The following is a 115343-nucleotide window of genomic DNA, read 5'->3' as shown; positions in this document are numbered from 1 at the left end:
TTTGCCGTAGGCATAGCCCGAGGGCATGTCCAGGTCTTTCCAGACTGACGGCAAATCCTGCTTGCGCACGCCCAGCAGGTCGATGCGCTGGCCGCCCGTGACTTTCACCATGGGCACCTTGTACTTGTCGGCCACGTCGGCAATGCGGCGTAGCTGCGCCGGCGTGGTGACGCCGCCCCACATGCGCGGGACCACCGAGAAGGTGCCGTCTTTCTGGATGTTGGCGTGGGCGCGTTCGTTGATCAGGCGCGATTGCCCATCGTCACGCGCCTCGCCGGGCCAAGTGGATGTCAGGTAGTAGTTCAGCGCAGGGCGGCAGCTGGCGCAGCCGTCGGGCGTGCGCCACTCCATGAAGCGCATGGTAGCGGCCGTGGTGGTCAGGTGCTGCTCGCGGATCACGCGCCGCACATCACCGTGGGTGTAATCCGCGCAGCCGCAGATGGGCTTCTCGGACTTGGGCTTGATGTCGGCCGCGCCGCCCACACAGTTGATCAGTATCTGCTCTACCAGCCCCGCGCAGGAGCCGCAGGAGCTGGCGGCCTTGGTGTGCTTCTTGATATCGTCCACCGTGAACAAGCCTTGCTCGCGGATGGCTTTGACGATGGTGCCTTTGCATACACCGTTGCAGCCGCACACTTCTGCGCTGTCGGGCATCTGGGCAATGCTGGTTTCACCCGCATGGCCGGTGTCGCCGATGGCCGCTTCGCCAAACATCAGGTGCTCGCGGATCTCGTTGACGGGCTTTCCTTCGCGGATCAGGCGAAAGTACCACGCACCGTCCACCGTGTCGCCATACAGGCAGGCGCCCACCAGTTTGTCGTCCTGAATCACCAGCTTCTTATAAACGCCGCCCACCGGGTCGGCGAGCGTGATGGCTTCAGTTTCCGGCCCTCCCGTGAAATCGCCGGCCGAAAACACATCGATGCCGGTGACTTTCAGTTTGGTGGACGTAGCGCTGCCGCCGTAGCGGCCAATGCCGAACATGGCCAAGTGGTTGGCGGCGACCTTGGCCTGTTCGAACAGCGGCGCTACTAGTCCGTACGCCACGCCCCGATGACTCACGCATTCGCCCACCGCATAAATGCTGGGGTCGAAAGTCTGCATGGTGTCGTTGACGACAATGCCGCGATCACAATGGATGCCCGCTGATTGGGCCAGTGCAGTGTTGGGCCGTATGCCCGCTGCCATCACCACGACATCAGCGTCGATATCGGTGCCGTCGCTGAAGCGCAGGCCGCGCACCGCGCCTTCGTCGTTGCCCAGAATTTCGGACGTTTGACGCGACATCAAAAAGCGCAGGCCTCGTTCTTCCAGGCTGCGGCGCAGCAGGGCAGCGGCTTCGGAGTCCAACTGGCGGTCAAGCAGTGCCTCGCCCAAGTGGACCACCGACACATCCATGCCGCGCGAAACCAGGCCGTTGGCGGCCTCCAGACCGAGTAGGCCACCGCCGATCACCACTGCGCGCTTGAGGCGGCCGGCGGCTTCTATCATCAGGTTGACGTCATGGATGTCGCGAAAGGCGACGACGCCGCGCAGGCTGTTGCCGGGCACCGGCAGGATATAAGGTGTGGAGCCCGTGGCGATCAGCAGGCGATCATACGGCGTTACCTTGCCATCGCCGGTCGCCACTTCCCGGCGCCCGCGGTTGATCTGGGTGATGGTGCTGCCCATATGCAGCGCGATGCCGTTGTCGCGATACCAATCGAGGTCATTCAGAATGATGTCCTGGAGCGTCTGTTCGCCCGACAGCACCGGCGAAAGCAGGATGCGGTTGTAGTTTGGGTGAGGCTCCGAGCCGAACACAGTGATCTCATAGAGATCGGCGTCCAGCTTGAGCAATTCTTCGATAGTGCGTATGCCGGCCATGCCGTTGCCGACGACGACGAGTCTGCGTTTCTTCATGATGCATCGGAGGTGGAGGGTTGAGGGCGGGGCGTATTGGCGCGGCGCGCGTTATCGAGAATATGCGCGGCTTGGGCGCGTACATCCGTGCTGGCCTGCCCGGCGCCCAATGCGTGGCGGCTGTGGTGCCGCTCGTGCAGGAAGCCGAGTACAGTGGCTCGGCAGCCGACATAGTCGGGATCGGTGAGCAGCGCAACGCGGTCGCGCGGGCGCGGCAGCTTCACGGAAAGGATCTCGCCAATGGTGGCGGCGGGGCCATTGGTCAGCATGACAATGCGGTCTGACAGCAGTACGGCTTCGTCCACATCGTGCGTCACCATGATCGCGGTGGTGCCGGTGGTGGCTACGATGCGCATCAGCGCGTCCTGCAGCTGTGCACGGGTAAGCGCATCCAGCGCGCCGAAAGGCTCGTCCAGCAGCAAGACGCGCGGCGCCATGGCCAGTGCGCGCGCAATGCCCACGCGCTGCTTCATACCGCCAGAAATCTGGGCAGGCAGTTTGTGCATGGCGTGATGCAGGCCCACCATGTCGATGGCCGCTTCGGTGCGTGACGCCAGAAGGGTGCGGGATTCGCGTTTGCCGAACACGCTTTCCACCGCTAGGTAAACGTTCTGGAAACATGTGAGCCAAGGCAACAGGCTGTGGTTCTGAAACACGACCGCGCGTTCCGGGCCCGGCCCGGCGATCTCGCGCTCTGCGCACAGCAGCACACCGTCGCTGGGGCGCTCCAGGCCGGCGATCAAGTTCAGCAAGGTCGATTTGCCGCAGCCCGAGTGGCCGATCAGCGACACGAACTCGCCCTCTGCGATATTCAGGCTGATATTGCGCAGAGCCTCATAGGTGCCGCTGCGTGTTGAAAAGCGTTGGTGCAACGACTCGATGCGAACGAATTTTTCCATGATGTCTCAGGCCTCGCGATGATCCAGGCGGCGTGCCAGGGCAAGCAGCAGAGTGTCCAGCGCCATGCCGACGGCACCGATGATGAGGATGGCGATCAGGATGTTCTGCACATTCAGGTTGTTCCATTCGTCCCACAGCCAGAACCCGAGGCCGGTGCCGCCTGTGAGCATCTCGGCGGCCACGATCACCAGCCATGCCGTGCTGATGGACAGTCGCACGCCGGTCATCATGCTGGGCAGCGTGGCGGGCAGCAGGATGCGCGTTAAGATTTTCCATTCGCTCAGGTCCAGCACCCGCGCCACGTTCAGGTAGTCGCGCGGCACTTGGCGTACGCCGTCGGCGGTGTTGATGACCATAGGCCAGATGGCGCAGACGAAGATGGCCCAGATGGCTGCTGGGTCAGCGGCCTTGAACAGCAGCAGGCCGAGTGGCAGCCAGGCCAGCGGCGACACCGGGCGCAGCAGGCTGATCACGGGGGCGCAGATACGGTCCAGCACGTGCACACGGCCGATTGCAAAACCTGCCGGGATGCCGACGGCGGCGGCCAGCAGGAAGCCGAGCGCCACGCGGCCCAGTGATGCCAGCAGGTTCCAGCCTATGCCTACGTCGTTGGGGCCGTTGTCGTAGAACGGATCCCGGAACAGTTCAACCGCTGCGGCGAGTGTGGTTTCAGGGGGTGGAATGTCATCGATCGTGATCGCCACCAGCTTCCAGGCCAGTGCAAACAGGGCCAGGCCGATAACCGGCCCGGCGCACGCTGCGGCCATGCGTTCGAGCAAGTCGCTCAGTCGGCCACGACGCGGAGGGGCATATGCTTTGATGTCGACGGAATCCATGATCTATACCTCCTCAACGTGTCTTGATCTTGAAGTGGTCGGCATAAGCGACCGGGTCGTTGCCATCCCACCTCGACCCATCCATCAGCACGCTGGACCGCATTTCGCCGGCCGGCAGCATAGTGCCGGATGCATTGGCTGCGTCTCGGTACAGATCGAGGCGGTTGATCTGCCTGGCGACACCCGCATAATCAGGGTGCGCCGTGAGCAGGCCCCAGCGCTTGTGTTGCGTGAGAAACCACATGCCGTCGCTCAGATACGGAAAGTTGACCGCGCCCTCGCCGTAAAAACGCATGGCATGTGCGTCTTTCCATTTCTTTCCCAGGCCATTCTCGTATTCCCCCAGCATGCGTCCTTCTATCAAGCTGGCATCGGTATTCACGTAGGCCTTGGCGGCAATGGCACGGGCGGTTTCGCGCACATTCCCTGGCGAGCTGTCGATCCAGCGGCTGGCCTCCAGGATCGCCGCAGTGACGGCCCGGGCCGTGTTGGGGTTGTGGTCGACGAACTCGGCGCGTGTGGCCAGCACTTTCTCGGGGTGATCCGCCCAGATGTCCTGCGAGGTAGTGGTGGTGAAGCCGAGCTTGTCGCGGATGGCGCGCGCATTCCAGGGCTCGCCTACACAGAAGCCATCCATGTTGCCGATGCGTATGTTGGCAACCATTTGCGGCGGCGGGATTGTGACGTTGCGCGTAGTGGCCGGATCGATGTCATGGGCAGCGAGCCAGTAGTACAGCCACATGGCGTGTGTACCGGTGGGAAAGGTATGCGCAAAGGTGTAGGCGCGCGGAGCCGCCGTCATGCGCTTGCGCAGGGTCGCGCCATCGGTGACGCCCGCCTCGTGCAATCGATTGGACAATGAAATGGCCTGCCCGTTCTGATTCAGGCTCATCAAGACCGCCATATCCTTTTGCGTGCCCGCCAGACCGAGGTGCGTGCCGTAGATCATGCCGTACAGCGCATGAGAGAAATCCAGGTCGCCGTTGGTCAGCTTCTCGCGCACGGCGGCCCAGGAGGCTTCCTTGGACGGCACGATTGTGACCCCATGCTTCTTGTCGAAGCCCTTGAGTGAGGCCATTACCACTGATGCGCAGTCGGTAAGGGGGATGAAGCCGATCTTCACCGTGGTCTGCTCAGGCGCGTCGCTGCCCGCCGCCCAGACGGCAGCACGGGTCCAAGGGTCCAGCAATGACATCAGCCCGGCGCCGCTAGCCAGTTGCGCCGCACCGCGCAGCAGCTTGCGACGGCTGGCGTTGTGGCCGTGGCCAGTGTGAGACGCCGTTATGGCGGGTGCCGCGCAAGCGTCTGGCGTATCTTTGCGATTCATTTCGTCCATCCTTGCTAAGTTTCCAGGATGGATAACGCAAAAGCTGTGCCAACTATGCTTCGCCTGGATGGCCCCTGCGGGCGCCGCAATGGTGCGCCGTAGTAGAGGTGCGACCCATCCATGCGCCAAAGTCGTGCCATTTGTGGAGCGTGGTGTGGCACATGGGGGCGACTTATAATGCTGTGCATGTATACAGGCGCAGTTGCGCAGGCGGGCCGCCACCTGCCTGCGGCCATGTGCCGCAACCCCAATCACAAGCCGGATTCCCAACGCCGATGCGGTGTGCCAGGCTTGGCACCACCGCCGTATGAACCCATGAACGAGGACGCCATACCGCAAGCACCCGAGGCGCGCCGCATTGCGCACCTGGATATGGATGCGTTCTATGCGTCGGTGGAACTGCTGCGCTACCCCGAGCTGCGCGGAATCCCGGTGGTGATCGGCGGCGGCGCGCGGCATCAGCCACGCATATTGCCCGATGGCACGCGCGAATTCTCGGTGCTGCGGCACTATACGGGCCGAGGCGTTGTCACCACTTCAACCTATGAGGCGCGCGCGCTTGGTGTGTTCTCGGCCATGGGCATGATGAAGGCGGCCCAGTTGGCGCCCCAGGCCGTCCTGCTGCCGACCGACTTCACTACGTATCGCCACTATTCGCGCCTGTTCAAGGCGGCGGTAGCGGGCATAGCGCCCGCCATCGAGGATCGCGGCATCGACGAAATCTATATAGACCTGACCGATCACCCTGAGGCCTCGCTGCCGCTCGCGCAGCGCCTCAAGGATGCTGTGCGCGAGGCCACGGGCCTGTCGTGTTCGATTGGTATATCGCCCAATAAACTGCTGTCCAAGCTGGCGTCCGAACTGGACAAGCCGGATGGCATCACCATCATCGGTCCGGGTGATCTGGAGCGGCGGATCTGGCCTTTGGACGTGGGCAAGGTGAATGGCATCGGCCCCAAGGCCACCGCGCGGCTCAAGGCTTTGGGCGTGCATACGATTGCCGACCTGGCGCAGGCGCAGCCCGACTGGCTGCAACAGCACTTTGGCCTTAGCTACGCACGCTGGCTGGTGGACGTTGCCCATGGCATTGATGAGCGCCCGGTGCGCACGTATTCCGAGCCCAAGTCCATCAGCCGTGAAACCACGTTCGAGCGTGATCTGCACGTGCGCCATGACAGGGCCGAGTTGTCAGCCATATTCCTGCGCCTGTGTGAACAGCTGGAGGGTGACCTTGCGCGCAAAGGCTATGGGGCCTGTACGGTGGGCATCAAGCTGCGCTTCGACGATTTCCGCACCGTCACCCGCGATCTCACGCTGCCGGTGCCCGTGCGCGATGCCCAGGCCATCCATCGCGCCGCGGGCCAGTGCCTCAAGCGCGTGGTACTGGATCGCCGCATTCGGTTGTTCGGTGTGCGTGCCAGCGGCCTGACGCAGGATGATCCCGGCCACCCGGCGCCCGTCCAGCTCAGCCTGTATTAGGAAGGTCAGCATTAAGAAAGGGTTTGCCAACGCCAGGCCCGCCAATTGCTGCAGCCGCAACGGCCGCCGAATCCGCATCCTTGCTTGTCAGGCGGCCAGCGGGCGGGATTCAATGTGTGGCGCATGATCAAATAAGCGCCAGGCATAAGATACTAATCAACCTGTAGTTATAAAAAAATCAATTGCTTGCTAGCATCCATATAACGGCCGCGCGATGCACACTGAGTGCAGTGACGCTGCCAGGCCCGGGCGTCTGCCCGGCTCCTTGTTTCCAGACTGGAAGATCTCATGAAATTTTCTACCTTTGTGCGCAGCCTGCTGGCGGCGGGTGCGGTGGCCGGTTCGTTGCTGGCGGGTGGCGTGGCGCAGGCCGCCGACCTGCTCGATACGGTGAAATCGCGCGGCAGCTTGATTGTGGGGGTGGAGGGCACGTACCCGCCCTTCAATTATGTGAATGCCAAAACCGGTCAACTCGAGGGTTTCGACATCGACGTGGCTGACATGATTGCGCGCCGCTTGGGTGTGAAGGCCCAGTTTGTCAAGACCGAATGGAGCGCTATCCTTGCCGGCCTGGGTTCGGGCAAGTTCGATGTGATCGTCAACCAAGTGGGCATAACGCCCGAGCGGGAGCGCGCCTTTGATTTTTCCATCCCTTATGTGGCGTCCAGCCCGCAGCTGATTCTGCGCGCCAAGGACGACAGCGGCTACAAAAGCTTTGCCGACCTGAAGGGCAAGACACTCGGCGTTTCGCAGGGCAGCAACTACGAGGCCTTGGCCAAGTCGCAGCCAGGCGTGACGGTAAAGAGCTACCCCGGCGCACCTGAGTATCTGTCCGACCTGGTTAACGGGCGCGTCGATGCCGCGCTCAATGATGTGCTGATGACGGCGTATCTGGTCAAGACCTCAAACGTGCCCATCAAGGGTGGCGCCGTCGTGGGCGAGCCGCAGTTCAATGGCATCCCGTTCCGCAAAGGGAACCCGGCATTCAAACAGGCCATCGACAAAGCGTTGGAAGATGCATTCGCCGATGGCGAATTCGCCAAGATCTCCAATAAATGGTTCGGCATTGACGTCAGCAAAGTACGCAAGCCGGAATAATCAATGAACCTGTCAGAATTGTTGACGCTGGCCGCCCCTGTGCTGCTCAAGGGGGCGGGTTATACATTGATCTTTGCATTTTCGGCTATGGTGGGCGGCCTGCTGGTGGGCATATTGCTGGCGGTCGCCCGCATCGTGCCCAGCAAATGGACGCAAATCCCCGCGCGCGTGTACGTGAGCATGATGCGCGGCACGCCGCTGCTGGTGCAGGTTTTCATTGTGTATTACGGCCTGCCCAGCATCGGCATCTCGTTCACGCCGCTTACGGCCGGCATTCTGGCACTCAGCCTGAACGCCGGCGCGTATATCTCCGAGAGCCTGCGCGGCGCCATTCTGGGTATTTCGACCGGACAGTGGCATGCCGGCTACAGCCTGGGCTTCAGTTATTGGCAGAACCTGCACTACGTGGTGTTGCCGCAGGCCTTCAGGCTTGCGGTGCCGGCGATGAGCAATTCGCTCATCAGCTTGATCAAGGACACCTCGCTGGTGTCCGTTATTACCGTAACGGAGCTGCTGTTGGCGACCAAGGATGTGATCGCCACTACTTTTCAGCCGCTACCGCTGTACATGGCCGCGGCCGGCATCTATTGGGTGATGAGCCTGGTGCTGGAGCAGGTGCAGGGCCGGCTGGAGCGATACTTTGGGCGCAGCGTGCGCCGGGTGTAGGTGTGGCTGCTGGCGGCGCACGCCGTCAAACCGTGTATTCAGGCTCTAGTGCATCGCCCGTGCGCAGCACGGCGCCGCCCACCGGGCAGGCCGCCACCGCGTTCACCCCAAACATCACCCCCTCGGCAAACTGGCGGTGCTGCGCCAGCACCAGCCCGGTTTCAGGCGATGGTATGGCGGTGACAGGATCGATATTGGGGATGCTGCAGCGAGCGCAGGCTTTGACGATCGCCAGCGACAGCGCCCCGCTGCGCATGCCGCACAGATAGTCTTCTTCGTAGGCTGCCAGCCCAGCCACCACGATATTGGGCCGAAAGCGCGCCATGTCGACCACGGGCGCACCTTGGGCCGCCAGCCGGCGGTTGAGTTCGGCCAGTGAGGCCTGGTTGGTGACCAGATAAGGATAACCGTCGGCAAAGGCAAACACATGCTCATCCGCCAGCGCCGGCGCCCGATCGCCGTATTGTTCCCGCCAAGCCTGCACGCGCCCCGGGCTGGCCACGCGGTGCGCGTCGGGGTGTACCCGCAGCAAGCGGCAGCGTGTGCCTAAAAATTGGGACAGCCATTGTGCGGGTGCGTCGCCTTCATCGGCGCCGAGTGTGTCGGCCCCCCAGATACGCACCGGCACTTTGGCCGGTGCCGCGCTTTGCGGGGCGGCGTGCAATTGCGCGGGCGGGACGGCCAGCACCGGCATGCCGGGCGCTGACAGCGCGAGCGCGCCATCGAAGCCTTCGGGAAACGCCGGGTGGATCAGCGCCATGCGGGGGTATTGGCGCTGCGTCATGAAAATGCCGTAGCGGTCGACCAACACCCATTGCCTGTCCATGGACAAGCCGCCCGTGCCCGCGCGGATTTCATCGTGGCGCAGGCCGGCACAGGATTTTACGGGGTAGGTGTGCAGGCTGAGAATGCGGAGGGTCATGGCGCATAATACCGGTTTCGCCAAAAGCAGAAAAGGTCAGCCGTGCCGCTCAAAGATCTGTTGTCCGCGCTCATCGTCATCATTGCGTGGGGCATGAACTTCGTCGTCATCAAAGTGGGCCTGAGCGAGCTCCCACCCTTGCTGTTGGGGGCACTGCGCTTTGCCTTCGTGGCGTTTCCCGCTGTTTTCTTCGTGCGACGGCCTGCCATCCCGTGGCGCACCATCGTGTTGTACGGCTTCACCATCAGCCTGGGGCAGTTCGTGTTCCTGTTTCTGGCCATGTCGCTGGGCATGCCAGCAGGGCTGGCGTCGCTGGTGCTGCAGTCGCAGGCTTTGTTCACGGTGCTCATCGCCGCGCTGTTTCTGGGCGAGCGCCTGCGCTGGAATAATCTGGCGGGGCTGGCGGTGGCGGCCGCCGGCCTGGCCATGGTCCAGGCAGGCGCCGAGACAGGCAGCATGACACTGATTGGCTTCATGCTTACGCTGGCCGCCGCGCTGTCGTGGGCAACAGGCAATATTGTGGTCAAGGGCGCCGGCACGGTCGATATGCTGGGGTTGGTGGTATGGGGCGCATTGATCCCACCCCTGCCCTTTCTGGCGCTGTCGCTGTTGTACGAGGGCCCGGCATTGATATTCAACAGTGTGGCGCATGTGACCTGGGCGGGCGTGCTGGCAGTCTTTTACCTCGCGGGCGTCGCCACGATAATTGGCTATTCGCTCTGGGGCCGGCTGCTCTCGCGCCATCCAGCCGGCAAGGTCGCACCGCTGAGCCTGTTGATTCCGGTGATTGGGCTGATATCGTCGGCGCTGTTGCTTGACGAGCATCTTGCGTCCGTGCAATGGTATGGCGGCGCGGTTGTGATGCTGGGGTTGGCCATCAATCTGGTCGGTGCGCGGCTGCTGGCGGTGCTGCCCGTGCAGCGCGGCACGCTGCGGTAAAATTCGAGGCTCACAACAGGCTATTCCGGGCTGGCAGCCGTTCTTCCTCTTTTTTTACAGGATCTCCTCATGAAATTTGATCGGTCGGGCGTGGACGCGCTCATGGAAATCACATCGCGTCCCGAGCTGGTTTTCGTCCGCGGGCAGGGCTCGTGGCTTGAGGATCACAACGGCAAACGATACCTGGATTTCATACAGGGCTGGGCCGTAAATTGCCTGGGCCATTGCCCGGCGCCGGTGGTCAAGGCACTGAACCACCAAGCCGCACAGCTGATCAACCCGTCGCCCGCGTTCTACAACCAGCCCTCCATGGAGCTGGCCAAGCGCATTACGGGTGCATCCTGTTTCGACCGCGTCTTCTTTGCCAACAGCGGTGCCGAGGCCAACGAGGGCGCCATCAAGCTGGCGCGTAAATGGGGCCAGGTCAACCGCAATGGCGCCTACAAAATCATCACGTTTGATCACAGCTTTCATGGCCGTACCCTGGCCACCATGTCGGCATCGGGCAAGCCGGGCTGGGATCGCATTTTCGCGCCCCAGGTCGAGGGCTTTCCCAAGGCAGACCTCAACGATCTCGACTCGGTGCGTGCGTTGATCGACGACCAGACGGTGGCGATCATGCTTGAGCCGGTGCAGGGCGAGGCTGGCGTTATCCCCGCCACGCGAGAGTTCATGCAGGGCCTGCGCGCGCTGGCCGACGAGCACGGCCTGCTGCTCATCGTCGACGAAGTGCAGACAGGCTGCGGCCGCACCGGCACAATGTTCGCCTATCAGCTTTCGGGCGTCGAACCCGACATCATGACGCTGGGCAAGGGCATAGGCGGCGGCGTGCCGCTGGCTGCCTTGTGCGCGCGCGAGGCGGTATGTGTCTTCAAGCATGGCGACCAAGGCGGCACCTACAATGGCAACCCGCTCATGACGGCTGCCGGCGTGGCGGTGTTCGACACGCTGCTGGCTCCCGGCTTCATGGATTCCGTTCAGGCGCGCGCCAAACAGCTTTCCAAAGGCTTGCTCGCCCTGTCGGCCAAGTGGGACATGGAGGGCGAGCGCGGCGAAGGCCTGCTACGTGCCCTGATGTTGGGGCGCGATGAAGGCAACGCGATTGTCGAATTCGCCCGCGACATGGGCCCCGAAGGCCTGCTGCTGAACGCACCCCGGCCTTCGTTGCTGCGCTTCATGCCATCCCTGAACGTCACCGAGCAGGAAGTCGACCAGATGCTGTCCATGCTGGATGAGATCATCGGCAAGGTGCGCGGCCGCTGATCGGCAAGCCAGGCAGCGATAAGAGGCGGGGCCATTCATGGCCCCGCCTCTTCCGTTTTGCATATCCAGGTTTGTATATCCGGCTTTGCAGGTCTGCGGGCTCGTGACCCGCGCTGTTCATTCCGGCTTCGCACATCCCGCTTTTTTAACGCCTGGCAGTAATCGTGCCGGCGACACGCGTTGCGAGCCGTCGGCCTGCCGCCAGCGGCTGTGCCGGGCGCTTCTCAACCCTGCTTTCGTGCCAGTGCCAACCCGCTTGCGCGGTGGGCGCCAACGTCGGGCAAACGCAACGCGATGGCGGCAGCGCAGAACAGCAGCACACCCGCCGCACCAAATGAAATCAGGTGGGTGCCGAAGGCTTCATACGCCCAGCCGCCCATCCAGGCACTCAGGGTGCCGCCCAACTGGTGGCCCACATAGGCCCAGCCGAACAATATCCCCACCAGGCGTGTGCCGTAAATGTCGGCCATGAGTGCTGACGAGATGGCGACGCTGCCGGCCCACACGACCCCGCCGATAATGGCGACGGTATAGAGCTGCCACGAACTGGCAGCTTCGACCAGCCCCAGGAAGCCCAGGCCGCGAACGGCATAGATGAGTGCCAGGACATTGCGGCGCGGTACGCGGTCGGACAGCTTGCCCAGCGCCACTGAGCTGAAGATGGCCACTAGGCCGATCAGCGAAATGCCAAAGGCGCTGGTTTGCGGGCCGAAGCCGTGGTCCATCAACATGGGCACGGCATGAGTGCCCAGCAAGTTCATACTGAAGCCGCAGGCGAACAGGCCAAGCGTGAGCAGCCAGAACGGCCGGGTGCGCAACGCGTCGCGCATGCTGATGGCGGGCGTGGCTGCAACGCCCGCATCGTGCGAGCCACCCTGCCGGCCCTGTGCGCGCGACGCGGCCGCGCGTGGCGTGTCTGGCCGTGTATCGGCGCCGGGCGGCACGTTCTCGTGGATGATGAACAGCGCTGACGGTACACACACCAATGCAAAAATCACTGCGAAGCCGATCAAGGTTTCACGCCAGCCCGCAATTTCGATGGCCCAGCTGAAGACGGGCGTAAGCAGGGCGATGCCGGCCATGGAGCCCGCCGACAGGACGAACATGGCCAGGCCGCGCTGGCGCACGAACCAGAGGCTGAGCACGCGTGTGAGCGCGACGGGGCTGGTGAACGCCAGCCCGACGGAAAGACCAATGCCGAAAGACAGCAGCAGGCCGGTGCCTGAGGTTGCAGTGACAGTGCCGGCGATCGAGAGCGCCATGATCAGTGTGCCCAGCAGCAGCACGCGGCGGGTGCCGTAGGTGGCGACCAGATAGCCGGCCAGTGGCATGGCCAGCCCATAGGCCAGCATGCCGGCGGCGATGACGCCTGACAGTTCACTGCGCGACAGCGCAATGTCGTGGGCCATGGGCAGAAAAAACGGACCGATGCTCAGCCGCGCCCCGACCGTGAGCAAGGTGAGCAGTGTGCCGGCAAAAGCGATATACCAGCCAAAGTAGACGGGGCCGGCACTGCGCGCACGGTTGGAAGCGGGGGGAGTGGGAGGTGTTGAACTGCTGGACATGGCCGGTTTCCTGGCGAGTTGGGCATGCGTCGGCTGACGCTGCCATGTGTTGTCGCATGACCGTGCGAACTTCGGGTTTATACGGAGTTATATTGAATCCGTAAAGAACGCTATCGGGTTTTGTATGCGAAGCCGGACAATTTCTCCAGTAAATTTGTTTGCGCGGGGATTGAGGCAGACAATGTGCTCCCGCATTTTGCGGCAACCATGCCGCTGAAATAAGGCACATCGTGCGGAGGAGACATAACATGAGCAAGACCCAGGTGCTTGCCGACGAGCGCATATCGAGCGGCAAGCTGGCCGTGCTTGGCTTGCAGCACGTCCTGGTAATGTACGCAGGCGCCGTCGCCGTACCCCTGATCGTGGGGCGGGCGCTGAACTTATCGTCGGATGAGGTGGCCTTTCTGATCGCGGCGGATCTATTCTGCTGCGGCTTAGTCACGATCATTCAGTCGCTCGGCGCGACGCAGTGGTTTGGTATCAAACTGCCTGTCATGATGGGGGTGACTTTCGCGGCTGTAGGGCCCATGGTGTCCATCGCCACCAGTAATCCGGGGCACGAGGGGGCGCAATTACTGTTCGGCACAATCATTGCGGCCGGCATTATCTCCATCATCATTGCGCCTGCCGTCAGCCGCATGTTGCGATTTTTTCCGCCTGTCGTGACAGGCACCATCATTGCCATCATCGGCATCACCTTGATGCGGGTGGGTGTTAACTGGATTTTCGGCAACCCGGTCGGGCCAACCGCGCCCAACCTCGTTGATCCCAGCTATTCGCAATGGCTGGAAAAGGCCGCCCAGTTGGCCGGCGCACCCGGCTCGGCATTGCCGCCGCTGCCGCAAGGGCTTAAATTGCAGCCATCCATGCCCAATCCGCGCTACGGCAACCTGACGGGCGTGGGCATTGCGGCCCTGGTGCTGGTGTCTATTCTGGTGATCGCCAAATACTGCAAGGGCTTTGCGGCCAACGTGTCGGTTCTGCTCGGCATTGTGATCGGTGCAGTGGTGGCGTCGTCCATGGGCCTGATGACCTTTGAAAAAGTGGCCCGCGCCAATTGGTTCGATGTGATCTTGCCGTTTCACTTTGGTATGCCGCGCTTCGATCCGGTGATGATCGCCACCATGGTGCTGGTCATGATTGTGGTGATGATCGAGTCTACGGGCATGTTCCTGGCGTTGGGCGACATGACGGGCAAGAAGGTAACGGAGCAGGATCTGGCGCGTGGCTTGCGTACAGATGGCCTGGGTACCTTGCTGGGCGGTATTTTCAATACCTTCCCGTATTCCAGCTTCTCGCAGAACGTGGGGCTGGTGGCGGTGACGGGCGTGCGCAGCCGTTTTGTATGTGTGGCCGGCGGTATTATTCTGGTGATCTTTGGCCTGCTGCCCAAGCTGGCGGCGCTGGTTGAGTCGTTGCCCACCGTCGTGCTGGGCGGTGCGGGCATCGTGATGTTCGGCATGGTGACGGCAACCGGCATTCGCATCCTGGCGGGTGTAGACTTCAAAAGCAATCGCCACAATGCCATGATCGTGGCGATTTCGATTGGCCTGGGTATGATTCCCCTCGTGGCGCCCCACTTCCGCCAGTGGATGCCGCATGCCATACACCCGCTGATCGAGTCCGGTATCCTGCTGACGTCTGTGTCCGCCGTGGTGTTGAACTTGTTCTTCAATGGCGCTCGGCACGATCGTGAACAAGTTGTGCAGGCCGCGCTCAACGTCGAGCACTGAGCATAGCGTGGCACAAGGCGCGCGGGCCTACCGGCCACGCGTCTTGCGCCATGTTTCGAACTCCGGCAGCGTGGCCGGATCAGTGGCCGGATACAGGCCTAGAATCGAGCGCCCCTCGCGCACCTTCTCCGTCACGAAATCTTCGAACACCGTCATGTCCAAGGCTTCCTGCGCGACCTCGGCCACCAGGTGCGCGGGGATCACAACGACCCCTTCCTCATCACCGAAAATAATGTCGCCCGGGAAAACCGGTGCGTCGCCGCAGCCGATCGGCTCATTCAGCGCGATGGCTTGATGGCACGTCAGGTTGGTGGGTGGCGAGGGATGACTGTGGTAGGCGGGCATGTCCAGCGCGCCGATTTCGGGTGAGTCGCGAAAGCCGCCATCTGTCACCACACCGGCCACACCGCGCTGTTGCAGGCGCGTGACGAGTATCCCGCCTGCGGACGCCGCCCGGCCGTCTTTCCGGCTATCCATGACCAGCACCGCACCCGGCGGGCATTCTTCCACGCCTTTGCGCTGCGGGTGGGCGCGGTCGCGGAAGACGGATAACTCGTTCAGGTCTTCGCGTGCGGGGATGTAGCGCATGGTGTAGGCCGGCCCGATCATGCGCTTTTTCTTGGGCGCACCCACCGGATACACCTGTTGGATGAGTTGGTTGCGCAGACCGCGTTTGTACAGTGTGGTGGTGATGGTTGCCACGCTTACCTGTTCGAGCTTGGCCCGAATCTCGGGCGTCAATGCCTGCATGCTGAAGTTCTCCTAGAAGATGTCGGGTTCGCCGGCGGAGGGCCCAAAGCTGGTTTGCAGAAAATCGAAATCGCAGCCGGTGTCGGCCTGTTGAATATGGCGTGAGAACATCCAACCATAGCCGCGCCCATAGCGAGGCGTGGGCGGGACGAGGGCGGCGCGGCGGCGCGCCAGTTCCTCGTCTGCCACGTCCATCGATATCGTACGGCTGGGCACGTCCACGGTGATCATGTCGCCCGTCCGCACCAAGGCCAGCGGGCCGCCGATATAGGCCTCAGGCGCCACATGCAGGATGCAGGCGCCATAGCTGGTGCCGCTCATGCGCGCGTCGGAGATGCGCAGCATGTCGCGCACGCCTTGCTCGACCAGCTTCTGCGGGATGGGGATCATGCCCCATTCGGGCATGCCGGGGCCGCCCTGCGGGCCCACGTTGCGAAGAATCAGTACATGATCGGGTGTCACGTCCAGGTCGGGCAGGTTGATGCGCGCCTTCATGTCTGGGTAGCTGTCGAACACCAGGGCGGGGCCGGTGTGCTGGCGCAGGCGCGGCTCGGCGGCGGCGGGCTTGATCACACAGCCGTCGGGAGCAAGGTTGCCGCGGAGCACGGCCAGCGAACCTTCGGCATAGATGGGCCGGTCCAGGCTGCGGATCACATCGTCGTTATAGACTCGCGCGCCCTCAAGGTTTTCTCCCAACGTGCGACCGTTCACCGTCAAGGCGTCCAACTTCAGATGCGGCTTCATCTGCGCCATCATGGCGGGCAGCCCGCCGGCGTAGTAGAAGTCTTCCATCAGGTAGCGTTCACCGCTGGGGCGGATGTTGGCGATGACCGGTACCACGCGGCTGGCGCGATCGAAATCGTCAAGGCTGATGTCGCAGCCCGCGCGGCGCGCCTGGGCGATCACATGGATGATGGCGTTGGTGGAACAGCCCATGGCCATGGCGACATTGATGGCGTTCAGGAAAGCGTCGTGGGTTTGTATCTTGCCGGGTGTCAGGTCTTCAAGAATCATCTCCACGATGCGGCGGCCCGACGCTGCGCACATACGGATGTGGTTCACGTCGGGCGCGGGGATAGACGATGCGCCCGGCAGTGTCATGCCCAGCGCCTCGGCGATGGCGGTCATGGTGCTGGCCGTGCCCATGGTCATGCAGTGGCCGTGCGAGCGTGCGATACCGCCTTCAATGCCCAGCCATTGCACAGGCGTGATATTGCCCGCGCGCCGCTCGTCCCAGTACTTCCAGGCATCCGAGCCTGAACCCAGCGTCTTGCCTTCCCAGTTGCCGCGCAGCATGGGGCCGGCCGGTACATAAATGGCCGGCACGCCGGCGCTGGTGGCGCCCATCAGCAACGCCGGCGTGGTCTTGTCGCAGCCGCCCATCAGCACTACGCCGTCGATGGGGTGACAGCGGATCAGTTCTTCGGTTTCCATGGCCAGCATGTTGCGGTAGAGCATGGTGGAGGGCTTTACGTATTGCTCGGCCAGCGACTGCGCGGGCAGTTCGATGGGGAAGCCGCCCGCCTGCAAGATGCCGCGCTTGATGTCGTGCACACGCTCTTTGAAGTGAGCGTGGCAGGGGTTGATATCGGACCAGGTGTTGATGATGCCCACCACCGGCTTGCCGGCCCAGTCGTCGGGGCCATAGCCCATCTGCATCATGCGTGAGCGATGGCCGAAACCGCGCAGATCGTCGGGTTCGAACCAGCGCGCGCTGCGCAGTGAATCCACCTTCTTGTTCATTCTGTTTCCTGTTAGCAATCAAAGCATGGGTGTGGCGTGGGGTCAGCTTTGCATGCCCCAGCGGCGCACGGTTCTCTTCTCGATCAGGCGGAACACCAGGTTCTCGACGATCAGACCGATGATAATGACCGTGAGCAGCCCGGCGAACACAGCAGGGATATCGAGCAGATTACGGTTTTCGAAGATGAACCAGCCCAGCCCGCCCTGGCCGGACGCGACGCCAAATACGAGTTCTGCGGCGATCAGGGTGCGCCATGCGAAGGCCCAGCCTATCTTCAGCCCTGTGAGAATAGATGGAAACGCGGCGGGGATCAGAATATGGGCGACATAGCTGAGGCCGCGCAGCTCGTAATTGCGGCCCACCATGCGCAGTGTTTGCGAGACTGCCATGAAACCTGATTGCGTGTTCAGCGCTACCACCCATACCACCGAGTGCAGCAGCACGAACACGATGCTGGTGGTGCCCAGACCGAACCAGATCAGTGCCAGCGGCAGCAAGGCGATGGCGGGCAGCGGGTTGAACATCGCCGTCATCACTTCTAGAAAGTCGGTGCCGATTTGCGTGGTGATGGCCAGTATGGTGATGGCCGCCGCGATCACGATGCCCAGCGCATAACCCATCGTGAGTACTTGCAGCGATGTCCAGGCCCGGTCGCTGAGCGAGCCGTCGCCGATGCGATCGATAAATGCCATCACGGTGTCGGACAGGGTGGGAAACAGCAGCGGGTTGCCAAGCGCGCGTCCGTAGATTTCCCAGGCGATGGCCAGCAGCAGCACGATGGTGGATTTGCGCACGAAGGCATCGCTCCACAGGCGCTGGATGAGCGGCAGCGTGCGTGCGACGACAACATGCTCGCCCGTGCCGGCATCGGGGCCGCCCTGCTGTTTCATGATGATGCTTGCGCGAGTCATGCTGTCTGTACTCCTTCCTCATGTGCGGTATGTGCGGGCAGCGGCTTTGCCGCAGCCTCTCCAGTTTGCGGCGGCGGCCCGCCGTCGTCAAAAAGCAGGTCGTGGATATCTTGCTCAAGTGCGGCGGCGGCCACCGGGTCGTTGGCGGCCGCTTCCACATCAACCACTTCTGCCTTGACCTCGCCGGGATGTGGCGAGAGCAGCAGGATGCGATTGCCGATGCGGATGGCCTCAGCAATCGAATGCGTCACGAACATGACGGTAAAACGTGTGTCGTCCCACAACTGCAGCAGCTCATCCTGCATCTGGCGCCGAGTCAGGGCGTCGAGCGCCGCGAACGGTTCGTCCATGAGCAGGATGTCCGGCTCCATGCACATCCCGCGGGCAATCGCCACGCGCTGCTTCATGCCGCCCGACAGCGTATGCGTATAGCTGTCTGCGAAGCTGCCCAGATGTACTTTTTCCACAAAGGCGCGGGCGCGCTCCTCGGCCTGCTTGCGGGGCATTTTGCGCGCCACCACAAGCGGAAACATCACGTTCTCCAGCACGGTTTTCCAGGGCAGCAGTTGATCGAACTCCTGGAACACCATCATGCGGTCGGCGCCGGGCCGTTGTACGGCCCTGCCCTTGATGCGGATCTCGCCTTCATCAGGCGTCAGGTAGCCGCCCACCGCCTTGAGCAGCGTGGATTTGCCGCAGCCCGACGGCCCCAGCAACACGAAGCGGTCCCCGGCCGCGACGTTGAAACTGACGCGGCGGGTGGCAGTGATGATGGCGTCGGAAGTCTTGTAGCGCAGGGTGACGTTGTCGACTTCCAGTAGCGTGGGCGTAGCGTTTGCAGTCATGATCAGTTGCCGTTCAGGCTCGCCGACACGGGCAGGAAATAATCCGTCCACTTGGCGGGCATGGTCTTGAGAATGCCGACCTTGTGCATGTGCGTGGCAAACTTCATCGAGCCGGCGGGCGCCATCTGGAAGTCCATCATGCCGGGCTGTTTGAGCATGTCCAGCAGCTCGTCGCGCGGGGTCTGGTCACCGCTCACTTCGCGGTAGATGTCCACGGCCTGCGGGGTGTCCTTCTTGATGAAGTCGATCGCCTCGCGAGAGGCAGCCAGCACGGCCTTGATGATCTTGGGGTTGTTGTCCGCGAACTTGGTGGTGGTGAACAGGGTGGACTGTGACAGGCCTCCGTCGATGATGTCGTTCGAGCGCAGGATCACATGCGCGTTGGGCACTGTCTTGAGTTCTTTGTAGTAGAAAGGCGGCGCGGCAAAGTGCGTGCCGACCTCGCCCTTGGGGTTGGCCAGCATTGCAGCGGCGTCGGGGTGTCCAAGCTGCACCGTGTTTGCATCCAGCTTGGACCACTTGTCGCTGCCCCATTCTTTTTCGGCCGCCATCTGCAGCAGGATGGCCTGCGTGGAGACGCGGATGGTGGGCACTGCGATCTTGTCAGTGGGGCCGAAATCTTTCAGCGTTTTGATCCTGGGATCGCGGCTGACCAGCGCCAAGGGAAGCGCCGAGTTGGTGGTGATGCCCTTTACTTTGCCTTTGGTACGATCCCACAGCAGCAGCAAATTGCCCAGGCCGCTATTCACGATTTCGACATTATCGGACAGCAGCGCATCGGTGGCCGCGCCGCCGCTGGTGAACGAACGCCAATTCACCTTGAGATCCTTCACGCCTTCTTGCGCGGCGTGTTTTTCGATCAAACCTTGTTTTTGCATCACCAAGGCGGGCAGATACAGGATACTGGGCTGCTTGGTGATGGTGATTTCGGTTTTTTCCTGTGCGGCCGCGTGGGTGGTGGCCAGGGTCAGCACAGCAATGGATAGGGCTGCGGCAAGCTTGCGCACGTGCGTCATCGTTGTCTCCGTGTTTGTTGGATGATCTGTTGAACGATCTTTGGGCCGGTGTGGCGGGTGGCCCTGCAAAAAACAGGTGTTGCAAGAATGGTTTTTATTGTGTGTCGCGTATTGAAATACTAATATATCAGTATCCGCGTTGTAAACGATAAAATTAAAACTTCAACCTTCAAAATCAAATGCCACGTGCTCGCTCAATCCATCACGTGAACTCGGCCGAGGAGGCGGGCTCGCACGATGCGCCGCTTAACCCGTCGGACAAGCTCGCGGCGGGTGGGTCTGCCCGGCCTGCGCAGCCGGCGTCATCGGGGCCGCCTGCGCGCGCAGCCGACCAGCTTGCCCCGTTCGCCGCCGGCGCCGCATCTGATGCGCGAACGCAGGTTGCGCTCGATCGTGCGCGTCATGCCGTGCCCCAGCTCTATGAATTGCTGCGGGCGCGCATCGTCGCCCTGGATCTGCCGCCTGGCGCGGCGCTGTCACGAGCGGAACTGGCCCAGGCGTATGGCGTGAGCCAAACGCCTGTGCGCGAAGCGCTGCTCAAGCTGGCCGAGGAGCAGCTGGTAGATGTATTTCCGCAGTCGGCTACGCGCGTCAGCCGCATCGATCTGGCGCATGCGCGCGAAACGCATTTTCTACGCAGAGCCATCGAGCTGGAACTCGTACGCGAGCTGGCGTTGCGCGCGTCGCCCTGCCTGCTGGCGCAGCTGCGCGGCATTGTTGCAAACCAGCGTGCGCTGCACGAGCAAGACGATGATCGCTTCACCGAAGAAGATCAAGCCTTTCACCTCTGCCTGTACCAGGCAGCCGGCAAAGAAGGCTTATGGGCATTGGTGAAGGCGCGCAGCGGTCATATCGACCGCCTGCGCCGGCTGCACCTGCCGGCCGCCGGAAAGCGCGAACGTATTGTCAGTGATCACGCCGCTGTGCTCGCCGCCATCGAAGCGGGTGATGCAGAGGGCGCACAGGCGGCGCTGCGCCAGCACTTGTCGGGCACGCTCGAGTACGCCGACACCATCCGACAGGCGCACCCGGCGTTCTTTAGCGATTGCATGCCCTGAGCGCATGGCTGGACGCCGGGTTCAAGGCCCGCTTCCGAAGCGCAATGCAGCCTCAGATCTTGAATTCAGGCCCGTTGTACTCGGTCTGAACTTTTATCTGGCCCGACAGAATCTGTTGCTGATAGCTTTCGATCCGCTGGCGCACGGGTGCGGGCGTGTCGGCCGCCATAATCAGCCGCACCGCGTCGGGGTTCTTCAGGCCCACCTTGAAAACCTGGCCGCCCTTGAACGTATTGTTGGCGACATCTTTGCAGGCTTCATAGACGCCGATGCCCACATCGGCGTAGGCCGAGGCAATGAACACAGCAGGATCGCGGGCGACCCAGTCGGCGACGTTGCCGATCTCCTTTATGCCCAGCGCGCGGCAAGCTTCGGTGGTGCCTGAGCGGCCAGAATTGAGCATGGTGTAGATAATGTCCGCGCCCGCCTTGGCTTGGGCGCGCGTGACGCGATCAGCCAGCGCCACATCGTCCTGGTTGCCCGAGAAGTTGGTTAGCAGCTTGACGGATGGATCCGCAGTGCGCACACCATGCGCATAGGCAGCGCGTGCGCGCAGGCCCGGCGGTACGCGGATACCGGATTGGTGCGCCACCACCTTGGTGCGCGTCATCATGGCCGCATAAGCGCCGGCCAGCCAGGCGGATTCTTCCTGCAGCACATCGTAGCTCGACAGATTGGCCGCATGCACGCTGCCCTGCGTCACCACAAACAGGATGTCGGGATGCGCAGCTGCAACCTGCTGCGCCGCTTTGTTGTTCTGCCCCCCATGCGCCACGATAAGCCGCGGCCGCCGCGCCGCCAGTTTTTCCAGCGCGGCGATCTGCGCATTTGTTTCGTTGGCGACGCCGTCCAGATGATAGGTGGAAACACCCAGCTTGCGCTGCGCCAGCATCAAGCCTTCATACCCAGCCTGCATGAAACCGCCGTCATTCACATTGCCGCAGAACAGTGCCGCAACATTCACGTCTGAACGCTTTGTGTTGCCCAGCGGCGTGCAGGCGGCCAAGCCGGCCACCGAACCCGCCAGCAAGAGCCGGCGCCTTAGGGTGTTCATCATCATTCGTCTCCAGGGGTGTTCTTATCAAGAAATACCGGCGCCAAACTGCCGGCGTTTCAACTGTAAAGGAGGAGAGGGGGCCGGCGGTATACGGTGTTTACATAGCCTGGATAGGAGTTTGAACATAGTTGCAGGAGGCATGTGCAGGGGGCTATGCCAGATGCGTTGGAGGTTGACGATCAAGGCACCGCGTTTGTTACAGGGGCCATGAGTATCAGTGGTTGCAGACATGCCCCAGGTTGATCCATGGAGCAAACTTCAGGCTAATGCCTGTTGCGCTATCCATGGTGCCGGTACCCAATGATCGCCGTGCATGGCATGAAGGTTGTGAATTTTCTCCAATACCAGCCCCCAACCCAGCGTCTGAGCATAGAACATAGGCCCGCCCCGCCAAGCCGGAAAGCCATAGCCATTAACATAGACAACATCCACATCGGACGCGCGTTGTGCAATACCTTCATCAACTATATGCGCGCCTTCGTTGACCAGTGCAAGCACACAGCGCTCAACAATTTCTTCGTCGGTTACCTGACGGCGCGCGATGCCGGCTTCGCGAGCGCACTCTGCGATCAGTTTTTCGACACTTGGATCGGGGATCGGTGTACGATTTCCCAACTCATAGCGGTAGTAACCCGCGCCGGTTTTCTGGCCGAAACGCCCTAGTTCGCATATTCTGTCGGCCACCTTGGAGTAGCGCAGATGACTAGGGCGAGTGGGTGCGAGCCGCTTGCGCGTCGCCCAGTTGATGTCCATACCGGCCAAGTCAGCCATGGCAAGCGGCCCCATCGCAAAGCCGAAGTTCTGCATCGCTGCATCGATCTGCGCTACGGATGCACCTTCTTCGAGCAAAAAGCCTGCTTCGCGCCAGTATCCCGTGAGCATGCGGTTGCCGACAAACCCTTCGCATACACCGACCAGCACCGGGATCTTGCCGATGGTTACCGCCAACCGCATCGAGGATGCGATGACGGCGTCCGATGTCTTCTCGCCCCGCACCACCTCAAGCAGCTTCATAACATTGGCCGGACTGAAGAAATGTAGTCCGATCACGTCCTGTGGGCGTTGTGTGACGGCTGCGATGTCGTTGATGTTAAGGCGCGAAGTGTTGGTCGCCAGAATCGCGCCAGCCTTGCAGATGCGATCCAGCTTCGTGAAGACGTCGCGTTTGACGCTTATGTCTTCGTAGACAGCTTCGATAACCAGATCTACGTCGGCGAAGGTCGTCATGTCCAGTGTGGTCTGTATGCGGCGTAGCCGCGCCTCTACAGCTTCGGCCGTCAGGCCACCCCGCGAGACGGAGATCTGATAGTTGCGTTCTATGAGCGACATGCCGCGATCAAGCGCAGCCTGATCCTGCTCACACAACACCACCGGAATCCCGGCATTCGCGAGTGCCATGGCAATACCACCGCCCATGGTGCCTGCTCCCAGAATGCCCACACTGCGCACTGGAAGCACCGCCTGGCTGGTATCCGCCATGGCAAACTTGGCTGCCTCCTTCTCGGCGAAGAACATATGTCGCAGTGCTTTGGATGGCGTGCCCGCCACAAGCTCCTCGAACAAGGCGCGTTCCTTATCGAGTCCCTGCTCAAAAGGCAACTGTGTCGCAGCTTCGATGCATGTGATAGCTGTGCGTTGAGCAAGCGCATTGCGTGCTTTGGGCTTGACGCCGTTGCGCAATGTATCGAAGTCCGGAAGATCAGATGTCGGAATCCGCGTGTTCGCGAGCAGGGGCAAGGGTTCTTTAGACGCAGCCGCTGCCTGCGCGAATGCGACGGCCGCATGTACAAGATGGCCGTCAAATATATGATCTACAAGCTTTAACGACAACGCTTCTTCAGCGTCAATCTGCTTCCCGGTGGAAATCAAGCGTACAGCATTATTCACGCCGATCAGGCGCGGCAGGCGCTGTGTGCCGCCTCCGCCGGGTACGAGCCCAAGGTTCACCTCGGGCAGCCCCACACGAGCTGAACGCTGGGCGATGCGATAGTGGCAAGCGAGCGCCAGCTCAAGACCACCTCCGAGCGCGACCCCGTGAATACATGCGATAACAGGCTTTACGCAACGCTCGATGTCTCGATTTACGTCACGCAGCAACGGGCGCGCTTTGGCGGCGGGTGTATTGAATTGGCGGATGTCGGCACCGCCGCAGAACACCTTTCCGGCACCCATCAGCACCACTGCCCGTACATCCGCGTCTGCGCGGGCTAGGGTCAATGCATCCGAAATGCCGCGACGCACGGTGTCGCCCAGCCCGTTGATCGGCGGGTTATCGATGATGATGAGCGCCACGCCCTCGATCGTTTGGTAACGGATGGTGCCAGATATCTTAGCCCCGCCTTCTGTGACATTCATAGTTAATCTCCCTTTCAGTATGTAGTGGCTAGACGCACCGCCGATAGTGGCTGCGTCATCCGCACGAACTGCTGGATATGATGCTGTTGATCGCCCAGTGTGTGGGTGATCGTCATCAACCGTTTAACGAACTTGCCTAACGCCAGCTCGTCCGTCATGCCGATGCCACCGTGAATCTGGATAGCGCTTTGGCTGATGAAGCGCGCAGATTGACAGCACATTGCCTTGGCCGCGGACACTGCGGTGAGAAAGCCGTCTGTATTGGCCATGGAGCTCGCGCGCTGCGATAGCGAGCGCGATTTTTCGCACTGTATGTACATGTCCACCAGACGGTGTTGAATTGCCTGGAAGCTGCCAATGGCGGTGCCAAACTGCTTGCGCTCCTTGGCATACGCGGTTGTGGCATCCAGTACCGCCGACATCGCGCCGACCGCTTCCGCGCACAGTGCTGCGTTAGCGTATGTGCAGGCGCGCTCGAATATCTGCCACGCCCCATGCTCCATGCCGATAATACTGGAGGGGGAAAGCTGTACGCTATCAAACCAGATCTCGGCGCATGAAGAACCATCCAGATTGAAGTAGTTGCGGCAACGAACGCCATGTGCCTGCGGATCGACAATAAAAAGTGATAGTCCGTCTTGATCGAGCGGTGCTCCGCGTGTACGTGCGAGTACTAGCCACGAATGGGCCTGCGCGGCGTAATGCACGAAGACCTTGTGACCGTCGAGCACCCATCCGGACGCGTTTCGGACAGCACGCGCTTCAATGTTATGTAGGTTGTAATCCGTTTGCCGTTCAGCATGAGCCAGCGCGAGCTGGCAGTTGCCTTCGAGCACGAGATTGAGCAGTGTGCTCGCCTCCGGTTGTGCGCGGGCAGAATGTGCCAGGATCCGCGCGCCCTGTACGATTGTGCCCAGGTAAGGTTCGCGCACAAGATGACGGCCGAACTGCTCCATAGCGGCATGCACGCATACAGGATCGTCCTGAATGCCGCCTTGAGCTTCATCCACTGAAAGGGCCAGCAGGCCGAAGTTGGAAAATGCTGCCCAATGCGCAGACGGAGTGTCGAGATGCCGGGCACCAGACAGTTGAACTCCTGAATCGGGCAGACGGTGCTCCCGCTCCAGATATCGCGTCAGCGCGTGCACCAGCTGGCGCTGTTCGTCATTCAGATAGTCATTCATGATGCGTTACAGGCCGAGGGCTGTCTTGGCAATGATGTTGCGCTGAATTTCGTCAGCTCCGCCATAGATGGAAATTTTTCTGAGGTTCAGGTAAAAGCCGGTCAGTGTTGCCGCCCAATCTTCCGCGCCTGGTTCGGCAAGCTCGAACGCCTGCTGGCAGAATTCCATGCCCAAGGGACCGGCCGCCTGTACTTGATATTCGGTGATTGCCTGCGCAAGTGTGGTGCCCATCAGCTTTAGAATGGACGCCTCGGCACCGTTGCCGGCAGTATCCTCTGCTTGGCGCACCAGGCGCTGCACAGACGCTTCCAGAGCGAGCAGCTCCAGATCGAGTTGGGCAATGTTTTGTCTCCAGTTTTCACGTTCAGCGAGCACAACGCCGTCCACGACGCGTTCATGCAAAACGCGCTTGAGAAATGTAAGCTCGCGCTTGCAGCGCCCCACGCGTGCCGCGCCAAAACGCTCGTGCGACAGTAGGTACTTCGCGTAGGACCAGCCTTTGTTTAGCTCGCCCACCAGGTTTGCCTGGGGCACTTGAACACCGTCCAGAAACACCTCATTGATTTCTGTGTCGCCATCGATAGTACGGATTGGCCGCACCGTTACGCCGGGTGATTTCATGTCTATGAGGAGGAATGAAATACCGGCCTGTGCCCTGGCCTGCGGATCCGTGCGGACTAGGCAGAACATCATGTCCGCATACTGTGCATAGGTGGTCCATGTCTTTTGCCCGTGAACAATGAACCCATCGCCGTGGATCTCGGCGCGCGTACGCAGCGAAGCAAGGTCCGAGCCTGAGCCGGGCTCGGAGTAACCTTGGCACCACCAGTCTTGCCCTGAAAGGATACGGGGGAGGTAGTAGTCCTTCTGTGATTGTGTTCCGTACCTCATTAATACCGGCGCAACCATCCGCAGGCCAAATGGTACGGTTTCTGGTGCACCAGCGATCGCGCATTCGTCGTCGAAGATGAGGCGCTGGGCAAGCGACCAACCCGTACCGCCAAACGCTGTGGGCCAGTTGGGTGCTGCCCAGCCTCGGGCGTGCAGAATGGCTTGCCAGCGAAGAAAGTCCTCCTTTTTTAGGCGCTTGTGTTCCAGCACCTTGCGGCGCAAATCATATGGCAACTGTTCTTCGAGGAATGCGCGAACCTCGTCGCGAAATGCCTCCAGCGCCGCATTGTCATCTGGCAGCGTCATGCAATCACCTCTCCCGTCTAATTGGTTTCTTTATTAGTGGCTTTCTTCCACTCAGAGCGAAGACGATAGAATCGCCGTTGCTTGGCTTGACAGCACGCCGCCGTTGCCGTGCACCAAGGCTACCTCTGCACCGTCGACCTGCCGAGCATTGGCTTGTGCGCGTAGCTGTGTCACTGCTTCAATGATCAGAAAAATGCTGTACATACCGGGGTGAATACACGACAGGCCTCCACCATTGGTGTTCATGGGGAAGGCGCCACCTGGTTCAATCCGCCCGCCTTCGATAAAGGAGCCGCCTTCGCCCTTGCTGCAGAACCCGAGATCTTCGAGAAAAAGAATCGGATTTATGGTGAATGCGTCATACAGCTCGACGACATCTACGTCCGCAGGTGTGAGTCCAGCCTGTGTAAATGCTTTGCGGCCGGATTCCAGTGCTGGCGTGACGGTGAGATCGTCCATGCAGGATATCTGGCGATGCCAGTGTGCAAAGCCGCTACCAAGCACATAGATAGGCTTGCTGTGCAGCGCCTTGGCTCGCTTGGAGGACGTGACAACGATAGCCCCTGCGCCGTCCGTGACCAGGCAGCAGTCGCGCACCGTAAGCGGATCGGAAATCATCTTTGCATTGATGACATCATCCACGGTCAGCGGCGTCCTGGAGAATGCATCCGGGTTGAGTTGCGCCCACTTGCGTGCCGCCACGGCAACTTCAGCTAGCTGTTTTCGTGTCGTTCCATATTCGTACATATGCCGGGCGGCGGCGAGTGAATAGCTCGACACGGGATTGAACGCCTTATACGGGTGTTCGTAAGGCTGGGGATCCAGCTCTGCGCGCATCTGGTTGATGCGCGAACTGCTCGGCGCGCTGCGCGGTGTGCTACCGTAGCAAATCAGCACATTCTCACATTCGCCAGCATCAATGGCCATTTGCGCAATCTTAAGGTCAGCAATGAATGCCGATCCGCCAAACATGGTGCTGTCGGAAAAACGTGGACGAATGCCCAAGTATTCTGCCATGCGCATCACCCACCAAGGCGAGGTAAGGCTGGAGGTAATGATGCCATCGATATCGGACTTGCGCAGGCCGCTGCGGTCAATCGCCATGCAAGCAGCTTGGGCAATGATTTCTTGCTCAGTGGCGCCGCCAGCATGCCCCATGCCCGCGAGCCCCGTGCCCAGAATGGCAATGGATCCGCGTGAAGACCTTGTACTCATGGTTGTTCCTCTGCGGCGATAAATACAAGGAGCGGGCCTTCGGTTGTTTGATCGATGCGTGCATGCACTGGCATGCCAATTTGCACTGCTTCCACGGGCATGTCCACGACGCGGCTCATCATGCGCGGGCCTTCTTCCAGATCTACCAAGACCACTGTGTAGTCGTCGCCTTCGCGGGCACGCACAATCGTTACGGAATAGACGGTTCCCTTACCCGAAGGCGCTACCCAGTCCAGCGCCTGCGCGCCGCAATGCGGGCAGCACACGCGAGGAAAGAAATGAAATTTGTCGCAACTCCGGCATTTGGGGATCTCAAACCTGCCCTGCGCCAGTGCGCTGAAGTAGCGCCTGTCGCAGGCTTCGACCGCAGCGGCCCGTGGCACGCCCATATTGATGAATGCGTCACTCATCGGTCTTCACGCCAGTTTCCTGTACCACGCGCTTCCATTTGTTCACTTCATCTTCGACGAATTGATGTGTCTGCTTCAGATTCATCACGCCAAGAGGTTCGCTGTACTGTAGGCGCAGGCGCTCAACCATCTCGGGTGAATTCATGATCTTGTTGATTTCTTTGTTCAGCATCGTCATGACTGGGGCGGGGGTGCCCGCGGGAGCATACAAGCCGAGCCAGGTGTAGACGTTGAAGTCTTTGAAGCCCGCTTCTTGCATCGTCGGCAATTCGGGGAACAGTTTGCTGCGCTCGGCGGCCATGTTAGCAATGGGACGCAGGCGGCCGCTACTGATGAAAGCGGATACGCTCATGGAGTCCTGTACAGCTACCGGGATCTGGCTCGCCACAACGTCGTTGATGGCCGGCGCGGCGCCCTTGTATGGCACATGGACAAATGCGTAGCCAGTGGCTTTGCGCAGCCATTCACCACCCAAGTGTGTGGAGCCCGCCACGCCTGCTGTGCCAAAGGGAATGCTGGACTGAGTCTTGGCCCAGCCCAGGAATTCAGTCAGATTGTTCGCGGGGACTTTTGGGTTGACCACGATGAGGTTGGGTGATTTGGCAAGTACCGCTACCGGCTCCAGGCTTTTGAGCGGGTCATAGCCCACTTTTTTCATCGCGGGCGCGATCACATATCCCGTAGCCCCCACCAGAAAGGTATAGCCGTCGGCTTGCTGCTTGGCGACATATTCTGTTCCTACTTGTCCGGCGGCACCGGGGCGATTCTCGATGATGAATGGCTGCTTCAGGTTCTGCGACAGCTCATTAGCCAGCGCGCGAGTGACGATATCTGTCATGCCTCCGGGCGGAAAGGCCACCACTATGGTTACTGGCTTGGTAGGATATGAGGTGTTTCCTGCGAGTGCCTGACTGGTGGCGCCCGACATGGTGAGCGAGCCAAATACTAGGCTATAGCCGAGTAGGCCGAATTTTCCTGAGCGCGTCAACGCCATGAGAGTCTCCTTATTTATCTGTACGCAGCGAATGCTGATCGACGCTTGTCAAAGCGGTGATTCAGTGTATGGATCGCTATCTACCAGATCAATCAGAAAGATTCGAACGCGTTGTTTGAGAATTTGAGATGAATAGGCTTGTCGGTGCCGACATATTTAACTTGCGAACAAGCGGTGGTGGTGTGATTCACCGCCCGAAACCTTCGCGGCTGCGGCAGAACATCACGCCCGCAGCGGCAGCGCCGCGCCGATGGCTATGAAGATGCCGCCGCATACCTGGTTAAAGCGCCGTCCCACGCGTATCAGCCAAGGGCGTACGTGGTTGGCTGCACTGGCCAGCGCGTACTCGGTGGCGATTTCTGTTGCGGCGAATGTTGCCGCCACCACCGCGAACTGCTGCAGCAGGCTGCGGTTGGGGTCAATGAATTGCGGAAGAAAAGCGCTGAAGAAAAGCAGTGCTTTAGGATTGGTTGCCGCCGACAGCACGCCCTGGCGAAACAATGACCAGCTGCTGGCGGTATCAGGCCGCGCGACGGCCGATACATCGATGGCCGGCGAGCGCCACACTTGTATGCCCAGCCACACCAGGTAAAGCCCGCCTGCCCATTTGAGCGCCGTCAGCCACAGCACGGATGCCTTGATCAGCGCGCCGATCCCGAACATGCAAAGGCCGATGACGGCCACAAAGCCCAGCGCCCCGCCGAAGATCGTGAACAGCGTCTTGCGCCGCCCGTGCATGGCGCCGTGCGTAAGCGCAAGCAAGCCGTTAGGCCCTGGCGACAGCGACAGGCCAATCGAGGTGACGAGAAAAACAAGCCAGGTTTCGAATTGCATGATAAGCGCCCCGCCGCTTAATGCGGCGGAGCGGTTATTTGCCGGCTAGGTGGCGGCCGGTCAGGCGCCGGCCTTCACCTTCTGGCGCCAGGCGTGCAGCAGTGGCTCGGTGTAGCCGCTGGGCTGTTCCAGGCCTTTGAAGACGAGGTCGCAGGCGGCCTGGAAGGCGGCGGATTTGTTGAAATTGCCGGTCATGGGACGGTAGTTCGGGTCGCCGGCGTTTTGCTTGTCGACCACGGCGGCCATGCGTTCCATGGTGGACTGCACCTGTTCGCGGGTGACGATGCCGTGGCGCAGCCAGTTGGCCATGTGCTGGCTGGAGATGCGCAGCGTGGCGCGGTCTTCCATGAGGCCGACGTCGTGGATGTCGGGCACTTTGGAGCAGCCGATGCCCTGGTCGATCCAGCGAACCACATAGCCCAGGATGCCTTGCGCGTTGTTGTCGAGCTCTTCCTGCTTTTCGGCATCGCTCCAGTTGGGGGCAGCCGCAACGGGCACGGTGAGGATCTTGTCGAGCAGGTCTTCGTGTTTGCCTTCCATGCCGCGCTGGATTTCCTGCACATCCACTTGGTGGTAGTGCAACGCGTGCAGCGTTGCAGCGGTGGGCGAAGGCACCCACGCGGTGTTGCCGCCAGCTTTCAGGTGGCCGATCTTCTGGGCCAGCATGTCGGCCATCAGGTCGGGCATGGCCCACATGCCCTTGCCGATCTGGGCTTGGCCGCGCAGGCCGCATTCCAGGCCAGTCTGCACGTTGCTGCGCTCGTAGGCGTCGATCCAGACGCTGCGCTTCATGTCGCCCTTGCGCACCATTGGGCCGGCTTCCATCGACGTGTGCATTTCGTCGCCGGTGCGGTCCAGGAAGCCGGTGTTGATGAAGGCCACGCGCTCGCGTGCGGCGGTAATACATGCCTTGAGGTTGACGCTGGTGCGGCGCTCCTCGTCCATAATGCCGATCTTGATCGTGTTGGCGGGCAGGCCGAGCAGTTGCTCCGTGCGCGCGAACAGCTCATTGGCGAAGGCCACTTCGTCGGGGCCGTGCATCTTGGGCTTGACGATGTAGATAGAGCCGGCGCGCGAGTTGCCTTTGCGCTGCAGGTCGTGCATGGCAATAAGCGAGGTAATGACGGCGTCCAGGATGCCTTCGGGCACTTCGTTGCCGTGCTCATCGAGTATGGCGGGATTCGTCATCAAATGGCCGACATTGCGGATGAACATCAGCGAGCGGCCATGCAGACGGTGCGTTTTGCCATCGGTGCCAGTGTATTCGCGGTCGGCGTTAAGCTTGCGCGTGAACGCTTTGCCGCCCTTGGCGACTTCTTCAGTCAGCGTGCCCTGCATCAAGCCCAGCCAATTGCGGTAGGCCAGTACTTTGTCTTCGGCATCCACCGCCGCGATGGAATCTTCGCAGTCCATGATGGTGGTGACGGCCGACTCGAGGACGATGTCTTTGATACCGGCCTTGTCTTGCGCGCCGATGGGGTGCGACTTGTCGATCAGTACTTCGAAGTGCAGGCCATTGTGCAGGAACACCAGTGCCTCGGGGGTGGAGGCGTCGCCGCGGTGGCCCACGAACAGCGTTGGCTTGGCCAGGCCGGTGGTGCTGCCGTCAGCGAGCGTAACCTGCAGCGCGTTGCCGGAAACGGCATAGGCGGTGGCGTCGGCATGCGAGCCCTTGGCCAGCGGGATGCTGTCGTCCATGAACTTGCGCGCGAAAGCGATGACCTTCTCGCCGCGGACGGGGTTATAGCCGCCCGCGCGGGTGGCGCCGCCTTCTTCGGAGATGGCGTCAGTGCCGTAAAGAGCATCGTACAAACTGCCCCAGCGGGCATTGGCCGCATTCAGCGCATAGCGGGCGTTGGTGATCGGCACAACAAGCTGCGGGCCCGCCTGCTGGCTGATCTCCGTGTCAACGCGGTCGGTTTTGACGGCAACCTGCGCAGGCACCGGCTTGAGGTAGCCGATCTTGGTCAGAAACTCGCGGTACGCGCCAGCGTCGGCGATGGGGCCGGGGTTCTGGCGGTACCAGTTATCCAGCTCTTTCTGCAGGCGGTCGCGTTCGGCGAGCAGTTCGCGGTTGCGTGGCGCCAAGTCATGAACCAGCGCGTCGAAGCCGGCCCAGAACGCGTCGGCGGCGACGCCTGTGCCGGGTAGCGCCTCGCGCTCGACAAATTGATGCAGTTCGGTCGCCACCCGCAGGCGTTTGCAGGCTGTTCGCTCGTTCATGTGATGTCCTCGCTTTAGATTGAATTCTTCCGGGTTTTTTATTCTTGGAAGTGAATAGATGTGCACAATGTGCGTATCGTCAAGTCTACTATAAGACTGAAGGCAGTCTACTATAAGACATAATAATTGAGACTATACGTTTCATTTTACGAAGCCTGTGATATTGCAGTGCATCATTGGTTGTGGCTTGGCTGAGAAAACCGCCGCGCGGCGTTTCACACAGCGCCCTCCCAGTAGCCGGGCTGGTTGTAGATGCCGCGCAGGTAATTGACAAAATGCTTCACCTTGGCGGGTAGATAGCGTTGCTGCGGATACACAGCCTGGATGTCGTATTCGGGCAGGGCGAAGTCGTCCAGCACCGTCATGAGCGCACCCTGTTTGAGTTCGGCCTGGATTTCCCAGGTGGAGCGCCAGCCGATGCCCAGGCCCTGCTTGACCCAGTCATACAGCAGCTCGCCGTCGTTGCAGGCAAGGTCGCCGTCCACCCGAACCGCGAACGGCTTGCCGTCGCGGACGAAAATCCAGCCCCGCTGCTGGCCGCCCTGCAGATTGAATGCCAGGCAGTTGTGCTGAACAAGGTCTTCGGGGCGCTGGGGCACGCCATGGCGAGCGAAGTATGCCGGGGTGCCGCACACCACGCGCTGGTTGGAGTAGAGGCGCAAGGCGACATAGTTGGGGTCGCGCACTTCGCCGATGCGTATGCCCAGGTCGTAGCCTTCACGTACCAGATCCACCACGCTGTCGGTGAAGTTGAACGAGAGGCGTAGTTCTGGGTAGCGGGCCCGGAAGGCGGGCGCATGGGGCGCAATGTGGCGTCGGCCGAAGGCCGCCGGCCCGGATACCACCAGGTGGCCGCGTACCGCGCCGCTGCCTGACCGGATGCTGTCTTCGGCAGCCTCGAAGTCATGCAGAAGCTGCTGGCAGTTTTCGAGGAAGCGTTCGCCCAGATCCGTGAGTGTGAGCCCGCGCGTGGAGCGGTGCAGCAGCTGCACACCCAAGCGCCGCTCCAATGCGGTGATGCGGCGGCCCATGACAACAGGTGTTACGCCCTCGATCAGGGCGGCGGCGGCGAAACTGCCTTTTTCTGCGACGAGTACAAAGCTGCGGATCGCAGTGTATCGATCCATTGCATACCTCACATATCGGTTTTCATATACGGCGACCTTGCCGCCTACATAGACAGGCGCTAGACAGGCGTGCGCTCACTACATACTAAAAGTATCGGCAAAAACGCGTCTTGGTGCAATTCCAAAGTGACGGCAAGTTACCTATTCTCATCCCAACGACCACGTAAACAGTGTCAAAGCGTTAGGCAGGCAGGCGTTACGGCCGTCGAGCAGCAAGGCTTTCACGGCATGCCGCAACAAGGCAATAACGCACCCAGGCACTGAAGCAATTAAGCATTCACGAAAGAAAGGAGCAACCATGGCCCGCATGAGAGCAGTAGACGCAGCCGCCGCCGTTCTGCGCAAGGAAGGCATCACGACGCTGTTCGGTGTACCGGGCGCCGCCATCAACCCGCTGTACTCCGCATTGCGCAAGCACGGTGGTTTCGAGCACTTTCTGGCGCGCCACGTCGAAGGCGCTTCGCACATGGCCGAAGGCTACACCCGTGCGCGCCCCGGCAATATCGGCGTATGCATCGGCACATCGGGCCCCGCCGGTACGGACATGATCACCGGGTTGTACTCTGCGCTGGGTGATTCGATTCCCATTCTGTGCATCACCGGCCAAGCGCCGCGCGATCAGCTGTACAAAGAGAGCTTCCAGGCTGTCGATATCGAGTCGATTGCCAAGCCCGTGACCAAATGGGCGGTGACGGTGCGCGAGCCCGCGCAGGTGCCTCGGGTCTTCCAGCAAGCGTTCCATATCATGCGCTCGGGTCGTCCCGGCCCCGTGCTTATCGACCTTCCTGTGGATGTGCAACTGGCCGAGATCGAGTTCGATCCCGACACCTATGCGCCGCTCGCGGTATATAAGCCTGCGGCCACCCAGGCCCAGGCAGCCCACGCCGTGCGCATGCTGAACGACGCCGAGCGTCCGGTGATTGTGTCGGGTGGCGGCGTATTCAGCGCGGATGCGGCCGGCAAGCTCCAAACCTTTGCCGAGTTGCTGGGTGTGCCGGTGATCCCTACGCTGATGGGCTGGGGCGTGATTCCCGACGATCACCCGCTGATGGCCGGCATGGTGGGCCTGCAGACCTCGCACCGCTACGGCAACGCGACGCTGCTGGAGTCGGATTTCGTCATGGGCATCGGCAACCGCTGGGCCAATCGGCACACCGGCTCAACCAGCGTGTACACCAAGGGGCGCACGTTCGTGCACATCGACGTCGAGCCGACGCAGATCGGCAAAGTCTTTGGCCCCGACTACGGCATTGTGTCCGATGCGGGAGTGGCGCTGGATCTGATGATCGAGGCCGCGCAGGATTTGAAGAAGGCGGGCCTGCTGCGCGATCGCGGCGAATGGGCGGCAAAGTGCCTGGCGCGCAAAAGCGAGCAGTCCATGCAGCGCAAGACGAATTTCGATGAGGCCCCGCTCAAGCCGCAGCGCGTCTACCAGGAGATGAACCGAGCGTTTGGCCGCAACACACGCTATGTCACCACGATAGGCTTGTCGCAGATCGCGGCGGCACAGTTCCTGCACGTGTACGGCCCGCGCAACTGGATAAACTGCGGCCAGGCCGGCCCGCTGGGATGGACGATACCCGCCGCGCTGGGTGTGCGCGCCGCCTGCCCCGACGACGAGATCGTGGCGATCTCGGGCGACTACGACTTCCAGTTCATGATCGAAGAGCTGGCGGTGGGTGCGCAGTTCAAGCTGCCTTACATTCATGTGCTGGTCAATAACGCCTACCTCGGCCTGATCCGCCAAGCGCAGCGCGGCTTCGACATGGATTATTGCGTGCAGCTTGCGTTCGACAATATCAACAATCCGGGTACCAAAGGCTATGGCGTGGATCACGTCGCCGTGGCTGAGGGGCTGGGTTGCAAGGCGCTGCGCGTCGAGCGTCCGGAGGATATTCAGCCGGCTTTCGAGCAGGCTCGAAAGCTGATGAAGGAGCATCAGGTGCCCGTGGTGGTTGAGCTGATTCTCGAGCGCGTCACCAACATTGCAATGGGTGCGGAAATCGATAACATCAACGAATTCGAGCCCATGGCGGAACAGGGTGCCGATGCCCCGACCGCCCTGGCTCTGCTGGACTGATTACGAGACAAGGAGTACAGACATGCCAAAATTTGCCGCCAATCTCACGATGCTTTTCGGCGAACTGGGGTTTCTGGAGCGTTTCAAGGCCGCCGCTGAAAACGGCTTCACCGGCGTGGAATACCTGTTTCCCTACGCCTACGATAAAAACGTGCTGGCCGAGAAACTGAGCGAAAACGGCCTGCGGCAGGTGCTGCACAACCTGCCCGCCGGCGACTGGGATGGCGGCGAGCGTGGCATTGCGTGCCTGCCAGACCGCGTTGGCGAGTTCCAGGCAGGTGTGGGGCGCGCCATCGAGTACGCTACTGCGCTGGGCTGCCCGCAGGTGAACTGCCTGATCGGCAAGGCCCCGGAAGGGGTGGACGCCGACAAGGTGCGCGCGACCATTGTCGACAACCTGCGTTTTGCCGCGGATAAGCTCAAGGCGGCGGGCATCCGCCTGCTGATCGAGCCCATCAACACATTCGATATACCGGGCTTTTATCTGAATCGCACCGATCAGGCCATTGCCTTGATCGATGAAGTCGGCACCGACAATCTATGGGTGCAGTACGACATCTATCACGCGCAGCGCATGGAAGGCGAGCTGGCGGCGACGATCGCTCGATACCTGCCCCGAATCGGCCACATACAGTTGGCCGACAACCCGGGCCGCAACGAACCGGGCACGGGTGAAATCAATTATGCGTGGCTGCTTGCGCAGCTCGACAAGCTGGGCTACGCGGGCTGGGTAGGCTGCGAGTACAAGCCCGCGGCAGGCACCGTGGCAGGGCTGGGCTGGATCGATGCCTTGTCGTCGAAAGAATACGCGCTGTAAACACACGGCGCGGCTGTAACGTCCGCGGGACAGCACTGCAATGTGCACCGCAAGAACGCATTGTCAGAAATCTGGAAATATCGAGGCGTATCACTATGACTACTATCGCATTCATCGGGCTGGGTATTATGGGCACGCCCATGGCTGAAAACCTGATCCAAGGCGGCCACACGCTGTTTACCCACACGCGCAGCAAGACGCCGCAGGCGCTGGTCGATGCTGGCGCCACGCCATGCAAGACGGCTGCTGAAGCCGCCTCCAAGGCGGATGTCGTTATCGTCATGGTGCCTGATACCCCTGACGTCGAACAGGTGCTGTTTGCCGAGAACGGTGTAGCCCATGGGCTGCGCAAAGGCAGCATCGTCGTTGACATGAGTTCGATTTCCCCCGTTGCCACCAAAGACTTTGCCCGGCGCATCAACGAGCTGGGCTGCGACTATCTCGACGCGCCAGTATCGGGCGGTGAAGTAGGCGCGAAGGCCGCAACACTTACCATTATGGTGGGCGGTCCACAGGCGGCATTCGACAAGGTCAAGCCCTTGTTCGAGCTGATGGGCAAGAACATTACGCTGGTAGGCGGCAACGGCGACGGCCAGATCACCAAGGTTGCCAATCAAATCATTGTGGCGCTTAATATCGCTGCCGTGGGCGAGGCGTTGCTGCTGGCCTCCAAGGCTGGCGCCGATGCGGGCAAGGTGCGCCAGGCGCTGATGGGTGGGTTTGCCAACTCCCGCGTCCTGGAAGTGCATGGCGAGCGCATGATCAAGCGCACGTTCGAACCGGGCTTCCGCATTGCGCTGCACCAGAAAGACTTGAATCTGGCGCTTAGCACCGCCCGGCAGCTTGGCGTATCCCTGCCCAGCACCGCAGTGTCGCAAGAGTTGTTCAATTCCTGCACGGCGCATGACGGTGCGGCATGGGATCACTCGGCGATGGTGCGCGCGCTGGAGAAGGCGGCCAACCATGAGATCGGCCAGTAATTCACGGATCATGCCGTCATGACCGCATCGCCCCGCGAGCTGCTGTCCCAGATGTTTCAAGCCGCCATCGAGGCGGCTCAGCCGGCGCATTGTGTGCCGCCGTTTCTGCCCAGGCCGCCCAAGGGCCGCACGCTGGTGATCGGTGCGGGCAAGGCATCCGCTGAAATGGCGCGTGCCCTCGAGGTACATTGGCCGGGCCCTTTGAGCGGGCTGATCGTCACACGCTACGGCCATGGGGCGCAATGCAGCAGGATCGAGATCGTCGAAGCAGCCCATCCGGTGCCCGATGAGGCAGGCCGGGCTGCCGCGCTGCGCATGATGGAAATGGTGCAGGGGCTGTCCGATGATGACCTGGTCATCTGCCTCGTCTCGGGCGGTGGCTCCTCATTGCTCGCCGTGCCTGGCGAGGGGCTTACGTTGGACGACAAGCAGGCGATCAACCGCGCCCTGCTCAAGTCGGGCGCCAATATTTCCGAGATGAACTGCGTACGGCGGCATTTGTCCGGCATCAAGGGCGGGCGGCTGGCGGCGGCCTGCCATCCCGCTCGGGTCGTCAACCTGCTTATCTCCGATGTGCCCGGCGACCAGCCGGCCGATATTGCATCAGGCCCGACGGTGCCGGATGCGAGCACCTGCACCGATGCACGCGATATCGTGCGCCGCTACGGCATTGCACTGCCGCCGGCCGCACGGCGCCTGCTTGAGTCTGGCGCGGGTGAAACAGTGAAACCGGGCGATCCGCGGCTGGCGCGCGTGGAGACCCACTTGGTGGCAACACCCCAGAAAGCGTTGGCAGCCGCCGGCAAGGTGGCCGAAGCAGCGGGTGTAAGCTGCGTCATCCTGGGCGATCGTATCGAAGGCGAGGCGCGCGAGGTCGGCAAAGTGATGGCCGGCATTGCGCTGCAGACGCGCGAGCATCACCAGCCCGTGCGGCCGCCGTGCGTGCTGCTGTCGGGCGGCGAGACGACGGTGACGCTGCGCGGGCAGGGCCGCGGCGGTCGCAATGTCGAATTTCTTTTGTCGCTGGCTGTTGCGCTGAACGGCGCACCGGACATCCATGCGCTGGCCGGCGATACCGATGGCGTTGACGGCCAGGAACCGCGCGCGGGCGCCTTCATCGACGCCGACACGCTGACGCGGGCGTTTGAGATGGGCATTCGCCCGCGCGACAGCCTGGACGACAACGATGGCCACGGGTTCTTCGAAGCGCTGGGCGATTCAATCATTACCGGCCCTACGCTGACCAACGTGAATGATTTCCGTGCCATCCTGGTACTCTGATTTTTTGACTGGCAGCAACAAGAATAGTAAAGCGGTGTGTGCCACCAACGGCCCTCGCGGGCCAATGACCACGCATCACACCAACGGCCTTTCGCGGGCCACCCCTCAAAGCAGGAGACATCTCATGTCCAGCAACCAGCGCCGCGCACGTATTTTGGCCACGCTCGGCCCCGCCACTTCCAGCCGCGAACGCATCGCCGCCTTGCTTGACGCGGGCGCCAATGTCTTTCGTCTCAATTTCAGCCACGGCACGCATGAAGACCACGCGGCTCGTTTTCGCATCATCCGCGAACTGGAGGCAGAGCGCGGGCAGCCCATCGGCATTGTGCAGGACCTGCAAGGGCCCAAGCTGCGCGTGGGCGCCATCGAAGGCGGCAAGGTGATGCTGGCGCCAGGCCAGCGCTTCAGGCTGGACCTGGACCCTGCGCTGGGCAATGCGCAACGCGCCAACCTTCCGCATCCCGAGATTTTCGCGTCGCTGGAGCCGGGCGCCGACCTGTTGCTGGACGATGGCAAGCTGCGCCTGCGCGTTGACACCTTCGGCCCGGACTTCGCCGATACGACGGTGATGGTGGGTGGGCCTCTGTCGGACCGCAAGGGCGTGAACGTGCCCGGTGTGGTGTTGCCCATCTCGCCGCTGACGCCCAAAGACCTTGCCGACCTGGAGTTTGGGCTGGCGCTGGGCGTGGACTGGGTTGCGCTGTCGTTCGTGCAGCGCCCTGATGATATTGATGAAGCGCGTGCGGTCATTGGCGGGCGGGCGAACGTGAAGATTATGGCGAAGCTCGAAAAACCTGCCGCCATTGAACACCTGGACGAGATCATTGCCCGTGCGGACGGCATTATGGTGGCGCGTGGCGATCTCGGTGTAGAGGTGCCACCCCAGAAGGTGCCGGTGCTGCAGCAGCGTATCGTGCGCGCATCCCGTGCGGCCGGGCGGCCGGTCGTCGTGGCGACGCAGATGCTGGAATCGATGATTACCTCGCCGGTGCCGACGCGCGCCGAGGCGTCTGATGTTGCGAACGCGGTCTACAGCGGTGCGGATGCGGTGATGCTGTCGGCGGAATCCGCTTCGGGCCAGTATCCGGTGGAAGCGGTGACGATCATGGCGGGGATTATCCGCGAGGTCGAGCAGGATCCGGCCTGGCGTGCCGGCCTGGACGCCACGCATAGCGAGGCGCAGGCAACGCGGCCAGATGCGATTTGCTGCGCGCTGCGCCGCGTGGCGGGCTTGCTGGACCCGGCGGTGACGGTGGCGTACACGGCGTCGGGCTTCAGTGCGCTGCGGGCCAGCCGCGAGCGTCCGACGACGCCCATTCTCGCCCTGACGCCGGATGTGACGACAGCCCGGCAACTGGCGCTGGCCTGGGGTGTGCACCCGGCGGCGTTCGGTGCGCAGCTCGAGGATGTTTCGCAGATGATCGACCAAGCGGTCGGGCAGGCCGTGGCGCGCAGGCTGGCGGCAGAGGGCGACCAGGTGCTGATTATTGCGGGCCTGCCGTTCGGACGCAGCGGCAGCACGAATCTGCTGCACATCGCGAAGGTTGATACGACATCGCAGCGCGTCGAGGCGCCGGTTGAAGGAGCTGCTGTGCCGGCTTGAGTGGGTGCCTGCTTTCAGTCTTTGTTCTTTCCAATCATAAATTCCGTTGCTGTAGTTCTTTCGTCCGCACCTCCTACTGATTCAGATTCCAACCGACGTTGGCACTTACGCAGCGGCGGTTTCTGTTTCTTGTTTTTGGTGGGTCAGTTTTGGGAGCTGGAGGCCATTCTTGAGCCGTCACGCTCGCTGTGCGTGGAGAAGGAAAATCAGCGGCTCAGTGAGAGATCTCTAGTTCTTACGGGCAGGAAATTTCCGGACAGGTCAGGGGGGTATTCAATGCTCGCAGCGATATACATGGGTGGCTCTAACGGCGGCCACGTCAAAAAAACCTGGCACTGGCGAAAGCGTATGCAATCAAGGCAGCGCATATGGGCCATGCCGAGTCGGCAGCCTATCTGGAGCATTGGGATGCTTACTTCCGGCTGATCGTTACACAGGAGCGTCGCTAGTGTGCCTCGCTGTTCAAGAATCGACACTGCGCGCGTTCAAGCGCTGATGCGATCAGCACGGGCTGGCGATCTGGCAGGGTTGGGCGAGGTCGATGACGTCGCAGTTGTCGCCGGGGCCGCTGCGGTCGATGACGAGGAAGTCGCTGACGGCGTCGAGCGCCAGCAGGGGGTGGTGCCATACGCCGGCGGCGTAGTTGACGCCCTGGCCGGGTTCACAGGTGAACAACCGTAGGTCGTCGGGACCTGGGGCGTCGCCGGCGGGGGCGACGATGACCAGATAGGGGCGGCCTGAGAGCGGGATGAAAGCTTGGCTGGCGCGAGGGTGCCGCTCCATCATGGTGACGGTAAAGGGCAGGGCGCGCGGCAAACCCCGAAAAATGGAAACAATTGCTTTGCCGTCGGCACCCGGATCGATATTGGCCAGGTCGTGATAGCGTTCTGTATTGCCGTCATTGATGGTGAAATGCCGGACGGCGTCAGACACCTCGATCACATCGCCGAATGGGGCAAAGGCTTCGCGCGTCAAGGGGGCGGCGGCCAGCGCCTTCAGGGTTACAGACACACTCACAATCATCTCCTCAGGCAAATAGGGCATCCAGACGGAAGCGCGCAATCTTGGCGATCTCGGCCAAGCATGTCGCGCGTTCCGTATCGTGATCATTGTGCAGCCGTGCGTCGATGCTGTCCATGATCTGGTAGCGTGTCAGCCCTTTGACGGCGATCACAAACGGAAAACCGAAGCGCTCGTGGTAACGGGCGTTCAGGCCGCGCAGGCGCGCCAACTCGTCGGCGCTGCATTGATCCAGCCCGGCGCCGCGCTGCTCGTTCGTGGAGGCATCCGTCAGTGTGCCGTTGGCGGCTTCTTTGCCTGCCAGCTCCGGGTGAGCGAGGATCAGTGCAAGCTGCGCCGCTTCGTCAGCCTGGTTCAGTACGCCAAGCATTGCGCCATGCAGCGCCTCCACGCTTGTAAATGGGCGCGCTTGCCACGCGCCGCGGGCAATCCAGGGGGAGTGCTCGAAGATGCCGCTAAGTCGCTCTGTAAATTCATCCTGCCCCATGGCGGACAGCGCGGACAGTGTCAATTCGGGTGCCTGGATCTGCGTCATAGTCGGCTCGATTTTTATTGAATGTGAAAGGCCGTGCTAGGGGCCGGGTTGCCGGCCGGACGTGGTCGAGACAGTCATGTTCCCGCCAGCTTGGCCTTGCCCGGCTAGTTTAAGAGCTATCCAGGTGGATCGAGAGGGGCAAAAATGCATAATCCATATAGGCGAGCGCTATGGTCTCTCGCTGGCCCGCCTGCTGGTTTTCGGTGCGGCATGCCTGCGCATACCCCCATTGCCATCCTTCGGGATGCGCGCCATGATGTGTCTTATGGGCATCGCTGCATCGGCATTGAAGTTACCGCATTGATGCGCGGGCGCCGATGCGGGGCGCCGCTGCACAAGCACATTGAGGCGAACCAGACCATGGAAGCTCAAAAGATACGGTTTTATTGCCGGGGGCAGGTGCGCGAGGTATGGGGTGTCGCGCCTACGCGTACGCTGCTGCAATATTTGCGTGAAGACTTGCGTGCCACGGGCACCAAAGAGGGCTGTGCAGAGGGTGATTGCGGTGCATGCACCGTGGTGATTGGCGATCTGGATGCACACGGGGCGGTGCGTATGCGTGCCGTCAACGCTTGTATCCAATTGCTGCCCACCCTCGACGGCAAGGCAGTGTTTACGGTTGAAGATCTGGGCCGGCCAGGCGGTGCGCTGCATCCCGTCCAACAGGCCATGGTCGACCTGCACGGCTCGCAATGCGGCTTTTGCACGCCCGGTTTTGTCATGTCGATGTGGGCGCTTTATGTTGAGCATGCCGCCGATGCGCCGCCGCCTTCGCGTGCGCATGTCCAGGATGTACTGTCGGGTAATCTGTGCCGCTGCACGGGCTATCGGCCCATCATTGATGCCGCGCTGGCCATGTTCAGCCAACCACGCGCCGCTTTCGACGTCGATGCACTGGCCGGGATACTGGCGGGCCTGCGCCGTGGTGCCGCGCTTGATTACGCGCACGAGGGCCATACGTTCCGGGCGCCGCGCACGCTTGCCGAGCTGGCCAAATTGCGCCTGGCGCATCCCCATGCGCGCATACTTGCCGGGGGCACCGACGTTGCGCTGTGGGTGACCAAGCAGCTGCGCCCGCTCACCGAGGTTATCTATGTCGGCGAGGTTGATGCGCTGCGCGAGATCCGTACTGAAGACGGCCATCTCTACATAGGGGCCGGCGCGCTGCTGAGCGACGCCTTTGACGCGCTGGCTGCACAGTACGACGAACTGCGTGAACTGCGCCGCCGCTTCGCCTCTTATCCTATTCGCAATGCTGGCACACTGGGCGGGAATGTGGCCAATGGCTCTCCCATCGGCGATTCCATGCCAGTGCTGATTGCGTTGGGCACGCGCATTGTGCTGCGCCGCGGCGACCACGTACGTACGCTGCCGCTGGAAGACTTCTACCTCGACTATCAAAAAAACGCATTCGAAGTGGGCGAGTTCATGCAGGGGTTGGAGATCCCGCTTCGCGATCAGGCGCTGCGTCTGCGCAGCTACAAGCTGTCCAAGCGCTTCGACCAGGATATATCGGCGGTTTGCGCGGCATTCGCCATCCATCTTGGCGCTGGCGGTGAGGTAGCGCAGGCTCGTATCGCCTTCGGTGGCATGGCCGCCACACCTCGGCGCGCACTGCTGGCCGAGCAGGCGCTGGTGGGCCGCCCCTGGAACGATGACACGGCGCAGGCGGCCATGCAAGCGCTTGCGCGGGACTATACGCCGATGTCGGACATGCGCGCGGGCAGCGCTTACCGGATTAGCTCGGCGCAGCATCTTTTATGGCGCTTTTATCTGGAAACACGGCCCGAGGCGCCTTTGTCGCCGGCACAAGTCAATGTCTATGCCTGTGCCGATGCCCAGGAGGAACAGGTATGAATACGCAAGCCGATGCGCGTATGCACACCCCTGTGTTGACAGGCGCCGCTGGCAAAAGCCTGCCGCATGAGTCCGCTGTCCTGCATGTCAGCGGCACGGCGACGTACACCGACGACCTGCCCGAACTGGCCGGGACACTGCATGCGGCGCTGGGCCTGTCAGACCAGGCCCATGCGCGTATCCGCGCCATTGATCTGCGTGCCGTACGCACCGCGCCGGATGTGCTGGCCGTGCTTACCGCACAGGATATTCCGGGAGAGAATAATTGCGGTCCGGTAGTTCACGACGACCCCTTGCTGGCCGACGCATGCGTGCAATACATCGGCCAGCCGCTGTTCGTCGTGGTGGCCGCCAGCCGGGATGCGGCGCGGCGAGCCGCCCGGTTGGCAAGCGTGGATTACGAGCCGCTGGAAGCGATCTTGACGCCTTTGCAGGCCAAGATGCGGTCCGCGTTGGTGGTGCCGCCCATGCGGCTTGCGCGTGGCGACGCCGCTGACGCCATTGCGCGCGCGCCACACCGCCTGACGGGTACCTTCGCGTGCGGCGGGCAGGAGCAGTTTTATCTGGAAGGGCAGATCGCTTACGCGGTGCCGCGCGAGGGTCAGACCATGCATGTGTGGTGTTCGACGCAGCACCCCAGCGAAATGCAGGCGTTGGTGGCCCGGGCGCTGGGGTGGCAATCGCACCAGGTCGTTGTGGAATGCCGCCGCATGGGCGGCGGCTTCGGCGGTAAAGAGTCACAATCGGCATTGTTCGCGGGCGTGGCGGCGGTATGTGCGGCGCGCCTGGGCGTGCCGGTGAAGCTGCGCCCCGATCGTGACGACGATATGATGATCACCGGCAAACGGCACGGCTTTCATTACGAATACGACATCGGTTTTGACGACGCGGGCCACATCCTGGGTATGAATGTGGACATGACGCTGCAGGCGGGGTATTCGGCTGATCTGTCGGAAGCCGTCGCCACGCGCGCCGTTTGCCATGTAGACAACGCTTATTTTCTGCCGCACATCGGTATTGCGGCGCTGTGCGGCAAGACCAACACGCAGTCCAATACCGCTTTTCGCGGCTTCGGCGGGCCGCAGGGCGCGTTGGTGACCGAGGTGCTCATCGATATGATTGCACGCCGGCTGGGGCGCGACCCGCTTGATGTGCGCCGCGCCAACTTCTACGGAATAGGCGAGCGCGACATCACGCCCTATGGTCAGCGCGTTCTCGACAATGTGCTGGAACCGTTGGTCAGCCAGCTTGAGGCGGACAGCAGCTATCGCGCGCGCCGAGAGGCCGTGCAGGCATACAACCGCGGCAGCCCGGTACTTAAGCGCGGCCTGGCGCTGACGCCCGTGAAATTCGGCATTTCATTCAACGTGCCGGCATTCAATCAGGCCGGCGCGCTGGTGCATGTATACCGCGACGGCTCCGTCCTCGTGAACCATGGCGGCACCGAAATGGGCCAGGGCTTGAATACCAAGGTGGCGCAGGTCACCGCTCAGGCGCTGGGGCTGGACATCGCGCACGTTCGCGTGACGGCCGCCGATACCAGTAAAGTGGCCAATACCTCGGCAACGGCCGCGTCCACAGGTTCGGATCTGAATGGAAAGGCGGCGCAGGACGCCGCCCTGCGCATACGGCGCCGGCTGGCCGGCGTGGCCGCTGCGAAGTGGGGAGGTCAGGCTGAGGATGTCGTGTTTGCCGATAACCGCGTGTACGTCAACGGCGAAAGCTTGCCGTTCGCAGAGGTGGTGGATGCAGCCTACTGGGTGCAGGTGCAGCTCTGGTCCGAGGGGTTTTATGCCACGCCGGGCATACGGTGGGACAAGCACACGATGACCGGCGAGCCGTTCTATTACTACGCCTATGGCGCGGCGGTGTCTGAGGTGGTGGTCGATACGCTGACCGGCGAATTCAGACTCCTGCGCACTGACATCCTGCATGATGTGGGTGAGTCCATCAATCCCGCCATCGACATCGGGCAGATCGAAGGGGCGTTCATACAAGGCATGGGTTGGCTCACAAGCGAGGCACTGTACTGGAACGGCGACGGCCGGCTGATGACGCATGCGCCGTCCACATACAAAATACCCGCCGTCAGTGACTGTCCGGCGGACTTCCGCGTCAAGCTGTTTGGCAATCGCAATGCCCGGGATACCATCCATCGCTCCAAGGCGGTGGGAGAACCACCGCTGTTGCTGTCTTTCAGTGTGTTCAACGCCATCCGCGACGCCGTTGCCAGCGTTGGCAATTATCGGGTCGAACCGGTGCTGGACGCGCCTGCGACGCCCGAGGCGATTCTCAGTGCGGTGACGGCGCTGCGTGGGCAGGAGGCGCCATGAGTGTCTGGCTTGATGCCGCCTGCGCGCTTGCTCGTGCGAACACGCCCGCGGTGTTGATTACTGTGGCGGATGTGGAAGGTTCCGCGCCCCGCGAGGTGGGCGCCAGGATGGTCGTTTCGGCACAGGCCCAATGGGGCAGTGTAGGCGGGGGCCAGTTGGAATGGCGCGCCATACAACAAGCGCGGGCGCTGCTGCACGATTATCCTGGTGGCGCCTGCGCGACGCAGTGGCTTTCGTTGGGCCCCAGCCTGGCGCAATGCTGTGGTGGCGCCGTCACGCTGTTGTTTGAAACGCTGGGCCCGGCCGACACGGGCTGGCTGATGTCTTTGCGGGCGGCGCTGGCTGCCGGCCGCCCATGCTTGCGCGAACGCGAGCTGGGCGATATGCCCGCATCGCCGCATGCGCAGGGCGGGCCCTGGCCAGGCGCCGGGCATGTGCGGGTGTGCGACATGCCGCCGGACGCGCAGCCCGCGCCGGTCGCTGGTGGTGCGGGCATGCTTGTGCGTGCGGGCGGCCGTGCGGCGCTGCGCGAGTGGGTGGCGCCTGTTTCCATGCATGTGGTGCTGTTCGGCGCAGGGCACGTTGGCCAGGCGTTGGTGCGTGTGCTGGCGTATATGCCGTGCACGGTAAGTTGGGCTGACGAGCGTGATGCGCAATTTCCAGACAATGTGCCGGCCAACGTGCGCGTCGAGCCAACCGATGTACCGCAGGCCATCGTCGACGAGGCGCCGGCAGGCGCGTTTTACCTTGTGATGACGCATTCCCATGCTCTGGATGAGCAGCTTTGCCGCCATATCCTGCGCCGTGGCGATTTCGCCTATCTGGGCCTGATCGGCTCCCGCACCAAACGCGTGAAGTTCGAGCGCCGCCTGGCGCGGCGTGGTGTGGCCCCCGAGGCGTTGGCGCGCATGACCTGCCCCATCGGCGTTGCCGGTATCCATGACAAAGCACCCGAGTCGATTGCCATTGCTGTTGCCGCGCAGCTCCTGCAGACGCGCGAACTGATTGCGCACGTGCACGCGGGCGCGCAATGAAGCCTTTCAACGCTCGTGACGACGCTGGTGCGAACGTGGAACGCCGAGGGTATCGTGCTCGACTGCTCTATTTTGCCGACCGTGCGGCGCACGACGAGGCACCCCAGTCCATCATGCTGGAAGATGGTTTGCTGGTGATCGAGGACGGCCGCGTCGCTCAGGTGGGTGAATACGGTGCATTGGCGCCCACACTGGGTGAGGCCACACCCGTGGTGGATTGGCGCAATCGGCTGATCACGCCGGGCTTCATCGATACCCACGTGCATTATCCTCAGACAGACATCATCGCTTCGCCGGCCCCTGGCCTGTTGTCCTGGCTGGAGACATACACCTTTCCGGCCGAACGCCGCTTCCAGGATAGCGGCCACGCCGCCGAAGTCGCCGATTTTTTCCTCAATGAGTTGCTGCGCTGCGGCACCACGAGCGCATTGGTGTACTGCACGGTTCATCCACAATCCGTCGATGCGTTCTTTGCCGCCAGCCACGCCCGCAATATGCGCATGGTGGCGGGCAAGGTGATGATGGATCGCAACTGCCCCGACGCGTTGCGCGATACGGCTGATGAGGGGGCGCGCGATAGCGAAGCGCTGATCATGCGCTGGCATGGCATCGGCCGGCAGATGTATGCGCTCACGCCGCGTTTTGCACCCACGTCCACGGCTGCGCAGCTTGGCGCATGCGGAGAACTGGCGCAGCGCTATGGCGACGTGTTCATTCAGAGCCACGTGGCGGAGAACCGCGACGAAATTGCGTGGGCCGCTGCGATGCACCCCGGCTACCGCAGCTACCTCGATATCTATGCGGGATACGGCTTGCTGCGCCCGCGTGCGGTGTACGGCCATTGCATCTGGCTCGATGACGAGGATCGCGCGCGCATGTGCGACGCGGGCGCGCTGGCGGCGCACTGTCCGACATCGAATCTGTTCCTGGGTAGCGGCCTGTTTGACTTGCATGCGGCCCGCCGCGCGGGCATGCAGGTGGCGCTGGCAACTGACGTAGGCGGCGGTACGTCGTTTTCGATGCTGCGCACCATGGGCGAGGCGCACAAGGTGGCGCGTCTGTGCGGCCATCATCTCAGCGCGACGCATATGTTTCACATGGCGACCCAGGGAGCAGCGGCGGCGCTGGGCCTGCAGGGGGTGATCGGTACGCTGCAGCCAGGCGCCGAGGCGGATTTCATCGTTCTCGACCCCGGCGCCACGCCGCTGCTCGCGCGGCGCACTGCTGCCGCGACGTCCCTGGAGGAGCTGTTGTTTGCGTTTGCCATGCTGGGCGACGACCGTGCGGTGGCCGCAAGCTATGTGGCGGGCCGGCTGCTGTACGCCCGCGATACACAAGACGATGCGCGCCAGCCTCAAAACTGACGCAGCAGCGTTAGATTCCTATATCATGGCCCGTTCCGGGGTCGGAGATAAAAAGCATCGAAGAGGGAGACGAATAATGGTGGTGCGGCGCAGCGCTGAACTACTCGATACTTACCTGCTCAAGGTCTTCTGCTTGCTGGTGACAGAGCGCAGTGTGTCGCGGGTGGCGCTCAAACTCAATCAGTCGCAGCCTACCGTCAGCGTGGCGCTGCGGCGCTTGCGCGCCATTCTGGGCGATCCACTGCTGGTGCGTGAGAAGGGCGGCATGGTGCCCACCGAACGCGCGCTTAGCCTGCTGCCGCATGCCCGCGCGGCGCTAGAGCAAATCGACAGCATGGTCGCGCAGCCCGATGCTTTTGAGCCCTTCAATACGCGTCAAGAGTTTCACATTGGCTCCCCCGACTACTTGGCCCCCGTGTTCATGAGCAGTGTGTCAGGCAGGGTGCGGCGTGAGGCGCCGCACGCCCGGCTTACCGTGCATGCGCTGGGCCCAGACTTCGACTTCGAGCATTCGTTGGCCGAGGGCGATCTGGATGTCGTGATCGGCAACTGGCCTGAGCCCCCCGACCGCATGCATCTTTCGGTATTGCTCGAAGATGAGATCGTATGCCTGGTGGCTGCCGACAGCCCCTGGGCCACACGGGGGATGACTCGGCAAGACTACGAAAACGCGTCGCATGTTGTGCCGCTGCCGTATTCGATCACACAGCGCGGCGTGATTGACGGCGTGCTGGCAAGCGAGCGTATCGAGCGCGACGAGCGGGTGGTGGTGCAGTCGTTCAATATCGCGCCTTATCTGATTGCGGGTACTGATCTGATATTCACCACCACGCGGCATTTCGCGGCATTTTATGCCCGGTTGCTGCCCCTGGCGATTGTGCGTCCGCCCATTGCGTTTCCGCCCATGCGGTTTTACCAGCTTTGGCACCAGCGCAATCATCAATCGGCGGCGCACAAGTGGCTGCGCAACCTGCTGGGCGATTGCGGTCGCCAGCTCGCCAAATCCTAGCAGCCTTTACCGCACCCTTTATCACGTGGCCGTTATCACACAGGCTGCCGGCGTGCGCCGGCAGCCTGTGTCGCTTCAGCCCACGGGCCCATTGGCCCATGCCGCTGGCCGTATGCGCCACCTTCGATAGCCAGCGGCAGTCGGCCTACGATGCGGCGGATGAGGATGGCGCCGTCAGGAGATCGGCCAGCATGCCGGCCACTACCTTGGTGGCACCGCGCAGGTCGGCCAGCGCCACGTTTTCGTCCGCCTGCTTGGCGCGCGATTCCATCAACGTGCGCGGGCCCGCTCCGTACATCACCACCGGGATGCCATGCTCGCCATAGAGACGCGCGTCGGCATACAGCGGCGTGCCCACCGCGGGGATATCCTCTCCGAAGACGGCGCTGGCATGGCGTTGCAGGCTGGTGACCATTTGTTCGTGGCCGGGCAGGGGGCGCAATGCGCGCGCCAGCAGAATGCGGCGCACGTCCACTGAGATGCCTGGCAAGCCAGCCACGGCCTGATCGATCAGGACGCGCACATCTGTTTCCACCTGCGCCGGGTCCTCTTCGGGAATCATGCGCCTGTCCAGCTTGAGTACGACCTTGCCAGGCACGACATTGGTGTTGGTGCCGCCATCGATGCGGCCCACGATAGCGGTTGGGCTGAGGATGCCCGGGATGGACGATCGGATTGTGTCCAGCCTCTCCGCATAGGCATAGTACGCCTGCAGGATGCGCGTGGCGGCTTGCAGGGCGTCGTGGCCGGTCTTGGGCATGGAGCCGTGCGTGGCTTTGCCGTTGACCGTCACTTCGAACTGCAGGCAGCCGTTGTGCGCGGTGACAACCTGATAGCTGAATGCCGCACACAGCGCATAGTCAGGCTTAGTGAGCCCTTGTTCCAGCAGGTAGCCGGGGCCCAGCAGGCCGCCAAACTCTTCATCGTACGTAAAGTGCAGCTCGATGCCGCCGCGCAGGCGTGGCGTATCGCTGCCCTGCGCCCAGGCCTCAAGCGCGCGCACAGCGTACAGGTAGGTGCTGAAGTCGCTTTTGGAGACGGCGGCGGCGCGGCCGTACAGCCGGCCGTTCTCGACCACGCCCTCATAAGGCGGTTTGCTCCAGCCGTCGCCGGGCGGCACTACGTCGCCGTGTGCATTAAGCGCAATGGTAGGGCCATCCTTGCTATAGCGCCGCCGGACAATCAGGTTGGTGATGCTGCGCATGCCGTAATCCCGAACCTGCTGTTCGGATACCGGGTGGTGTTCCACCTCCCAGCCCCAGCTTTCCAGCAGGGCGGCCACGGCCTGGGCGTGCGGCGCGTTGTCGCCGGGTGGCGTATCGGTGGGGATACGCACCAGCGATTGCAGCAGTGTCACTTGTTCGTCGAAATGCGCGTCGATCCAGGTGGCCAGCGCGGCAATGGAGGGGGCGCTGCTTGTGTCGCCCCCGCTCGCCAGCGCGTCGCCGCGCAGGCTCACGGTTGAAAGCGGATTGACCATGGCTTATTTTGCCAGCCGGCCCCAGATGCGCACGCGGCTGATGCCGCCATCCGGGAACATGTTGACGCGCACGTGCGTGATGGGGCCCAAATCTTTGATCTGCGTGCCGTCATAGAAGTGCTGCTTGTCCATCTCGGTCTTCTGTTCGCCCAGCAGCTCGGGCCAGAACATGGCCTGAGTGACCAGAGACTGGTCTGTGGACTCGCCCACGCGTGCCGCCTGCACGGAAACGCGGTCGGGGTAGTTGCCCTTGAAGTGGGCGGTGTCGATCTCGATCTTCTCCACGATTGCGGCATGGCCGAGCTCGATCAGGCACCAGTCGTAGCCCGGTTCGCGGCGGCGGCGGGTTTCCCAGCCGTCGCCCATGTTCACGCCGCGGCCCGGCATGATCAGGCGGAAAGGAACACCGAAGTGCGCGTCGTTGTAGGCCACGATGCGTCCACCATTCTCCAGCGCCGATACTTCATGAAGGGCCGTGGCGTCGCGGGTATCCCAATTGCAGGCGGGCTGGCCGTAGACGCGCAGGCGCGCTACACCGCCGTCGGGGTAAATATTCAGACGCAGGTGCGACCAGACGCGATCGTTATCGATCTCGACAAAATGGTGAGCGTTCCCAGACAGCGAGCGCGGGGCCACGATCTCCGTCCATTGCGTGGCGTCGTCGGGATCGCCGACGATGTTGCATGCCTGGATTGAGGCGGCCGGTGGGAAGTTGCCGGTGAAGTGGCTGGTGTTGATGTCCAGCCCCTTGATCACGCCCGGCAGGCCGAGCTTGATGATGGCGGTGTCGTTGCCGCCATTGCGCCGGCGCTTGGTTTCCCAGCCGTCCATCCATTTGCCGTGATCATCGAACTTGCCGACGATGAAGACAGGCTCGGAGGCCTGCAGCATACGGTCTGCGCCGGCGAAGAATTCATCGGTGCACGACAGCACTTTTGCGCCGAAGTCCGCGCTGGCCAGGTTGGCATAGCGGGTGGCAAACGCCGGCAAGTCGACGGGATCCGCGTCGATCACGGTTCCAACTGGGAGATTGGGCTTGGCCATTTCTACTTGCTCCAGGTAAAAAGGTTTTGTTCAGAACAGGCAGGGCGAAACGCCCCGCCGGGGTTGGCGGTGCAAACAACGGGTGTAACGGCCGGCAAGCCTTGGCGGGCCGGCGGTGGGCAGCCGGCCCCAGCCGGCGATCAAGCGCCGGCGGAGGCCTGGTAGGGATGCGTGGCGATCCAGTGGCGCGCAATGTCGGCGCGGCGCGGGATCCATACGCGGTCGTGGCCCTGGACATAATCCAGAAACCGCTTGAGCGATGCGAAACGGCCGGGCCGCCCGATCAGCCGGCAGTGCAGGCCCACTGACATCATCTTGGGGGCTTCGTCGCCTTCGGCGTACAGGGTATCGAAGGCGTCTTTCAGATAAGTGAAGAATTGGTCCCCGCTGTTGAACCCCTGGAACGACGCGAAGCGCATGTCGTTGGTATCCAGCGTGTAGGGGATGATGAGCTGCGGCTTTTCGGTGCCGTCACCCAGCGGTACGTTCTTCCAGAAGGGCAGATCGTCGCCGTAGTAGTCGGAGTCGTACAGAAAGCCGCCTTCTTCGGCCACCAGACGCAGGGTATTGGGGCTGTCGCGGCCGGTGTACCAGCCTTCGGGGTGGCGGCCCAGCAGCTCGGAGACAACCTGAATGCATTGCTGCATATGGGCGCGCTCGGTTTCGATGTCGGTGTGCTGATAGTGAATCCAGCGGTAGCCGTGACAGGCGATTTCGTGGCCCAGTTCAACAAACGCCCGGGCGACCTCGGGGTGGCGCTCAAGCGCCATGCCGACACCGAAGATCGTGAGGGGCAGGCCGCGACGCTCGAACTCGCGAAGGACGCGCCAGACACCGGCACGCGAGCCATATTCGTAAATCGATTCGATAGACAGGTGGCGATCCGGGAACGTGTCGCAACCGATGATTTCGGAAAGAAACTGCTCCGAACCGGGATCACCATGCAGTACACAGTTCTCGCCGCCTTCTTCGTAGTTCAGCACAAACTGAACCGCAATTCGCGCCTTGCCGGGCCAGTCGGCGAATGGCACATTGCGGCCGTAGCCGATCAGGTCGCGTGGGTAATTGTGTTGCTGCATGCATGTCTCCGCTGCGATTATTAGCGCTTGATATTGAGTGCGAGCCAAGGGTCCGTCGGCTTGGCGGGTATAGGGTCCATGCGCTCCTCGCAATCGGCGAGGTGGTGGTGCATGGCTTCGCGGGCGGCCTGGGCATCGGCGTGCGATAGATGGTCGAGGATGATCTCGTGCTCGAAATACGAGCAGGCCGTGTCGCCGGGCGTGTCGTGCAGCGCGATAATGAGCGTGGTGCGCGCGCACAGGCTGTGCATGGTTTCGGTCAACACATCGTTGCCCAGCAGGTTGGCCAACTCGACGTGAAACGCGTTTGACAGGCGTATCCAACTGATGCGGTCGCCGGATTCAAAAGCCTGGCGCTCGCGCGCGACCATTTCGTACAGTGGCGCGAGGCGTTCGGGCAGATCCGGCAAATCGAGCAGCATGTCGATGATCATGCATTCCATGCGGCGGCGCATGTCGAACAAATCGCGGGTTTCCTTCGCACCCGGTTGTGACACAAAGGCGCCGCGGTTGGGCTCGATGTTCACGATCTTGTCGTGGGCCAGCGCCGCCAGCGCTGTGCGCACGGTATTGCGCGAGCACGAGAAAATCTGACACAGCGCGGCCTCGGTCAGTTTGGCGCCGGGCAACAGGCGGCGATCCATCACGGCATCGAAGATATCGTCATAGACGCGGTGGGCGTCGGTGCGCTCGCCGGTTTCCATGGCGGCCCGTAATGATGATGCCTTGGGCGCCTCGAGGCTGCCGTTTACATCACGTTGCGAAGAAAGATGCAGCATGGCGGAAATTAATGAAGAGAATTGTTGACAATTATTGGTGATCCGTTCAGAATCGTCAACATAAATTGTTAACAATTATTGGAGACAGCATGGGTAAGCTATCCACCCACGTTCTCGACACCATGCATGGCAAGCCCGCACAGGGCGTACACGTGCAGCTTTACCGTCTTGAAGGCGAGCAGCGCACCCAACTTGCCGATGTCGTCACAAACAGCGATGGCCGCTGCGACCAACCCCTGCTGCAGGGCGATGCGGTGCAGCGCGGCACGTACGAACTTGTCTTCCACATCGGCGACTACTTCGCGGGCAAGGGCGTCAAGGTGCCCGAGCCACGCTTTGTCGACCAGGTCGTGCTGCGCTTCGGCATTGCCAATCCAGCGGAAAACTATCATGTGCCGCTGGTCACCACGCCCTGGACGTGGTCAACTTACCGAGGCAGTTGAAGCCTTAACGTTTTCATCGGCCGCGCAGGCGGCCGCATCCTGGGGCGTATACCCAGGGCCGGGTTACTCGAGCGTATGGCGATCCTCTGGCGCCCCTAGCCGGCGGCGCTCCAGACCCAGGCCCAGGCGTCTGCATTGCCGCAGACGCCGCCCAGACATACAGGAAACTTCATGGAAGCGTATCTGATTGAATACGGCAACCTGTTGCTGCGCTGGCTGCACGTGATTGCCGCGATTGCCTGGATCGGCGAATCCATCTATTTCGTGATGCTCGACAACAGCCTGCATCCGCCGCGCGGCGCGCACGGCAAGAAACTGGGCGTGTTCGGCGAAATGTGGGCCGTGCACGGCGGCGGTTTCTACCATAATCAAAAATACCTCACCAATCCGCCCGAGCTGCCCGACGACCTGCATTGGTCGTTCTGGAAGTCCTACACCACGTGGCTGTCGGGCTTTGCGCTGTTCTCCATCATGTATCTGATGAAGCCGGCGTTTTACCTGGTCAATCCCAACAGCCCCTGGGCTTGGGCGGCCGCTATGAGCGGCGTACAGGCCAGTGTCCTGGCGGTGGCCTTTCTGGTGCTTGGCTACATCATCTATTCGCAACTGTGCCAGCGCATCAGCCCCAATATGGAACGCGATGGGCTGCTCAGCGTCGCCGTCGGCGTCATGATGGTGATTGTTGCGTGGCTGACGGTGCAGGTTTTCCCCGGGCGCGCGGCGTTCCTGATCACGGGCGCGCTCATGGCCACCTGTATGTCCGCCAACGTGCTTTTCTGGATCATCCCCGGCCAGCGTCGCATGGTTAAAGCCCTGAAAGCCGGCCAGGCGCCCGACCCGCTTGATGGCAAGCGCGGAAAACAGCGTTCGGTGCACAACACCTACTTCACGCTGCCCGTCGTCTTCCTGATGCTCAGCAACCATTATTCGTTCACCTACACCAGCAAATACGCCTGGATCATCATGGCGCTGTTCATCTTCGCCGGCGCCGTGATCCGCCAGTACTTCGTACTGCGCCACATGGGCAAGAACCAGCTCGGCTACCCCGCCGCCGGCATTGTTCTGTTGGCCATCATTGGCTGGCTGGCCGCGCCGTCGCCAGCACCTGCCGTATCCAAAGCGCCGGCCGCACCCGTCAGCACCGCGTCGGCGGATGCCGCGCCCTCCAAGACGGCGCTTGCCGACAACGGCGTCTCGATAGAGAAAGTACACGCCATCGTTGCCGCACGCTGCACGGAGTGCCACTCGGCCAAGCCGACCTTTGCCGGTATCGCCTCCGCCCCTGCGGGTGTTGCACTGGACACCAACCAGGAAACCTTGCTGCACGCCGACCAGATCAAGCAGGTCGTCGCCAGCAAGTACATGCCGCTAGGCAATATCACCAAGATGACCGACGAAGAGCGTGCGCTCATTGCGTCGTGGGCGGTGAAGTAGGCGTCGTTTTCGCCAACATCAGCCGATGCGGCTGATGCAGCCGATACAGCGCAGGCAAAATGACCGGGCCCCGTGCGGACAAGACCGCACGGGGCCCGGTTACGTATATGCGGCTGAGCACTGCGGCTGCTGCGGATTGCACCTGAATGGCGGAATCCGCACAGCGCATACGCCTGCGCCTGCCTTGCCAACATTGCTTGCGTCAATCTAGAATGAGAAGCGTTATTGTTATTGACGGGCCGCCGGCACGGTGCGCGGCGATACGAAGCATCATGACGGCGAGCAGCGTCGCACTCCCTCGGCAACTCGAAACTTTATACGTTGATCATGCTGGCTGGCTGCGTGGCTGGTTGCGTCGGCGCATAGGCAATGCATTCGATGCAGAAGATATCGCGCACGATACTTACATGCGCATCCTGGCTACAGGTCGCATGCCGGCGCCGGCCGACCCGCGGCGCCATCTGGCACTTGTTGCAAACGGCCTGATGATCGACCTTCTGCGCCGCCGCCATATCGAAACGGCCTATCTCGAAGCCATTGCGGCACTCCCGCCCGCGCAGGTGCCCAGCGAAGAAAAGCGTGCGCTGATCATTGAGGCACTGGTAGACATCGATAGGGTCTTGTGCGGGCTTCCCGCCAAGGTCCGCGCCGCCATGCTCATGTGCAAGCTGGAGGGGCTTGGCTACCGCGATATCGCGCAGCGCCTGCGGGTTTCCGTTTCGTCGGTCGAGAAGTACATCGCCGCCGGGCTTGTGGCGTGCCACGCGGCCATGTCAGCGAAATGAGCCGGGCTGCGCGTTCCCCGGCCCCGCCCGCCCCCATCCCTAACAGTTCCGATGGTGCGGGCTTGAATCCCGCTTCACCCTCTAGTACGGTGGCTGCCGCGGCGACCGATCACGCGCCCGCCGCAGCCGCCAGCAGCTCGGAAGCGGCGAATCCGGGCCCTCAGAACCTCGATCCCAACGTTGTCAGGCAGGCCGCCCGCTGGATGGCACGACTGTGGTCCGATACCGCAAACGACGCGGATGATGTGGCCTGTGCCCGCTGGCGCGCCGCCCATCCAGACCACGAACGAGCCTGGCGCACGTTGCAATCCCTCGAAGGCAAACTCAGCGCCATACCGCCTGACATCGCGCGCCACGCCCTACGCGAGCCATCTATCAAAAGCCGTGGCCGGCGGCGAGTGTTGGGCATGGCGGCGCTGGCCGCGGCGGGTGGCGCGCTGGTGCTGCGGGAAAGCGGCGCCTGGCAAAGGGCAACGTCCGACTACGCCACGGGCAGGGGCGAGATTCGGTCAGTCATCCTGCCCGACGGCACTGCTGTGGTGCTGGATACCGTGTCAGCCTTTGATGCGGTATTTGGCGCCACGGCTCGCATGCTGGTGCTCCATGCCGGCCGCATCCTTGTGGCTACGGCGCGGGACTCTCGGCCATTTTCAGTGCGCACCGTGTATGGCGATGCGACGGCACAGGGTACGCGCTTCAGCGTTGCGTTATCCGATCAACAGGCGCATGTCGCGGTTCTGGAAGGGGTGGTCAGTGTGCGGCCGGTGCTTGCGCCGGCGGCGTCGGTGCGTTTGCATGCGAGCCAGCGGGCCGCGTATTGGGCTGCTGGCGTTGCAGGGCCGGAAGCGGCGCTTGAAGATGCCGCGTGGACGCGGGGCAGGCTCGCCGCCGTCAATATGCGTTTGGGAGAGTTTGCGCAGACGCTGTCGCGATACCGGGCAGGCCGCCTGCGCTGTGATCCGGCAGTGGCCAACTTGCGTGTAAGCGGCGTGTTCCCCCTGCGCGACACGGATCGTGCGCTGCATGCGCTTACGCAGGTTCTGCCGGTGACGGTGCGTTATCGCTCGCCATATTGGGTGACCATTGTGCCGCGTTGAGGTGCTTCGCGCGGCCGCGCGGTGTGCGAAGGCGATGAGATTGAGGGTTTTGCGGTGTTGGCCGGAATACAGGGTAGGCACTGTTCAACTTCCGGCACATAAGGAACCGCTCCATGGCACCTCCCCATTATCTGTCCAGAACGCACGGCCAAACCCGCATCGAGCAGCGGGGCAGGCAGTCATGCGCAGGCGCGCGCGGCCCCAGCCTGCCGCTGTTGGTCTGCCTGATGCTCGTTGCACTGCCCTGCGCACCGGTATGGGCCAGCCCGCCCGCAGCGGTTTACGGCGGTGCGGCGCATGTGTTTCAGATCGTCCCCGGGCCGCTGGATCGTGTACTCAACGCGTTGGCCACCTCTGCGGGCGTCGATGTTGCCGCCGATGCGGCCATACTGGCCGGCCGCCATAGCGCGGGGCTGTCCGGCACGTACTCGCTCGAGGCGGCATTTGCGCGCCTGCTCGATGCCCATGGGTTGCGGGCCGTGCATCAGGGCAACGGCAGCTGCACCGTGGTCAGGTCCAACACGTCTGCCACAGTGCTGCCCGACATCGTGGTGAAGGGTGAAAAATCCGCTCGCCCGCTCTCGCGTACCGGCGCCAGTGTCGATATCTTCGACGCCGATCGCATTGTGTCCCTCCCCAACGCCACGCGCGTGCAGGATATCTTGCAGGCGACCGTGGGTGTTGTGGATACGGGCGTAGGCAATGACCTGCCTGCCATACGCGGTGTCGACGGTTCAGGGCCCGTGCGGGGTGCGGTGGGTTTTCTCACCGGCACGCGCCCGCGCCTGAACATGTCCATTGATGGGCGCTCGCTTCCCTACAACGAACTCGCCTTCGGCCCGCAGTCTTTGTGGGATATTGAACAAATCGAGGTGTTTCGCGGCCCGCAGAGCCATATCCAGGGCCGCAATGCCATTGCTGGCGCAGTCGTGCTTACCTCCAAGGATCCCAGCTTCCACTGGGAAGGCGCCGTCAAGGCCGCAGCCGGAAACCAACATGCTCGCCAGGCTGCCGCCATGCTCTCGGGGCCTGTCGGCGACAGCGACCTTGCGTTCCGCCTCAGCGTCGATCGGCAGCAGCGCCGCAGCTTTGCCGATCTTGACGCCTACGCGCCGGTGGGCGATCCGCGCCGCATCGAAGCCACCACTGCGCGGGCCAAGCTGTTGTACGAACCGCGCGATCTGCCCGGGCTCACATCGCGGCTTACAGTCGGCCATTACGATGGCCGTGCCCCTCAAAACGAAGTATTGGTGCCGCCACCCGGCATCCGCAGCAACCGCTTCGATCCGCGTCGCCCGGTTCAGGAGAACCGCTCCACCAGCGGGAAATGGGATGTCGCCTGGCAGTTCTCGGAGACGGCGAGGCTGGAAAACACGTTGGTGTACACAGGTTTTGACAACCACCGTCGAACTGCCCACGGCCTGCCGCATGCCGAGATCAATGGCCATGAGTTCCACAACGAGGCGGTGCTGCATTGGGGCCGCAGCGATGATGTCGTGCGCGGGTTGGCGGGCGCGCGCTACTTCCATGCCGCACAGGATGAGTTCGTCAATATCTTCCGCGGCAGTGGCTTTGATGACAAGGTCGATACCGTCTCGCTGTTTGGCGAAGCCACGTATGCGGTGCACCCGCAGCTTGACCTTACCTTGGGCGCCCGCTACGAGCGTGAGCGCCGCGACAGGCTCGGCGGCAGCAGCGCGGTGGCCATCGACCTGCACGACACCTACACCGCATTCATGCCCAAGCTCGATATTGCCTGGAAGCCCTTGCCAGACCATACCTATGGCCTGCGCGCCGCCCGCGGCTATTCCGCTGGCGGGGCCGGCGTCACCTTCGGCAGGCCCATCGTCAGCTATACCTACGATTCCGAGTATGTCTGGAACTACGAGTTCTATACGCGGCACCGCCTGGACGGCGGGAGGCTGGCGTTCACCACCAATGTTTTTTACAGCAATTACACCGATATGCAGCTTCCGTATTACCTCAGCCGGAACGCCACCGTGGTTCGCAATGCCGAACAGGTCCACACCTATGGCGTTGAACTGGGCGCACGCTGGCTGCCCGTCGATGCGCTCGACGTGTCGGGGTCGGTGGGCCTGCTCAAAACCCGGATCGCACGTTTCGCCGACAGCGGCATCGAGGGCAACAAGCTCCCGCGCGCACCGGCTTATACCGTCAACGTGGCCGCTGCCTATACCTTTGCAAACAAGGCGGTGCTGAGCGGTAATGCAAGCTACATGGATGCCTACTACTCCTATTACGACAACGACCCGCGAGGCAGGATTTCCGCGCACTGGATCGTGAATGTGCAGCTGGACTATCCCTTCAGCAAGCATGGGCGCGTTGCGTTCTACGCGCAGAATCTTTTTGATGCGAGCAACCCGATCATGATTACCGCGAACGATCTCTCATCGCCTGCGGTGCCGCGGCCTCGAACATTCGGTGTATCGGTCGCACTGTCTTTCTAGCGCTGCGGTTATCCGGGTGCAGGAATAGACGCGCGGTTTCCTCCGCGCCCACACTTCCGACCCACCATGCCGACCCATGCTTCCCATACGTGCTTCCCATACATGCTTCCCATACATGCTTCCGATAGGTGCTTCCGACCCAAGCTTCCGATACATGCTCCCGACGCATGGCCCCATATTCACCCTTGAGGTTGACATGAAACTCTCCACGTTGGTTGCGCTGCCAGTGATCTTCGCGGGCTGCGCCATGTTTTACCTGGCCTCGCCCCATCAGGCACTGCGCCACGCGGCCTGGCCGCCCCGTTCGGCGGTCCCCGCCGGCCTGGCATTGCTGGTGGTCGGCCTGGCAATGTTGTGCCTGCACCTGCAGGCCGCCGCCGCGGCATTTACCTTCTGCATCAGCCTGATGCTGGCCTGGGTGGCGTTACCCTATCTCGGCGCGCTTGCCGGGGCGCGTCGGGCCGCCGCGTCGCAAACGGCAGTTCGCCGCCCACCCATCCAGCGCGATTGGTTGTCCAAGACTGTGGCGGGAACGGTGCTCGGCCTGGCCTTCGCCCTGGCATGCAGCGGCTGGTTTGTGCACGTCGCAGCCGACCTGCCGCTGAGCGTCAAGGGCCAGCTTGCCATGTGGCTGGTGCCGCCCGTCTGGGTGGCTGTGCTGGGTGTTTCATACGTGTTGCAGAGTGGCGCGCGGGCCTGGCTTTGCTTGGCGGGTGCCAACACGATCGCGTGGGGCTTGCTGGCCGCCACGCAGCACCTTTCCTGAGGAGGCCGGGCGATGCGCGCCGATGTGATCCGCCTATATAAAACCCTGCACACCTGGACAGGCATCGTGGCTGGCATGGCATTATTCATTGCCTTCTATGCCGGCGCCTTCACCGTGTTCAAAGCGCCGCTGGCGCGCTGGGCCTCGCCGCCCGCGCCAGCACAACTTGTCCCGCTTGCCGACGCGCCCGCACTGATCCACCGCACGCTGGCCGCGCATCCCGAGGCGGCGCGCGGCTTCACGCTGCATCTCAAGCCCACGGAGCACCAGCCCGCCCGCTTGACCTGGGAGGTGCATTTGGACGACGCCGATGGCCACGACCCCCGGTTCATGCGGCACTATGCAGCCGCTCTGGACGCCGAGGGCACGGTGCGGGTGCATGAAGCCCACCCTTCCATGCTGGCGGAAACCATTGATGTGCTGCACCGCGTGGTCGGGCTGCCGATCGATTCCGATGCCAACCGGTGGGTGATGGGCGTTGTCGCCATGCTGTATGCGCTGGCGCTGGTGTCGGGCGTTGTGGTGCTGCTGCCCACGTTGGTGAAGGACTTCTTCGCGCTGCGGCTGGGCAAAAACCTCAAGCGCATGTGGCTGGATGCGCACAACGTTGTCGGCATTGTCAGCCTGCCGTTTCATATCGTGATGGCACTGACCGCCGCGGTGTTCGCCTTCCATGACGGCATTTATGCCGCACAGGATCCGCTTTTTCACCACGGGCAGCTTTACAGCGCGTTTCGGGCCGGTCCACCGCACGCGGCGAACAGCGCGCCGCGTAACCCCGCCCTCATGCTCCCCCCCGAGGGGCTGGTGGAACGGGCGCGCGCTGTGTCCTCCACCTTCGAGCCCGAGTCGCTGCACTATGCACAGGTTGCGGGGCCGGGGGCGCTGGTGCGCATCTGGGGTCATGATGCCACCGGCATATCGCCGCGTGCTGCAGGCGGCTTCATCGCATTGGATCCTTACAGCGGCGAAGTCAGAACCACCGATTACATGCCTAACCGGCAAAGTGCGGCGCACGCCACGCTCAGCAGTTTTTTTGCCTTGCATTTCGCCACCTTCGGCGGCACGGCGGTGCGCTGGATGTATTTTGTTCTGGCGCTGGCGGGCGCTTGGCTTTTCTATAGCGGCAATCTGCTCTGGATAGAAAGTCGCCGCAAACTGCGCAGGCCCGGCGGCACACTGCCCGAGCAGCGCCGCGACGCACGGTTGATGGCCGCCGGGACGGTGGGGGTCTGTCTCGGCTGCGTGTGCGGCATTTCGCTGATGGTGGCATCTGCCAAGTGGCTGCATGGGTGGGTTGTCGACCTGACGCTATGGCATATGGCGGTCTACTACGCGGGGTTCTTCGCCTGCGTGGCGTGGGCTTTCCTGCGCGGCGGCGCCCGTGCCTCGGTGGACTTGCTGCGGGCGGCCGCGTGTGTGACGCTGGCCATCCCCTTCACGACGCTACTGGCCTGGGCCATCCCCGCCCTTGGCTGGTGGGCAAGCTCCACCCCGGCAGCCCTGGGCGTGGATATCACGGCGCTGGCCATGGGGCTGGGCTATCTTGCCCTCGCACATGCGGCGGCGGCGCGGGCGCGGCGGGGCGTGCCTGATAGCGTGTGGTCGCCCCCGGATCGCGGAGACGAAGCGGACAAGGAGCCGGGCACTGTCATCATCCGGGGATAGCCAACCCACCGCCTGCGCAGGTAGACTGTACATTCCGGCACCAGCCCGGGTACCGGCGGGCCGCGGCGCCAAAGGTGCCGCCCACGAAAAGGACAGCCACCATGAAGAACCAGCTCAAGCTGATCGGCGCGCCTTCGGCGTTGCTGCTCCTCGAGGGGTGGGCCGCGGTGCAGGGCCGCGACGCCATTCACAAAACCTTCATTTTCAAAAACTTCAGCGAAGCTTTTGGCTTCATGGCCCGTGTGGCGATGCAGGCCGAAAAGCTCGATCACCATCCTGAGTGGTCCAATGTCTACAATCGCGTCGAGGTAACGCTTACCACGCACGATGCCAAGGGTGTCACTGAGCGCGACGTCGCGTTGGCGCTGTTCATGGACCAGCTCAACTGAATACGCGCCGTGCCTTCCATATGCGTCGCCGCATGCCGAGGGGCATTCGGGCGGGGGAGAGCGGCAAGGGCATCGTTGGGCCATCCGCGACGATTCAGGTAACGATACAGGCGGGTTGCCGGTGAACGACGATGTTCGCGGTGGTCAGCGGTCGGTCATCCACGCCACCAGCACCGACACGCTCGCCAGCGACAGCACGGTGGAAATCAGGATCGCGCGCGAGGCCACGGCCGGTTCGCGCCGATACATCTGCGCCAGCATGAACGGCCCTGTTCCCACCGGCAGGGCGGCCAGCAGCACTGCCGTGGCGGCCCACATGGGCGGCATGTCGAACACCCAGTAGGCCAGCACATAGGCCACCAGCGGGTGCAGGAGCAGCTTGAGCGCCACGATCCGCCACACCGCGCCAGAATGCGTGGCCGGTTGCGCCTGCGCCAGAAACAAGCCGATCGTCACCAGCGCACAGGGGCTGGCGGCCGCGCCCAGCAAGGTGGTGAACTGTGTGATGCCGCTCGGCAACTGGATGCCCGCCCCTGCGACCAACAAGCCCAGCAAGGGTGCGGCCACCAGCGGGTTGCGCAATACCGACCACGCCACTTTGGCCAGTGTCCGGCCCAGTCCTGGTGAACTTTGCAGGTCAAATTCGATCAGCATGATCGAAAACGCAAACAGCCCGCATGCGGTCAGTAGTGTGGCCAGCACGACCGCCGGCATCCCTTCCTGTCCAAACAGCATCAGGCACAGGGGGATACCCATATAGCCGGCGTTGCCATACGAGGCGGATAAGGCTTCGATGCTGAGGTCGCTCAGGCTGTGCGTGCGCCGCCGCTCGATGGCGAACGACACCGCGAATACCACGGCAATGGCCAGGATTGTGGCCGCCAGGTAACCCGGCTGGTTGATCTCGCTCCAGGTGATCTGCGCCATGGATTGGAACAGCAGCGCGGGCAGCGCCATCCATACCACAAAGGTATTCAGGCTTTCGACCGCAGTGCCGCCCAGCAGCCGCCGGCGGCCGGCTACATAGCCGATCAGGATGAGCGCAAACAGAGGGAAAACGGCACTGACGATAATGTCCACAGTGTTTGGGGCCGGCCTGGCGCCGGGAACATGAGATTGAAGGAGATTGATCGAGACGTGCGCGACAGACGCGATACGACGATACGACGATACGACGATACGACGATACGACGATACGACGATACGACGAATGGCGATACGGCTAGCCTGGCATCACAGCGGCCGCGACAACACCGGCGCAACACCACAACAACACCACAACAACACCACAACAACACCACAACAACACCACAACAACACCACAACAACACCACAACAACGGCCACGACCGACACCACGACCGACACCACGACCGGTACCGCGACCGCAGCCGCATATGGTACATCTCTATACAAATATTGCGGCCTGCGGCATTCTAGTGAACAACACGTTGTCATTGTTCCTGCGCTAGACTGCAAGTAACAAAGTTGCCCAGAGCAGGTCATTGGCATACGGTTACGGGCGGGTGCGGCGATCCTGTCGCACCGCTTTCCCATCACGACAACAACACATTTATTTGCTGGCTATGTACGACGCTTCCGATTCGCTGGCCTCGCTGCACCTGCCGCCGGTCATCCCCTTCGTCAGCTTCACCGACGCCGACGCCGCTGTGGCGCGGTTGATCGAAATCTACGAACGAAATACCGGCTTCATCCGAGCGCGGTTCGCACACTACCTGAAGGAGGGTGCCGATGGCCGCCGCGTGCGGGCCTATTACCCCGCCATCCGCATTCGGGTCGACACCTACCAGGAAGTCGACAGCCGCCTGTCATACGGGCACTTGGTCGAGCCTGGTGCTTACATGACCACGATTACCCAGCCCAGGCTGTATTACGACTACCTGCGCGAGCAGATCAGCCTGCTGGTCCGCAACCACGGCGTGCCGGTCGAGATTGGCGAGTCTGACATGCCCATCCCGCTGCATTTCTCGTTTATCGATGGGCAGCAGTATGTAGAGGGCGTTTATTCCGATTCGCTGTTGGGCGAAACGCTGCGCGATCATTTCGATGTGCCCGACCTTGCTGTCACTGACGACACCATCGTCAACGGCACCTGGCAGGCGCGCCGCGGCGAGGCCCTCCCACTGGCCCCATTTACCGCCCCGCGCATTGATTATTCGCTGCACCGGTTGCAGCACTACACCGCTACCGCGCCCGAGCATTTCCAGAATTTCGTGGTGTTTACCAACTACCAGTTCTATGTCGACGAGTTCTGCCTATGGGCCAAGGGGATGCTCGCGCGGGGCGAAGGCGGCTACACCGCGCTGGTCGAGCCCGGCAATCTCATCACCCTTGCCGGTGCGGCCGATAGCGGCGCTGTTGTCCCGCCGGTGCGCGGCCCGCAGATGCCGTCCTATCATCTCAAGCGCGACCAGCACAACGGCATTACGCTGATCAACATCGGCATTGGGCCGGCCAACGCCAAAACGATCACTGATCACGTGGCCGTGCTGCGGCCATCGGCCTGGCTGATGCTGGGGCACTGCGCAGGCCTGCGCACCACGCAGCGCCTGGGCGATTACGTGTTGGCGCACGGTTATGTGCGGCAGGATCATGTGCTGGACGAAGACTTGCCCAACTGGGTGCCGATCCCGCCCTTGGCGGAGATCCAAGTTGCGCTGGAGCAGGCGGTGGCCGAGGTCTCGGGCCTGGATGGCTGGGAACTCAAGAAAATCATGCGCACTGGCACGGTGGCATCCACCGACAACCGCAACTGGGAACTGCGCGACAATGTCGAGCCTGTACGGCAGTTGTCGCAGTCGCGCGCCATTGCCATGGATATGGAATCGGCCACCATCGCCGCCAACGGCTTCCGCTTCCGGGTGCCCTACGGCACCCTGCTTTGTGTGTCAGACAAGCCGCTGCACGGCGAGTTGAAGCTGCCCGGCATGGCCAGCGACTTTTACCGCAAGCAGGTGGGGCAGCACCTGCATATCGGCATCCGCGCGCTTGAACTGCTGCGCGACATGCCGCGCGAGCGCCTGCATTCGCGCAAACTGCGCAGCTTTATCGAAACGGCGTTCAAATAAGGTGTGCGGCAAGCAGGTCTACTGTCGCGCCCCGCAAATGTCGGGGCGCGGGGCCTTTCACTGGTGTTAAAAAGGCGAACGGCCGTGTGTACCACGGAAGGAGACCAGCGCTTATGAAACAAATCTATCTGGCGGGCTTTGATGTTTTCCGCCCCGATGCGCGGGAACACGGCGAATACCTGAAGCAACTTTGCCGCAAATATGGATTTGAGGGCATGTTCCCGCTCGACAACGAAGCCCCCTCTGGCATGCACGGCGGCCCGCTGGCCCAGTGGATCTGCGACACCAACCTGGCACTGCTGCGCAGCGCCGACCTAGTGATGGCCAACCTGAACACCTTTCGCGGCAACGAACCCGACTCCGGCACAGTGTTCGAGGTGGGCTACGCAGTGGCGCTCGGAAAGCCCGTGTGGGCCTACACGAGCGAAACCCGCACGTTGGTGGGGCAGGTCGCGATTGGCCAGGCCAACGATGGCAGCGGCCCGTCGCGATTCGTTGACCACGACGGCTACACCGTGGAGGACTTTGGCATGCCACTGAACCTGATGATCGCATGTACAACACAGGTCATCACAGGCGACGTGGAGGACTGCCTGCGCAGCCTGGCTGCCGCGCACGACGGCTGACCCTCGTGCGCGGCGGGCCCAGGCTTTCAGGCCGGGGCCTTCGACCGGAACGCGCGCGTTGCTACCTTACTTCTTGCGCGCGGCGATGTCCTTCTGGGCCTGGTCGACCAGTTCTTCGCCCACCGTCTTCTTCCATTTCTCGAACACGGGCTTGGTAACCTTCACGAAGGCATCATGCTGCTCAGGTGTCAGGCTGGTAACGGTGACGCCTTTGCCTTCGATATCTTTGAGCATGGACGGGTCTTCCGGCGTCACGCCTTTGCGGGCGATGGCGATTTCTTTCTTGCCAGCTTCGATCGCCGCTTCGCGGACGATCTTCTGGTCTTCAGGCGTCCAGGATTCCCACACCTGTTTGTTGACCACAAAAATCAGCGGATCGGCTACGTAGTTCCATAGGGTCAGGTATTTCTGGGCCACGTCGTACAGCTTGGCGCCGGCGTAGATTGAAATCGGGTTTTCCTGGCCATCCACTGCGCCGGTTGCCAGCGCGGGCTGCGCGTCGGCCCAACTCATCTGGGTGGGGTTGGCGCCCAGGGCGGTGAAGGTGTCGATGTACAGCGGCGAGCCGACCACACGCAGCTTCAGGCCTTTGAGGTCGTCGGGCGAGTCGATCACGTGCTTGGAGTTGCTGAGCTGACGGTAGCCGTTCTCGCCCCAGGCCAGCGGCACAACGCCGGATTTCTCCAGCACCTTGAACAGATCTTCGCCCACCTTGCCGTGGATCAGCGCGTCGATGGCGGCATAGTCAGGCATCAGGAAGGGCAGCGAGAACAGGTTCAATTGCTTGACCTGCGGCGACCAATTGATGGTGGAGCCCACGGCCATGTCGATCAGGCCCTGGCGGATGGCGGTGAACTCACGCGTCTGGTCTCCCTGCACCAGCGATGTGCCGGGGTAGATTTTCATGTTGATGCGGCCACTGGTGCGCTCGCGCACCAGGTCGGCCCAGATCTGCGCGCCCTCGCCCCAGGGGAAGGCGGTGCTGACCACGATGGAGGTCTTGTATTCGGATTTGTAGTTGGCCGCCTCGGCAGGCAGTGCGGCCGAAAGCGCGATGGCCGAACAGGCGAGGGCGCCGAGCAGGGAACGGATTTTCATGTCATCTTCTCCTTGTTGTTACGGGGATATGTCGTCGTCAAGTTAAAAAGCGAAGCAAAGGCATGCCGATGCATGATGCGAAGGCAGGCCCGCGGCGGGTGTGGCGCGGGCTCAGAAACCCAGATATCTGGGCAGCCATATCGCCAGCTCGGGGAAAACAATGACCAGCAGCAGTACGGTGAACATGGACACCAGCAGCCACAGCACCCAGCGCACCGTGCTTTCGAGCGGTATACGGGCAATGCGGCAGGCGACCATCAGGTTCACCGCCAGCGGCGGCGTAAACTGCCCCACCGCCACCATCAACGTCAGGATCACCCCGAACCAAACATAGTCCCATTGATAGTGGCCCGCAATCGGCATGATCAGCGGCACGAAAATCAGGAAAATCGAGATGCCGTCCAGGAACATGCCCAGTACGACCAGCAGCACGATAAGCAGCGCCAGGACGCCATACTCGCCCAGGCCGGACTCGACAATGGCGCGGGTGAGCGGGTCAATAATGCTGAGTGTGGACAGTGCCCAGGCAAAAATACCCGCCAGCGTCACCACCAGCAGAATGACGGCTGACAGCTCGGCGGCTTCGCGCAGAATGGGGAACAGGTCGCGCACCTTGATGGTGCGGTGTATAACCATGCCTACGAACAGGCCATAGAACACCGCCACCACGGCTGCTTCCGTGGGCGTGAACAAGCCCATGCGCATACCGCCCAGTATCAGTACCGGTGCGATCAGGCCCCAGGCTGCTTCACCCAGGCTGGCCCAGAACGGCGGGCGCGGCAGCTCGCGCTCCAGCGCCCCCATTTTGTGGCGGCGTGCCAGCCAGACGGCGGGCACGATCAGGGCAATGCCCACGAGTATGCCGGGCACCATGCCAGCGGCAAACAGCGCCGGCACAGACGCCTGCGGCACCAGCACCGAATACACGATAAAGGCGATCGAGGGCGGGATCAGGATGTCGGTGGAGGCCCCGGCCGCCACAATGCTGGCCGAGTACGAATCGGGATAGCCCGCGCGCCGCATGGCGCCAATCATGACGGCCCCCACCGCCGCCGCGCAGGCCGGCCCTGAGCCCGAAATGCCACCCAGGAACATGGCCACCGCAATCGCCACCAATGGCAGCATGCCCGGCCCGCGCCCAACGATAGAGATGGCGAAGTTGACCAGGCGGCTGGCGACGCCGGAGCGGTCGAAGATAGACCCCACCAGCACAAACATGGGAATGGCCAGCAGTGGATACTTGGCCAGGCCGGCATAGAAGTTCTGAGGCACGGCCAGCAGGCCGAACCATTGGGTGTCCAGGTTGGTCAGCACGATGGACAGCGTGCCGGCTACGCCCAGCGCAACACCGACGGGCGTGCCGATGACCATCAGCACGGCGAAAACAACGAACAGCAAGGTGGCGATCATGCGCCGCCCCGCAGCGTGCGTTGCAGCATGCCGGCCATGCGCAGGGCGATGGCGGCCGATAGCACCGGCATCCAGATGGTGTACCACCAGTTAGGCACACCGATCGCCGGGGAGGTGACGTCCCAGTTGTATTCGTCGTAGGCCATGCGGGCCGACAGCACGGTAAGCAGGATGAAGAACAGCAGGGTGATGGTCTGGCTGATGACGGCCAGCCGGCGCTGGCGGGCGGGCAGGCCGCCGTCGGCGTACAGTTCGATGCGAATGTGCTGCCGCCGCACGAAGGCGGTGGCGCTGGCGGTCATGGTCAGCACAATAAGCAGGAAGATCGAGATTTCTTCAGTCCAGGCAAACGAGCTGCTGGTGAAGTAGCGAACCAGCACGTTCGCAAACGTGATCAAGGCCAGGGCCGCCATCAGCAATACCGAGATCCAGTCTTCGACCGCAAGCGGTATGCGGACGGGAGGATCCGACGCTTCCGGGATGATGGGTTCTTTCGGCGCTTCCGGAGGGTGATGCAAAGGTGGGGACATAAAAACGGATCTGGCTGGCTGACACAACAACCGCGTCACGCATCCAGATGATGCAAAAGATTACATGCTAACCCGCGATGCGGCCTTTTTGGTACTCGGGGCTTTCCCGTGCCGCTCAGATCGTGCCTGGCGCCGCTGACGCGGGGCCGACCCGGCGTCGGATGATGTGTGCGGCGACCGCGGTGGAAAAAATAATGAAAGCTTAAAAAAAACTGAAAAAAATACCTTAACGGTGTGGGTTTGCTGTCGTTATATGACTGGTTGGCCAACCTCGCAGCAGTCAATACACAGTCAATATCAGGCGCGGCGACGCCGTCTCGCGCCGGAGTACACACACACATCATGCAGAAAATACTTCAAAACCTCAGCGTGACGGGCAGGCTCGCCCTGCTCGTTGCGAGCGCCATTCTGGGCATCATGCTGATCGGCGTAATCTTCCTGGCATCCGAACGCACGCTGATGTTGGACGACCGCAAAGCCACTGTCCGGCAGGCCGTGGAAGTGGCGCATTCCACCGTCCAGTTTTACTACGACGAAGTGCGGGAAGGCCGCCTGCAAGAGGCCCAGGCCAAGGAACAGGCAATGGCCCAGCTTGCGTATATGCGCTACAACGGCGCGGAATACTTCTGGATCCACTCGAAAGACAACGTCTATCTGATGCATCCCATCGTGCCGTCCATGGTGGGCGTGAAAGCTGAGGATCACAAGAATCCCGCAGTGACCAGTCTGCTCAAGGGGTTCGACCGTGAGATTCGCGCAGCAGGGGCGGGATACCATGCCTATGACTGGCCCAAGCCGGGCCGCGACGAGCCCGTTCCCAAGATTTCCTACGTCAAGCTTTTCGAAGCGTGGGGATGGGTGATCGGGTCAGGGATTTATGTCGACGACGTCGATGCAGTCTTTACCGAACGCCTTATCGAGCTTGCCGTTTGTATGCTGCTGGTCGCCTTGGCGCTGTTGGGTGTGGGCGTGCTTATTGCACGCAGCCTGTGGCGCCAGTTGGGCGGTGAGCCACGGTATGCGGCGCGCATCGCACAACAGATCGCTGAAGGAAACCTCGCCGTGGATATCCGGACCCGGCCAGGCGACACCAGCAGCCTCATTTATGCCATGCAGTACATGCGCGACAATCTCACCCGCATTGTGGCGGAAGTGCGTGCGAGCACGGCCTCGATTGCGGGTGCGGCCACCCAGATTGCCTCGGGCAGCCAGGATCTTGCATCGCGCACCGAGCAACAATCCTGCTCCCTCACCGAAACGGCCTCCGCCACGCAGGAACTGACGGCCACGGTCAAGAACAATACCGACAATGCACGGCAGGCCAGCGGCATGGCCAACGACGCCCATACGGTCGCAGGGCAGGGCGGCGACGTGGTGGCGCAAGTCGTTGAGACGATGCGATCCATCCATGCGTCCTCGCGCAAGGTAGCCGAGATAACCGGCGTCATTGACAGCATTGCCTTCCAGACCAATATCCTGGCTCTCAACGCCGCGGTCGAAGCCGCCCGCGCCGGTGACCAGGGCAAAGGTTTCGCGGTGGTTGCCGCTGAAGTGCGCACGCTGGCGCAGCGCTCGGCCACGGCGGCGAAAGAGATCCGCGGTCTGATCGAAGACTCCGCCAGCCAGATCGCCGCGGGCAGCCAACTCGTTGATCGCGCCGGCGAGATCATGGGCGAAATCGTCGGCCGTGTGAACAAGGTCAATGAGGTGATCAGCGAGATTTCAGCCGCCAGCAGCGAGCAGGATGCCGGCATCAGCGAGGTCAGCACTGCGGTCAGCCAGATGGACACTGTGACGCAGCAGAACGCGGTGCTGGTCAGCGAATCGGCCGCCGCTGCGGCGTCGCTGCAGCAGCAGGCCAGCGTGCTCGAAGCCTTGGTGGATCGCTTCCGGCTGCGCGCTGACACAGCCCATGGCGCTGCGATCGACGCTGCCGGCCGTTCTGGCCAGGGCCCTCGCGCCGTGCCGGGCGCCATGCTGATCGCGGCCAACTGACGTTTTCATCCGCTGCGCGTCGCCCGCCGATCCGGCCACCCGATCGGTGGGTGGCACGCGCCGCTACAGGGCGCGTGCCATGACCCATTACTTGCGTTTTTTCTTCTTGCCGGTGTCTGCCTCGGCGGTTCGGCCCTTTCCGCGCGCACTTTTCGCCATGTCTTTCTCGCGGGCGTTTTTTGTCTTTTTGTCGCCGGCTTTCTTTTTCTCTTTCTTTTTCTTTTTGCTGGAGGCCTGCGCGTCAGCATTGGTATCAACATTGGCGCTGGCATCGGTGGCGATGTCGCCGACCGCGTCAGTGCCCGTTGTCCTGGGTTGGGTGGCCTTGGCGTCGGTAGCCTTTTTCTTGGGCTTGGCGGCTTGGACTTCAGCGGCCTTGTGTTTTTTCGCCGGCAGCGCCAGCATCGTGCCCCGGCATTGCGCCGCGCCGCACAGGCATTTGTATTGGTCGCGCAACGTGCGCGTAATGCGCTCGTCTATCACCAGGCCATAGTCATAGAAGAGCTCTTCGCCAGCTGGGATGTCGCGCAGGGCGATGATATACACGGACTTGCCCGTGGCGCTTTCCTGCGCCTCGCAGTTAGGCGCACAGGAGTGGTTGATCCAGCGCGCATCATTGCCGCGCTTGCCGCCATCGATCACCTTGCCGCAGCTCAGCGCGAAGAAGAAGGTATGAAATGGATCATCGGGGTTTACCGGGAACATTGCATCAGCTTGTTCAGGCGTAATGCGCTGCCCGCCGTACTGAAGAATGTGTGTGCCTGCGGGGATATCCGTGGCGGCGAAGACCCCGTTGCCGTGGAGTGTGGATTGCCGGACTGTGTGCCAAGTGGGAAGCGTGCGTGCCATAAGAGGAGAAATTCGGGCCTTCGCGTAAAAGAGAATAAACTTGAGAGATCATAGCTTATGAAGACCCGCGCATCCCTGTGAACACCTTTACTGAAGCCGTCACCCGCAACGGCGCCCAAACCCTGCTCAACACCCTCATCGCCCACGGCGTCGACACCATTTTTGGCTACCCCGGCGGTGCAGTGCTGCCCTTGTACGATGCCCTGTACGCCGAGCCTCGCATCCGCCACGTGCTGGTGCGGCACGAGCAAGCCGCCGTACACGCAGCCGAAGGCTATGCGCGCTCCACCGGCAAGCCAGGCGTGGTGCTCGTCACGTCGGGGCCCGGCATGGCCAACACCACGTCCGGCCTGCTCGATGCCTTGTGCGACTCGATCCCCGTGTTGTGCATCAGCGGGCAGGTGGCCACCAGCGCCATCGGCACCGATGCCTTCCAGGAATGCGATGCCATCGGTATTTCGCGCCCGGTCACCAAATGGAATGCCCAGATCCGGCGCACCGAAGATGTGGCTACCGTGGCCGCCAAGGCTTACCAGCTCACCACGACGGGCCGGCCGGGCCCCGTGTTGGTCGACTTCCCCAAAGACATCCAGATCGGCCTGGTGCCCGAGAGCGGCGCTGAGCCCGTCGAGGCGCCACCAGTAGGTGTAGAGACCACGGGCCCCACCGCCGAGGCCGCCATCAAGCGCGCGGCCACGCTGATCGCCAATGCCAAGCGCCCCGTGTTCTATGGCGGCGGCGGGCTCATCAACTCGGGTGCCGATGCCTGCCACGCGTTTACCAGCCTGGTGCGCGACCTCGGTGCGCCCTGCACGCTCACCCTTATGGGCCTGGGCGCCTTTCCCGCCGACGATCCGCTGTTCCTGGGCATGCTGGGCATGCACGGTACGCTGGAAGCGAACCTGGCCATGCATCATGCGGATCTCATCGTGTGCGTGGGGGCGCGTTTCGATGACCGCATTACCGGCCGGCTGTCTGATTTCTGCCCCTACGCCAGCAAAATCCATCTCGACATCGACCCTGCCTCCATCAACAAGGTGGTGCGCGCTGACGTAGGCATGGTGGGCGACTGCTACCCGCTGCTGCGTGCCCTGCGCAAGGAACTCTCGCAGATGGAGCGCGTCCCGGTGCCGCTGGACGAGTGGTGGGACCGCATCGGCGTGTGGCGCGCCAAGGAGTGCCTGCGTGTCACGCCATCGGCCGAGCACATACTGCCGCAGGATCTGATGCAGCGTGTAAACCGCCTGCTGCAGGGCAAGGATGCCATCGTCTCCACCGACGTCGGCCAACACCAGATGTGGGCGGCGCAGTACATCAAGTTCACCCGCCCCAATCGCTGGCTCACTTCGGGCGGCGCGGGCACCATGGGCTACGGCCTGCCGGCCGCCATCGGCGCGCAGGTCGGCAACCCCGGCACACCGGTTGTGTGTGTGTCGGGCGATGCATCCATTCTGATGAATATCCACGAGCTGGCCACCGCCACACAGCATTGCGCGCCCGTCAAGGTGGTGCTGTGCAACAACCAGCACATGGGCATGGTGCGCCAATGGCAAGAGCTCATTCACGAAGGGCGCTACAGCCATAGCTACAACGCTTCGCTGCCCGATTTCGTTGCGCTGGCCAAGTCCTTTGGCTGGGGCGCGGCGCGGGTTTCCGACCCGGCTGAGCTGGACGCCGCGCTGCAGGCTTGCATGGACTACAACGGCCCCTACTTTCTCGATGTCGTGGTACAGCCGCAGGAAAACTGTTTTCCGATGATGCCGGCGGGCTATGGGCACCAGCAGGTGATGCTGTCCGAAGACACGTGGTATGTCGAGGATTGACGCCCGAGGCCGCGTGTTCACGGCCAAGATGCCTGCGACGGGATGTCCAGGCCAATGATGTTCGTAGGGGCATTTCCATGGTGATGCGGGCCGATCGACATCGGCCGCAGCCACCTTGTTGCGCCGCACGCTAGAAAACCCTTATATTCCCTGCTGCCGCATTCAGGTAAAACAGCAGGCGGGATTTCCACGGCCGTACCCGGGCCGCGTGGATGCCGCCGGTTCCCTTTGCCAGCGCCGTCGCCGCGGTTCATGCGGCCATACGACACTGTTGGGGAAAAAATGCGTACTTCAAGATTTGCAACATGGGTGCTGGCGCTTTCCGCTGCCGGCATGTTCGCCGCTGCGCCGGCGCTGGCCCAAACCAAGCTCAAGATGGCCTACGCGCTGTCTACCAGCTCGCACTATGGCGCGGGCGCTGCGGCCTTCGCCAAGACCATCGAAGCCGAAAGCGGCGGCAAGTACAGTATCGAGCAATTTCCCAACAGCGCGCTGGGCGGCGAACGCGAAGTCATCGAAGGCCTGCAGCTGGGCACCATTGACGTGGCCATCGTGTCCACCGGCGCCACGCTCAATTTCGTGCCCAGCACAGGCGTGTTCGACATTCCCTTCCTGTTCCGCGACCTCGCCCAAGCCCGCAAGGTGCTCGATGGCCCCATCGGCCAGAAGATGCTGGAAGCCTTCCCCAAGCGCGGTTTGGTCGCGCTGGCCTGGGGCGAGCAAGGGTTTCGCCACCTCACCAATAACGTTCGTCCGGTGGTCAAGCCCGAAGATGCCAAGGGCCTGAAGATTCGCACCACCGAGAACCCCATCCATATTGCAGCCTTCCGCCAGATGGGCATCCTGGCTACGCCCATGGCTTGGCCCGAAGTGGCCACGGCCCTGCAGCAAGGCACTATAGACGGGCAGGAAAACCCCTTGTCCGTCATCGTGTCGGCCAAACTGCCCCAGTTGCAAAAATACCTGTCGCTTACCGCGCACGTATACGGCCCCGCGCTGGTGCTGATGTCGCCCAATGTCTATGACGGCTTGTCAGACGCCGACAAAGCCAAGTTCAAGAAGGCGGGCCACGACTCCGCCATGGCCATGCGCAAGTACGTCGACGACATCGAAAAGAGCGGCGTCGAGGAAGTGAAAAAACAGGGCATGCAGGTCAACGAGGTGGACCATGCCGCTTTCGTGAAGGCGGTGGAGCCTGTCTACCCGCAGTACTACAAGCAGTTCGGCAAAGAGCTGGTCGAGTCCATCCGCAACACGCAATAATCGGCGCGCGCGCCACTCTGCTCGCATAGCGGCATGATGCCTGTACGGCATCGCGCCGCTGCGTAAAGCGGGGCGCGAGCAAGCGCCGGCCAAGGCGCTGCGCGGCCAAAAGCTGCGCGAGCCGCGGCACACAGGACATCATCGTGATCATCATCCGTTTTCTGGATCGCACACTATTCCGGCTCGTCTCCTTTCTCACGCAATTGCTGCTGCTCTCCTCCGTGGCGGCGGGCTTCTATCAAGTCATCACACGCTTCGTCCTTGAATCGCCAGCCGACTGGAGCGAGGCCTGGACGCGCGCATCCCTGATCTGGACAGTGATGCTCGGCATCGCGCTGGCCTTTCGTCATGGCGCCATGCTCAGCGTCGAAGTACTGCACGGCTTCCTGAAAGGCCGCGCCAAGCGCTGGCTGGAGCACGCCGTCATGGCGGTTTGCGTCGGTTTTCTGGGCTTCATGGCCTGGATAGGCGGCCAGATGACGTATCGCGTCCGCTTTCAGACGATGCCCAGCCTGGAGGTCTCGATTTCCTGGGTCTATGTCGCCATCCCCATAGGCGCCGGCCTGGCCATACTCGGTGTGCTCGCGCACTGGGCCAGCGGCTCGGCAGAAGCCGTCGTAGACGAAACAACCATCTGAGCCCCGCCACAACTTTCTTCCTGGTGTCACATGTCGCAGTTAATGGTCGTTTCAATGTTGGTGTTTTTCACCGTATCGGTACCGGTGGCGGTGTCGATCGGCTTGGCCAGCATAGTGGGCGTGGGCGTTGAAGGGCAAATGACCCTGCTGGTCTATGCACAGCAAATCTACGCCTCGCTCGACAAGTACCCGCTGGTGGCCGTGCCTTTCTTTATCCTGGCCGGCAACCTGATGGAAGCGGGCGGTATCTCGGAGCGCATGGTCGATTTTGCCAAAAGCGTGGTTGGTGGCATGCAGGGCGGGCTTGCCTGCAGCTGCGTGCTCACCTGCATGATTTTTGCCGCAGTGGCGGGCTCCAGCGTAGCCACGACGTTCGCGGTGGGGGCGATCCTGATCCCGGCGATGGTCAAGCATGGCTACCCCAAGCCGTTCGCCGCGTCGCTGCAGGCGTCGGCGGCCGAGCTGGGTGTCATCATCCCGCCGTCCATACCCATGATTCTGTTCGCGGTCTCCACCGATACGTCGGTGGGCGAGCTGTTCATTGCGGGCATTGGCCCCGGCATCCTGATCGGCGTCGCGCTGATGTTCTACGTGTGGTTCTATGCGCGCCGGCATGGCTACGGCAAGAACGACGGCCAGGGCAGGCTGGGCCTGTGGCCCGCCCTCAAGCGCGCCTGGCTGGCCCTGCTGATGCCTGTGATTATCCTGGGCGGCATTTATGGCGGCATCTTCACGCCTACCGAAGCGTCGGCGGTAGCCGTGGTCTATGCCTTGGTGGTGGGGTGTTTCGTCTACCGCCGCCTTACGTTTTCCACGCTCTCGCACACCCTGCACCGTTCCGTTATCTCCACCGCCGTCATTATGTTCGTGATCGCCAACGCTGGTGTATTCGGCTTCCTGTTGAACCGGGCCGGCGTGCCGGCGGCGCTGGGCGAATGGCTGAGCACGGTGTTTCACGACAAGTACGCATTTTTGCTGGGCATCAATGCCGCGTTGTTTGTCATCGGCATGTTCATCGAGACCTCGGCCTCCATTGTGGTGCTGGCGCCGCTGCTGCTGCCAGTCGCTATGCAGTTCGGCGTCGATCCGGCGCACTTTGGTGTGATCATGGTAGTGAACCTGGCGCTGGGTATGGTAACGCCGCCGTTTGGCGTCAATCTGTTCGCCGCCTGCGCGGTGGCCAACCTCCCCATAGAGCGCTTGGTTCGGCCGCTGCTCCCGTTTGTCGGTGTCGTGGTCGCTTGCCTGCTAGTGATCACCTATGTGCCGGGCATCAGCCTGTTTTTCAAGCATCTCGTCTATGGCTAGTGATCTGTGTATGCGTCATGCGTTCGGGTGCGCCGATATACAAAACGGCAGCTGCCCATATAACCGGTAGTTTGGGTTATTGTGGCGTTTGCGTATAAAGCGCAGACGCATTCGAACCGACTCTGTAAGGCAAATGCCCCATGGCTGCTACACCATCCCCCAGCATCACGGCAGACGCCGACCCGCAGGCGCACGTCGCCCGGCGCAATATCAGGCTGCTGTTCACCGCCCAGGCGCTCGGCGGCTCCGCGCCACCCATCATCATTTCCCTGGGCGGTATTGTCGGCCAGCAACTGGCGGGTGATCCTGCCTTGGCCACGCTGCCGGTCAGCCTGTATTACCTGGGGCTGGCCATGTTCACCATTCCCGCAGCCCTGCTGGCGCGCCGTCTGGGCCGAAGGCTGTCATATGCGGGTGGTGCGGCGCTTAGCATTGTGGCCGGCCTGGTGGCGGCCTATGGCATCGTCAGTGGCCAGTTCCTGATGTTTTGTCTCAGTACGCTGCTGGCGGGGTATTACGGCGCCTGTGTGCAAAACTATCGTTTCGCCGCTTCCGATTCAGTGACTGCGCCTGAGCGCCCCAAGGCGATCGCCCGCATTATGGCTGGCGGTCTGGTCGCAGCCGTGATCGGGCCGCAGGTGGTCATCTGGACACGCGACGCCTGGCCTGGGGCGCCTTTTGCGGGCAGCTTTCTGGGCATGACGGCGCTGGCGTTGCTTGCCATGCCGATACTGCTGTCGCTGCATACACCGCCGCCCGCAGCGGCCGCCGTCCACGAAGACGCGCAAACACGATCGCTCTGGGAGATCGCGGGCAATCCGCGTTTTGCAGTGGCGGCCATCGCCGGCATCATCTCTTATGGCCTGATGTCTTTCGTGATGACGGCGGCGCCCATGGCGATGGTGCATCACGGCCACAGCGTCGGTGAGGCCGCGCTGGGCATTCAATGGCACGTGCTGGCTATGTATGGCCCCAGCTTCTTCACCGGCCATCTCATCACCCGCTTTGGCAAGATCACCATTACCACACTGGGCTTGCTCATGATCGCCGCTGCCGCGGCGCTGGCATTGACCGGTCTGGGCCTGTTCCATTTCTGGGGTATGTTGATTCTGCTGGGGCTGGGCTGGAACTTCGGTTTCATTGGTGCCACGGCGCTGGTCACCGATACCTATAGGCCAGCGGAGCGCGGCAAGGTCCAGGCGCTCAATGATTTCCTGATCTTCGGCACTGTGGCCATTGCGTCATTTTCGTCGGGCCAATTGCTCAACGCAGCCGGCTGGGGGCGCATTAACGGCCTGATCCTGCCCGTGATTGCGGCGGTGCTGGTGCTGCTGGCTTGGCTGGCGCTGTCGAATCGGCGCAGCGCGCGGGCCTGAGGCGGAAATGAATCGGAGCCCGCATGGGGCCCCGGTTCAAGGGTTGTGTCGCGCCGGCATGGCGGCCGATGACAGTGTGGCCCATTTCAAGGGCCGCACCAGAGGCCGCCAAAGTGGCCCCAGAAGAGGCTAAGCGGCCTTGACGCCCGCCGCCCCAGGATCAGAACGGCGGATCGTCGTCGTCGTAATCGGACGCTGCCGCCGGCGCTGCCTTCTTGGCGGCGCGCTTGGTGGCTGTTTTGGCAGCGGCCTTGGTGGCCGTTTTGCTTGCCGTGGCCTTTTTGGCAGCAGGCTTGGCAGCACTCTTGGCTGCGGCCTTCTTGGCGGCGGTTTTCTTTGCCGCCGTCTTGGTCGCTGTCTTGGCAGCCGCCTTGCCCGCTGATTTCGCCGCCGTTTTGGCTGCAGTGCCGGCGTCCGCGCCGTCTCCCGCCGCGGCGGCTGCCTTGCGGGCGCCCGCCTTGGCCGGGCGCGGCTCGAACTCGAAGCCGATCTTGCCGTTGTCCTGCTTGACCAGGAAGGCCTTGAATTTGCGGTTGGTGCGGCTGGACACGAAGCCGTCGAGCAGATCCGTCTTGCCGTCATTCAGCAGCTTGCTAACCTGCTCGGCCGAGATCTCTTGCTGCAGAATCACCTTGCCGGTGCGGAAATCACAGGTTTTCTCGGGGCCCACAGACTTTTCGCACACATAATTCATGCCGTATTCGAACACCTTGTGCCCGCACTTTGGGCAGTTGCCCACCGGTGTGTGGCCCGAGAAATCCACAGGCTCAGCGTCGTCGTCGTCTTTTTGGCCGAAGTCGAACTCGAGCTTGTAGTCGTCGGTAATACGCAGCAGCGCCGCAAAGGGGCGGCCCATCTTGCTGATGAAGCCCGACAGTGGGCCGAGCTCGCGCTTGGCCAGCAGGTCTTCGACCTCCTGGATTTCGAATGTGCGCCCGCCCGGGTGCTTGCCGATGGAGAAATCACAATTGGTGCACGCGTAGCGGCGGTAGTTTTCTTTCACCACGCCGCCGCATTTAGGGCAGGGCGTCTGTAGCGTGGCGTAGTCGCCCGGTACAGTATCGCGCTCGTACTCTTTGGCCCGCTTGACGATCACCTGTGTCATTTGGGCGATTTCGCGCATGAAGGCATCGCGGTCCAGCTGGCGGTGCTCAATCTGCTTGAGGCGGTGCTCCCATTCGCCAGTGAGTTCGGGCGAGGTGAGTTCGTTGACCCCCAGGCCCGAGAGCAGCGTCATGAGCTGGCGCGCCTTGGCACTGGGCACTAGTTCGCGGCCCTCGCGGCGCAGGTAGCCTTCATTGAGCAGGCCTTCGATGATGGCCGCCCGCGTGGCTGGTGTGCCCAAACCGCGCTCGGACATGGCCTCGCGCAGCGCTTCGTCGTCCACGAGCTTGCCCGCGCCTTCCATCGCCGACAGCAGCGTGGCTTCGGTGTACCGCGCGGGTGGCTTGGTGACCAAGCCGCGGGCCTCGACGTCTTCGGTGCGCACTTTTTCGCCGTCGGATACAGGCACAAGGCTGGTGTCGTCGCCCTGGGCCTCGCGGCCGTAGATGGCCAGCCAGCCTGGCGACACCAGCACCTTGCCTTCGGTCTTGAAGTGGTGGCCCGAAACTTCGGTGATGCGCGTGGTGATTCGGAATTCGGCCGCCGGGAAGAACACGGCCAGGAAGCGGCGCACCACCAGCTCGTAGATCTTGCTTTCGGCGTCGCTCAGCTCGCGCGGGATCTGCAGGGTGGGGATGATGGCGAAGTGGTCCGACACCTTCTTGTTGTCAAAAATGCGGCGGTTGGGCTTGACCCATTTTTCGCGCACGACCTGTTCGGCAAAGGGGCGTACACCGGCGGCGGTGGCGGAGCCCCCGGCGGCCAGGGCTTGCATGGTCTGGTTGACCGTGCCCACGTAATCTTCGGGCAGGTAGCGCGAATCGGTACGCGGATAGGTGAGCGCCTTGTGGCGTTCGTACAGAGTTTGGGCCAGTGCCAGCGTGGTCTTGGCGGAAAAGCCGAAGCGCGAGTTGGCCTCGCGCTGCAGCGACGTGAGGTCGAACAGCGCGGGCGAGGACTGCGTGGACGGCTTGGACTCTTCGCTGACAATGCCCGGGTTGCCGCGGCAGGCGGTAACAATGGTTTGTGCCGCCATTTGCGACCACAGGCGTGAGTCGCGTTTTTCGGCGTCACGCTCGTCTTTGGTAAAGCGGGGGTCGAACCAGCGGCCCTCGTACAGGCCGGCGGCAGCCACGAAGGTGGCATGCACCTCCCAGTAGTCGCGCGGCTGGAACTTACGGATGCGCTCTTCGCGCTCGTTCACAATGGCCAGCGTGGGCGTCTGCACGCGGCCCACGGGCGTCTTGAAGAAGCCGCCATCTTTGCTGTTGAAGGCTGTCATGGCGCGCGTGCCATTGATGCCGACCAGCCAGTCGGCCTCGGCGCGCGAGCGCGCGGCCGCCTCCAGCGGCTTCATGGTTTCGTCGTCGCGCAGGTTGTCGAAGGCCTCACGGATGGCGGCCTGCGTCATGGATCGCAGCCACAGGCGCTGGACAGGCTTTTTGACGCCCGCGTATTGCACGATGTAGCGGAAAATCAGTTCGCCCTCGCGGCCCGCGTCGCAGGCGTTGATGATGGCGCCGACATCTTTGCGCTTGAGCAGCTTGACCAGCAGCTTGAGCCGCTCGGACGAACGCTTGTCGGCCGGGCCGAGTTCGAACTGGGGCGGAATGACCGGCAGGTGGGCGAAGCTCCATTTGCCTCGCACGGGGTCGTTGGGCGCCACCAGTGTCAGCAGGTGCCCGACACTTGAAGAGAGTACGTAGTCGTCGCTCTCGAAGTAATCGCCCTGGCGGGTGAAACCGCCCAGGGCCCTTGAAATATCGAGGGCGACTGAGGGTTTCTCGGCAATAATCAGCGTTTTTGTCATGTGTTTCCAGTAACTGCACGAAAGCAGCAATAGCGCGGGCAATGATACGGGGGGAGAATCGCACTATGCAAGTCGGATCCCATCATCTCGTCTTCCGCCAGTCACCGGACTGGCGCGCATTTTTGCGCAAAACTGCGTTGGCCATGGCCTGCCTGCTGCTGGCGGCAGCCTTGGTGTGCTGGATTGCGGCCAATTGGCCGCGTGTGACCAACCTGCAGAAACTGGCTGGCCTTCAAGGCCTGCTGGTGCTGCTGACGCTGCTGGCTGGCTGGGCTGGCTTGCGCTCTAGTGGCGGGCAGGCGCGCAATACGTCGCCGGCGGCCATATTGATGGCCCTGGCGGCGGTCGCAGCCGGTGCGCTGCTGGCTGTGATCGGGCAAATATATCAAACTGGCGCGGATAGCTGGCAATTGTTCATCCTGTGGGCGTTGCTGCTGGTGCCCTGGTTCCTGGCCCGCCCCACGGTCGTCATGGGGCTGTTGCTCGCTGTGCTGATTAATCTGGGTACCGGGCGTTATTTATACATTAGCCCGGCCGGCCCCGCGTTCTGGATGCCAGGCCCGGCAACACATGTACCCATGATACTGGCGGCGCTCAACCTTGCGTTGTTGGCCGCCTGGGAGGCTCTCATCGCACGGTTGGACGACAGGTGGCGGCTGGGCCCGCGCCTGCTTGCGGCAGCGGTGGCTGGCGCCTTTTGCACAGCGGCGCTAGCGGGTGTGGGCGGGCGCCCCGGCGCCTGGCCTGCCGCGCTTACGGGCATTGCCGTCATGGCCGCCCTGTACGCCGTGTATCGGTGGCGCAGGCGCGATCACGTTGTCGTGGCCGTCGCCATGGCGGGGGTGTTCGTCTTGCTCGCTATCCCGGCGGTCGAGGCGGTGCGCGGCACGGGTACGCTAGCGCTGGCGATCGCACTGCTTCTTGCCGTGGCGCTCCTTGCCATCCGGCACCTGAGCCGGATGGCGGGCAGTCGGGGTGCGCCGGGTGCGGGCAGCCTTTGGTTCGTCGCGCTGTTCCGTTTCCTGGCCGTCAGTGTGGTGGCGATACTGCTGATCGCACTGTTGGCCATGACGCTGGACATCCCCGAGTCCTTTGTCTGGGTCGCCGGCCTTGCGTTGGCGGCTGCGGGCGGCCTCCTGTACCGCAGCGAGCCGTTTCGCGCCCTGGGGCCGCCGTGGCGGGATGCCGCATCGCCCCCATCCGCGATCGTGCCGGCCACCCCTGCCGCCGCGCTGCCCGATACCACGCCGCGCTTGTCCTGGCTTCGCCGCGTCGGCCCAGAGGTGATGCGGGACATGGCCGTGGTGCTGGGCGTGACGGGTGCGGTTCTGTTCTCATTTGGCATCTTCTTCGCCGAATACCAGCCTTTTTTCGCATTATTGCTACTAGGAGGCGGCGGTGTTCTCCTGTATCTGCTACTGCCGGGCGGCGTTTTTCGGGCTGTGTGTGCCTTCGCTGTGCTGGCTACGATCGCCGTATTGAGTTGGCCCGACGGCGTGCTGGGTGTCGTGTCGGGTTTGGACGCGGCAACGTCTGGCTGGCTGTATCACGTATACGTGCGGGTATGGCTGTTCACCATGCTGGCGGTGTTGGCGCTGGTGGCGGCGGTTCGGCCTGGCGGGCGCGCCATCTGGGCGCCATTGGCCTGCGCGCTGATCCTGCTCGCGCAGTTCGGGGCAGCGTTTGCGCCCGCGCCCACACTGCTGGCCTCGGCCATGCCGCCGGCCTTGTGGATGCTCTGGGCAGCGTTTGCCGTGCTGCCGCCGCTCGCACTGGGCGTGCTGCTGCAGCTTGGTACGCACAACCGTGTGCTGCGCTTGGGGGCGCCCCTGGCATTGGCGGTGGCCAGCACGGGCTGGCTGGGCGCGCCTGGCATCTCCATTGCCCTGCTGTGGGTTTTGTTTGGTTATGCCCTGAGCAGCCGGGTGCTGCTGGCTTTTGGGGCTGCCGCCTTGTTGGCCTACCTGGGGGTCTTTTATTTCCAGATCCAGGCCACACTGCTGCAAAAAGCCCTAGTCCTGGCGGCTACCGGCGCGTGGCTGTTGCTGTGCTGGGCGGGGCTGCGCCGTGCAGGCACGGCAGCGGGCCGTGGAGGTCAAAGCGAAGCCCGGCCCCCCCGATCGGCCCTGGCCGCATTTGCAGGCCCTGTTGCGGGCTTGCTGGTTGTGTTGGGGGTGGCAAACGGGCTGATCTACCAGCGCGAACAGATATTGGCACATGGGCAGCGCGTCGTGCTGGCCTTGGCGCCTGTCGATCCGCGCGCGCTGATCCAGGGCGACTACATGGCTCTGGATTTCGCTGTGGCGCGGCAAGCCTACGGGCAGATCATGCGGCAATCGGATGCTGCCTGGCTGTGGCGCCGCGGTTATCTCAGGCTGCGGCCCGACGGCCAGGGGGTGTTCCAACTGGTGGGTCTGCAGCACGCGCCTCAGGAGGGTGTCGCGCAGGAGGGCGATACGGTGCTGGCGTTCTGGCTGCGGGGTGGGCAGTTGCGGCTTGCAACGGACGCGTGGTTCTTCCCCGAGGGGCAGGCCGCCCGATATGCGCCGGCCCGCTATGGCGTGTTTGCCGTGGATCGCCGCGGCAGTGCCTTGCTGACGGGTCTGCTGGACGCACAGCTTAAGCCTATCGCTCCGCGGTGAGGGGCCGGCGGGGCGAGCCACGCCTGTGTGGCGCCATGGTGCGGTGGTGAGGATGAGGCACGCGCAGAGCGATACGTGGCAGCCACCCCCGCCTGCGTGTTGCGCGGCGGTGCGCCTGCTGGGGTGTCAGGCGCGGATACCGAAGCGTTCTGCCCAGCGCGGCAGGGCCTCCTGCCAGAACGCGTCAATAGTATCTGTGTGCAAGGGCGTGAAGCCCAGGCCCGCCCAGGCAAGGTTCAGGGTCTCCAAGGGGTGGGCCAAGTCCATCGCCGCAGCGTGGTTCTGCTTTGAGAGCTTGCGCCCCGAGGCGTCGCACAGTAGCGGCACATGCATTACTTCAGGGCATCGATAGCCCATGGTGCGGGCCAGCATGCGCTGCCTTTCGGTCGAATCGAGCAGGTCGGCGCCCCGCACAATATCGGTGATGCCCTGTTCGCCGTCGTCGATGACCACCACCAACTGGTACGCCCAGCAACCATCGGCGCGTTTGATGATGAAATCGCCCACTTCGGCTTGCACATCCTGCGCCTGGGGGCCGAACCAACGGTCGGTGAAGCGTTCCACGCCTTCGGGCACACGGAAGCGCCACGCGCGTGGTGTACGCCCCGGCGGCAGGCCACGGCTGCAGGTGCCAGGATAGCGGCCTTCGGCGGCCAGCTCCTGGCGCGTGCAGCCGCAGGGATAGGCGAGCTTGCGTTCACGCAGGGCGTCGAAGATGGACTGGTATAGCGCCAGCCGTTGCGACTGCCACGCGGGGTCGCCGTCCCAGCGCATGCCCAGGTGTTGTAGTTGGCGCATGATGACGTGATCGGCGCCGGGGATGGTGCGGGGTGTATCAATATCTTCGATGCGCAGCAGCCACTGGCCCCTGTGGGCGCGGGCATCCAGATAGCTGGCCATGGCGGCCAGCAGCGACCCATTGTGCAAGGGGCCGCTGGGGCTGGGCGCAAAGCGCCCCCGATAGCCGGGCATGGTGTCGCGGAGACCGTCGGCCATGGGGGGCTGGAACAAAAGCAGCTGGATTAATGCGACAGGCGGGTGCGGTCGTCGGCCAGCAATTCTTCGAAAATCAGGTGGTCGACCTCGGCCTCCTGGCTCCAGAGCACCATGAGCGCAATGATCTTGATTTTGCCGAGCGAAATGGGTGATTCGTGTGTGGCCTGAGCCCGTTCGATCACGATCTCGCGCAGCGCAGCGGGCAGCACACCAGAGTTTTCCAGGAAGGTGATAAAGCCGATGGCTTGGCTGCCCAGCGTCTGGTATTCGTAATCGGTGAAGATGCGCCGACTGTTGCTTTGAGGCAACTGGGCCAGAGGCCCGCACTGTTCGGTGGTTTCCGCTAGCCCATTGAGCCAGCCCAAGGCCTCGTTAATGTCTTCGTGCTCGAAGCCCACGGCGGCCAGTTTGTGGGCCAGGACGTCTGCCTCGGGGCAGGCCTGGGGCGTGTAATAATTTTCGAACAGATAGACCAGAATATCGTACATAGCTGAGAGGTTCCGGTTGCCGTTTACAAGAAAAACTGAAAACTTTTGAAGGGAAAACCGGGATACAGTCGGATCCACTGTACGCTGATTTCTGGCCCCCGGCAACTTGGGATTGTTGCGGTAATCCTACGTCGCCCAAGGGGGCTCGCGGCTTAGCTCTCCAGTGTAATCAATTCGGCGCCATCTGTTACCTGATCGCCCACCGCAAAGAATATCTCGCCCACCGTGCCGTCCTTCGGGGCAGAGATCGTATGCTCCATTTTCATGGCTTCCATGACCAGCAAGGTATCGCCGCTGCGCACGGTATCCCCCGCCTGTACGGCAATAGCGATGATTTTGCCCGGCATCGGGGCGGCAAGGCTGCCACCATGATCGCCGGCGTCATCGCTGGCATGGGTGACAGGGTCGTGCAATTGCAGGACACGCGTGGCGCCTTGCGCATACACATGGATGCGTTCCCCCTCAATGACCACACTGGCATTGGCGTCCGTGCCGTCCAGGCGGATGCGGATCTGATAAACGCCGCCGGCTTCCTGTACCCGCCATTCCAGGTGGTGCGCCAGCGTTTCGCCGGGGTCGGCCGCCGTGGCGCCTTCAGGTAGCACGGCGAATGTCCACGCGCCGTCCGCGCTCGCGATGCGTACCTGACGGCTGATACTGCCATCAACCAGGGTAAACGCTTGCCGATATTGGCCCGCCACGCGCCAGCCGTCTGCCGCGTTCCATGGATCCTGGCGACGTTCCGCATTGCGCGGATTGTGGCTGGGCAGCCCCTGGCGCGCCAGCAAGGCTGCCACGGCCAGGGCGAGTTCGGTTTCCGTTGCGGGGCGCGCAGGTGGAAACAACGCATGGTTGCGACGTTCGATCAGCCCGGTATCCAGGTCGGCGGCCGCAAAGGCGTCGTCGAGCATCAGCCGGCGCAGAAAGGCAATATTGGTCTGCACACCCACGCTGCGGATGTCGGCCAGCGCTTGCGCCATGCGTGCGCGGGCCTGGTCGCGGTCATCGCCTCGTACGATAAGCTTGGCAATCATCGGGTCGTAGTAGGGCGTGATGGTATCGCCGACGCGCACGCCGCCATCGACGCGGACGTCGCCATTGCGAAACGCCACATGCGGGGGGAAGACCAGCGTGGATAGCGTGCCGATAGAAGGCAGGAAGCCATTGTCGGGGTTCTCGGCATAGATGCGCGCCTCGATGGCGTGCCCGGCCAGGCGCAGGTTTTCCTGGCGGGCGGGCAGCGGCTGGCCCGCAGCCACCCGCAGCTGCCACTCGACCAGATCGTGGCCGGTGATCATTTCGGTGACCGGGTGCTCTACCTGCAGGCGGGTGTTCATCTCCATGAAGTAGAAGCGGCCGTCGGGCTCGGCAATGAATTCCACCGTGCCCGCGCCTACGTAACCCACGGCTTTGGCGGCCGCCACGGCGGCTTCACCCATGGCGCGGCGTCGTTCCTCCGTCATCCCCGGGGCGGGCGCCTCTTCGATCACTTTCTGGTGGCGCCGCTGCACAGAGCAGTCGCGCTCGAACAGATAGACACAGTTACCGTGGGTGTCGGCAAACACCTGGATCTCGATGTGGCGCGGCTTGGTGAGGTAGCGCTCGATCAATACCTTGTCGTCGCCAAAACTGCTGGCGGCTTCTCGCTTGCAAGATGCCAGCGCATCGGCGAACGCATCGGCGCTGTTCACAATGCGCATGCCTTTGCCGCCGCCACCGGCGCTGGCCTTGATGAGCACCGGATAGCCAATGGCATCGGCCTGCTGTTGCAGAAAGGCTGAGTCCTGGTTGTCACCGTGGTAGCCGGGTACCAGCGGTACGCCGGCTTTTTCCATCAGGCTTTTGGCGGCGGATTTGCTGCCCATGGCAGCAATGGCGCTGCCGGGCGGGCCCACGAACACAATGCCCGCGTCGGCGCAGGCCTGGGCAAAGGCTTGGTTTTCCGACAAGAATCCGTAGCCTGGATGGATAGCTTGGGCGCCGCTGCGGCGCGCGGCGTCGATGATGGCATCGGCGCGCAGGTAGCTCTGGCGCGGTTCGGGGCCGCCGATATGTACGGCGGTGTCGCAGGCGGCGACATGGCGCGCGGTGGTATCGGCATCGGAATAGACCGCGACTGTGCGCAGGCCCATGCGCCGCGCGGTGGCGGCTACGCGGCAGGCGATTTCGCCGCGATTTGCGATAAGCAGGGTGGTGAACACGTGGACTCCTTGCGCTTACATGCGGAACACGCCGAAGCGCGTGTCGTCGATCGGGGCATTGAGGGCGGCGGACAGTGCCAGCGCCAACACGCGGCGCGTGTCGGCGGGCTGGATGATGCCGTCGTCCCATAGCCGGGCGGTGGCGTAGTAGGGATGGCCTTCGTGTTCGTACTGGTCGCGGATCGGCGCTTTGAACGCTTCTTCTTCGTCGGCGCTCCAGGTGCCGCCGCGAGCCTCGATACCGTCGCGCTTGACGGTGGCCAACACACTGGCCGCCTGTTCGCCGCCCATGACAGAAATGCGTGCATTGGGCCACAGGAACAGCATGCGCGGGCCGAAGGCGCGGCCGCACATGCCGTAATTGCCGGCGCCGAATGACCCGCCGATGAGCACCGTGAACTTGGGCACCGATGCGGTGGATACGGCTGTGACCATCTTGGCGCCGTGGCGCGCGATGCCTTCGTTTTCGTATTTGCGGCCCACCATGAAGCCGGTGATGTTCTGCAGGAAGATCAGCGGTATCTTGCGCTGGCAGCACAGCTCGATGAAGTGCGTGCCTTTTTGCGCGGCTTCGGAGAACAAGATGCCGTTGTTGGCGATGATGCCGACCGGCATGCCGTGTATGTGCGCAAACCCTGTCACCAGCGTGGTGCCGAAGCGCGCCTTGAACTCATCGAATTCCGAGCCGTCGACGATGCGGGCAATGACTTCGCGAACGTCATAGGGCTTGCGGGTGTCTGTGGGGATGATGCCGTTCAGTTCCCGCGGATCGTACAAGGGTTCAGCCGGTATGCGCAGCGCCATGGCGGGCTGCTTGCGCAGGTTCAGCCGCGCGATGGCCTGGCGGGCCAGGTTCAGCGCGTGCAAGTCGTCGTTGGCCAGGTGATCGGCTACGCCCGACAAGCGGGTATGCACGTCGCCGCCGCCCAGGTCTTCGGCGCTTACGACTTCGCCCGTGGCGGCTTTGACCAGCGGGGGGCCGCCCAGAAAGATCGTGCCCTGATTTTTGACAATGATGGACTCATCGCTCATGGCTGGCACATAGGCGCCGCCAGCTGTGCACGACCCCATCACCACAGCAATCTGGGCAATGCCAAGGGCCGACATGGTGGCCTGGTTGTAGAAGATGCGCCCGAAGTGTTCTCGGTCTGGAAAGACTTCGTCCTGGTTTGGCAGATTGGCGCCGCCCGAGTCCACCAGGTAAATGCAGGGCAGGCGGTTCTCGCGTGCGATCTCTTGCGCGCGCAGGTGTTTCTTGACGGTCAGTGGATAGTAGGTGCCGCCCTTTACTGTTGCGTCGTTGCACACCACCATGCATTCGATGCCGGCAACGCGGCCGATGCCCGTGATCAGCCCTGCGCCGGGCGCGTCGTTGTTATAGACATCGTGGGCCGCCATGGGCGAAAGTTCCAGGAAAGGCGTTCCCGGATCGAGCAGTTTCTCGACACGGTCGCGCGGCAGCAGCTTGCCGCGCGCCAGGTGTCTGGCGCGCGCGGCATCGGTGCCGCCGCGTGCGGTGCGCAAGAGCTGGTCGCGCAAGTCATCGACCTGGGCTTGCATGGCGGCGGCATTGTCGACGAACGCCTGCGACCGGGGATTTATTTTGCTTTCTATGACGGGCATAGCGATTCCAGAAAAAATGTCTCCTCTGGCCGGCCCGTTTCAGGCTGGCGCGGGTGGCCGGTTACGTCGGCCGGACGTGTGCAGCACGCCTGGCTGCCGTGCCGGCCAAGCAATGCCGGGGCCGATGACTTGCCCCGGATGCCTGGTCGGCCGCACTGCAGCCCGGCATTGCCGTTCAGACCATTTCGATAGCCATGGCCACTGCTTCGCCGCCGCCGATGCACAGCGTGGCGATGCCGCGTTTGCCGCCTGTTTTGCGCAGCGCGCCGACCAGCGTGGCCATCAGGCGGGCGCCCGATGCACCGATGGGGTGGCCCATCGCCGTGGCGCCGCCGTGCACGTTCACTTTGTCGTGCGGCAGGTTCAGCTCATTCATGGCGGCCATTGTCACCACCGCGAAGGCTTCGTTGATTTCGTACAGATCGACGTCTTCGGCTTTCCAGCCCGCGCGCTCGAGCAGCTTCTGCAGCGCGCCCACGGGCGCTGTGGTGAACCAGCCAGGTTCTTGCGAGTGCTGGCTGTGGCCGACGATGCGGGCCAGTGGCGTGGCGCCGAGTTTCTTGGCGGTGGATTCGCGCATCAGCACCATGGCAGCCGCGCCGTCCGAAATAGACGAGGCATTGGCGGCCGTTACCGTGCCATCTTTCTTGAAGGCGGGCTTGAGGCCGGGAATTTTCTCGGGCATGGCCTTCATGGGTGCTTCGTCTGTGTCGATCACCGTGTCGCCCTTGCGGCCGGCCACCGTCACGGGTGCGATTTCCCACTTGAAGCTGCCGTCTTCCGTGGCAGCGCGGGCGCGGCGCAGCGACTCGAGCGCGAAGGCGTCCTGCTGCTCGCGTGTGAAGGAATACTTGGCGGCGCAGTCTTCGGCAAACACGCCCATGGCGGTGCCGCGCTGGTAGGCGTCTTCCAGGCCATCCAGGGCCATGTGGTCGTATACGGTGGAATGGCCGTAGCGATAGCCCTGGCGGCCGCGCAGCAGCAGGTAGGGGGCGTTGCTCATGCTTTCCTGGCCGCCAGCCACGATGACGTTTGCACTGCCGGCAAGCAGCAGGTCGTGGCCGAACATGGCAGCCTTCAGGCCGGAGCCGCACACCTTGTGGACGGTGGTGCAGCCCACGCCCTTGGGCAGGCCTGCGCCCAGCGCGGCTTGGCGGGCTGGCGCCTGGCCCTGGCCAGCCTGCAGGACGTTGCCCATGATGACTTCATCGACGGCCTCGGGCTGGATACCGGCGCGTTCGACGGCAGCCTTGATCGCAATGGCACCCAGTTCATGGGCGGCGAGGCCGGACAAGCTGCCCATCATGCCGCCCATGGGCGTACGGGCAATGGACACGATAACGACGGGATCGGACATGATAATGCTCCTGTGATTCAGCGTGGGGTGTCTGATTGAGGGTGAAAGGCGAGAACGCTTGGCAAGCGTCGGCTGGCCTCGTACGGAAAAATATCTTCGATGCGTCCGGCGCCGGCGCGCGCGCGGCAAGCCTGCCACCAATCGGCATCGAGCAGGTCGGCGTGATACTTGAGAAAGGCATGGCGCACCCGCGGATCGCCCAGCAGGAAATGCCGGAATTCTTCCGGAAATACATCGTTCGCGCCCACCGGATACCACGGTTCGTCGGACAGTTCGGCCTCGGGGTTGGGGGCGGGCGGGATGCGGCGGAAGTTCATCTCCGTCATGCGCTGGATTTCATCGTAATCATAGAACACGACCCGGCCCAGGCGGGTGAGGCCGAAGTTCTTGAACAGCATGTCGCCCGGGAAGATGTTGGCCGCCGCCAGTTCGCGGATGGCGTCGCCATAGTGGCGCACGGCCTGCTCTACCGCCGTATCGGATGCCCGCGTCAGATACAGGTTTAGTGGCGTCATGCGGCGCTCGATATACACATGCCGCAGTACGATGGTGTCGCCGTCTTCTTCGAGCAGGCTGGGTACTTGGTCGCGCAGCTCGGCAAGCAGGGCGGGCGAAAAGCGCGCGCGTGGCAGGGCAACCTGTGAATACTCCCACGTATCGGCCATGCGGCCCACGCGGTCGTGCTTCTTGACCATCTGATACTTGCGGCGCACCGTTGCGTGGTCCATGCCCGGCTTGGCAATGCGGTCGCGAATCAGCTTGAACACGTAGGGGTAAGACGGCAGCGTGAACACTGTCATCACCAGGCCGCGTATGCCCGGTGCCAGGTCGAAGCTGTCGCGCGAATGCACCAGGTGATACAGGAAGTCGCGGTAGAACAGCGTCTTGCCTTGTTTCTGCAGGCCGATGGTGGTGTAGATCTCGGCCTTGGGCTTGCGCGGAAACAGCGAATTCAGGAAGCTGACATATTCGGCCGGCGTTTCCATGTCGACCAGGAAGTACGCGCGCGTGAAGCTGAACAGCGTGCTCAAGTCGTCGGCGGTATGCAGCAGTGCGTCCACGTACACATGGCCCGACGGCGTATGCAGCAGGGCAATGGCGAAGGGGTGGATGGCACCCTGGTTGATCAGCCGCCCCACCACATAGGCGCCTTTGTTGCGAAAGAACAGCGAGTTGAGCACTTGGATCTGGCAGTCGTCGCCCAGGCGCGGCGAGCCGCCGCGCGGCAGCCGCTCGCGCAGCTGGCGCACCGCCATGCGGGCCAGCGCGCGTGCGTCGGCGGGAAGGTCGGCAAACGGTGCGGCCAAGCCAAAATCAGCCAGCATGCGGATCAGCGAAGCCTGCAGGCCTTCGCGGGTAGGGTAGTACACACGGTAAGAAGGAAGGCGGCTGTCCAGGTATTCGGTGGCGATGGCCGGGCGCACAAACAGAAAATCGTTGTGAAAGTAATCCCGATGCAGGATGCGGCACGACACCGAATTGAAGAACGTTTCAGCGCATTCGGGCTGGCGATGGCCCGCCAGCAGCGTGACGAATTCAGCTTTGACGGCCTGCCAGTAGGCTTCCTGAGCCGGCGTGAGATTTTTGTAGCTGTTATCGTCCGGCCTGGCGTCGCTGCCCTTGAGGGCCGCCGCCAGCACCGTGGTGCATTCGCGCACACGTGTGTCGTAGTACTCGATACGCTCGCGCGCGAGCTGTTGGATGCCATGCCAGTCGCCCGATTCGAACAGCGACTTGGCGCGCTGTGCGCCATAGCGAAACAGTGCGTAGTGGCGGTTGAAGCCATCGAGCATGGTTTGCGCAACAGCGCGCGGCGCGAGGCCGGCGCGCGCTGCGGGTTCGATGCGTTGATGGTCGCCGACGTAGGTCATGGCAGGCTTGGAAGAGTCAGGTGTTTCGGTTGTTCAGGCGGCTTGGCTGCTTATACGATACCCCGCTTCAGGCTGTTTCGTTGAATAGCTCGCGCCCGATCAGCATGCGGCGGATCTCGCTGGTGCCTGCACCGATCTCGTACAGCTTGGCGTCGCGCCACAGGCGGCCGGTGGGGTATTCGTTGATGTAGCCGTTGCCGCCCAGGATCTGCACGCCTTCGCCCGCCATCCAGGTGGCTTTTTCGGCGCAATACAGAATGACCGCGGCACAGTCTTTACGCACCTGGCGCACATGCCCCGCCCCAAGCTGGTCAAGGTTTTTGCCCACGGTGTAGCAGAATGCGCGGCTGGCCTGCAGCGTGGTGTACAGGTCGGCCATCTTGCCTTGTATAAGCTGGAATTCGCCGATGGGCTGGCCGAACTGCTTGCGATCATGCACATAGGGCACCACCACATCCATGACGGCCTGCATGATGCCCAAAGGGCCGCCCGCCAGCACCGCGCGTTCGTAGTCCAGGCCGCTCATCAGCACCTTGACGCCGCCGTTTAACGCACCCAGCACGTTTTCTTCGGGCACCTCGCAGTCCTGGAACACCAGCTCGCCGGTATGGCTGCCCCGCATGCCGAGTTTGTCGAGTTTTTGCGCCACCGAAAAGCCCTTGAAGCCTTTCTCGACGATGAAGGCGGTGATGCCGCGCTGATGGGCTTCGGGGTCGGTCTTGGCATAGACGACCAGCGTATCTGCGTCGGGGCCATTGGTGATCCACATCTTGGTGCCGTTGAGCACGTACCGGTCGCCTTTCTTGTCAGCGCGCAGCTTCATGCTGACCACGTCGGAGCCGGCGCCCGGTTCGCTCATGGCCAGTGCGCCGACGTGCTCGCCCGAGATGAGCTTGGGCAGGTACTTGCGCTTTTGCGCCTCGGTGCCGTTGCGGTGGATCTGGTTCACGCACAGATTGGAATGTGCGCCGTACGACAGCGCCACCGATGCGCTGGCGCGGGAGATTTCTTCCATGGCCAGCATATGAGCCAGATAGCCCATATTGGCGCCGCCGTACTCTTCGCTGGCCGTCATGCCCAGCAGCCCCAGTTCGCCGAATTTTCGCCACAGGTCCATGGGAAATTGGTCGCTGCGATCGATCTCGGCGGCGCGGGGGGCGATCTCGGCCTGCGCGAACGTGCGTACGGCATCGCGTAGCATGTCCAGGTCGGCGCCGAGGTCGAAGTTCAGGCCAGGCAGATTCATTGTCGTCTCCATGTTGGCGAGGTGGCAGCCCCGAGGGTGCCCCTGTGTATGTTTTACAACTGTCCGCCTAAGCGTGCAGCATAGCGAAATAGTGTGTCAGGGATTTTATATTACGTTTACGTAAACGTAAATTGGTACACACATCAAAAATCGATGCGGATCAAGTCTGCAGCCCTTTACTGGCGCGGCCCTTGGCGCTGCGGCCCCTGCCGGCGTCGGCGGGCTGAGGGGCGGCCTCAGGCGTGGCAGCCTTGCGGCCGGTGCCCGCTTGTTTGCGCGCCAGCAAGCCACGGCTGATGGTTTCCTGTTCGTCAATTTCCTTCAGCGTGAGGTCGATGTCCTGGCGCTGGCGCAACAGTTGCGCGCGATGTTGGCCCAGCACGTCCAGGTAGTGGCGCAACTGGGCCTGTGTGTCGGTGGGTGCATCGTACATATTGATCAGGCTGACGATTTCGCTTAACTGCAGGCCCAGGCGTTTGCCGCGCAAGGCGAGCTTGAGCCGTGTGCGGTCGCGTGCGGTGTAGACTCGGTTGCGGCCTTCGCGCTGCGGGCTGACGATGCCTTGGTCTTCATAGAAGCGTATGGTGCGCGGCGTAATGGAAAACTCTTGCGCCAGTGCGGAGATGGTCCAGGTAGGCTCGGCCATGATTTGACTTGCCGTTAACGTTAACGTAAACATGATGCCATAATACGTCATCGAATCACAGCATCCCTATCGGAGACATACCGCATGAACCCTAACGAGCAGAAACTCGAGTACCCGCTTGGCGAACAGTTGCCCCAGCCGGGCACCGCGCTGGCCGTGGCCGACGGCGTACGCTGGGTGCGTCTGCCGCTGCCCTTTGCGCTGGATCACATTAATGTCTGGCTGCTGCGCGATCAAATCGATGGACGCGAGGGCTGGACCATCGTCGATTGTGGCGTGGCTCGCGACGAGGTGAAGGCACAATGGGAACAGATTTTTGCCGAGGCGCTTGATGGCCTGCCTGTGCTGCGGGTCATCGTCACTCATATGCATCCCGACCATATAGGCCTGGCGGCATGGCTGTGCGAGCGCTGGCAGGCGCCGCTGTGGATGACGATGACCGACTATGCGACAGCGGGCTTGTGGTCTACGGGCAGCCATACGGGCGGGCCCAGCGGCAACGGTGCGCTGGCGCACTACATGCGCCACGGCTTGGTCGACCCCGAGGCCCAAGAGGCCATCGGTAAACGCAAAAACTACTATCCTGGGCTGGTGCCGGCCGTCCCTCACACGTTCCGCCGCATTATGAACGGCGACCGTATCCATGTGGGTGGCCGCGAGTGGCGCGTGATTGTTGGCTACGGCCACGCGCCCGAACATGCTTCGTTGTACTGCGAAACCCTGCAGGTGCTGATCTCGGGCGACATGTTGCTGCCGCGCATCTCCACCAACGTCAGCGTGTTCAACTTCGAGCCCGAAGCCAACCCGCTGCCGCTTTACCTGAATTCCCTGCGCGCATATGACGACCTGGCGCGCGAAACCCTGGTGCTGCCTTCGCACGGACGGCCATTTCGCAATATGCACGAGCGCCTCGCTCAGCAGCATGCCCATCACGCCGAACGTCTTGACGAGGTGCTGGCCGCCTGTACGCAGCCCCAAAGCGCCGCCGATATCGTGCCCACGATGTTCCGTCGCAAGCTGGATCACCATCAGCTCACCTTTGCCATGGGCGAGGCCTTGGCCCACCTGCACGCCCTGTATTACGAAGGCCAACTGCGCCGCATTCTGGGCGAGGACGGCATCTACCGCTTTCAGCGTGTCGGTGCTGATTAGGTGTTGAGCCCCGAGCGGTCGAGCGCCTTGGGGCCATGCTTTGAGGCGCCATACACCCAGACATTCCGCCGATGGCCCAATGTGCTTTGTTGGGCAAGAGATATATCGTTCACGGCAGTGCGGGGGGCATGCTTGGGGCGGCCGCGCCTCAGCGCCCCGACACCGCCAGCTTGACGGCCAGCCCCAGAAAGACAATGCCGGCCAGGCGATCCAGCGCACGCTGGATGCGGGGCGATGACTGCAGGCGCTCGCCCAGTGAGCCCGAGAACCAGGCGAGCAGGCCAAACACCAGCAGCGTGGCAAGCATGAACAGGCCGCCCAGGGCCAGCGTCTGCAGCGCCACCGAGCCGCGCGCGGGCGCGGTGAACTGCGGTAAAAAGGCCAGGAAGAACAGCGACACCTTGGGATTGGTGAGGTTCATGATGATGCCGCGGCGGTAGAGTCGGCGCGGCGTGAGCGCGGCGGGCTTGCCGTCGGCACGGGCGCCGCCGCGCGAGCGCAGCGCCTGCCAGGCCAAGTAGACAAGATAGGCGGCGCCAGCCAGCTTCAGCACGGTGAAGGCGGCCTGCGAGGCGGCAAACACAGCGGCCAAACCGACAGCCACCGCCACTGTGTGACCGACCAACCCGGTGCACAGCCCCAGCACCACCAGCATGCCCGCCTTGCGGCCGCACATGGCCGATTGCATCAGCACAAAAAGGTTGTCGGGGCCCGGCGCCAGCGCCAGCAGCACGGCGACACCGAAGAAGGACAGGGCAACTTCTACTGGAATCATGCCGGGAGACGGATACACTATGAGCCGGAAGGGGCGGAGCTGCCATTCTAAACCTGGCCGCGTGCGGCATGCGGCTGTGCAATGCCCAACCATGAACCTCACAACACGCGCCGGATGACCATGACAACCAAGCACCCACGCCACCTCGATACAACGCTGCAGCATACGGGCATTGCGCCCTTTGACCCTGAAACCGGCGCCGCGCCGGTCGCGCTGCCGTCCATGCGCACCAGTACAGTGCGTTTCCGCGACTTGGCGTCGCTGGAGCGAGCCACCGCGCACAAGGCCAAGGGCGAACGTGGGGTCACGTATGGGCGCATTGGCATGGAGACGCACGCCGCGCTCGAACAGGTGTTCTGCGAGCTCGAGGGCGCGCGCCGCGCCTACCTCGCCTCTTCGGGTCTGGGGGCCATCACACTGGCGCTGTTCAGCCTGCTTGGCAACGGCGACCACATGCTGGCGGCAGACTGCGTCTATGGGCCGGTGCGGCATCTGGATCACTCGGTGTTGTCGCGCATGGGCATCGCCACCACGTTCTGCCGCGCCACACCAGAGGCGTTAAAAGCGGCGCTCCAGCCCAATACCAAGGTGCTGTACGTAGAATCACCCGGTTCGCTGTTGTTCGAAATGCTGGACATGCCGGCGCTGGCCGAGTTTGCGCACGCGCACGGGCTGGTACTGGTCACCGACAATACCTGGGGCTCGGGCTATATCTACCGCCCGTTGGATCTGGGCGCCGATGTGTCTGTCGTGGCGGGCACCAAGTATCTGGGCGGCCACTCCGATCTCATGCTGGGTGCCGTCATGGCCAGCGATCCGGCCATTGTCCGGCGGATCAACGATACGCACTACGCCATGGGCTACTCGATCAGCGCCGACGATGCGTGGCTGGCCCTGCGCGGCGCGCGCACGCTGCCTTTGCGGATGCGTCAGGCCGGTGAAAACGCCCTGCGGGTATGTGAGTTCCTGCATCAGCGCCCCGAGGTTGCCCGCATCTATCACCCGGCGTGGCCGCAAGATCCTGGCCACGGTTTGTGGCAGCGCGACTGCACCGGGTCCAATGGCATGCTGTCCGTGGCCCTGAAGCTGGATGATGCCGCCACCTGCCGGTTTGTGGACCGGCTGGAGCTCTTCAGCATTGGGTTCTCATGGGGCGGGTTCGAAAGCCTGGTACAGCGGGTAGACCCGGGCGCACTGCGCGCGCATGGTTACTGGCCGCACGACGAACATGCGGTCGTGCGTCTGCACATTGGCCTGGAGTCACCCGACGACCTGATCGCCGACATTGCCCGCGCGCTTGACCGGGCCCAACGTTCCGAAGCGGCTCAGTAGGCGGCCCTATACGCAAGGGCTTGGGCGAACGGCCGGGCCAAGGGTACTGGAGAAAGGCGCGGATACATGCGGGCGGCCGGTGCCATTGAAGGGCTCCGTTGTACGCCTTGCGTTGCCTTCAGGCCGGCGCCTGCTCCGTATCCTGGCGCCGTACGCGCATCCGGTAACGCTCGACGCTGTCGTTCAGGTGTTTGAACATCGCGGCGCGGGCCGCGCCGGCGTCTCCCCGCATGATGGCAGTGACGATGGTGTCATGCTCGCGCGCTGTACGCTTTTCGTAGGCGGCTAGTTCGGCGTCGGGCCTGCCGGTGCGTTTGACGTTGAGATCAAGCATCACGTCGCGGATCGACGACTGGAGCAGCTGCGGAAAATGCGGGTTGTTGGACGCACGTGCAATGGCCAGGTGAAAGGCATAGTCGGCCTCCGCGGCCCGACGGGCATCGGTGATCGTATTGCAGGCGTCATAGGCGGCCACGATGTCGGCCATGTCTTGCGGCGTGCGCCGTTCGGCCGCCAGGCCCGCCGCCTCCACCTCCAGGCCGATGCGCAGTTCGAGCACATGCAGGGCTGCGCGGCCGTCGGCGGTGCTGACGTGCGGCAGGCTAACGGTTGATGCGGGCGGCGGCACCACAAATACGCCGACCCCGGGCTTGCTGACCAGCCGCCCCGCGAGACGCAGCGACGCCACAGCTTCGCGCACCACCGTACGGCTGACGCCGAACTCTTTGCACAGCTCGTGTTCGGACGGCATGCGTTCGCCCGCGCGATAGATCTGGCGGTCGAGGCGGTTGGATAGTTCGCGGATAAGCGTGCCTGTGAGGCTGCCGCGTGAGTGTGGCTGCGTAGTTGGGGCGCGCACGGCGCATCCTCCTTGGGGACAGCATTCTGGCGGGGATAACCCTAGCTTTCCAGCAGGTTCCGGGCTCGCTTATTCTACACCTGTATGATGGCAGCGATATGAGGGCTGGCCAGATCAGACCGCACTGGCGCCGTGCATGCATCCGCTGCTTCCCGACACCTCTTCCGGAGAACGTGATGCGACGCTTCATGAAGCTGGCCCTTGCGCTGGCGCTGTCGGCCCCTGGGCTTGCACTATCCCAAACCACCTGGACAATGGCCACCGGGTATCCCGAAGACAGCTTTTTCACCAAGAACATTCGCCAGTTCGCCCAAGAAGTCGAGAAAGAAAGCGGCGGCCGCCTCAAGTTTGATATTCGCAGCAATGGCACGTTGATCAAGCATGATGCGATCAAGCGCGCGGTGCAGTCAGGCCAGGTGCAGGCGGGCGAGATCCGCTTTGGCGTATACGGCAACGAAGACGCGGTCTATAACCTGGATGGCCTTCCCAATATTGCGTCCACCTACAAAGAGGCGCGCTTGCTCGCCCAGGCCCAGGATAAATACTTCGATAATCTGTTCGGCAAGAACGGCATGCGCGTCATTGCTTATGTGCCCTGGCCGGGCCAGGGGTTCTACACCAAGACACCCGTCAAGAAGCTGGAAGACTTCAAGGGCATGAAGCTGCGCATCTACTCCAAGCCCACACAGAAAATGGGCGAGATGTTGGGCTTCGAGGCCACCATTTTGCCGTTTGCAGAGGTGCCGCAGGCTTTTGCCACCGGCCTGATCAACTCCCAGTTCACCAGTGCGCAAACCGGTATCGACATCCAGGCCTGGGACAACGTCAAATACTTCATGTACGCCGGTACCCTGTACAACAAAAACGGCATCATCATCAACGATCGCGCGTTCCGCAAGCTGGACAAAGACGTGCAGAAGATCGTGCTGGATGCTGGCCAGCGGGCCACCGACCGTGGCTTTACATTGAGCAAAGAGGCGGGCGAATCAACCATTGCGGTGCTGAAGCAACATGGCATGGAAGTCACCGAGGCACCCAAGGATATCCAGGAAGCGCTGGCGCGCATCGGTGAAACCATGATGAAGGACTGGCGCGAGACCGCCAGCCCCGAGCAGCAGAAAGTGCTCGATGACTACCTGGCCATGAAGAAGAAGGGTGGGGATGCGTAAGGCACTCGACGGCTTGTATTTGGCCAGCGGTGCGCTGGCCGCCATTTTTCTTGCCGCGATCGCTGTCGTCATTATCATCCAGGTTGTTGCGCGCATGCGCGGTATTGCCTTCGACTCCACAGAGCTGTCGGGCTTCTTCATGGCTGCGTCGACGTTCCTCGGGCTGGCCTACACCTTTCGCGCGGGCGGCCACGTTCGCGTGAGCCTGCTGGTCAACAGCATGGGTGGCGCGCGCCGAAAGATGCTCGAACTGTGGTGCTGCGCCTTCGGTGCCGGCCTGTCTGCCTTCGTGTCCTGGAACGTGTTGTTGTTCACGCTCGAGTCCTTCGAATACCAAGACGTCAGCCCCGGCCTGATGGCCATCCCGTTCTGGATTCCGCAGGCGGGCATGAGCGCCGGGATGATTATTCTGACGATTGCGCTGCTTGACGCGGCCGTGGCCGTCGCCACAGGGCGCCGCGCGGGCTACGAAGAAAACGTCGACACCGCGCTGGACTGATCCCCCGCGCACCCGTATCAACGAGACTTCAGGAATCATCCTCCATGGATCAGCTTTCGGCTTTTGTCATTTCCGGTATCCTGCTCGCCATTCTGCTTGCGCTGCTTGCCAGCGGCGTATGGATTGCACTGGCCTTGGCGGCTATTGGCGTATTCGGGCTGGCGTTGTTCTCCAGTTCGCCGGTCGGCTCGCTGGTGGCTTCATCGATGTGGGACGCCAGTTGGGGCTGGCCCATGACGGCGCTGCCGCTGTTCATCTGGATGGGCGAAATCCTGTTCCGCTCGCGCTTGTCCGAGGACATGTTCAAGGGCCTGGCGCCTTGGGTCAATTGGTTGCCGGGGCGCCTGTTGCACGTCAATGTACTGGGCTGCGGCATCATGGCGGCGGTGGCGGGCTCCTCGGCGGTCACATGCGCCACGGTTGCACGCATGAGCCTGCCTGAGCTCAGCCGTCGACGCTACGATGAAAGCCTGATGATCGGCACGCTGGCGGGTTCGGGGACGCTGGGGCTGATGATACCGCCCTCCATCATCATGATCGTGTACGGCGTGGTGGCACAGCAGTCAGTGGCCCGACTGTTCATTGCCGGCATCCTGCCGGGGCTGATGCTGATCGCGCTGTTCATGGGCTACGTGATGATCTGGTCGCTGCTTAATCCAGGCAAGGTGCCTCCGCGTGATCCGCCGCTGACACTTGCGCAGAAACTATGGAATTCCCGTCGGCTGCTGCCGGTTGCCGGCCTCATTATCGCGGTCATTGGCGCCATCTATGGCGGCATCGCCACGCCTACCGAGGCGGCCACGGTGGGCGTGATCGGTGCGCTCGCATTGGCCGCCGCCTCTCGCACACTCACCTGGCGCGCCTTTGTGGACAGCCTGATGTCCGCGATGAAGGTCTCGTGCATGATCTCCTTCATCGTTGCCTGCGCAGCCGCGCTGTCCATAGCCGCCGCCTTTCTCAACATCCCCCAGGCCTTGGCGGCCAAGGTGCAGGCTATGAACATGTCGCCCGCCATGCTGTTGGTGGTGCTCACGCTGTTCTTCATCGTGATGGGGTGTTTTCTCGAAGGCATCTCCATTTTGGTGCTGAGCAGCGCCGTCGTGCTGCCCATGGTGCAGGCCGCAGGCATAGACCTCATCTGGTTTGGCGTCTACATGGTCGTGGTGATCGAGATGGCGCAGATCACACCGCCGCTGGGGTTCAATCTGTTCGTGCTGCAGTCCATGACGGGGCGCGACATCGTGCAGATCACACGGGCGGCCTTGCCATTCTTCGCGCTGCTGGTGCTCGCCGTCATTCTGCTGGCGCTGGTGCCGGGCATCGCCACCTATCTGCCGTCGCGGATGTCGGCCATGTGATCGCCCTGCGATGCGCGAGGCCCGCTGTAGCGAGGGCCGCGTGCATGGCGATCAGCGTGGTGTCAGCGCAGGCTCGCGCAAGCCGCCGCGATGCGATCGCAGGCCAGTGCGATATCCGCCATCGACGCCGCGTACGAGATGCGAAAGTAGGGCGCCAGGCCAAAGCAACTCCCCGGCACCACGGCTGTATCGAAGCTTTCCAGCAAATAGCGACAGAACGCGGTGTCGCTGTCGATCACCGCGCCCTGCGGCGTCTTGCGGCCGATCATCCCCGCGCAGCCCGAGAAGGTATAGAACGCACCCTCAGGGCGCCTGCAGGTAATGCCTTCGATGGCATTCAGGCGCTCCACCACCGCATCGCGGCGCTCCTGGAAAATATCGCGCCGCTGCGCAATGATTTCCTGGTTGCCGTCCAAGGCGGCGACTGCCGCTGCCTGGCTAATGGAACAGGGGTTGGAGGTGCTCTGGCTCTGGACAGTGGCCATGGCGCTGATGAGCGCGCGCGGCCCCGCGCCGTAGCCCAGCCGCCATCCTGTCATGGCATAAGCCTTGGACACGCCATTGACGATCAGGGTGCGCTCGCGCAGGCCCGGCTCCAACTGCAGCGGCGTGACAAAGTCGCGGCCGTCGTAGAGCAGATGCTCGTAGATGTCGTCCGCCATCAGCCATACGTGGGGATGCCGCATCAGCACTTCCAGCAGCGGGCGCAGCGTGTCGGCCGAATAGGCCGCGCCGGTGGGGTTTGATGGCGAATTGAGCAGCAGCCAGCGGGTGCGCGGTGTAATGGCGGCCTCCAGATCCCGCGCCGTCAGGCGAAAGCCGTTCTCTTCGGTACAGGTGATCAGGCGTGGCGCACCCCCGGCAATCTTCACCATATCGACGTAAGACGTCCAGCATGGGGCGGGCAGCAGTACCTCGTCGCCAGGATCCAGCGTGGCCATCAGGGCATTGTGCAGGACCTGCTTGGCGCCGGTGCTGGCCATGATTTCCTGTGGTGCGAAGTGCAGCCCGTTTTCACGTTCAAACTTGCGCGCGATGGCTTCCTTGAGTGCGGCCGTGCCTTCCAGTCCGGTGTATTTGGTATCGCCCGCCTGGATGGCGCGGATAGCGGCTTCCTTGACGTGATCAGGCGTGTCGAAATCAGGCTCCCCGGCGCCCAGCACAACCACAGGGCGGCCTGCGGCGCGACGTTGAGCCGCCAGCGCGCCAATGCGCAGTATCTCGGATACTTCAATGTCGGCGATGCGCGCGGCGCGGCGGAATGCGTGCTGAATATCGCTGCGCGCGCCCGCCAGGGCACGGTCATTCATGATGAACTCCATTCACGGTTGCCATCGGAAGGTCGTCGGGTTGCAGCCCATAGTCTCGCGCCAGTGTGGCCGGGCTGAGATACTCGTTGCGCAAATCGTTGGCCAGTGCCTCGCGGCTGCGCTTTGCGGGGTCGCCGAAGCCGCCGCCGCCGGGCAGCTCCAGCACCAGGCGCTGCCCCTGCGGCACGAATTGCGTGCCTTTTCCGCGCAGGCGCGTGCCGTCTGTCAGGTGCACGCTGCCGCGCTCCCCCGCCTTGCCGCCGGCGCGTCCGCGCGCCGGGTTGTCGATGCGATCGAACATAGCGTTGAAGCGAAAGGAATAGCCTTCACGGGGGCCGAGTTCCATGATCTGGCCTAGGCCGCCCCGATACTCGCCCGCGCCGCTCGATTCGGGCCGCAGCTCCTTGCGCCACACAATCATGGGGCCGGCCTGCTCGGTGGCTTCGGCAGACATCGAGTGCACGCCGCTCGGAAAGGCGGTGGACGACAGGCCGTCCAGGGTCGGCCGCGCACCCGTGCCGCCGCTGTTGAACATCAACATCTCTGCATGTGGCAGGCCAGAGTCCGGCGACAATGGCCGCGCGCTGACGTGGATGTTCCATAGCGCGCCGCTGCCTTCGGCGGGGATGCGCCCGGGGAGGAAATGATGCAGTGCGCCCAACACCAGGTCTGGTACGAAATGGCCCAGTACATGTCGCACCGCTACCGGGCTCGGGTGCTTGGCGTTCAGGATGCAGCCTTCGGGTGCCTTCGCCATAAAGGGTGCCAACGAGCCTGAGTTGTTGGGCACATCCGGCGCGATCACGCACTTCAGGCCATAACAGGAGTAGGCGCGCGCATAGGAGAGCGGCACGTTGATGCCAAAGGGGCTGGCCGGCGACGTACCGGCAAAGTCCGCCATAAGGTGGTCTTCAGCCACCTCCAACTCTACCTGCAGGGTGACATGCTCGTCATAGCCATCCAGCGTCATGGTGTTGCGGTATGTGCCGCGCGGCAAGGCGGCAATGCGTTCACGCGTGGCAGCCAGGCTGTGCGTCAGGATAAATTCGCCGATCTCTTCCAGATCGTCCAGCCCGAATTCGTCCATCATCGCCTGCAAGCGGCCGTGGCCCGTGTCATTGCAGGCCGCCAGGGCGTACAGATCGCCGATCACCATGTCGGCCGAACGCACGTTGTGGCGCAGCATCAGCATCAGGTCTTGGTTGATCTCGCCGCGCCGAGCCATCTTCATGATGGGCACGCATATGCCTTCTTCGTATACTTCGCGGGCATCGGGCCCGAAGCCGCGCCCACCCACATCCACCACGTGCGCTGTGCAGGCGAAATAGCCCGTCAGCCGGCTGTTGCGAAACGACGGCGACACCACCGTGAAGTCGTGCAGGTGTCCGGTGCCCTTCCAAGGGTCGTTGGTGACATACACGTCCCCTTCGAAAATATTGTCGGCGCCGATGGCGTCGATGAAATTGGGTACTGCTTCGGCCATAGTATTGACGTGGCCGGGCGTGCCTGTCACGGCCTGCGCCAGCATGCGCCCCTGGCGGTCGAACACCCCCGCCGACAAGTCGCCCGCTTCGCGCACGCTGGTGCTGAATGCCGTGCGTATCAAAGCCAATGCCTGCTCTTCCACAACAGAAATGAGTCGGTTCCACATCACCTGCATATGGATGGTGTGTACACCTGTCCGCGTCTGCTCAGTCGCCATAATCATGCTCCTTGTGCCGGCTTGCGCTGCACCAGCAGGCAGCCGTCGTGCTGGACAATTGCTTCGAAGGCACTGGTCACCAGCGTGGATGTTTCGTCCTCGACCACGATGGCCGGCCCTTGCACACGCATGCCCGCCGACAGCCGGCCACGCTCGATGATGTCAGCCTGCACGTCCTGTGACAGCCGCGCATCGAAAATGCTGCGCGTTCCGCTGACTGGCGCATCCTTGCCCGGCTCGGCGAGCGTAGCCCGCGTTGCGGGCGGCAGGGGCGAGCTGGCGCGTACGGACCAGGACATGGTCTCGATATCCAAGCCCTCGATAGGCCGGCCGAAATATGTCGTATATGTTTGCTCGAACAGCGCGCGCAGCGTGTCGGTGCGTGTCAGGTCAAAGCCCTCGGGCAGTGCGACCGGGATTTCCCAACCCTGGCCCACATAACGCATATAGACCCGCGATTCGATCACCGGCGCGCCTTCGCGCGTCCCCTGGCTGGCAAAATGCACAGCTTCGTCGCGCAGCTGCGTCATCAGCGCACGAGCGGCATGGGCGTCGAAACGGGAAAGGCGCTGGTTGGCGCTGCGGATGCTTTCGTAGCCAAAGGGCGCCCGCAGAAAGCCGATGGCCGATCCCACACCTGCGCCTGGCGGCACGATGAATCGACTGATGCCCGTTTTCTCGCACAGGCGGGCAGCATGCAGCGGCCCTGCGCCGCCGAAGGTGATCATGGTGTAGCTGCCGATCTCCTTGCCGTTTTCCACCGCGTGCACGCGCGCCGCGTTGCTCATGTTCTCGTCTACGACTTCGGCAATGCCGAAGGCGCCCTGTCGAGGCGGCAGGGCGAGCGTATCGGCGATGCCGCTGCGCACGGCCTGCTCCGCGCGCGCCGCCGACAACTGTATCGAACCACCGGCAAAGTTGTCAGGATCCAGCCGGCCCAGCATCAGGTCGGCGTCGGTGACGGTGGGCTGCGCGCCGCCGCGCTGGTAACAGGCGGGGCCGGGCTCCGAACCCGCGCTTTGTGGCCCGACGCGAATTTGGCGCATACTGTCCACGCTGGCGATGGAGCCGCCGCCAGCGCCGATTTCCACCATTTCGACCACCGGTATGGAAATGGGCATGCCGCTGCCTTTTTTGAAGCGGTAGGTGCGGGCCACTTCGAACGTATTGGCTGTCTTGGGTGTGCGCTGATCAATCAGGCAGATCTTGGCTGTGGTGCCACCCATATCGAAAGACAGCACGGCATCCAGTTGGTACCGGTCGGCGATGTGCGCGGCAAAAATCGCCCCACCCGCAGGGCCCGACTCTACGAGCCGCACCGGGAACTGTGCCGCGCTTTCCACGGATACGATGCCGCCTCCCGAGTGCATGATGAACACCGGGCATTGTGCCCCGGCCTCGTGGATTTTTTCTACCAGCCGATTCAGGTAGGCGGCCATGCGCGGGCGCACATAGGCATTGGCGCATACCGTATTGAAGCGTTCGAACTCGCGGATCTGTGGCGACACTTCGGCGGAAATCGAGATCGACAACGCTGGATTGTGCCGCAGCAGCGCTTCGCGCATAAGCTGTTCGTGGGCCGCATTGACGTAGGCATGCATGAAGCCGATCGCCACGCTTTCGTAGCCGCCGGCGGCGATGCGCGCCGCGAGGGCTTCAACATCCGCCGGATCAGGTGCGATGAGTGCATTGCCATCGGCGTCCATGCGTTCGCGCAGGGTATGGCGGTGACAGCGTTCGATGAGAGGAGGCGGGAGCCGGATGTCCAGATCGTACTGTTCGAACCGGTTTTCGGTTCGCATTTCCAGGACATCGCGAAAGCCTTCGGTGGTGATGAAGGCAGTATGCGCGCCATCGCGGGCGATCAGCGCGTTGGTGGCCAGGGTGGTGCCGTGGATGATGATGCCAATATCGGCCATGCCGATGCCGGCCGCCTCGCAGGCACGCTGCAGGCCGGCGACAATTGCGCGTTCCGGCGCAGTGTAATCGGTCAGAACCTTGATGGAGTGGAGCTGGCCGTCCAGCTCCAGAGCGACATCGGTAAATGTGCCGCCGATATCTACGCCTGCGCGCGCCCGTGTGTGTGCAGCCAATCCATGCTCCTGTGTGCGTGAACAGAAGCCCGCGCGCGGCACCGGCAGGCGCCGGGCGCTACGGCGGGCTGGACAGCTTGTATGATGGGCGCACTATGACAGGTGGTCAATTCATGGTTTTCCCTGCCAGCTCCACCAGCTTCTGGGCCTGCTCGATCGTGCCTTCGTAGGTACCGGTCATGCTGGGCGAGGTGACATACTTGCCGCCTACTGCCAAGCTGGGCGTACCGTCAATCTTGTACAGCTCGGTGAGCTCGTCGGCGCGGGAGATCTTGGCGTTGATGCCGAAGGAGTCGAACACATCAAGGAAAGCTTTGCGGTCTATACCCTGGGTGGTTATCCAGTCAACAATAGCGTCTTTGGTGTACAGGCGCTTATGCTCATTGTGAATGGCATTGAACACTTTGCTGTGCAGATCCAGGCGGTTCATGGCCTCGAGTGTGTAGTACAGACGCTGCATGTCTTTCATGCTGGCATTGAAGGCCACGGGTACGGCCCTGAACGCGACGTTCTTGGGCAGGGTGGCCACCCATTTCTCTACCATGGGCTCCAGCTTGGCACAGTGCGGACAGCTGTAGGAAAAGAACTCCAGCACCTCGATTTTGCCGGTGGTGTCGGAGGGCTGGGCCTGCGGCAGTGTTACGTAGGGGTCGGCCGCTTGTGCGGCGGGCGCCAGCAAGGCGCTTGCGGCCAAGGTGGCAATGGCGAGGGTGCGAGCCAGGATCTGTTTCAGCAGCATGATGTTTGACGGTATCCGTGTTGTTGTGGAAACTGTTCAGACTGTTCCGGCCGCCGCAAGTTCAAGGGCGTACGACCGAGGTTTCGATTTTCTCGGCGCCCAGGCGAGCTCGCGAGCGATTCATTTCGTCGATGCCCTGGAACGGCCCGACGCGAACCCGATTTACCGTGGCGCCGTTGACCTGTGCTTTCTGCACCTGCGCCGGAAGCCCCAGCATGACGATGCGCGCCATGACCGCCTCCGCGTCGCTGGCCGAGCGGAAGGCCCCAGCCTGTAGGAAATACGTGCTTTGGCTGCCTGCGGCGGCAACGGGCTTGCCTGGCTTGCCAGCCGCGGCCTCGGTGCCCGGTGCGGGTTTTTCAGTGCCGGGTGCGGGCTTGTCGGCCCCGGGTGCGGGCCGCGGGGTGACCGCGGGCGCGGTGTTTTCTTTCTTGGTCAGCGTTGAGATCAACTCGCCCAAGGTGTCGGGCCCCGCCGGTACCGGTGGGACCGCGGCATCGCGGCCCGGCAGCGGCGTGGTGGCCAGATCGGGTTGGCCGTTGGCAACGGTGCCAGCCGGGGCGCCCTTGCCGTACAGGCCCAGGTTGGGGTCGGGCGCGTCTTTGACGTCGGGCAGCAGCACATTGGCGGGATCGCGGCTGGCCTTGTCGGCGAAAGGCATGGGCACCTTGGTGACAAACAGGGCGACCCCGACCGCGGCCACCAGCCCCAGCATCAGGCCGACCAGTATGCCAAACAGTGTGCCGCCCCCGGAGCGGGGGCTGGAGGATTTGCGACGTTTAGCAGCCATAGAGAGGGGTTACATCCTTTCGGGGGCGGATACGCCCAGCAGACTGAGGCCGTTGGCGATTACCTGGGCCGTGGCGCGGGCCAGGCGCAGCCGCGCAAGCTTCAGGGATTCGTCGTCGACCAGTACGCGCTCGGCGTTGTACCAGGCATGGAAGTCGGCCGCGCAATCGCGCAACCAGAACGCCAGGTGATGAGGCGCAAGCTCTTGCGCGGCCTGGGTGATGGCCTGTGGGTATTCGGCCAGGCGCTGCAGCAGCGCGAACTCGGTGGGCGCCACCAGCGTTTCGAGTGGGGCGTCAGTGATGCGATCGGCCATGTCGGGCGACTGCGCCAGCATCGAGCAGATGCGGGCATGCGCGTACTGGATATAGTACACCGGGTTTTCGTCGCTCTTGGACAGAGCCAGATCGATATCGAAGACGAACTCGGAATCGGCGCGGCGCTGGGCCAGAAAGTAGCGCACCGCGTCGCGGCCAACCCAGTCGATCAGGTCGCGCATGGTGACATAGCTGCCGGCACGCTTGGATATCTTGACCTCGGCGCCGTCGCGCACCACCTTGACCATCTTGTGCAGGATGTAGGCGGGGAATTCTTTTGGAATGCCGATTTCGAGGCCTTGCAGGCCGGCACGCACACGGGCGATCGTGCCATGGTGGTCGCTGCCCTGGATGTTGATGGCGCGATGGAAGCCGCGCTCCCATTTGGCGACGTGATAGGCCACGTCGGGCACGAAGTAGGTGTAACCCCCTTCGGACTTGCGCATCACGCGGTCTTTGTCGTCGCCCGTTCCCAGTTCGGTGGTGCGCAGCCACAGCGCGCCCTCGCTTTCGTAGGTATGGCCCGCGGCAACCAGTGCCTGCACGGTTTTTTCGACCCGTCCGCTGGTGTAAAGCGAGCTTTCGAGGTAGTAGTTGTCGAACTGCAGGCCGAAGGCCTGAAGGTCGAGGTCTTGTTCGCGGCGCAGGTAGGCTACGGCAAAACGACGGATGTCGTCCAGGTTGGCGGTGTCGCCGGTGGCCGTGACTGAGTCTCCGTCGGCCGCCTGAACCGTTTTGCGCGCCATGAAATCGTTGGCGATGTCGAGGATGTAGTCGCCTTTGTAGCCGTCGGCCGGGAAGTCGGCGGCGTCTGGCAGGATGCCGCGGGCGCGCGCCTGCACGCTGATGGCCAGGTTGTTGATCTGGTTGCCGGCGTCGTTGTAATAGAACTCGCGCGTGACGTCGTACCCTTGGGCGGCGAACAGGCGGCACAAGGCGTCACCCAGCGCGGCTTGGCGGGCGTGGCCTACGTGCAGCGGGCCGGTGGGGTTTGCGGAGACGAATTCGACCAGCAGCTTCTCGCCCGTGGGCGGACGGATGCCGAACTGTGCGCCGTCTTGCTGGATGGCGTTGAGTACGGCACGCCGCGCGCCTGGCGTGATGCGGAAGTTGATGAAGCCGGGCCCGGCGACCTCGGCGGCGGCGATCAGCGTATCGGCCTCGGGCTGGGCCAACACGGCGTCCACGACCTGCTGGGCCAGCTCGCGCGGATTGCGGCGCGCCGGCTTGGCCAACTGCATGGCAACGTTGGTGGCCACATCGCCATGCGATGCGATTTTGGGGCGTTCGAGCAGGACGTTGGCCTGCGCATCCGGCACAAGCTGCTCGACGGCGGCCCGGATCATGGAAATGAGCTGTTGTTGTTGCCCTGGGAGCATAAGGAAAGTAAGTGTTAACGAACGATGACAAGCGAGACGTCGAGCGGCCTGGGAGACGGGCCGGCCCGTTTGGGGTGGCACCAGGCGAAAGTTTGACCGTGCCGCGGGCGCGGCGCCGGATGCCCGGAAGACGGACTACAGTGTAACGCTACAACGCCGCAGGCGGCGCGGACATGGCCTGTGCCGCCGACGGCATCGCCCCGCCCGGGCCGTTGAATGATAGCGTGATTTTCCGCCCTGCGCCCTCCCGCATTCTCCTCTTGGCACTGCCTCGAAGTTGCGTTAGTGTAGTGGTGTGTGTCCAGAGAAGGAAACTCATATGCTAGTTGTCTTTCATTCCAAGGCCGCTGCCGAGGTGTTGATGTTTTCCCAACATGCGCTGCCCATTCTGCGGGCCGCGGGCAAACCGTACACGGACACGCTGCCCGAGCGCGGCGTCATCACCCGCGAGCAATTGCCCGATGCCATACGGGGTATCGAACAGGCCATGGCGATCGACGAAGAAGTTGATCCCGGCGAAACCGCCGACGACAACGATACCAAGGCGCACCCCATTGCCGAACCGGTCAGTTTTCGTCGCCGGGCCTTTCCGCTGCTCGCCATGCTGAGGCTGTCTCTCGAGCACGATGCGGATGTCATCTGGGAACCCGCTCCCGCTTGGTAGCCGCGAGGAAACTATGCGCAGTACTGTGACCATCATCTTCAACAGCCGCCAGTCGATCGAACGCAGCGTCGACGTCCAGGCCGGCAATGGCGAGGCCCAGGCCGCGCGCGACTGGTTCGATGCAACCTGGTTGCGGCTGGGTTGCGAGCCTTTGCGCCCCAGTGGCAAGGTGCTGCTGCTGGACAAGGTTCTGGGCGTTGCCGACGCCATGGGCTACGAAGCGCTTTCGGCCGGCAGTGCCGACGAATTCGCTACGCAGGCGGCGTTGGCGTTGGGCAAGCCGCGTATTACGGTCGATCTGCCGGGCAGCGTCGTCGGGTTCTAGCACTGCGGGCCTCTCCTGGCGGCCACGCGTTGGCGGTGGGCGCGCGGCCTAGCGCCACCGCTAGCGTATCCCCGCCCGCATAAACGACTGCACGAACTGCCGCTGGAACAGCAAAAAAGCCACCAGCAGCGGTGCGGCGCTAAGCAGCGTCGCTGCTGTGATCACTGACCAGTCTATACCCTGGTCGGTCGAGGCAAACACCTGCAGCCCCACGGTAAGGGGTCGCGTTTCAACCGAGTTCGTGATGATCAACGGCCACAAAAAGTTATTCCAGTGGTAGCTCACCGATACCAGCCCGTAGGCCACATAAATGGGTTTGGCCAGCGGCACATATACTTTCATTAGTACCTGCCATGGGTTGGCGCCTTCCACGCGCGCGGCCTCCTCCAGTTCGCGCGGTACGGTCTTGAAGGTCTGGCGCAGCAGAAAGATGCCGAAGGCCGACGCAAAATAAGGCAGGCCGATGGCAAAAATTGTGTCACGCACGCCCAGCCAGGTCATCAGCCGGTAGTTTTCAACGATCAGCACGTCGGGCATGATCATGAGCTGCAGCAGCACGAGCACGAACATCAGGTCCCGTCCGCGGAAGGTAAAACGCGCGAAGGCATAGGCGGCAAGGGTGGACAACACGAACTGGGCCGCCAATACCATCGTCACCAGCACAAAGGTATTCACGAAGTAGCGCCCGAAGGGCGCGGATTCCCAGGCCGTGATGAAGTTGCGCAGCGTCAGCGGCGCGCTCAGGTCGAATCGGGTGGCATAGGCGCCGGGGTGAAAGGCGGCCCATACCGCATAGGCCAGCGGCAGGAACCAGATCAGGCCCAGCAGCCAGGCGCCCAGGGTGTCGAGTCGGGTGTGTGTGGTCATTGATAGTGTGTGCGGCGGTCCAGCCAGCGAAACTTCACCAGTGCAGTGATAGACAGGATCACCAGCAGCACCACAGACAGCGTGGCCGCATAAGCGGTATCCCAATAGCTGAAGCCAACTTCATAGATATAGAACAGCAGCAGCGTGCTGGCGTTGTCGGGTCCACCCTTGGTCATTACCAGCACATGGTCTACAAGGCGGAAGGCATTGATCAGCGCGTTGACCAGCACGAACAGCGTGGTGGGCATGAGCAGCGGTAGCAGAACGCGCCAGAAATACTGCCAGCGTGTGGCGCCTTCCAACAGAGCCGCCTCGCGCAGTGAGGGCGGTACCTGCTGCAGGGCGGCCAAGTAAAAAATCATGAAAAAACCGGCTTCTTTCCAGATCGTCACCATCATCAACGCGGGCAGGGCGGTGTCGCGCCGCCCCAGCCAGTTGGTGTTGCTGATGCCGAAAAGCTGGCCAACCTGATCCAGCAGCCCATATTGCGGCGTGTAGAAGAACAGCCATATATTGGCCACCGCCACCATGGGCAGCACGGTGGGCGTGAAGTAGGCCATGCGCAGAAAGCCACGCCCCGACAGCTTGCCGTTCACCCACAGTGCCATCACCAGCGCAACGATTACCGACACAGGAATGGTGATCGCCGCATACAGCAGGTTGTTCCACAAGGCCTGCCAGAAAACGGGATCGTCGGCCATAGCCAGGTAGTTGTCCGCGCCCACGAATACGGCCGGCCGGTTGGCCTTGGACGTGGAAAACATGCTGTTCCAGAGCGTTGCCAAGGCGGGATAGTGCGTGAACGCGGCGAGGAGCACCATGGCCGGCAGCAGGAGCAGCCAGCCATATACGGCGTGGAGCGACGGCTTCATGGCAGGCCTGGCCCCTTACCTGTAAGGCCGCAGCAGACGGGTTGCCTGTGCCTGAGCGTCTTTCATGGCTTCCTCGGGCGTTTTGGCGTTGGTGAGGACTGCCTGCAGGTTGTCGTTCAGCAGCTTGGTGACGCGCTGGTTATCATGCGTGGAAAACTCGGCCACGCTGACCTTGAGTTGGTCGCGTGCCACGGTGGCCTGCGGTACTTCCTTCACATAGGCCTTCATGGCGTCGGTTTCCCAGGCTGCCGGCGACACGGCAACGTAGCCCGTGGCAATGCTCCAGGCGGCGGCGTTCTCGGGGCTGGTCATCCACTTCACGAACGTAAAGGCGGCGTCGCGCTGCGCCGGCGTGGCCGATTCAAATACGTAGAAGTTGCCGCCGCCGGTGGGGCTGCCGCCGCGCTTGGCCTTGGGCATGGGCGCCACGCCGAAGTCGAAGCTTGCGTTCTTGCGCACATTGGTCAGGTTGCCGGTGGTGGTCCACATCATGGCCGTCTTGCCCACCAGGAAGTCTTTGGGCGTAGTGCCCCAGTCTATCGTGCCGGCAGGCATCACTTTGTGCTTGTAGGCCAGGTCGTGCCAGTACTGTACGGCCTCGATCACGGCAGGCTTGTCGAAGTAGACTTCATTGCCCTCCGGGTTCATCAGCAGCACATCATTGGGTGTGGTGAGTGCCTGGAACAGCCAGTAGGCAAAGGCGCCACCGGAGGGAATTTCCAGGCCCCATTGCGTGGTCTGGCCATCGGCGCCGCGCTGTGTCAGTTTGTCCGCCTGCTGCACCAGTTCATCCCAGGTGCCGGGCGGGGTGTCGGGGTTCAGGCCTGCCTTCTTGAACAGATCTTTGTTGTAGTACATGACGATGGTGGAGCGCTGGAAGGGGATGCCCCACGTCTTGCCGCCAGTCTGGCTGTTGGCCATGAATGCTGGGTAAAAGCCGCTTAGCCACTTTTTGTCTTCCTCCGTCTTGATCATCGGATCGAAGGGCACAATCGCGCCCTCGTCGATCAGCGTGAACATGTCGGTGGACAGCAGCACTGCCACTTGCGGCGCACTGCCGCCCTTGTGCGCCGTCAGGGCCTTGGCCACTGAATCCTGGTATGAGCCGGCATAGACTGACTTTACCTTGATGTCGGGATGGCTCTTCTCGAAGTCGGCCACCATGCCGTCGACAATTTTGGTGATGGGGCCGCCCACTGCCACCGGATAGTAGAACTCCAGTTCCACGGGTGCGGCTTGGGCCCAGGCCGGCGCGGTGCTCAGGGCGCCCGCCAGGCCGATGATCAGGGTTTTGAGGACAGTGCGTCGCATAATGTCGTTTTCCTTGTGAGAAAGAAGTACGGTGGGAGGGGATTCAGGACAATTCGTTTGGGCTTGCCGCGCCGGCGTCGCGGGGTAGCACTTGGCCGGCGTCGTCGAAGAAATGCAGATACTCGTGGCGCCATCGCAGGCAGATGTGCTCATCGGCTTGTGCACGCACGTGGCCGGCAGCGCGCACCGCCACGCCTCGGTTGCCGCCGATCCGGCACACCACGATGGAGTCGGCGCCGAAGTACTCAACGGTTTCCACGGTGGCATCCAGGCACGCGCCAGCCGCGGCAGGGGGCGCCACAAGTTCGATATGCTCGGGCCGTATACCCAGTCGGCCGGCGGGCGTGATGGGCGCATCCGCGGGCAGCCAGCCTTGCAGTGCCTGGCATGTGGCATTGTCCAGCGTGAGCAGGTTCATGGGCGGTGTGCCGATGAAGCGCGCCGCGAATGTGCTGCGTGGCTGGCTGTACAGGCGGTCGGGCGTATCGTTTTGTTCGATGCGGCCGGCGTTCAGCAGCACAACGCGGTCGGCCATGCTCATGGCCTCGGTCTGGTCATGCGTTACATAGACCATCGTGATGCCCAACTGCTGCTGCAACGCGCGGATCTCGCGCCGCATGTCGTGGCGCAGTTGCGCGTCTAGGTTGGACAGCGGTTCATCCATCAGGCACACCGGCGCCTGCGAAATCACGGCGCGGCCCAGCGCTACACGCTGCTGCTGCCCGCCCGACAATTGTGACGGTTTGCGTTCGAGCAGCGCGGTGAGCCCCAGCAGTTCGGCCACTTGGCTCAGGCGCTGTGCATAGCGGGTACGCGGTTCTTTGCGCACGCGCAGGCCAAACAGGATATTTTCCTTTACGGTGAGATGGGGAAACAACGCATAACTCTGGAACACCATCGAGATCTTGCGTTGTGCGGGCGCCAGATCAGTGACATCGCGGCCGCCGA

93 protein-coding genes and 1 pseudogene (2 of these 94 running past the window's edge) are annotated in these 115343 nt (G+C 62.7%); 41 read left to right on the top strand and 53 right to left on the bottom strand.

Annotated features, from left to right (window positions below; translation table 11 throughout):
* The 4 genes in view from nirB to LOL23_RS15890 are tightly spaced (at most 13 nt apart) and all read right to left on the bottom strand, a layout consistent with a single transcriptional unit that may run on beyond the window.
* A protein-coding gene (gene nirB, locus LOL23_RS15905; protein ID WP_160977423.1) for a nitrite reductase large subunit NirB crosses the window boundary here: on the bottom strand, nucleotides 1-1902 show its 5' portion. The gene continues 531 nt to the left of window position 1, outside the view; only the first 1902 of its 2433 coding nucleotides appear in the window; it begins with the start codon at nucleotides 1900-1902; its stop codon lies off the left edge, out of view.
* Nucleotides 1899-2801, bottom strand: a complete 903-nt coding sequence (locus tag LOL23_RS15900) for an ABC transporter ATP-binding protein (RefSeq protein WP_237173871.1) — start codon at nucleotides 2799-2801, stop codon at nucleotides 1899-1901. Before LOL23_RS15900 ends, nirB begins: the two co-directional genes overlap by 4 nt.
* A gap of 6 nt (nucleotides 2802-2807) precedes the next feature.
* Entirely contained in the window at nucleotides 2808-3638 is an 831-nt protein-coding gene (ntrB, locus tag LOL23_RS15895; protein WP_160977419.1) for a nitrate ABC transporter permease, read from the bottom strand.
* Between the two features lie 13 nt (nucleotides 3639-3651).
* Entirely contained in the window at nucleotides 3652-4974 is a 1323-nt protein-coding gene (locus LOL23_RS15890; protein ID WP_160977417.1) for a CmpA/NrtA family ABC transporter substrate-binding protein, read from the bottom strand.
* Nucleotides 4975-5280: 306 nt separating this feature from the next.
* Between LOL23_RS15890 and dinB the strand changes: the two genes are divergently transcribed.
* From dinB to LOL23_RS15875, 3 genes are all read left to right on the top strand, one after another.
* Nucleotides 5281-6444, top strand: coding sequence for a DNA polymerase IV (dinB, locus tag LOL23_RS15885; RefSeq protein WP_237173870.1), 1164 nt, complete (start codon nucleotides 5281-5283; stop codon nucleotides 6442-6444).
* Nucleotides 6445-6732: 288 nt separating this feature from the next.
* The gene (locus tag LOL23_RS15880) at nucleotides 6733-7542 is read left to right on the top strand and encodes a transporter substrate-binding domain-containing protein (RefSeq protein ID WP_160977413.1); all 810 of its coding nucleotides are present in this window, start codon (nucleotides 6733-6735) and stop codon (nucleotides 7540-7542) included.
* A gap of 3 nt (nucleotides 7543-7545) precedes the next feature.
* Nucleotides 7546-8208 (top strand): amino acid ABC transporter permease, encoded by a 663-nt coding sequence (locus LOL23_RS15875; protein WP_160977411.1) that lies wholly within the window; start codon nucleotides 7546-7548, stop codon nucleotides 8206-8208.
* Nucleotides 8209-8233: 25 nt separating this feature from the next.
* Here the strand turns inward: LOL23_RS15875 and LOL23_RS15870 are convergent, their stop codons facing one another.
* Complete coding sequence (locus LOL23_RS15870; RefSeq protein WP_160977409.1) at nucleotides 8234-9130, bottom strand: MOSC domain-containing protein; 897 nt, start codon at nucleotides 9128-9130, stop codon at nucleotides 8234-8236.
* 42 nt (nucleotides 9131-9172) lie between these two features.
* On the opposite strand from LOL23_RS15870, the gene LOL23_RS15865 reads away from it, so the two are divergent.
* Entirely contained in the window at nucleotides 9173-10069 is an 897-nt protein-coding gene (locus LOL23_RS15865) for an EamA family transporter (RefSeq protein WP_160977407.1), read from the top strand.
* Nucleotides 10070-10138: 69 nt separating this feature from the next.
* Nucleotides 10139-11332 (top strand): acetylornithine transaminase, encoded by a 1194-nt coding sequence (locus tag LOL23_RS15860; protein ID WP_237173868.1) that lies wholly within the window; start codon nucleotides 10139-10141, stop codon nucleotides 11330-11332.
* Between the two features lie 224 nt (nucleotides 11333-11556).
* Here LOL23_RS15860 and LOL23_RS15855 read toward each other — a convergent pair whose 3' ends face one another.
* The gene (locus LOL23_RS15855; RefSeq protein ID WP_160977403.1) at nucleotides 11557-12897 is read right to left on the bottom strand and encodes an MFS transporter; all 1341 of its coding nucleotides are present in this window, start codon (nucleotides 12895-12897) and stop codon (nucleotides 11557-11559) included.
* A gap of 248 nt (nucleotides 12898-13145) precedes the next feature.
* Here LOL23_RS15855 and LOL23_RS15850 point away from each other — a divergent pair, with 248 nt between their 5' ends.
* Entirely contained in the window at nucleotides 13146-14630 is a 1485-nt protein-coding gene (locus LOL23_RS15850; RefSeq protein WP_160977401.1) for a nucleobase:cation symporter-2 family protein, read from the top strand.
* 27 nt (nucleotides 14631-14657) lie between these two features.
* On the opposite strand, the gene LOL23_RS15845 is transcribed toward LOL23_RS15850, so the two are convergent.
* From LOL23_RS15845 to LOL23_RS15825, 5 genes are read right to left on the bottom strand one after another with little or no spacing between them, the layout of a single operon-like run.
* The gene (locus tag LOL23_RS15845) at nucleotides 14658-15380 is read right to left on the bottom strand and encodes a ribonuclease activity regulator RraA (RefSeq protein ID WP_160977399.1); all 723 of its coding nucleotides are present in this window, start codon (nucleotides 15378-15380) and stop codon (nucleotides 14658-14660) included.
* 12 nt (nucleotides 15381-15392) lie between these two features.
* Nucleotides 15393-17123 carry an L-arabinonate dehydratase gene (gene araD / locus LOL23_RS15840; protein WP_160977397.1) on the bottom strand — a complete coding sequence of 577 codons (1731 nt, stop codon included), beginning with the start codon at nucleotides 17121-17123 and terminating at the stop codon, nucleotides 15393-15395.
* A 42-nt stretch (nucleotides 17124-17165) separates the two neighbouring features.
* On the bottom strand, nucleotides 17166-18014 hold the full coding sequence (locus LOL23_RS15835) for an ABC transporter permease (protein WP_439652102.1): 849 nt from the start codon (nucleotides 18012-18014) through the stop codon (nucleotides 17166-17168).
* 17 nt (nucleotides 18015-18031) lie between these two features.
* On the bottom strand, nucleotides 18032-18880 hold the full coding sequence (locus LOL23_RS15830) for an ABC transporter ATP-binding protein (RefSeq protein WP_160977393.1): 849 nt from the start codon (nucleotides 18878-18880) through the stop codon (nucleotides 18032-18034).
* 2 nt (nucleotides 18881-18882) lie between these two features.
* Nucleotides 18883-19896 carry an ABC transporter substrate-binding protein gene (locus LOL23_RS15825; RefSeq protein WP_160977391.1) on the bottom strand — a complete coding sequence of 338 codons (1014 nt, stop codon included), beginning with the start codon at nucleotides 19894-19896 and terminating at the stop codon, nucleotides 18883-18885.
* A gap of 407 nt (nucleotides 19897-20303) precedes the next feature.
* Between LOL23_RS15825 and LOL23_RS15820 the strand changes: the two genes are divergently transcribed.
* A complete protein-coding gene (locus tag LOL23_RS15820) occupies nucleotides 20304-20954 on the top strand; it encodes a GntR family transcriptional regulator (protein WP_237173889.1) in 651 nt (216 codons plus the stop codon).
* A 52-nt stretch (nucleotides 20955-21006) separates the two neighbouring features.
* On the opposite strand, the gene LOL23_RS15815 is transcribed toward LOL23_RS15820, so the two are convergent.
* From LOL23_RS15815 to LOL23_RS15770, 10 genes are all read right to left on the bottom strand, one after another.
* Nucleotides 21007-22011, bottom strand: a complete 1005-nt coding sequence (locus LOL23_RS15815; RefSeq protein ID WP_237173867.1) for a BMP family protein — start codon at nucleotides 22009-22011, stop codon at nucleotides 21007-21009.
* A gap of 258 nt (nucleotides 22012-22269) precedes the next feature.
* The gene (locus tag LOL23_RS15810) at nucleotides 22270-24366 is read right to left on the bottom strand and encodes a 3-hydroxyacyl-CoA dehydrogenase NAD-binding domain-containing protein (RefSeq protein WP_237173866.1); all 2097 of its coding nucleotides are present in this window, start codon (nucleotides 24364-24366) and stop codon (nucleotides 22270-22272) included.
* A 14-nt stretch (nucleotides 24367-24380) separates the two neighbouring features.
* A complete protein-coding gene (locus LOL23_RS15805; RefSeq protein WP_237173865.1) occupies nucleotides 24381-25550 on the bottom strand; it encodes an acyl-CoA dehydrogenase family protein in 1170 nt (389 codons plus the stop codon).
* Nucleotides 25551-25556: 6 nt separating this feature from the next.
* Nucleotides 25557-26747: an acyl-CoA dehydrogenase family protein gene (locus LOL23_RS15800; RefSeq protein ID WP_237173864.1), complete on the bottom strand. Its 1191-nt coding sequence runs from the start codon at nucleotides 26745-26747 to the stop codon at nucleotides 25557-25559.
* 51 nt (nucleotides 26748-26798) lie between these two features.
* Nucleotides 26799-27962, bottom strand: coding sequence for a thiolase family protein (locus tag LOL23_RS15795; protein WP_160977379.1), 1164 nt, complete (start codon nucleotides 27960-27962; stop codon nucleotides 26799-26801).
* Entirely contained in the window at nucleotides 27959-28372 is a 414-nt protein-coding gene (locus LOL23_RS15790; RefSeq protein ID WP_160977377.1) for a Zn-ribbon domain-containing OB-fold protein, read from the bottom strand. Before LOL23_RS15790 ends, LOL23_RS15795 begins: the two co-directional genes overlap by 4 nt.
* Complete coding sequence (locus LOL23_RS15785; protein ID WP_160977375.1) at nucleotides 28365-29366, bottom strand: Bug family tripartite tricarboxylate transporter substrate binding protein; 1002 nt, start codon at nucleotides 29364-29366, stop codon at nucleotides 28365-28367. The genes LOL23_RS15790 and LOL23_RS15785 overlap by 8 nt, the downstream gene beginning before the upstream one ends.
* Nucleotides 29367-29588: 222 nt before the next feature.
* Nucleotides 29589-30200 carry a LysE family translocator gene (locus LOL23_RS15780; protein WP_237173863.1) on the bottom strand — a complete coding sequence of 204 codons (612 nt, stop codon included), beginning with the start codon at nucleotides 30198-30200 and terminating at the stop codon, nucleotides 29589-29591.
* Between the two features lie 60 nt (nucleotides 30201-30260).
* Nucleotides 30261-32423 carry a malate synthase G gene (locus tag LOL23_RS15775; RefSeq protein WP_237173862.1) on the bottom strand — a complete coding sequence of 721 codons (2163 nt, stop codon included), beginning with the start codon at nucleotides 32421-32423 and terminating at the stop codon, nucleotides 30261-30263.
* A 215-nt stretch (nucleotides 32424-32638) separates the two neighbouring features.
* The gene (locus tag LOL23_RS15770) at nucleotides 32639-33550 is read right to left on the bottom strand and encodes a LysR family transcriptional regulator (protein WP_160977369.1); all 912 of its coding nucleotides are present in this window, start codon (nucleotides 33548-33550) and stop codon (nucleotides 32639-32641) included.
* 298 nt (nucleotides 33551-33848) lie between these two features.
* Between LOL23_RS15770 and gcl the strand changes: the two genes are divergently transcribed.
* The 5 genes from gcl to pyk all read left to right on the top strand — a co-directional run bounded on the left by gcl (nucleotide 33849) and on the right by pyk (nucleotide 40311).
* The gene (gene gcl / locus LOL23_RS15765) at nucleotides 33849-35630 is read left to right on the top strand and encodes a glyoxylate carboligase (protein ID WP_160977367.1); all 1782 of its coding nucleotides are present in this window, start codon (nucleotides 33849-33851) and stop codon (nucleotides 35628-35630) included.
* A gap of 22 nt (nucleotides 35631-35652) precedes the next feature.
* Nucleotides 35653-36447, top strand: a complete 795-nt coding sequence (gene hyi / locus LOL23_RS15760) for a hydroxypyruvate isomerase (protein WP_160977365.1) — start codon at nucleotides 35653-35655, stop codon at nucleotides 36445-36447.
* A gap of 77 nt (nucleotides 36448-36524) precedes the next feature.
* Nucleotides 36525-37427: a 2-hydroxy-3-oxopropionate reductase gene (locus LOL23_RS15755; protein ID WP_369414127.1), complete on the top strand. Its 903-nt coding sequence runs from the start codon at nucleotides 36525-36527 to the stop codon at nucleotides 37425-37427.
* A gap of 18 nt (nucleotides 37428-37445) precedes the next feature.
* Nucleotides 37446-38708 (top strand): glycerate kinase type-2 family protein, encoded by a 1263-nt coding sequence (locus LOL23_RS15750; protein ID WP_160977361.1) that lies wholly within the window; start codon nucleotides 37446-37448, stop codon nucleotides 38706-38708.
* A 124-nt stretch (nucleotides 38709-38832) separates the two neighbouring features.
* Nucleotides 38833-40311, top strand: a complete 1479-nt coding sequence (gene pyk / locus LOL23_RS15745; RefSeq protein WP_160977359.1) for a pyruvate kinase — start codon at nucleotides 38833-38835, stop codon at nucleotides 40309-40311.
* Between the two features lie 501 nt (nucleotides 40312-40812).
* On the opposite strand, the gene LOL23_RS15740 is transcribed toward pyk, so the two are convergent.
* The gene (locus LOL23_RS15740) at nucleotides 40813-41322 is read right to left on the bottom strand and encodes an ureidoglycolate lyase (RefSeq protein ID WP_237173888.1); all 510 of its coding nucleotides are present in this window, start codon (nucleotides 41320-41322) and stop codon (nucleotides 40813-40815) included.
* Nucleotides 41323-41338: 16 nt separating this feature from the next.
* The gene (gene uraD, locus LOL23_RS15735) at nucleotides 41339-41866 is read right to left on the bottom strand and encodes a 2-oxo-4-hydroxy-4-carboxy-5-ureidoimidazoline decarboxylase (protein WP_160977357.1); all 528 of its coding nucleotides are present in this window, start codon (nucleotides 41864-41866) and stop codon (nucleotides 41339-41341) included.
* Between the two features lie 360 nt (nucleotides 41867-42226).
* Here uraD and xdhA point away from each other — a divergent pair, with 360 nt between their 5' ends.
* The 5 genes from xdhA (at nucleotide 42227) to LOL23_RS15710 (ending at nucleotide 49463) form a co-directional block, all read left to right on the top strand.
* Complete coding sequence (xdhA, locus tag LOL23_RS15730; RefSeq protein WP_237173860.1) at nucleotides 42227-43723, top strand: xanthine dehydrogenase small subunit; 1497 nt, start codon at nucleotides 42227-42229, stop codon at nucleotides 43721-43723.
* Nucleotides 43720-46056, top strand: a complete 2337-nt coding sequence (gene xdhB / locus LOL23_RS15725; protein ID WP_439652101.1) for a xanthine dehydrogenase molybdopterin binding subunit — start codon at nucleotides 43720-43722, stop codon at nucleotides 46054-46056. Before xdhA ends, xdhB begins: the two co-directional genes overlap by 4 nt.
* On the top strand, nucleotides 46053-47090 hold the full coding sequence (xdhC, locus tag LOL23_RS15720) for a xanthine dehydrogenase accessory protein XdhC (protein ID WP_160977351.1): 1038 nt from the start codon (nucleotides 46053-46055) through the stop codon (nucleotides 47088-47090). The genes xdhB and xdhC overlap by 4 nt, the downstream gene beginning before the upstream one ends.
* A complete protein-coding gene (gene guaD, locus LOL23_RS15715) occupies nucleotides 47087-48454 on the top strand; it encodes a guanine deaminase (RefSeq protein WP_237173859.1) in 1368 nt (455 codons plus the stop codon). The genes xdhC and guaD overlap by 4 nt, the downstream gene beginning before the upstream one ends.
* Before the next feature lie 76 nt (nucleotides 48455-48530).
* Nucleotides 48531-49463 (top strand): LysR family transcriptional regulator, encoded by a 933-nt coding sequence (locus LOL23_RS15710; RefSeq protein ID WP_160977347.1) that lies wholly within the window; start codon nucleotides 48531-48533, stop codon nucleotides 49461-49463.
* Nucleotides 49464-49608: 145 nt separating this feature from the next.
* Here LOL23_RS15710 and LOL23_RS15705 read toward each other — a convergent pair whose 3' ends face one another.
* The 4 genes from LOL23_RS15705 to LOL23_RS15690 form a co-directional block, all read right to left on the bottom strand.
* The gene (locus LOL23_RS15705) at nucleotides 49609-50943 is read right to left on the bottom strand and encodes a M20/M25/M40 family metallo-hydrolase (protein ID WP_160977345.1); all 1335 of its coding nucleotides are present in this window, start codon (nucleotides 50941-50943) and stop codon (nucleotides 49609-49611) included.
* 3 nt (nucleotides 50944-50946) lie between these two features.
* Nucleotides 50947-51987 (bottom strand): allantoicase, encoded by a 1041-nt coding sequence (gene alc, locus LOL23_RS15700; protein ID WP_160977343.1) that lies wholly within the window; start codon nucleotides 51985-51987, stop codon nucleotides 50947-50949.
* A 140-nt stretch (nucleotides 51988-52127) separates the two neighbouring features.
* Entirely contained in the window at nucleotides 52128-53066 is a 939-nt protein-coding gene (puuE, locus tag LOL23_RS15695; protein WP_160977341.1) for an allantoinase PuuE, read from the bottom strand.
* A gap of 20 nt (nucleotides 53067-53086) precedes the next feature.
* On the bottom strand, nucleotides 53087-53845 hold the full coding sequence (locus tag LOL23_RS15690) for a GntR family transcriptional regulator (protein ID WP_160977339.1): 759 nt from the start codon (nucleotides 53843-53845) through the stop codon (nucleotides 53087-53089).
* A gap of 89 nt (nucleotides 53846-53934) precedes the next feature.
* Here LOL23_RS15690 and uraH point away from each other — a divergent pair, with 89 nt between their 5' ends.
* The 8 genes from uraH (at nucleotide 53935) to LOL23_RS15650 (ending at nucleotide 62895) form a co-directional block, all read left to right on the top strand.
* Nucleotides 53935-54288, top strand: coding sequence for a hydroxyisourate hydrolase (uraH, locus tag LOL23_RS15685; protein ID WP_160977337.1), 354 nt, complete (start codon nucleotides 53935-53937; stop codon nucleotides 54286-54288).
* 171 nt (nucleotides 54289-54459) lie between these two features.
* Nucleotides 54460-55722: a urate hydroxylase PuuD gene (locus tag LOL23_RS15680; RefSeq protein ID WP_160977335.1), complete on the top strand. Its 1263-nt coding sequence runs from the start codon at nucleotides 54460-54462 to the stop codon at nucleotides 55720-55722.
* A gap of 272 nt (nucleotides 55723-55994) precedes the next feature.
* Nucleotides 55995-56507, top strand: a complete 513-nt coding sequence (locus LOL23_RS15675) for a sigma-70 family RNA polymerase sigma factor (RefSeq protein ID WP_160977333.1) — start codon at nucleotides 55995-55997, stop codon at nucleotides 56505-56507.
* A gap of 62 nt (nucleotides 56508-56569) precedes the next feature.
* The gene (locus LOL23_RS15670; RefSeq protein ID WP_237173858.1) at nucleotides 56570-57604 is read left to right on the top strand and encodes a FecR domain-containing protein; all 1035 of its coding nucleotides are present in this window, start codon (nucleotides 56570-56572) and stop codon (nucleotides 57602-57604) included.
* A 113-nt stretch (nucleotides 57605-57717) separates the two neighbouring features.
* Nucleotides 57718-60072: a TonB-dependent receptor gene (locus LOL23_RS15665; RefSeq protein WP_237173857.1), complete on the top strand. Its 2355-nt coding sequence runs from the start codon at nucleotides 57718-57720 to the stop codon at nucleotides 60070-60072.
* Nucleotides 60073-60268: 196 nt separating this feature from the next.
* Nucleotides 60269-60838 carry a hypothetical protein gene (locus LOL23_RS15660; protein WP_202411618.1) on the top strand — a complete coding sequence of 190 codons (570 nt, stop codon included), beginning with the start codon at nucleotides 60269-60271 and terminating at the stop codon, nucleotides 60836-60838.
* Nucleotides 60839-60850: 12 nt separating this feature from the next.
* Nucleotides 60851-62506, top strand: a complete 1656-nt coding sequence (locus LOL23_RS15655; protein ID WP_160977329.1) for a PepSY-associated TM helix domain-containing protein — start codon at nucleotides 60851-60853, stop codon at nucleotides 62504-62506.
* 101 nt (nucleotides 62507-62607) lie between these two features.
* Nucleotides 62608-62895 (top strand): 4a-hydroxytetrahydrobiopterin dehydratase, encoded by a 288-nt coding sequence (locus LOL23_RS15650; protein WP_160977327.1) that lies wholly within the window; start codon nucleotides 62608-62610, stop codon nucleotides 62893-62895.
* 144 nt (nucleotides 62896-63039) lie between these two features.
* Here LOL23_RS15650 and LOL23_RS15645 read toward each other — a convergent pair whose 3' ends face one another.
* Entirely contained in the window at nucleotides 63040-63975 is a 936-nt protein-coding gene (locus tag LOL23_RS15645; protein WP_160977325.1) for an AEC family transporter, read from the bottom strand.
* Between the two features lie 505 nt (nucleotides 63976-64480).
* Here LOL23_RS15645 and LOL23_RS15640 point away from each other — a divergent pair.
* Together LOL23_RS15640 and LOL23_RS15635 are read left to right on the top strand one after the other, a co-directional pair.
* Nucleotides 64481-65983: an AMP nucleosidase gene (locus LOL23_RS15640; protein ID WP_160977321.1), complete on the top strand. Its 1503-nt coding sequence runs from the start codon at nucleotides 64481-64483 to the stop codon at nucleotides 65981-65983.
* A 113-nt stretch (nucleotides 65984-66096) separates the two neighbouring features.
* Nucleotides 66097-66609, top strand: a complete 513-nt coding sequence (locus LOL23_RS15635; protein ID WP_237173856.1) for a nucleoside 2-deoxyribosyltransferase — start codon at nucleotides 66097-66099, stop codon at nucleotides 66607-66609.
* Between the two features lie 66 nt (nucleotides 66610-66675).
* On the opposite strand, the gene LOL23_RS15630 is transcribed toward LOL23_RS15635, so the two are convergent.
* The 3 genes from LOL23_RS15630 to LOL23_RS15620 form a co-directional block, all read right to left on the bottom strand.
* Nucleotides 66676-67707 carry a DctP family TRAP transporter solute-binding subunit gene (locus LOL23_RS15630; RefSeq protein ID WP_237173855.1) on the bottom strand — a complete coding sequence of 344 codons (1032 nt, stop codon included), beginning with the start codon at nucleotides 67705-67707 and terminating at the stop codon, nucleotides 66676-66678.
* Between the two features lie 111 nt (nucleotides 67708-67818).
* Entirely contained in the window at nucleotides 67819-69117 is a 1299-nt protein-coding gene (locus LOL23_RS15625; RefSeq protein ID WP_160977315.1) for a TRAP transporter large permease, read from the bottom strand.
* Complete coding sequence (locus LOL23_RS15620; protein WP_160977314.1) at nucleotides 69114-69647, bottom strand: TRAP transporter small permease; 534 nt, start codon at nucleotides 69645-69647, stop codon at nucleotides 69114-69116. The genes LOL23_RS15625 and LOL23_RS15620 overlap by 4 nt, the downstream gene beginning before the upstream one ends.
* Before the next feature lie 342 nt (nucleotides 69648-69989).
* Here LOL23_RS15620 and LOL23_RS15615 point away from each other — a divergent pair, with 342 nt between their 5' ends.
* Complete coding sequence (locus tag LOL23_RS15615; RefSeq protein WP_237173854.1) at nucleotides 69990-71642, top strand: methyl-accepting chemotaxis protein; 1653 nt, start codon at nucleotides 69990-69992, stop codon at nucleotides 71640-71642.
* Between the two features lie 369 nt (nucleotides 71643-72011).
* Here the strand turns inward: LOL23_RS15615 and LOL23_RS15610 are convergent.
* Nucleotides 72012-72491 (bottom strand): annotated as a pseudogene (locus LOL23_RS15610) (SET domain-containing protein); the annotation flags it as partial.
* A 77-nt stretch (nucleotides 72492-72568) separates the two neighbouring features.
* On the opposite strand from LOL23_RS15610, the gene ilvB reads away from it, so the two are divergent.
* The 5 genes from ilvB to LOL23_RS15585 all read left to right on the top strand — a co-directional run bounded on the left by ilvB (nucleotide 72569) and on the right by LOL23_RS15585 (nucleotide 78899).
* The gene (gene ilvB, locus LOL23_RS15605; RefSeq protein ID WP_237173853.1) at nucleotides 72569-74314 is read left to right on the top strand and encodes a biosynthetic-type acetolactate synthase large subunit; all 1746 of its coding nucleotides are present in this window, start codon (nucleotides 72569-72571) and stop codon (nucleotides 74312-74314) included.
* Between the two features lie 282 nt (nucleotides 74315-74596).
* Nucleotides 74597-75577, top strand: a complete 981-nt coding sequence (locus LOL23_RS15600) for a TRAP transporter substrate-binding protein (RefSeq protein WP_160977310.1) — start codon at nucleotides 74597-74599, stop codon at nucleotides 75575-75577.
* 143 nt (nucleotides 75578-75720) lie between these two features.
* Nucleotides 75721-76215 carry a TRAP transporter small permease gene (locus LOL23_RS15595; RefSeq protein ID WP_160977309.1) on the top strand — a complete coding sequence of 165 codons (495 nt, stop codon included), beginning with the start codon at nucleotides 75721-75723 and terminating at the stop codon, nucleotides 76213-76215.
* Between the two features lie 30 nt (nucleotides 76216-76245).
* Complete coding sequence (locus LOL23_RS15590) at nucleotides 76246-77523, top strand: TRAP transporter large permease (RefSeq protein ID WP_160977308.1); 1278 nt, start codon at nucleotides 76246-76248, stop codon at nucleotides 77521-77523.
* Nucleotides 77524-77663: 140 nt separating this feature from the next.
* On the top strand, nucleotides 77664-78899 hold the full coding sequence (locus LOL23_RS15585; protein ID WP_160977307.1) for an MFS transporter: 1236 nt from the start codon (nucleotides 77664-77666) through the stop codon (nucleotides 78897-78899).
* Nucleotides 78900-79059: 160 nt separating this feature from the next.
* Here the strand turns inward: LOL23_RS15585 and LOL23_RS15580 are convergent, their stop codons facing one another.
* Nucleotides 79060-81813, bottom strand: coding sequence for a DNA topoisomerase III (locus tag LOL23_RS15580; RefSeq protein WP_237173852.1), 2754 nt, complete (start codon nucleotides 81811-81813; stop codon nucleotides 79060-79062).
* A 65-nt stretch (nucleotides 81814-81878) separates the two neighbouring features.
* Between LOL23_RS15580 and LOL23_RS15575 the strand changes: the two genes are divergently transcribed.
* The gene (locus LOL23_RS15575) at nucleotides 81879-84455 is read left to right on the top strand and encodes a GDYXXLXY domain-containing protein (protein WP_237173851.1); all 2577 of its coding nucleotides are present in this window, start codon (nucleotides 81879-81881) and stop codon (nucleotides 84453-84455) included.
* Between the two features lie 126 nt (nucleotides 84456-84581).
* Here LOL23_RS15575 and gluQRS read toward each other — a convergent pair whose 3' ends face one another.
* The 8 genes from gluQRS to LOL23_RS15535 all read right to left on the bottom strand — a co-directional run bounded on the left by gluQRS (nucleotide 84582) and on the right by LOL23_RS15535 (nucleotide 94883).
* Entirely contained in the window at nucleotides 84582-85451 is an 870-nt protein-coding gene (gene gluQRS / locus LOL23_RS15570) for a tRNA glutamyl-Q(34) synthetase GluQRS (RefSeq protein ID WP_160977304.1), read from the bottom strand.
* A gap of 26 nt (nucleotides 85452-85477) precedes the next feature.
* Nucleotides 85478-85939, bottom strand: a complete 462-nt coding sequence (locus tag LOL23_RS15565; RefSeq protein WP_160977303.1) for a Smg family protein — start codon at nucleotides 85937-85939, stop codon at nucleotides 85478-85480.
* A 152-nt stretch (nucleotides 85940-86091) separates the two neighbouring features.
* The gene (locus LOL23_RS15560; protein WP_237173850.1) at nucleotides 86092-88140 is read right to left on the bottom strand and encodes an acetyl/propionyl/methylcrotonyl-CoA carboxylase subunit alpha; all 2049 of its coding nucleotides are present in this window, start codon (nucleotides 88138-88140) and stop codon (nucleotides 86092-86094) included.
* Nucleotides 88141-88155: 15 nt separating this feature from the next.
* A complete protein-coding gene (locus LOL23_RS15555; RefSeq protein ID WP_160977301.1) occupies nucleotides 88156-89763 on the bottom strand; it encodes a carboxyl transferase domain-containing protein in 1608 nt (535 codons plus the stop codon).
* Nucleotides 89764-89938: 175 nt separating this feature from the next.
* Nucleotides 89939-91120, bottom strand: a complete 1182-nt coding sequence (locus LOL23_RS15550) for an acetyl-CoA C-acetyltransferase (protein ID WP_160977300.1) — start codon at nucleotides 91118-91120, stop codon at nucleotides 89939-89941.
* 17 nt (nucleotides 91121-91137) lie between these two features.
* Nucleotides 91138-92991 carry a bifunctional isocitrate dehydrogenase kinase/phosphatase gene (gene aceK, locus LOL23_RS15545; RefSeq protein WP_237173849.1) on the bottom strand — a complete coding sequence of 618 codons (1854 nt, stop codon included), beginning with the start codon at nucleotides 92989-92991 and terminating at the stop codon, nucleotides 91138-91140.
* 67 nt (nucleotides 92992-93058) lie between these two features.
* Complete coding sequence (locus LOL23_RS15540; protein ID WP_160977297.1) at nucleotides 93059-94237, bottom strand: isovaleryl-CoA dehydrogenase; 1179 nt, start codon at nucleotides 94235-94237, stop codon at nucleotides 93059-93061.
* A gap of 160 nt (nucleotides 94238-94397) precedes the next feature.
* Entirely contained in the window at nucleotides 94398-94883 is a 486-nt protein-coding gene (locus LOL23_RS15535; protein WP_160977295.1) for a MerR family transcriptional regulator, read from the bottom strand.
* An 84-nt stretch (nucleotides 94884-94967) separates the two neighbouring features.
* Here LOL23_RS15535 and LOL23_RS15530 point away from each other — a divergent pair, with 84 nt between their 5' ends.
* On the top strand, nucleotides 94968-96035 hold the full coding sequence (locus LOL23_RS15530) for an MBL fold metallo-hydrolase (protein ID WP_160977293.1): 1068 nt from the start codon (nucleotides 94968-94970) through the stop codon (nucleotides 96033-96035).
* A 148-nt stretch (nucleotides 96036-96183) separates the two neighbouring features.
* Here the strand turns inward: LOL23_RS15530 and LOL23_RS15525 are convergent, their stop codons facing one another.
* The gene (locus tag LOL23_RS15525) at nucleotides 96184-96810 is read right to left on the bottom strand and encodes a LysE family translocator (RefSeq protein ID WP_160977291.1); all 627 of its coding nucleotides are present in this window, start codon (nucleotides 96808-96810) and stop codon (nucleotides 96184-96186) included.
* Between the two features lie 120 nt (nucleotides 96811-96930).
* On the opposite strand from LOL23_RS15525, the gene LOL23_RS15520 reads away from it, so the two are divergent.
* A complete protein-coding gene (locus LOL23_RS15520; RefSeq protein ID WP_160977289.1) occupies nucleotides 96931-98142 on the top strand; it encodes a trans-sulfuration enzyme family protein in 1212 nt (403 codons plus the stop codon).
* Between the two features lie 118 nt (nucleotides 98143-98260).
* Here the strand turns inward: LOL23_RS15520 and LOL23_RS19100 are convergent, their stop codons facing one another.
* Nucleotides 98261-99001, bottom strand: a complete 741-nt coding sequence (locus tag LOL23_RS19100; RefSeq protein ID WP_237173848.1) for a FadR/GntR family transcriptional regulator — start codon at nucleotides 98999-99001, stop codon at nucleotides 98261-98263.
* Nucleotides 99002-99177: 176 nt separating this feature from the next.
* On the opposite strand from LOL23_RS19100, the gene LOL23_RS15510 reads away from it, so the two are divergent.
* From LOL23_RS15510 to LOL23_RS15500, 3 genes are read left to right on the top strand one after another with little or no spacing between them, the layout of a single operon-like run.
* Nucleotides 99178-100170: a TRAP transporter substrate-binding protein gene (locus tag LOL23_RS15510; protein WP_160977287.1), complete on the top strand. Its 993-nt coding sequence runs from the start codon at nucleotides 99178-99180 to the stop codon at nucleotides 100168-100170.
* On the top strand, nucleotides 100163-100669 hold the full coding sequence (locus LOL23_RS15505) for a TRAP transporter small permease (RefSeq protein ID WP_160977285.1): 507 nt from the start codon (nucleotides 100163-100165) through the stop codon (nucleotides 100667-100669). The genes LOL23_RS15510 and LOL23_RS15505 overlap by 8 nt, the downstream gene beginning before the upstream one ends.
* A 44-nt stretch (nucleotides 100670-100713) precedes the next feature.
* On the top strand, nucleotides 100714-102027 hold the full coding sequence (locus LOL23_RS15500) for a TRAP transporter large permease (protein ID WP_160977283.1): 1314 nt from the start codon (nucleotides 100714-100716) through the stop codon (nucleotides 102025-102027).
* 62 nt (nucleotides 102028-102089) lie between these two features.
* On the opposite strand, the gene LOL23_RS15495 is transcribed toward LOL23_RS15500, so the two are convergent.
* The 6 genes from LOL23_RS15495 to argS form a co-directional block, all read right to left on the bottom strand.
* Complete coding sequence (locus tag LOL23_RS15495; RefSeq protein ID WP_160977281.1) at nucleotides 102090-103337, bottom strand: pyridoxal phosphate-dependent aminotransferase; 1248 nt, start codon at nucleotides 103335-103337, stop codon at nucleotides 102090-102092.
* Complete coding sequence (locus tag LOL23_RS15490; protein WP_160977279.1) at nucleotides 103330-105039, bottom strand: hydantoinase B/oxoprolinase family protein; 1710 nt, start codon at nucleotides 105037-105039, stop codon at nucleotides 103330-103332. The genes LOL23_RS15495 and LOL23_RS15490 overlap by 8 nt, the downstream gene beginning before the upstream one ends.
* Before the next feature lie 2 nt (nucleotides 105040-105041).
* On the bottom strand, nucleotides 105042-107132 hold the full coding sequence (locus tag LOL23_RS15485) for a hydantoinase/oxoprolinase family protein (protein ID WP_237173847.1): 2091 nt from the start codon (nucleotides 107130-107132) through the stop codon (nucleotides 105042-105044).
* 106 nt (nucleotides 107133-107238) lie between these two features.
* Nucleotides 107239-107871: a thiol:disulfide interchange protein DsbA/DsbL gene (locus tag LOL23_RS15480; protein WP_160977275.1), complete on the bottom strand. Its 633-nt coding sequence runs from the start codon at nucleotides 107869-107871 to the stop codon at nucleotides 107239-107241.
* 61 nt (nucleotides 107872-107932) lie between these two features.
* Nucleotides 107933-108661, bottom strand: a complete 729-nt coding sequence (locus LOL23_RS15475; RefSeq protein WP_160977273.1) for an SPOR domain-containing protein — start codon at nucleotides 108659-108661, stop codon at nucleotides 107933-107935.
* 9 nt (nucleotides 108662-108670) lie between these two features.
* The gene (gene argS, locus LOL23_RS15470) at nucleotides 108671-110356 is read right to left on the bottom strand and encodes an arginine--tRNA ligase (protein ID WP_237173846.1); all 1686 of its coding nucleotides are present in this window, start codon (nucleotides 110354-110356) and stop codon (nucleotides 108671-108673) included.
* 319 nt (nucleotides 110357-110675) lie between these two features.
* Between argS and LOL23_RS15465 the strand changes: the two genes are divergently transcribed.
* Together LOL23_RS15465 and LOL23_RS15460 are read left to right on the top strand one after the other, a co-directional pair.
* Nucleotides 110676-111020, top strand: coding sequence for a DUF1840 domain-containing protein (locus tag LOL23_RS15465; RefSeq protein ID WP_160977269.1), 345 nt, complete (start codon nucleotides 110676-110678; stop codon nucleotides 111018-111020).
* A 13-nt stretch (nucleotides 111021-111033) separates the two neighbouring features.
* Nucleotides 111034-111345, top strand: a complete 312-nt coding sequence (locus LOL23_RS15460; protein ID WP_160977267.1) for a hypothetical protein — start codon at nucleotides 111034-111036, stop codon at nucleotides 111343-111345.
* Between the two features lie 60 nt (nucleotides 111346-111405).
* Here the strand turns inward: LOL23_RS15460 and LOL23_RS15455 are convergent, their stop codons facing one another.
* The 4 genes in view from LOL23_RS15455 to LOL23_RS15440 are tightly spaced (at most 43 nt apart) and all read right to left on the bottom strand, a layout consistent with a single transcriptional unit that may run on beyond the window.
* Entirely contained in the window at nucleotides 111406-112212 is an 807-nt protein-coding gene (locus tag LOL23_RS15455) for a carbohydrate ABC transporter permease (protein ID WP_160977265.1), read from the bottom strand.
* Nucleotides 112209-113084, bottom strand: a complete 876-nt coding sequence (locus tag LOL23_RS15450; RefSeq protein WP_160977263.1) for a carbohydrate ABC transporter permease — start codon at nucleotides 113082-113084, stop codon at nucleotides 112209-112211. Before LOL23_RS15450 ends, LOL23_RS15455 begins: the two co-directional genes overlap by 4 nt.
* A gap of 15 nt (nucleotides 113085-113099) precedes the next feature.
* Nucleotides 113100-114395, bottom strand: a complete 1296-nt coding sequence (locus tag LOL23_RS15445; protein ID WP_237173845.1) for an ABC transporter substrate-binding protein — start codon at nucleotides 114393-114395, stop codon at nucleotides 113100-113102.
* A gap of 43 nt (nucleotides 114396-114438) precedes the next feature.
* Nucleotides 114439-115343 carry the 3' portion of an ABC transporter ATP-binding protein gene (locus tag LOL23_RS15440; protein WP_237173844.1) on the bottom strand. 208 nt of this gene lie beyond the right edge of the window, so 905 of the gene's 1113 nt are visible here — the last part of the coding sequence; its start codon lies off the right edge, out of view; it ends in the stop codon at nucleotides 114439-114441.

This window comes from Paracandidimonas lactea (assembly GCF_021653995.1).
GTDB lineage: Bacteria > Pseudomonadota > Gammaproteobacteria > Burkholderiales > Burkholderiaceae_B > Allopusillimonas > Allopusillimonas lactea.
Note: the sequence above shows the minus strand (reverse complement) of the source record. Positions and strands in the feature narration are given on the sequence as shown.

Excerpts from the sequence above, each read along its gene's own strand:
- LOL23_RS15875 (WP_160977411.1), top strand. The coding sequence starts at position 7,546 with ATGAACCTGTCAGAATTGTTGACGCTGGCCGCCCCTGTGCTGCTCAAG.
- LOL23_RS15705 (WP_160977345.1), bottom strand. The coding sequence starts at position 50,943 with ATGGTCAATCCGCTTTCAACCGTGAGCCTGCGCGGCGACGCGCTGGCG.
- LOL23_RS15535 (WP_160977295.1), bottom strand. The coding sequence starts at position 94,883 with ATGGCCGAGCCTACCTGGACCATCTCCGCACTGGCGCAAGAGTTTTCC.
- dinB (WP_237173870.1), top strand. The coding sequence starts at position 5,281 with ATGAACGAGGACGCCATACCGCAAGCACCCGAGGCGCGCCGCATTGCG.
- LOL23_RS15710 (WP_160977347.1), top strand. The coding sequence starts at position 48,531 with ATGGTGGTGCGGCGCAGCGCTGAACTACTCGATACTTACCTGCTCAAG.
- LOL23_RS15850 (WP_160977401.1), top strand. The coding sequence starts at position 13,146 with ATGAGCAAGACCCAGGTGCTTGCCGACGAGCGCATATCGAGCGGCAAG.
- LOL23_RS15450 (WP_160977263.1), bottom strand. The coding sequence starts at position 113,084 with ATGAAGCCGTCGCTCCACGCCGTATATGGCTGGCTGCTCCTGCTGCCG.
- LOL23_RS15890 (WP_160977417.1), bottom strand. The coding sequence starts at position 4,974 with ATGGACGAAATGAATCGCAAAGATACGCCAGACGCTTGCGCGGCACCC.
- LOL23_RS15845 (WP_160977399.1), bottom strand. The coding sequence starts at position 15,380 with ATGCAGGCATTGACGCCCGAGATTCGGGCCAAGCTCGAACAGGTAAGC.
- LOL23_RS15585 (WP_160977307.1), top strand. The coding sequence starts at position 77,664 with ATGGCTGCTACACCATCCCCCAGCATCACGGCAGACGCCGACCCGCAG.
- LOL23_RS15795 (WP_160977379.1), bottom strand. The coding sequence starts at position 27,962 with ATGAGTACAAGGTCTTCACGCGGATCCATTGCCATTCTGGGCACGGGG.
- LOL23_RS15815 (WP_237173867.1), bottom strand. The coding sequence starts at position 22,011 with ATGATGAACACCCTAAGGCGCCGGCTCTTGCTGGCGGGTTCGGTGGCC.
- LOL23_RS15785 (WP_160977375.1), bottom strand. The coding sequence starts at position 29,366 with ATGGCGTTGACGCGCTCAGGAAAATTCGGCCTACTCGGCTATAGCCTA.
- LOL23_RS15855 (WP_160977403.1), bottom strand. The coding sequence starts at position 12,897 with ATGTCCAGCAGTTCAACACCTCCCACTCCCCCCGCTTCCAACCGTGCG.
- LOL23_RS15655 (WP_160977329.1), top strand. The coding sequence starts at position 60,851 with ATGCGCGCCGATGTGATCCGCCTATATAAAACCCTGCACACCTGGACA.
- LOL23_RS15870 (WP_160977409.1), bottom strand. The coding sequence starts at position 9,130 with ATGACCCTCCGCATTCTCAGCCTGCACACCTACCCCGTAAAATCCTGT.
- LOL23_RS15475 (WP_160977273.1), bottom strand. The coding sequence starts at position 108,661 with ATGGCTGCTAAACGTCGCAAATCCTCCAGCCCCCGCTCCGGGGGCGGC.
- LOL23_RS15680 (WP_160977335.1), top strand. The coding sequence starts at position 54,460 with ATGGAAGCGTATCTGATTGAATACGGCAACCTGTTGCTGCGCTGGCTG.
- LOL23_RS15835 (WP_439652102.1), bottom strand. The coding sequence starts at position 18,014 with ATGAAACAGCAGGGCGGCCCCGATGCCGGCACGGGCGAGCATGTTGTC.
- ntrB (WP_160977419.1), bottom strand. The coding sequence starts at position 3,638 with ATGGATTCCGTCGACATCAAAGCATATGCCCCTCCGCGTCGTGGCCGA.
- xdhC (WP_160977351.1), top strand. The coding sequence starts at position 46,053 with ATGAGTGTCTGGCTTGATGCCGCCTGCGCGCTTGCTCGTGCGAACACG.
- LOL23_RS15750 (WP_160977361.1), top strand. The coding sequence starts at position 37,446 with ATGACCGCATCGCCCCGCGAGCTGCTGTCCCAGATGTTTCAAGCCGCC.
- LOL23_RS15615 (WP_237173854.1), top strand. The coding sequence starts at position 69,990 with ATGCAGAAAATACTTCAAAACCTCAGCGTGACGGGCAGGCTCGCCCTG.
- LOL23_RS15445 (WP_237173845.1), bottom strand. The coding sequence starts at position 114,395 with ATGCGACGCACTGTCCTCAAAACCCTGATCATCGGCCTGGCGGGCGCC.
- hyi (WP_160977365.1), top strand. The coding sequence starts at position 35,653 with ATGCCAAAATTTGCCGCCAATCTCACGATGCTTTTCGGCGAACTGGGG.
- LOL23_RS15825 (WP_160977391.1), bottom strand. The coding sequence starts at position 19,896 with ATGACGCACGTGCGCAAGCTTGCCGCAGCCCTATCCATTGCTGTGCTG.
- gluQRS (WP_160977304.1), bottom strand. The coding sequence starts at position 85,451 with ATGGCCGACGGTCTCCGCGACACCATGCCCGGCTATCGGGGGCGCTTT.
- LOL23_RS15510 (WP_160977287.1), top strand. The coding sequence starts at position 99,178 with ATGCGACGCTTCATGAAGCTGGCCCTTGCGCTGGCGCTGTCGGCCCCT.
- LOL23_RS15455 (WP_160977265.1), bottom strand. The coding sequence starts at position 112,212 with ATGACCACACACACCCGACTCGACACCCTGGGCGCCTGGCTGCTGGGC.
- LOL23_RS15860 (WP_237173868.1), top strand. The coding sequence starts at position 10,139 with ATGAAATTTGATCGGTCGGGCGTGGACGCGCTCATGGAAATCACATCG.
- LOL23_RS15675 (WP_160977333.1), top strand. The coding sequence starts at position 55,995 with ATGACGGCGAGCAGCGTCGCACTCCCTCGGCAACTCGAAACTTTATAC.
- LOL23_RS15800 (WP_237173864.1), bottom strand. The coding sequence starts at position 26,747 with ATGACGCTGCCAGATGACAATGCGGCGCTGGAGGCATTTCGCGACGAG.
- LOL23_RS15495 (WP_160977281.1), bottom strand. The coding sequence starts at position 103,337 with ATGAATGACCGTGCCCTGGCGGGCGCGCGCAGCGATATTCAGCACGCA.
- LOL23_RS15625 (WP_160977315.1), bottom strand. The coding sequence starts at position 69,117 with ATGATCGCCACCTTGCTGTTCGTTGTTTTCGCCGTGCTGATGGTCATC.
- LOL23_RS15500 (WP_160977283.1), top strand. The coding sequence starts at position 100,714 with ATGGATCAGCTTTCGGCTTTTGTCATTTCCGGTATCCTGCTCGCCATT.
- LOL23_RS15770 (WP_160977369.1), bottom strand. The coding sequence starts at position 33,550 with ATGGATCGATACACTGCGATCCGCAGCTTTGTACTCGTCGCAGAAAAA.
- LOL23_RS15465 (WP_160977269.1), top strand. The coding sequence starts at position 110,676 with ATGCTAGTTGTCTTTCATTCCAAGGCCGCTGCCGAGGTGTTGATGTTT.
- LOL23_RS15690 (WP_160977339.1), bottom strand. The coding sequence starts at position 53,845 with ATGCTGCATCTTTCTTCGCAACGTGATGTAAACGGCAGCCTCGAGGCG.
- aceK (WP_237173849.1), bottom strand. The coding sequence starts at position 92,991 with ATGACCTACGTCGGCGACCATCAACGCATCGAACCCGCAGCGCGCGCC.
- LOL23_RS15505 (WP_160977285.1), top strand. The coding sequence starts at position 100,163 with ATGCGTAAGGCACTCGACGGCTTGTATTTGGCCAGCGGTGCGCTGGCC.
- LOL23_RS15780 (WP_237173863.1), bottom strand. The coding sequence starts at position 30,200 with ATGCAATTCGAAACCTGGCTTGTTTTTCTCGTCACCTCGATTGGCCTG.
- LOL23_RS15530 (WP_160977293.1), top strand. The coding sequence starts at position 94,968 with ATGAACCCTAACGAGCAGAAACTCGAGTACCCGCTTGGCGAACAGTTG.
- xdhA (WP_237173860.1), top strand. The coding sequence starts at position 42,227 with ATGGAAGCTCAAAAGATACGGTTTTATTGCCGGGGGCAGGTGCGCGAG.
- guaD (WP_237173859.1), top strand. The coding sequence starts at position 47,087 with ATGAAGCCTTTCAACGCTCGTGACGACGCTGGTGCGAACGTGGAACGC.
- LOL23_RS15590 (WP_160977308.1), top strand. The coding sequence starts at position 76,246 with ATGTCGCAGTTAATGGTCGTTTCAATGTTGGTGTTTTTCACCGTATCG.
- xdhB (WP_439652101.1), top strand. The coding sequence starts at position 43,720 with ATGAATACGCAAGCCGATGCGCGTATGCACACCCCTGTGTTGACAGGC.
- pyk (WP_160977359.1), top strand. The coding sequence starts at position 38,833 with ATGTCCAGCAACCAGCGCCGCGCACGTATTTTGGCCACGCTCGGCCCC.
- LOL23_RS15490 (WP_160977279.1), bottom strand. The coding sequence starts at position 105,039 with ATGGCGACTGAGCAGACGCGGACAGGTGTACACACCATCCATATGCAG.
- LOL23_RS15575 (WP_237173851.1), top strand. The coding sequence starts at position 81,879 with ATGCAAGTCGGATCCCATCATCTCGTCTTCCGCCAGTCACCGGACTGG.
- LOL23_RS15830 (WP_160977393.1), bottom strand. The coding sequence starts at position 18,880 with ATGACTGCAAACGCTACGCCCACGCTACTGGAAGTCGACAACGTCACC.
- LOL23_RS15810 (WP_237173866.1), bottom strand. The coding sequence starts at position 24,366 with ATGAATGTCACAGAAGGCGGGGCTAAGATATCTGGCACCATCCGTTAC.
- LOL23_RS15580 (WP_237173852.1), bottom strand. The coding sequence starts at position 81,813 with ATGACAAAAACGCTGATTATTGCCGAGAAACCCTCAGTCGCCCTCGAT.
- LOL23_RS15550 (WP_160977300.1), bottom strand. The coding sequence starts at position 91,120 with ATGTCCGATCCCGTCGTTATCGTGTCCATTGCCCGTACGCCCATGGGC.
- LOL23_RS15640 (WP_160977321.1), top strand. The coding sequence starts at position 64,481 with ATGTACGACGCTTCCGATTCGCTGGCCTCGCTGCACCTGCCGCCGGTC.
- LOL23_RS15600 (WP_160977310.1), top strand. The coding sequence starts at position 74,597 with ATGCGTACTTCAAGATTTGCAACATGGGTGCTGGCGCTTTCCGCTGCC.
- LOL23_RS15790 (WP_160977377.1), bottom strand. The coding sequence starts at position 28,372 with ATGAGTGACGCATTCATCAATATGGGCGTGCCACGGGCCGCTGCGGTC.
- LOL23_RS15650 (WP_160977327.1), top strand. The coding sequence starts at position 62,608 with ATGAAGAACCAGCTCAAGCTGATCGGCGCGCCTTCGGCGTTGCTGCTC.
- alc (WP_160977343.1), bottom strand. The coding sequence starts at position 51,987 with ATGGCCAAGCCCAATCTCCCAGTTGGAACCGTGATCGACGCGGATCCC.
- puuE (WP_160977341.1), bottom strand. The coding sequence starts at position 53,066 with ATGCAGCAACACAATTACCCACGCGACCTGATCGGCTACGGCCGCAAT.
- LOL23_RS15635 (WP_237173856.1), top strand. The coding sequence starts at position 66,097 with ATGAAACAAATCTATCTGGCGGGCTTTGATGTTTTCCGCCCCGATGCG.
- LOL23_RS15880 (WP_160977413.1), top strand. The coding sequence starts at position 6,733 with ATGAAATTTTCTACCTTTGTGCGCAGCCTGCTGGCGGCGGGTGCGGTG.
- LOL23_RS15620 (WP_160977314.1), bottom strand. The coding sequence starts at position 69,647 with ATGTCCCCACCTTTGCATCACCCTCCGGAAGCGCCGAAAGAACCCATC.
- LOL23_RS15805 (WP_237173865.1), bottom strand. The coding sequence starts at position 25,550 with ATGAATGACTATCTGAATGACGAACAGCGCCAGCTGGTGCACGCGCTG.
- LOL23_RS15630 (WP_237173855.1), bottom strand. The coding sequence starts at position 67,707 with ATGAAAATCCGTTCCCTGCTCGGCGCCCTCGCCTGTTCGGCCATCGCG.
- LOL23_RS15775 (WP_237173862.1), bottom strand. The coding sequence starts at position 32,423 with ATGAACGAGCGAACAGCCTGCAAACGCCTGCGGGTGGCGACCGAACTG.
- gcl (WP_160977367.1), top strand. The coding sequence starts at position 33,849 with ATGGCCCGCATGAGAGCAGTAGACGCAGCCGCCGCCGTTCTGCGCAAG.
- uraD (WP_160977357.1), bottom strand. The coding sequence starts at position 41,866 with ATGACGCAGATCCAGGCACCCGAATTGACACTGTCCGCGCTGTCCGCC.
- LOL23_RS15540 (WP_160977297.1), bottom strand. The coding sequence starts at position 94,237 with ATGAATCTGCCTGGCCTGAACTTCGACCTCGGCGCCGACCTGGACATG.
- LOL23_RS15660 (WP_202411618.1), top strand. The coding sequence starts at position 60,269 with ATGAAACTCTCCACGTTGGTTGCGCTGCCAGTGATCTTCGCGGGCTGC.
- araD (WP_160977397.1), bottom strand. The coding sequence starts at position 17,123 with ATGAACAAGAAGGTGGATTCACTGCGCAGCGCGCGCTGGTTCGAACCC.
- argS (WP_237173846.1), bottom strand. The coding sequence starts at position 110,356 with ATGCTCCCAGGGCAACAACAACAGCTCATTTCCATGATCCGGGCCGCC.
- uraH (WP_160977337.1), top strand. The coding sequence starts at position 53,935 with ATGGGTAAGCTATCCACCCACGTTCTCGACACCATGCATGGCAAGCCC.
- LOL23_RS15665 (WP_237173857.1), top strand. The coding sequence starts at position 57,718 with ATGGCACCTCCCCATTATCTGTCCAGAACGCACGGCCAAACCCGCATC.
- LOL23_RS15460 (WP_160977267.1), top strand. The coding sequence starts at position 111,034 with ATGCGCAGTACTGTGACCATCATCTTCAACAGCCGCCAGTCGATCGAA.
- LOL23_RS15520 (WP_160977289.1), top strand. The coding sequence starts at position 96,931 with ATGACAACCAAGCACCCACGCCACCTCGATACAACGCTGCAGCATACG.
- LOL23_RS15565 (WP_160977303.1), bottom strand. The coding sequence starts at position 85,939 with ATGTACGATATTCTGGTCTATCTGTTCGAAAATTATTACACGCCCCAG.
- LOL23_RS15900 (WP_237173871.1), bottom strand. The coding sequence starts at position 2,801 with ATGGAAAAATTCGTTCGCATCGAGTCGTTGCACCAACGCTTTTCAACA.
- LOL23_RS15525 (WP_160977291.1), bottom strand. The coding sequence starts at position 96,810 with ATGATTCCAGTAGAAGTTGCCCTGTCCTTCTTCGGTGTCGCCGTGCTG.
- LOL23_RS15555 (WP_160977301.1), bottom strand. The coding sequence starts at position 89,763 with ATGCCCGTCATAGAAAGCAAAATAAATCCCCGGTCGCAGGCGTTCGTC.
- LOL23_RS15480 (WP_160977275.1), bottom strand. The coding sequence starts at position 107,871 with ATGCTGCTGAAACAGATCCTGGCTCGCACCCTCGCCATTGCCACCTTG.